The sequence below is a fragment of the Rhizobium sp. BK098 genome, assembly GCF_014193155.1.
Classification (GTDB): domain Bacteria; phylum Pseudomonadota; class Alphaproteobacteria; order Rhizobiales; family Rhizobiaceae; genus Rhizobium.
Map to the genome: position 1 here is coordinate 173,015 of NZ_JACHYY010000007.1, position 115,343 is coordinate 288,357.

Annotated in this window: 109 protein-coding genes and 1 riboswitch (1 of these 110 cut by a window edge); of the genes, 46 read left to right on the plus strand and 63 right to left on the minus strand. The window is 59.1% G+C overall.

Annotation, left to right across the window (positions count from 1 at the left end; all coding sequences use genetic code 11):
* From FHT73_RS19180 to FHT73_RS19215, 8 genes are all read left to right on the plus strand, one after another.
* Positions 1-133, plus strand: the 3' portion of a protein-coding gene (locus FHT73_RS19180; protein WP_310234476.1) for a hypothetical protein. 77 nt of this gene lie to the left of the window's left edge; the window shows 133 of its 210 coding nt (coding positions 78-210); the start codon falls outside the window, past its left edge; its stop codon occupies positions 131-133.
* 299 nt (positions 134-432) lie between these two features.
* Positions 433-1,446 carry a taurine ABC transporter substrate-binding protein gene (tauA, locus tag FHT73_RS19185; protein WP_112337236.1) on the plus strand — a complete coding sequence of 338 codons (1,014 nt, stop codon included), beginning with the start codon at positions 433-435 and terminating at the stop codon, positions 1,444-1,446.
* Between the two features lie 55 nt (positions 1,447-1,501).
* Positions 1,502-2,290 (plus strand): ABC transporter ATP-binding protein, encoded by a 789-nt coding sequence (locus tag FHT73_RS19190; RefSeq protein WP_183713930.1) that lies wholly within the window; start codon positions 1,502-1,504, stop codon positions 2,288-2,290.
* Positions 2,287-3,141: an ABC transporter permease subunit gene (locus FHT73_RS19195; RefSeq protein WP_112398540.1), complete on the plus strand. Its 855-nt coding sequence runs from the start codon at positions 2,287-2,289 to the stop codon at positions 3,139-3,141. The genes FHT73_RS19190 and FHT73_RS19195 overlap by 4 nt, the downstream gene beginning before the upstream one ends.
* An 84-nt stretch (positions 3,142-3,225) precedes the next feature.
* Positions 3,226-4,296 carry an LLM class flavin-dependent oxidoreductase gene (locus tag FHT73_RS19200; RefSeq protein ID WP_183713932.1) on the plus strand — a complete coding sequence of 357 codons (1,071 nt, stop codon included), beginning with the start codon at positions 3,226-3,228 and terminating at the stop codon, positions 4,294-4,296.
* A 152-nt stretch (positions 4,297-4,448) separates the two neighbouring features.
* Positions 4,449-4,898: a manganese-binding transcriptional regulator MntR gene (gene mntR / locus FHT73_RS19205; RefSeq protein ID WP_112603769.1), complete on the plus strand. Its 450-nt coding sequence runs from the start codon at positions 4,449-4,451 to the stop codon at positions 4,896-4,898.
* Between the two features lie 217 nt (positions 4,899-5,115).
* Positions 5,116-6,585, plus strand: coding sequence for a sensor domain-containing diguanylate cyclase (locus FHT73_RS19210; RefSeq protein WP_246712163.1), 1,470 nt, complete (start codon positions 5,116-5,118; stop codon positions 6,583-6,585).
* Between the two features lie 121 nt (positions 6,586-6,706).
* A complete protein-coding gene (locus FHT73_RS19215; RefSeq protein ID WP_112603773.1) occupies positions 6,707-7,546 on the plus strand; it encodes a mechanosensitive ion channel domain-containing protein in 840 nt (279 codons plus the stop codon).
* Between the two features lie 150 nt (positions 7,547-7,696).
* On the opposite strand, the gene FHT73_RS19220 is transcribed toward FHT73_RS19215, so the two are convergent.
* The 4 genes from FHT73_RS19220 to FHT73_RS19235 form a co-directional block, all read right to left on the minus strand.
* Positions 7,697-8,299 carry a hypothetical protein gene (locus FHT73_RS19220; protein ID WP_246712162.1) on the minus strand — a complete coding sequence of 201 codons (603 nt, stop codon included), beginning with the start codon at positions 8,297-8,299 and terminating at the stop codon, positions 7,697-7,699.
* Between the two features lie 474 nt (positions 8,300-8,773).
* Positions 8,774-9,865 (minus strand): LLM class flavin-dependent oxidoreductase, encoded by a 1,092-nt coding sequence (locus tag FHT73_RS19225; protein WP_112603777.1) that lies wholly within the window; start codon positions 9,863-9,865, stop codon positions 8,774-8,776.
* Between the two features lie 125 nt (positions 9,866-9,990).
* Positions 9,991-10,740, minus strand: coding sequence for a nucleotidyltransferase domain-containing protein (locus FHT73_RS19230; protein ID WP_183713935.1), 750 nt, complete (start codon positions 10,738-10,740; stop codon positions 9,991-9,993).
* Between the two features lie 129 nt (positions 10,741-10,869).
* Positions 10,870-11,340, minus strand: a complete 471-nt coding sequence (locus FHT73_RS19235) for an Lrp/AsnC family transcriptional regulator (RefSeq protein ID WP_183713938.1) — start codon at positions 11,338-11,340, stop codon at positions 10,870-10,872.
* 127 nt (positions 11,341-11,467) lie between these two features.
* Between FHT73_RS19235 and FHT73_RS19240 the strand changes: the two genes are divergently transcribed.
* Together FHT73_RS19240 and FHT73_RS19245 are read left to right on the plus strand one after the other, a co-directional pair.
* Complete coding sequence (locus tag FHT73_RS19240) at positions 11,468-12,715, plus strand: argininosuccinate synthase (protein ID WP_183713941.1); 1,248 nt, start codon at positions 11,468-11,470, stop codon at positions 12,713-12,715.
* 37 nt (positions 12,716-12,752) lie between these two features.
* On the plus strand, positions 12,753-13,670 hold the full coding sequence (locus tag FHT73_RS19245; RefSeq protein ID WP_183713944.1) for an ornithine cyclodeaminase family protein: 918 nt from the start codon (positions 12,753-12,755) through the stop codon (positions 13,668-13,670).
* 73 nt (positions 13,671-13,743) lie between these two features.
* Here FHT73_RS19245 and FHT73_RS19250 read toward each other — a convergent pair whose 3' ends face one another.
* Positions 13,744-14,646, minus strand: a complete 903-nt coding sequence (locus FHT73_RS19250) for a LysR family transcriptional regulator (protein WP_112603785.1) — start codon at positions 14,644-14,646, stop codon at positions 13,744-13,746.
* Between the two features lie 104 nt (positions 14,647-14,750).
* On the opposite strand from FHT73_RS19250, the gene FHT73_RS19255 reads away from it, so the two are divergent.
* The 4 genes from FHT73_RS19255 to FHT73_RS19270 all read left to right on the plus strand — a co-directional run bounded on the left by FHT73_RS19255 (position 14,751) and on the right by FHT73_RS19270 (position 22,149).
* Complete coding sequence (locus tag FHT73_RS19255) at positions 14,751-16,145, plus strand: VOC family protein (protein ID WP_183713947.1); 1,395 nt, start codon at positions 14,751-14,753, stop codon at positions 16,143-16,145.
* Positions 16,146-16,204: 59 nt separating this feature from the next.
* The gene (locus FHT73_RS19260; RefSeq protein WP_183713950.1) at positions 16,205-17,737 is read left to right on the plus strand and encodes an aldehyde dehydrogenase family protein; all 1,533 of its coding nucleotides are present in this window, start codon (positions 16,205-16,207) and stop codon (positions 17,735-17,737) included.
* 5 nt (positions 17,738-17,742) lie between these two features.
* On the plus strand, positions 17,743-18,978 hold the full coding sequence (locus FHT73_RS19265; RefSeq protein ID WP_112603791.1) for a pyridoxal phosphate-dependent aminotransferase: 1,236 nt from the start codon (positions 17,743-17,745) through the stop codon (positions 18,976-18,978).
* Positions 18,979-19,113: 135 nt separating this feature from the next.
* Positions 19,114-22,149 (plus strand): FAD-binding and (Fe-S)-binding domain-containing protein, encoded by a 3,036-nt coding sequence (locus FHT73_RS19270; protein ID WP_183713953.1) that lies wholly within the window; start codon positions 19,114-19,116, stop codon positions 22,147-22,149.
* A gap of 82 nt (positions 22,150-22,231) precedes the next feature.
* Here the strand turns inward: FHT73_RS19270 and FHT73_RS19275 are convergent, their stop codons facing one another.
* On the minus strand, positions 22,232-23,335 hold the full coding sequence (locus tag FHT73_RS19275) for a saccharopine dehydrogenase family protein (protein ID WP_112603795.1): 1,104 nt from the start codon (positions 23,333-23,335) through the stop codon (positions 22,232-22,234).
* 138 nt (positions 23,336-23,473) lie between these two features.
* On the opposite strand from FHT73_RS19275, the gene FHT73_RS19280 reads away from it, so the two are divergent.
* On the plus strand, positions 23,474-23,905 hold the full coding sequence (locus tag FHT73_RS19280) for an Lrp/AsnC family transcriptional regulator (RefSeq protein ID WP_112337254.1): 432 nt from the start codon (positions 23,474-23,476) through the stop codon (positions 23,903-23,905).
* Between the two features lie 10 nt (positions 23,906-23,915).
* Here FHT73_RS19280 and FHT73_RS19285 read toward each other — a convergent pair whose 3' ends face one another.
* The 8 genes from FHT73_RS19285 to FHT73_RS19320 form a co-directional block, all read right to left on the minus strand.
* Positions 23,916-24,740 (minus strand): ABC transporter ATP-binding protein, encoded by an 825-nt coding sequence (locus tag FHT73_RS19285; protein WP_112603797.1) that lies wholly within the window; start codon positions 24,738-24,740, stop codon positions 23,916-23,918.
* Entirely contained in the window at positions 24,737-25,726 is a 990-nt protein-coding gene (locus tag FHT73_RS19290; protein WP_112603799.1) for an ABC transporter ATP-binding protein, read from the minus strand. Before FHT73_RS19290 ends, FHT73_RS19285 begins: the two co-directional genes overlap by 4 nt.
* Positions 25,727-25,729: 3 nt before the next feature.
* A complete protein-coding gene (locus FHT73_RS19295) occupies positions 25,730-26,587 on the minus strand; it encodes an ABC transporter permease (RefSeq protein ID WP_015342901.1) in 858 nt (285 codons plus the stop codon).
* A 3-nt stretch (positions 26,588-26,590) separates the two neighbouring features.
* Entirely contained in the window at positions 26,591-27,595 is a 1,005-nt protein-coding gene (locus tag FHT73_RS19300; protein ID WP_112337257.1) for an ABC transporter permease, read from the minus strand.
* A 117-nt stretch (positions 27,596-27,712) separates the two neighbouring features.
* Positions 27,713-29,614: an ABC transporter substrate-binding protein gene (locus tag FHT73_RS19305; RefSeq protein WP_183713956.1), complete on the minus strand. Its 1,902-nt coding sequence runs from the start codon at positions 29,612-29,614 to the stop codon at positions 27,713-27,715.
* A gap of 195 nt (positions 29,615-29,809) precedes the next feature.
* The gene (locus tag FHT73_RS19310) at positions 29,810-31,318 is read right to left on the minus strand and encodes an alpha-N-arabinofuranosidase (RefSeq protein WP_112603805.1); all 1,509 of its coding nucleotides are present in this window, start codon (positions 31,316-31,318) and stop codon (positions 29,810-29,812) included.
* 218 nt (positions 31,319-31,536) lie between these two features.
* A complete protein-coding gene (locus FHT73_RS19315; protein ID WP_095436627.1) occupies positions 31,537-32,466 on the minus strand; it encodes an ArsR family transcriptional regulator in 930 nt (309 codons plus the stop codon).
* Positions 32,467-32,645: 179 nt separating this feature from the next.
* A complete protein-coding gene (locus tag FHT73_RS19320) occupies positions 32,646-33,146 on the minus strand; it encodes an invasion associated locus B family protein (RefSeq protein WP_112603807.1) in 501 nt (166 codons plus the stop codon).
* A 362-nt stretch (positions 33,147-33,508) separates the two neighbouring features.
* Here FHT73_RS19320 and FHT73_RS19325 point away from each other — a divergent pair, with 362 nt between their 5' ends.
* The gene (locus tag FHT73_RS19325; RefSeq protein ID WP_112411300.1) at positions 33,509-34,531 is read left to right on the plus strand and encodes an LLM class flavin-dependent oxidoreductase; all 1,023 of its coding nucleotides are present in this window, start codon (positions 33,509-33,511) and stop codon (positions 34,529-34,531) included.
* Positions 34,532-34,634: 103 nt separating this feature from the next.
* Here FHT73_RS19325 and cml read toward each other — a convergent pair whose 3' ends face one another.
* Positions 34,635-35,831 carry a CmlA/FloR family chloramphenicol efflux MFS transporter gene (gene cml, locus FHT73_RS19330; protein WP_183713959.1) on the minus strand — a complete coding sequence of 399 codons (1,197 nt, stop codon included), beginning with the start codon at positions 35,829-35,831 and terminating at the stop codon, positions 34,635-34,637.
* 331 nt (positions 35,832-36,162) lie between these two features.
* Here cml and FHT73_RS19335 point away from each other — a divergent pair, with 331 nt between their 5' ends.
* Positions 36,163-37,665 carry a globin-coupled sensor protein gene (locus FHT73_RS19335; RefSeq protein ID WP_183713962.1) on the plus strand — a complete coding sequence of 501 codons (1,503 nt, stop codon included), beginning with the start codon at positions 36,163-36,165 and terminating at the stop codon, positions 37,663-37,665.
* 96 nt (positions 37,666-37,761) lie between these two features.
* Here the strand turns inward: FHT73_RS19335 and FHT73_RS19340 are convergent, their stop codons facing one another.
* Positions 37,762-38,637: a LysR family transcriptional regulator gene (locus FHT73_RS19340; protein ID WP_183713965.1), complete on the minus strand. Its 876-nt coding sequence runs from the start codon at positions 38,635-38,637 to the stop codon at positions 37,762-37,764.
* Between the two features lie 169 nt (positions 38,638-38,806).
* On the opposite strand from FHT73_RS19340, the gene bla reads away from it, so the two are divergent.
* The 4 genes from bla (at position 38,807) to FHT73_RS19360 (ending at position 43,513) form a co-directional block, all read left to right on the plus strand.
* Positions 38,807-39,700 carry a class A beta-lactamase gene (gene bla, locus FHT73_RS19345; protein ID WP_183713968.1) on the plus strand — a complete coding sequence of 298 codons (894 nt, stop codon included), beginning with the start codon at positions 38,807-38,809 and terminating at the stop codon, positions 39,698-39,700.
* A 94-nt stretch (positions 39,701-39,794) separates the two neighbouring features.
* Entirely contained in the window at positions 39,795-40,988 is a 1,194-nt protein-coding gene (ampC, locus tag FHT73_RS19350; protein WP_112603817.1) for a class C beta-lactamase, read from the plus strand.
* A gap of 527 nt (positions 40,989-41,515) precedes the next feature.
* Positions 41,516-41,899 carry a hypothetical protein gene (locus tag FHT73_RS19355; RefSeq protein WP_112337267.1) on the plus strand — a complete coding sequence of 128 codons (384 nt, stop codon included), beginning with the start codon at positions 41,516-41,518 and terminating at the stop codon, positions 41,897-41,899.
* Between the two features lie 396 nt (positions 41,900-42,295).
* Complete coding sequence (locus tag FHT73_RS19360; RefSeq protein WP_112603823.1) at positions 42,296-43,513, plus strand: SfnB family sulfur acquisition oxidoreductase; 1,218 nt, start codon at positions 42,296-42,298, stop codon at positions 43,511-43,513.
* A gap of 82 nt (positions 43,514-43,595) precedes the next feature.
* Here the strand turns inward: FHT73_RS19360 and ftsZ are convergent, their stop codons facing one another.
* From ftsZ to FHT73_RS19375, 3 genes are all read right to left on the minus strand, one after another.
* Positions 43,596-44,603: a cell division protein FtsZ gene (gene ftsZ / locus FHT73_RS19365; protein ID WP_112415136.1), complete on the minus strand. Its 1,008-nt coding sequence runs from the start codon at positions 44,601-44,603 to the stop codon at positions 43,596-43,598.
* A gap of 371 nt (positions 44,604-44,974) precedes the next feature.
* Positions 44,975-46,180, minus strand: coding sequence for an acyl-CoA dehydrogenase family protein (locus FHT73_RS19370; RefSeq protein ID WP_112603825.1), 1,206 nt, complete (start codon positions 46,178-46,180; stop codon positions 44,975-44,977).
* Positions 46,181-46,251: 71 nt separating this feature from the next.
* The gene (locus FHT73_RS19375) at positions 46,252-47,295 is read right to left on the minus strand and encodes a substrate-binding domain-containing protein (protein WP_183713971.1); all 1,044 of its coding nucleotides are present in this window, start codon (positions 47,293-47,295) and stop codon (positions 46,252-46,254) included.
* A 429-nt stretch (positions 47,296-47,724) separates the two neighbouring features.
* Here FHT73_RS19375 and FHT73_RS19380 point away from each other — a divergent pair, with 429 nt between their 5' ends.
* From FHT73_RS19380 to FHT73_RS19400, 5 genes are read left to right on the plus strand one after another with little or no spacing between them, the layout of a single operon-like run.
* On the plus strand, positions 47,725-48,732 hold the full coding sequence (locus tag FHT73_RS19380; protein WP_183713974.1) for a sugar ABC transporter substrate-binding protein: 1,008 nt from the start codon (positions 47,725-47,727) through the stop codon (positions 48,730-48,732).
* Between the two features lie 60 nt (positions 48,733-48,792).
* Entirely contained in the window at positions 48,793-50,343 is a 1,551-nt protein-coding gene (locus FHT73_RS19385; RefSeq protein ID WP_183713977.1) for a sugar ABC transporter ATP-binding protein, read from the plus strand.
* Positions 50,333-51,355, plus strand: a complete 1,023-nt coding sequence (locus tag FHT73_RS19390) for an ABC transporter permease (protein WP_183713979.1) — start codon at positions 50,333-50,335, stop codon at positions 51,353-51,355. Before FHT73_RS19385 ends, FHT73_RS19390 begins: the two co-directional genes overlap by 11 nt.
* Positions 51,356-51,376: 21 nt before the next feature.
* A complete protein-coding gene (locus tag FHT73_RS19395) occupies positions 51,377-52,336 on the plus strand; it encodes an ABC transporter permease (RefSeq protein WP_183714196.1) in 960 nt (319 codons plus the stop codon).
* A gap of 36 nt (positions 52,337-52,372) precedes the next feature.
* On the plus strand, positions 52,373-53,758 hold the full coding sequence (locus FHT73_RS19400; RefSeq protein ID WP_183713982.1) for an LLM class flavin-dependent oxidoreductase: 1,386 nt from the start codon (positions 52,373-52,375) through the stop codon (positions 53,756-53,758).
* A 61-nt stretch (positions 53,759-53,819) separates the two neighbouring features.
* Here FHT73_RS19400 and FHT73_RS19405 read toward each other — a convergent pair whose 3' ends face one another.
* Positions 53,820-54,857, minus strand: coding sequence for a dipeptidase (locus FHT73_RS19405; protein ID WP_183713985.1), 1,038 nt, complete (start codon positions 54,855-54,857; stop codon positions 53,820-53,822).
* 667 nt (positions 54,858-55,524) lie between these two features.
* On the opposite strand from FHT73_RS19405, the gene FHT73_RS19410 reads away from it, so the two are divergent.
* The 3 genes from FHT73_RS19410 (at position 55,525) to FHT73_RS19420 (ending at position 57,757) form a co-directional block, all read left to right on the plus strand.
* Complete coding sequence (locus FHT73_RS19410; protein WP_112603839.1) at positions 55,525-56,625, plus strand: helix-turn-helix domain-containing protein; 1,101 nt, start codon at positions 55,525-55,527, stop codon at positions 56,623-56,625.
* 277 nt (positions 56,626-56,902) lie between these two features.
* Positions 56,903-57,124 carry a hypothetical protein gene (locus FHT73_RS19415; protein ID WP_112603841.1) on the plus strand — a complete coding sequence of 74 codons (222 nt, stop codon included), beginning with the start codon at positions 56,903-56,905 and terminating at the stop codon, positions 57,122-57,124.
* A gap of 189 nt (positions 57,125-57,313) precedes the next feature.
* Positions 57,314-57,757 (plus strand): VOC family protein, encoded by a 444-nt coding sequence (locus tag FHT73_RS19420; RefSeq protein WP_183713988.1) that lies wholly within the window; start codon positions 57,314-57,316, stop codon positions 57,755-57,757.
* 142 nt (positions 57,758-57,899) lie between these two features.
* Here FHT73_RS19420 and FHT73_RS19425 read toward each other — a convergent pair whose 3' ends face one another.
* From FHT73_RS19425 to FHT73_RS19435, 3 genes are all read right to left on the minus strand, one after another.
* Positions 57,900-58,271 (minus strand): hypothetical protein, encoded by a 372-nt coding sequence (locus tag FHT73_RS19425; protein ID WP_183713991.1) that lies wholly within the window; start codon positions 58,269-58,271, stop codon positions 57,900-57,902.
* A gap of 158 nt (positions 58,272-58,429) precedes the next feature.
* Entirely contained in the window at positions 58,430-58,768 is a 339-nt protein-coding gene (locus FHT73_RS19430) for a hypothetical protein (protein WP_246712161.1), read from the minus strand.
* A gap of 205 nt (positions 58,769-58,973) precedes the next feature.
* Positions 58,974-59,972: a LacI family DNA-binding transcriptional regulator gene (locus FHT73_RS19435; protein ID WP_183713994.1), complete on the minus strand. Its 999-nt coding sequence runs from the start codon at positions 59,970-59,972 to the stop codon at positions 58,974-58,976.
* A gap of 174 nt (positions 59,973-60,146) precedes the next feature.
* Here FHT73_RS19435 and ltnD point away from each other — a divergent pair, with 174 nt between their 5' ends.
* The 6 genes from ltnD to FHT73_RS19465 all read left to right on the plus strand — a co-directional run bounded on the left by ltnD (position 60,147) and on the right by FHT73_RS19465 (position 65,708).
* On the plus strand, positions 60,147-61,055 hold the full coding sequence (gene ltnD, locus FHT73_RS19440; protein WP_183713997.1) for an L-threonate dehydrogenase: 909 nt from the start codon (positions 60,147-60,149) through the stop codon (positions 61,053-61,055).
* 3 nt (positions 61,056-61,058) lie between these two features.
* Complete coding sequence (otnK, locus tag FHT73_RS19445) at positions 61,059-62,333, plus strand: 3-oxo-tetronate kinase (RefSeq protein WP_183714000.1); 1,275 nt, start codon at positions 61,059-61,061, stop codon at positions 62,331-62,333.
* A complete protein-coding gene (otnC, locus tag FHT73_RS19450; RefSeq protein ID WP_112337281.1) occupies positions 62,330-62,980 on the plus strand; it encodes a 3-oxo-tetronate 4-phosphate decarboxylase in 651 nt (216 codons plus the stop codon). The genes otnK and otnC overlap by 4 nt, the downstream gene beginning before the upstream one ends.
* Before the next feature lie 2 nt (positions 62,981-62,982).
* On the plus strand, positions 62,983-63,747 hold the full coding sequence (locus tag FHT73_RS19455) for a TIM barrel protein (protein WP_183714003.1): 765 nt from the start codon (positions 62,983-62,985) through the stop codon (positions 63,745-63,747).
* 201 nt (positions 63,748-63,948) lie between these two features.
* Positions 63,949-64,935, plus strand: coding sequence for a D-erythronate dehydrogenase (gene denD / locus FHT73_RS19460; RefSeq protein ID WP_183714006.1), 987 nt, complete (start codon positions 63,949-63,951; stop codon positions 64,933-64,935).
* A complete protein-coding gene (locus tag FHT73_RS19465; RefSeq protein ID WP_183714009.1) occupies positions 64,932-65,708 on the plus strand; it encodes an SDR family oxidoreductase in 777 nt (258 codons plus the stop codon). The genes denD and FHT73_RS19465 overlap by 4 nt, the downstream gene beginning before the upstream one ends.
* 56 nt (positions 65,709-65,764) lie before the next feature.
* On the opposite strand, the gene FHT73_RS19470 is transcribed toward FHT73_RS19465, so the two are convergent.
* The 3 genes from FHT73_RS19470 to FHT73_RS19480 form a co-directional block, all read right to left on the minus strand.
* On the minus strand, positions 65,765-66,727 hold the full coding sequence (locus FHT73_RS19470; RefSeq protein ID WP_183714012.1) for a trypsin-like peptidase domain-containing protein: 963 nt from the start codon (positions 66,725-66,727) through the stop codon (positions 65,765-65,767).
* A gap of 161 nt (positions 66,728-66,888) precedes the next feature.
* Positions 66,889-68,493, minus strand: a complete 1,605-nt coding sequence (locus FHT73_RS19475) for a diguanylate cyclase (RefSeq protein ID WP_246712160.1) — start codon at positions 68,491-68,493, stop codon at positions 66,889-66,891.
* Between the two features lie 108 nt (positions 68,494-68,601).
* On the minus strand, positions 68,602-69,084 hold the full coding sequence (locus tag FHT73_RS19480; RefSeq protein ID WP_246698979.1) for a MarR family transcriptional regulator: 483 nt from the start codon (positions 69,082-69,084) through the stop codon (positions 68,602-68,604).
* A gap of 39 nt (positions 69,085-69,123) precedes the next feature.
* Between FHT73_RS19480 and FHT73_RS19485 the strand changes: the two genes are divergently transcribed.
* Positions 69,124-70,392: an FAD-dependent monooxygenase gene (locus FHT73_RS19485; protein WP_183714017.1), complete on the plus strand. Its 1,269-nt coding sequence runs from the start codon at positions 69,124-69,126 to the stop codon at positions 70,390-70,392.
* A 77-nt stretch (positions 70,393-70,469) separates the two neighbouring features.
* On the opposite strand, the gene FHT73_RS19490 is transcribed toward FHT73_RS19485, so the two are convergent.
* On the minus strand, positions 70,470-70,976 hold the full coding sequence (locus FHT73_RS19490) for a hypothetical protein (protein WP_183714020.1): 507 nt from the start codon (positions 70,974-70,976) through the stop codon (positions 70,470-70,472).
* A gap of 166 nt (positions 70,977-71,142) precedes the next feature.
* On the opposite strand from FHT73_RS19490, the gene FHT73_RS19495 reads away from it, so the two are divergent.
* The gene (locus FHT73_RS19495; protein WP_183714023.1) at positions 71,143-71,775 is read left to right on the plus strand and encodes a hypothetical protein; all 633 of its coding nucleotides are present in this window, start codon (positions 71,143-71,145) and stop codon (positions 71,773-71,775) included.
* A 151-nt stretch (positions 71,776-71,926) separates the two neighbouring features.
* Here the strand turns inward: FHT73_RS19495 and FHT73_RS19500 are convergent, their stop codons facing one another.
* Entirely contained in the window at positions 71,927-72,175 is a 249-nt protein-coding gene (locus FHT73_RS19500) for a hypothetical protein (protein ID WP_112603861.1), read from the minus strand.
* Between the two features lie 276 nt (positions 72,176-72,451).
* Between FHT73_RS19500 and FHT73_RS19505 the strand changes: the two genes are divergently transcribed.
* On the plus strand, positions 72,452-73,672 hold the full coding sequence (locus FHT73_RS19505; RefSeq protein WP_112603863.1) for an ROK family transcriptional regulator: 1,221 nt from the start codon (positions 72,452-72,454) through the stop codon (positions 73,670-73,672).
* Between the two features lie 82 nt (positions 73,673-73,754).
* Here the strand turns inward: FHT73_RS19505 and FHT73_RS19510 are convergent, their stop codons facing one another.
* From FHT73_RS19510 to FHT73_RS19545, 8 genes are all read right to left on the minus strand, one after another.
* On the minus strand, positions 73,755-75,782 hold the full coding sequence (locus tag FHT73_RS19510) for a beta-N-acetylhexosaminidase (protein WP_183714026.1): 2,028 nt from the start codon (positions 75,780-75,782) through the stop codon (positions 73,755-73,757).
* 22 nt (positions 75,783-75,804) lie between these two features.
* Positions 75,805-76,275: a GNAT family N-acetyltransferase gene (locus FHT73_RS19515; RefSeq protein ID WP_112603865.1), complete on the minus strand. Its 471-nt coding sequence runs from the start codon at positions 76,273-76,275 to the stop codon at positions 75,805-75,807.
* Positions 76,276-76,287: 12 nt separating this feature from the next.
* Positions 76,288-77,214 (minus strand): ABC transporter ATP-binding protein, encoded by a 927-nt coding sequence (locus FHT73_RS19520; protein ID WP_112603866.1) that lies wholly within the window; start codon positions 77,212-77,214, stop codon positions 76,288-76,290.
* Positions 77,211-78,026 (minus strand): ABC transporter ATP-binding protein, encoded by an 816-nt coding sequence (locus tag FHT73_RS19525; protein ID WP_112411272.1) that lies wholly within the window; start codon positions 78,024-78,026, stop codon positions 77,211-77,213. The genes FHT73_RS19520 and FHT73_RS19525 overlap by 4 nt, the downstream gene beginning before the upstream one ends.
* Complete coding sequence (locus FHT73_RS19530; protein ID WP_183714029.1) at positions 78,023-78,925, minus strand: ABC transporter permease; 903 nt, start codon at positions 78,923-78,925, stop codon at positions 78,023-78,025. Before FHT73_RS19530 ends, FHT73_RS19525 begins: the two co-directional genes overlap by 4 nt.
* Positions 78,922-79,905 (minus strand): ABC transporter permease, encoded by a 984-nt coding sequence (locus FHT73_RS19535; protein WP_183714032.1) that lies wholly within the window; start codon positions 79,903-79,905, stop codon positions 78,922-78,924. The genes FHT73_RS19530 and FHT73_RS19535 overlap by 4 nt, the downstream gene beginning before the upstream one ends.
* 22 nt (positions 79,906-79,927) lie before the next feature.
* Positions 79,928-81,616 carry an ABC transporter substrate-binding protein gene (locus FHT73_RS19540; RefSeq protein ID WP_183714035.1) on the minus strand — a complete coding sequence of 563 codons (1,689 nt, stop codon included), beginning with the start codon at positions 81,614-81,616 and terminating at the stop codon, positions 79,928-79,930.
* A 401-nt stretch (positions 81,617-82,017) separates the two neighbouring features.
* Positions 82,018-82,413: a RidA family protein gene (locus FHT73_RS19545; protein ID WP_112411413.1), complete on the minus strand. Its 396-nt coding sequence runs from the start codon at positions 82,411-82,413 to the stop codon at positions 82,018-82,020.
* Between the two features lie 353 nt (positions 82,414-82,766).
* Between FHT73_RS19545 and FHT73_RS19550 the strand changes: the two genes are divergently transcribed.
* Both FHT73_RS19550 and ligD read left to right on the plus strand, forming a co-directional pair.
* Positions 82,767-83,561: an SDR family oxidoreductase gene (locus FHT73_RS19550; protein ID WP_112603876.1), complete on the plus strand. Its 795-nt coding sequence runs from the start codon at positions 82,767-82,769 to the stop codon at positions 83,559-83,561.
* An 89-nt stretch (positions 83,562-83,650) separates the two neighbouring features.
* On the plus strand, positions 83,651-84,538 hold the full coding sequence (ligD, locus tag FHT73_RS19555; protein WP_183714038.1) for a non-homologous end-joining DNA ligase: 888 nt from the start codon (positions 83,651-83,653) through the stop codon (positions 84,536-84,538).
* A 2-nt stretch (positions 84,539-84,540) separates the two neighbouring features.
* On the opposite strand, the gene FHT73_RS19560 is transcribed toward ligD, so the two are convergent.
* The 5 genes from FHT73_RS19560 to FHT73_RS19580 all read right to left on the minus strand — a co-directional run bounded on the left by FHT73_RS19560 (position 84,541) and on the right by FHT73_RS19580 (position 87,181).
* Complete coding sequence (locus FHT73_RS19560; protein WP_183714041.1) at positions 84,541-85,107, minus strand: isoprenylcysteine carboxylmethyltransferase family protein; 567 nt, start codon at positions 85,105-85,107, stop codon at positions 84,541-84,543.
* A 3-nt stretch (positions 85,108-85,110) separates the two neighbouring features.
* The gene (locus tag FHT73_RS19565) at positions 85,111-85,848 is read right to left on the minus strand and encodes a glutathione S-transferase (RefSeq protein ID WP_183714044.1); all 738 of its coding nucleotides are present in this window, start codon (positions 85,846-85,848) and stop codon (positions 85,111-85,113) included.
* Between the two features lie 225 nt (positions 85,849-86,073).
* Positions 86,074-86,388: a plasmid stabilization protein gene (locus FHT73_RS19570; protein ID WP_112603882.1), complete on the minus strand. Its 315-nt coding sequence runs from the start codon at positions 86,386-86,388 to the stop codon at positions 86,074-86,076.
* 38 nt (positions 86,389-86,426) lie between these two features.
* Positions 86,427-86,618 (minus strand): hypothetical protein, encoded by a 192-nt coding sequence (locus tag FHT73_RS19575; RefSeq protein ID WP_246712159.1) that lies wholly within the window; start codon positions 86,616-86,618, stop codon positions 86,427-86,429.
* 293 nt (positions 86,619-86,911) lie between these two features.
* Positions 86,912-87,181, minus strand: a complete 270-nt coding sequence (locus FHT73_RS19580; protein ID WP_112604057.1) for a DUF2934 domain-containing protein — start codon at positions 87,179-87,181, stop codon at positions 86,912-86,914.
* 326 nt (positions 87,182-87,507) lie between these two features.
* Here FHT73_RS19580 and FHT73_RS19585 point away from each other — a divergent pair, with 326 nt between their 5' ends.
* The 3 genes from FHT73_RS19585 (at position 87,508) to FHT73_RS19595 (ending at position 90,837) form a co-directional block, all read left to right on the plus strand.
* The gene (locus tag FHT73_RS19585) at positions 87,508-88,971 is read left to right on the plus strand and encodes a phospholipase D-like domain-containing protein (RefSeq protein ID WP_112603888.1); all 1,464 of its coding nucleotides are present in this window, start codon (positions 87,508-87,510) and stop codon (positions 88,969-88,971) included.
* A 123-nt stretch (positions 88,972-89,094) separates the two neighbouring features.
* On the plus strand, positions 89,095-89,937 hold the full coding sequence (locus tag FHT73_RS19590) for an endonuclease/exonuclease/phosphatase family protein (RefSeq protein ID WP_112603890.1): 843 nt from the start codon (positions 89,095-89,097) through the stop codon (positions 89,935-89,937).
* Positions 89,938-90,039: 102 nt separating this feature from the next.
* Complete coding sequence (locus FHT73_RS19595) at positions 90,040-90,837, plus strand: NAD(P)-dependent oxidoreductase (RefSeq protein ID WP_112603892.1); 798 nt, start codon at positions 90,040-90,042, stop codon at positions 90,835-90,837.
* A gap of 3 nt (positions 90,838-90,840) precedes the next feature.
* Here FHT73_RS19595 and FHT73_RS19600 read toward each other — a convergent pair whose 3' ends face one another.
* From FHT73_RS19600 to FHT73_RS19670, 15 genes are all read right to left on the minus strand, one after another.
* Positions 90,841-91,887, minus strand: coding sequence for a sulfate/molybdate ABC transporter ATP-binding protein (locus FHT73_RS19600; RefSeq protein WP_183714047.1), 1,047 nt, complete (start codon positions 91,885-91,887; stop codon positions 90,841-90,843).
* Between the two features lie 11 nt (positions 91,888-91,898).
* Positions 91,899-92,771 carry a sulfate ABC transporter permease subunit CysW gene (gene cysW, locus FHT73_RS19605; protein ID WP_112337308.1) on the minus strand — a complete coding sequence of 291 codons (873 nt, stop codon included), beginning with the start codon at positions 92,769-92,771 and terminating at the stop codon, positions 91,899-91,901.
* Positions 92,761-93,618 (minus strand): sulfate ABC transporter permease subunit CysT, encoded by an 858-nt coding sequence (cysT, locus tag FHT73_RS19610; RefSeq protein WP_069609968.1) that lies wholly within the window; start codon positions 93,616-93,618, stop codon positions 92,761-92,763. The genes cysW and cysT overlap by 11 nt, the downstream gene beginning before the upstream one ends.
* Before the next feature lie 6 nt (positions 93,619-93,624).
* Positions 93,625-94,653: a sulfate ABC transporter substrate-binding protein gene (locus FHT73_RS19615; RefSeq protein ID WP_183714050.1), complete on the minus strand. Its 1,029-nt coding sequence runs from the start codon at positions 94,651-94,653 to the stop codon at positions 93,625-93,627.
* A 161-nt stretch (positions 94,654-94,814) separates the two neighbouring features.
* Entirely contained in the window at positions 94,815-95,270 is a 456-nt protein-coding gene (locus FHT73_RS19620) for a PTS sugar transporter subunit IIA (RefSeq protein WP_112337311.1), read from the minus strand.
* 99 nt (positions 95,271-95,369) lie between these two features.
* Complete coding sequence (locus tag FHT73_RS19625; protein ID WP_015342832.1) at positions 95,370-96,062, minus strand: response regulator transcription factor; 693 nt, start codon at positions 96,060-96,062, stop codon at positions 95,370-95,372.
* Positions 96,059-98,770, minus strand: a complete 2,712-nt coding sequence (locus FHT73_RS19630; protein ID WP_183714053.1) for a sensor histidine kinase KdpD — start codon at positions 98,768-98,770, stop codon at positions 96,059-96,061. Before FHT73_RS19630 ends, FHT73_RS19625 begins: the two co-directional genes overlap by 4 nt.
* A 59-nt stretch (positions 98,771-98,829) precedes the next feature.
* Positions 98,830-99,435: a K(+)-transporting ATPase subunit C gene (locus FHT73_RS19635; RefSeq protein WP_112337313.1), complete on the minus strand. Its 606-nt coding sequence runs from the start codon at positions 99,433-99,435 to the stop codon at positions 98,830-98,832.
* 12 nt (positions 99,436-99,447) lie between these two features.
* Complete coding sequence (gene kdpB / locus FHT73_RS19640) at positions 99,448-101,535, minus strand: potassium-transporting ATPase subunit KdpB (protein ID WP_112603900.1); 2,088 nt, start codon at positions 101,533-101,535, stop codon at positions 99,448-99,450.
* A 48-nt stretch (positions 101,536-101,583) separates the two neighbouring features.
* Positions 101,584-101,745: a hypothetical protein gene (locus FHT73_RS19645; protein WP_162707999.1), complete on the minus strand. Its 162-nt coding sequence runs from the start codon at positions 101,743-101,745 to the stop codon at positions 101,584-101,586.
* A gap of 12 nt (positions 101,746-101,757) precedes the next feature.
* Positions 101,758-103,461 carry a potassium-transporting ATPase subunit KdpA gene (gene kdpA / locus FHT73_RS19650; RefSeq protein ID WP_112603902.1) on the minus strand — a complete coding sequence of 568 codons (1,704 nt, stop codon included), beginning with the start codon at positions 103,459-103,461 and terminating at the stop codon, positions 101,758-101,760.
* A 27-nt stretch (positions 103,462-103,488) separates the two neighbouring features.
* Positions 103,489-103,578 (minus strand): K(+)-transporting ATPase subunit F, encoded by a 90-nt coding sequence (gene kdpF, locus FHT73_RS19655; protein ID WP_041678183.1) that lies wholly within the window; start codon positions 103,576-103,578, stop codon positions 103,489-103,491.
* A gap of 557 nt (positions 103,579-104,135) precedes the next feature.
* The gene (locus tag FHT73_RS19660) at positions 104,136-105,146 is read right to left on the minus strand and encodes a zinc-dependent alcohol dehydrogenase family protein (RefSeq protein ID WP_112603904.1); all 1,011 of its coding nucleotides are present in this window, start codon (positions 105,144-105,146) and stop codon (positions 104,136-104,138) included.
* A 318-nt stretch (positions 105,147-105,464) separates the two neighbouring features.
* Positions 105,465-106,463 (minus strand): Tim44 domain-containing protein, encoded by a 999-nt coding sequence (locus FHT73_RS19665; protein WP_183714056.1) that lies wholly within the window; start codon positions 106,461-106,463, stop codon positions 105,465-105,467.
* Between the two features lie 160 nt (positions 106,464-106,623).
* Positions 106,624-106,845, minus strand: coding sequence for a hypothetical protein (locus tag FHT73_RS19670; RefSeq protein ID WP_183714059.1), 222 nt, complete (start codon positions 106,843-106,845; stop codon positions 106,624-106,626).
* Between the two features lie 355 nt (positions 106,846-107,200).
* Here FHT73_RS19670 and FHT73_RS19675 point away from each other — a divergent pair, with 355 nt between their 5' ends.
* Positions 107,201-107,479 (plus strand): HU family DNA-binding protein, encoded by a 279-nt coding sequence (locus FHT73_RS19675; RefSeq protein ID WP_015342821.1) that lies wholly within the window; start codon positions 107,201-107,203, stop codon positions 107,477-107,479.
* A 152-nt stretch (positions 107,480-107,631) separates the two neighbouring features.
* Here the strand turns inward: FHT73_RS19675 and nrdF are convergent, their stop codons facing one another.
* The 7 genes from nrdF to FHT73_RS19710 form a co-directional block, all read right to left on the minus strand.
* Entirely contained in the window at positions 107,632-108,606 is a 975-nt protein-coding gene (nrdF, locus tag FHT73_RS19680; RefSeq protein ID WP_183714062.1) for a class 1b ribonucleoside-diphosphate reductase subunit beta, read from the minus strand.
* A gap of 20 nt (positions 108,607-108,626) precedes the next feature.
* Positions 108,627-110,837 carry a class 1b ribonucleoside-diphosphate reductase subunit alpha gene (nrdE, locus tag FHT73_RS19685; RefSeq protein WP_183714065.1) on the minus strand — a complete coding sequence of 737 codons (2,211 nt, stop codon included), beginning with the start codon at positions 110,835-110,837 and terminating at the stop codon, positions 108,627-108,629.
* Positions 110,825-111,220, minus strand: a complete 396-nt coding sequence (gene nrdI, locus FHT73_RS19690; protein ID WP_112398515.1) for a class Ib ribonucleoside-diphosphate reductase assembly flavoprotein NrdI — start codon at positions 111,218-111,220, stop codon at positions 110,825-110,827. The genes nrdE and nrdI overlap by 13 nt, the downstream gene beginning before the upstream one ends.
* Before the next feature lie 11 nt (positions 111,221-111,231).
* Positions 111,232-111,453 carry a glutaredoxin-like protein NrdH gene (nrdH, locus tag FHT73_RS19695; protein ID WP_112603918.1) on the minus strand — a complete coding sequence of 74 codons (222 nt, stop codon included), beginning with the start codon at positions 111,451-111,453 and terminating at the stop codon, positions 111,232-111,234.
* Positions 111,454-111,701: 248 nt separating this feature from the next.
* Positions 111,702-111,920: riboswitch (cobalamin riboswitch) on the minus strand.
* Positions 111,921-112,041: 121 nt separating this feature from the next.
* The gene (locus tag FHT73_RS19700) at positions 112,042-113,139 is read right to left on the minus strand and encodes an FUSC family protein (protein WP_112603920.1); all 1,098 of its coding nucleotides are present in this window, start codon (positions 113,137-113,139) and stop codon (positions 112,042-112,044) included.
* Positions 113,140-113,363: 224 nt separating this feature from the next.
* Positions 113,364-113,906, minus strand: a complete 543-nt coding sequence (locus tag FHT73_RS19705) for a DUF1269 domain-containing protein (RefSeq protein ID WP_112603922.1) — start codon at positions 113,904-113,906, stop codon at positions 113,364-113,366.
* Positions 113,907-113,957: 51 nt separating this feature from the next.
* Entirely contained in the window at positions 113,958-114,248 is a 291-nt protein-coding gene (locus FHT73_RS19710; RefSeq protein WP_112603924.1) for a hypothetical protein, read from the minus strand.
* A 281-nt stretch (positions 114,249-114,529) separates the two neighbouring features.
* Between FHT73_RS19710 and FHT73_RS19715 the strand changes: the two genes are divergently transcribed.
* Entirely contained in the window at positions 114,530-114,796 is a 267-nt protein-coding gene (locus tag FHT73_RS19715; protein ID WP_246712158.1) for a hypothetical protein, read from the plus strand.
* A gap of 63 nt (positions 114,797-114,859) precedes the next feature.
* Entirely contained in the window at positions 114,860-115,339 is a 480-nt protein-coding gene (locus tag FHT73_RS19720; RefSeq protein WP_112603926.1) for a pyridoxamine 5'-phosphate oxidase family protein, read from the plus strand.
* Positions 115,340-115,343 lie beyond the last annotated feature (4 nt).

Sequence of the window (115,343 nt, forward strand, 5' to 3'; positions counted from 1 at the left end):
TGCGATCATGGCGGGATGGTCTGAACGTGAGGTCGTTCTCGCGATTGGTGAGCTTGCGGACAAGCACTTGCTCTCGCTTGAAACCAATGACAACGCAGATGCTTTGATTGCATTGCTCCGGCGGATGACCTGATGGCCCCATCCGGGCCACGTCGCAAGCGACCTTAAATTTCGGCTCTTTCGCTATTGAGGCGTGGGTAGGTTATCCTCACGAGGGCAGGCGCTACAGTTCATATGTTGATGGCAGCCGGTTGTTTCTCTTGCTGGAAAGATGCCACGGTCGCAGTCTGTACGAATTCAGACAAACAATTCCTATTATAGTCTATAAAAATAGTTTGCTATTTCTATCGATCCAGTCCCCGATTTCGCTAGGTTCTGCGCATTGCATTCACGGAACCGCCGGCAGATCTGATCCGGCCAAGGGGACTAGTTATGAAGTTCAACACACTGATCACTGCGGCCGTGATGGGTTTCGCCAGCATTTCGATGGCGGTCGGCGCGGCCGCTGCCGACAAGAAGGTCGTCGTCGCCTATCAGACCGATGCCCTGCCCTCCTCCGTCGCGATCGCCAACGGCGAGTTCGCCAAAGAGACCGGCTATGAGATCGACTTCCGCAAGTTCAACTCCGGAGCGGAGATCTTTGCCGCCATCGCATCCGGCGACGTCCAGATCGGCTATGTCGGCTCAAGCCCGTTTGCCGCTGCCGCCTCGCGCGGGCTGGAGGTGAAGGCATTCTACCTCTCGTCCATCTCCGGCGTCGATGAAGCGCTCGTGGTGCGCAATGGCTCCGGCATCAACACACTTGCCGATCTGAAGGGGAAGAAGCTCGCGGCAGCCCCCGTTTCCACCGACCACTATCAGCTGCTCGCTCTCATCAAGTCCCTTGGTCTGAGCGAAAAGGACGTACAGGTCTTCGCCGTTCCGCAGCCGGAAATCGTCGCAAGCTACAATCGCGGCGATATCGACGGCGGTTTCGTCTGGGACCCGGCACTCACCGAGCTGAAGAAGAACGGCAAGGTGCTGGTGACATCCAAGGACGTGGCCGACAAGGGTGCCCCGACGTTTTCCGCCTGGGTCGCAACCTCGAAATTTGCCGCGGACAATCCAAAATTCCTGAAGGCCTATGCCTCGGTGATCAACAAATACTACGCCTCGTTTGCAGCCGATAAGGCCGCCTGGGGGCCGGACAGCGACAATGCCAAGGCGCTCGCCAAGCTTCTGGGCGGCACGGCAGACCAGCAGGCAGCCGCGCTCAAGAACCTCACACTGTTGACGCCCGACGTGCAGGCATCGGCCGCCTGGCTCGGTGGCGGCGATCAGTCCGGTGCGGCCAAGATCCTCAAGGACACGGCAGCCTTCCTGAAGAGCCAAGGAAAAGTCTCCGAAGTCCTGCCGAACTACGGCGCGTTCGTCACCGCCGACGCGCTTGTCAGCGCAAGCAACTGATCCTCCCTGGCGTCGGCGCGCTTGTCGCGCCGGCGTCGCAATATCGAGAGAGTCCATGCTTCAAGTCGACCATGCTAGCGTCTTCTTTGCAGCGCGTGACGGCAGAACCGTTCACGCGCTCGATCGTGTTTCCTTCACCATTCCGGAGCGCGGTATCGTCGTAGCGCTCGGCGCGTCCGGCTGCGGCAAATCCACCCTGCTCAATGCGATCGCCGGCTTCCTGCCATTGTCCGAGGGGAAGATCACCCTCGACGGCAGGCCTGTTTCAGGACCAGGTGCCGATCGAGGCGTGGTCTTCCAGAAGGATTCGCTGCTGCCATGGAAGTCCGTCATCGACAACGTGGCTCTCGGCCTCCAATTTGCCGGATTGGGCAAGCGGGAACGCCGTGATCGCGCTTCCGAGCTTTTGCGGCTGGTGGGCCTCACCGACTTTGCCAGCGCGATGCCCTATGAATTATCGGGCGGCATGCGCCAGCGCGTCGGCATTGCCCGGGCACTCACCACTGATCCCGACATATTGCTGATGGACGAACCCTTCGGCGCGCTCGACAGCCTGACGCGCGAGCAGATGCAGGAACTGCTGGTCTCCGTCTGGGCCAGAACCGACAAACGCATTTTCTTCATTACCCACTCGATAGAGGAGGCGCTTTTCCTCGGAACGGAGGTTCTGGTCATGTCTCCGAGACCGGGGCGTGTCGTTGCGCGTTTCGAACTCGATTTCGTACATCGCTTTGCCGCCAGCGGCGATACGAGAGCGATCCTATCATCTCCCGAATTCGGCAATCTTCGGGACGAGATTCGCGCGATCCTTCACAGCGCCGATCACGTCAGGAGTGCGGCATGAGCGATATTATCGAAACGCACCCAATCGCCGGACCTGAAAAGGAAACGCGCCCGAAGCTGGTTCGCATTCCCGGCTTCGGCGTTGGTGAAAAACCCACCATCGCCATCAGCATCGCCACTGCGGTCGCCTGCCTGGCGCTGTGGTGGCTCGTCGCCAAGCTCGGGCTGGTGTCGCATCTCTTCCTGCCTCGACCTGACGAGGTGCTGACGCAGATCGGCGTCGTCTACCGCGATGGCTATGCCGGCGCCTCGCTTTCCGAACACATATTGGCGAGCTTGTTTCGTATCGTCGTTGCTGCGGCCATCGCGATCGGGATAGGCATTCCCGTCGGTTTACTGATGGGTCTCAACCGCTGGGCAAAGGGAATTTTGGATACGCCAATCGAATTCTATTGGCCGCTGCCTCCCCTTTCCTACCTGCCGTTGATGATCATATGGCTTGGGATCGGAGAGACCTCGAAGATCACCCTTCTCGTGCTCGCCATGTTCGCGCCGATCTGCCTATCCGCTCAGGCCGGCGTCCGTTCGCTGCCGCTGGAGCGGGTCAATGCCGCGCGTTCGCTGGGGGCAAACCGGCTGCAGCTTTTCCTGAATGTCGTCCTGCCTTCGGCCCTGCCGGAAATCCTGACCGGCATACGGATCGCCTTCGGCATCGGCTGGGGAACGCTGGTGGCTGCGGAACTCATCGCTTCGACACGCGGCATCGGCTTCATGATCATGTCGGCATCGCAGTTCCTTGCCACGGATGTCGTCTTCGTCGGCATCGGTATCATTGCGGTCTGCGCCTTCGCATTTTCCGCCACCATTCGCATCCTCGAGGCGGTCCTCGTTCCGTGGAAGGGCAAGCTTTAGTCGCAACGGCCGGAAGCCGAGATCGCTTAGGGCTTTCCTCACCATCAAGTCCCTCGTTGGGTTCAGAAGACTGACAGGCACAGCATGAGCAGCAATTGCGAATTTCTTTGGTACATCCCCAATGACGTCAAACCAGGCCATCGCGGCGATTCCGCCGTCGAGAATCATAACAGCCTGGAGACGCTATCCAGCCATGCCAAGGCCTTGGAAGATCACGGCTGGAAGGGCGCATTGATCGGCACCGGCTGGGGTCGACCCGACACCTTCACCGTCGCGGCGGCACTGACCGCACGCACCACCAGCTTCGAGCCGCTCATAGCAATCCGCCCCGGCTACTGGCGGCCGGCGCATTTTGCTTCCGCCGCCGCCACGTTGGATCAGCTGAGCGGCGGCCGCGTGCGCGTCAACATCGTTTCCGGCAAGGACAATCTTGCCGCCTATGGCGACAGCGAGGGCGATCAAGCCCACCGCTATGGCCGCACCAAGGAATTCATGCGGCTCGCCCGCAGGCTCTGGACCGAAGAGAACGTCACCTATGAAGGAGAACATTTTCGCGTCAGCGAATCCACGGCTGCGCCCCGCATCGAGCCTCGCGGCAAACGCCTGCATCCCAAACTCTATTTCGGCGGCGCTTCGGATGCGGCAGAGCGTGTCTCAGCAACGGAGGCCGATGTGCAGCTTTTCTGGGGCGAGCCGCTCGCCGACATCGCTGAGCGGATCAGCCGGCTCAGGACACTCAGCCGAGATCTTGATCGCGATCTGCCGCCGCTGGAATTCGGGCTGCGCATAACGACGCTGGTGCGCGACACGACGGAGCAGGCCTGGATCGATGCCGAGGCGAAAGTCGCCGAGATGGCTGAGAATAAGGGCATCGGCTGGAACGATCACCGGCAATCGATCGCGGTGGGCCAGAAACGGCTATTCGATCTCGCCGCGCGTGGCGACGTGCTTGATGACAATCTCTATACCGCGCCCGGCAAGTTCGGCGGTGGCGGCGCCGGCACCACATGGCTGGTCGGCTCGGCAGAGGATGTCGCCCGCTCCCTGCGCAAATACCGCGATCTCGGCATCACGCACTTCGTCCTCTCGGACACGCCCTATCTGCCGGAGATCAAACGGCAGGGCGAGCAGCTGCTGCCGCTTTTACGCGGCTGAAGTCTCTCAGACGCGATATCAGCTTAGGCAGGACTATTTCGATTTCACAGGCGGTGGAAATCGGCCGTCGGGGTTTCATAACGTCGCTGAATTATTTATAGTCGAGGCTAAACATCATTACACGGTTCTTAATCATGGGGAGATGAGCCGCCTTGACGAAATTGCCTGCCGCCGCGGAAAGCCGTCTGTCGTCGACCGAGATCGAGACGCACGCCGAGGCCTTTCAGAAAAGCCGCGAAGATCGACGCACGGAATTGATGGAAGACTATGTCGAGCTCATCGCCGATCTGATAGAACATGCCGGCGAGGCACGCCAGACCGACATTGCACAGAGGCTGGGAGTAACGCAGCCGACAGTTGCCAAGATGCTCAAGCGGCTAGCCGAGGAAAATCTCATCACGCAGCGCCCCTATCGCGGCGTCTTTCTGACCGAAGAAGGCCAGCGCCTGGCCGCGGCAACCCGACGACGTCACGAGATCGTGGAAGCGGTCCTCTGCCGTCTCGGCGTCGATCCCGATACGGCAAGAAATGACGCCGAAGGAATTGAACATCACGTCAGCCAAAGGACACTCGAAGCCTTCGAACGCTTCCTGAAGACGTGACTGCTTGCAGCTGACGAAAACCGATTGCAATCAAGCCAGAGCCTCTTCTGGGCATATTTTCAACAAGAATGAGTTGAAAAGAAATCGATGCACAGCGTCCGGCTTGACCCGCTACTTGATGTCAATGCAAGCTTTACGAATGCTTGCTAACCAGAACTTAGCGAACTGTCGGCCTTTGTATTACGAATACTGACTTTTATTGCCGGCGCAGGGAATCATGATGAACGCCCAGGACTTCAGCAGCACCATTTTTGATCTTGCCCCCGTCGCCATGTGGCTGGAGGACTTCAGCGGCGTCAAGGAGCAGTTCGAATTCTGGCGCGCTGAAGGCGTGACGGACCTGCGTTCCTATCTGCTTGCCGATTTGCAGCGTGTTGCGACCTGCTCGCAGAAGATCAGGCTTCTTGCCGTCAACGCCAGGACGCTTGAGCTTTTCGAGGCGCCGTCCTTCGAAACGCTTGTCGGAAATCTCTCGCAAGTGTTCCGGGACGAGATGCTGCAAAGCCATGTAAACGAACTTGTGGCGCTCTGGGAGGGCAAGACCGAATTTTCCGGCACGGCGGTCAACTACTCGCTCGGCGGCAAAAGGCTCGACATCCAGCTGCGCGGCATCATCCTGCCGGGTCACGAGAGCTCCTGGAGCCGATTGTTGCTGACCACGGAAGACGTGACCGCTCGTGAGGAGGCAAGACGGCAGGAAGAGCGGCAGCGCCGCTACGCGGAAGGCATGTTCGAACATTCGCCCGTTTCCCTCTGGGTCGAGGATTTCAGCCGCGTAAAAATCCTGCTCGATAAAATCCGCGACCGCGGCATCGTCGACTTTCAGGTCTTTCTCGATGTGCATCCGGAATTCGTCCAGCAATGCATGAGCGAAATCAGCGTCCTTGACGTCAATCAGGCAACGCTCGATCTCTTCTGTGCGCCGGATCGCCAGACCTTGCTCCACCGGATCGGTGAAGTGTTCCGCGGCGATATGGAAAAGCATTTTCGCGGGCAATTGATGGAGTTGTGGAACGGACGCCTCTTCCATCAGCGCGAGGTGCTGAACTACGCTCTCGACGGATCGGAGCGCCATGTCCTCCTGCAATTTTCCGTATTTCCCGGTTACGAGAACGACTGGTCGCTCGTGCAGGTGGCACTGACGGATATTACCGCACGCAAGAAAGCGGAAGCCTATCTCGAATATCTCGGCAAGCACGATGTTCTCACCCGGCTTTTCAACCGCGCCTTCTATATGGAGGAGCTCAACCGGCTGGAGCGCAAATCGCTTCGGCCTGTCTCTGCGATTATCATCGATCTCGACGGGCTGAAAGAAGCCAATGACGAGAGCGGCCACGATGCCGGCGACGCGCTGTTGCGCCGCATGGGCGAGGTGCTCAACAGCGTCGTCTCGCTGCCAAATCACGCGGCGCGCATTGGCGGCGACGAATTTGCCGTTCTCCTGCCGGGCGCCGATGAAATCACTGCCGCCGCAATGGTCGAGACGATCAACGAGCTGCTGAAGATCAACAACCAGTTCTATTCAAGCGCGCCTCTCAACGTCTCCGTCGGCGTCGCAACGAGCCAGCCCGGCGAGACCATGGAAGCCATGATCAAGCGTGCGGATCTCGGCATGTACGAGCAGAAGAAGGCTCATTACGCCGCAGCGGCTACCAAACGCCCACATCGAACAAAGAACGGCGCCTGAGGCCCGGCACTCGGCTAGAGCCCTTATAGTCTATTAAAACAATCCGTTTTCACAGGGCCGATCACCGGGAACAAAGATTGCGACTTCTCATTTGGCTCGCGGGGAAAGATGGAGTTTTGACATGGACGATCAAGCCGCCAACATCGTCGTCGCAACCCGGACCGCGCTCGACCAGGCCTCAGCACTCGCGGTCCAATACGGTTTCTCGCTTCTTGGCGCGATCATTCTTCTGATCGGTGGCTGGCTTCTTGCGGGTGTTATCAGCCGCTCGGCCTATCGCGTCATCTCACGCATTCGCGGCATAGACGAAACGCTGGCGAGCTTCTTTCAGAATGTGCTGCACTATAGCTTACTCATCCTTGTCTTCATCACCGTACTTGGCCAGTTCGGCGTGCAGACCGCCTCCATCATCGCCGCTCTCGGCGCCGCGGGTCTCGCGATCGGCCTCGCGCTGCAGGGCACGCTTCAAAACATCGCCGCCGGCATCATGCTGCTGATCCTGCGGCCGTTCCGGGTTGGCGAATATATCGAGACGACGAACGTCAAAGGCTATATCAAGGAGATCGGGCTCTTCGCGACGGAGATGAGGACGGCCGACGGTCTCTACCTCATGGCGCCGAACTCGACGCTCTGGAACACGCCCATCCTCAACCACAGCCGCGAGCCGGACCGCCGCCAGCAATTGTCCGTTGCAATGGGCGAGAAAATCGACATCGATCTTGCCCGCAGGACAATCCTCGACATCCTGAAAGCGGATCAGCGCATCAAGGCCGCGCCTGCACCGAAGGTCTACCTCGATGATCTGTCGGCCGATCAAGCCGTGCTCGACATAGAATATTGGACAGTCACATCGTCCTGGTCGGATGTCCGGCATGACGTGGTGTCCAAGCTGAAGGCTCGACTTGCCGAACCGGACATCACAATCAAAACGACCGCAGGCGTGGGTGGATCCGACGAATGATCTCGACGAAAGCCAAGCCTGCCGCCGGCAGGGAGCTGAGCAAGCGGCAGGCTTTGCGAGGCACGACACCTCAAGCAAGATCGATTTCTTGCGAGGTCTAAACTTCCGCTAGCGGCATTTGTTCCGCATCATCCGAACTCTGCGATTACCCTACCATTTGATGCGGTAGTCCAGACGGACATTGCCAGCTGGCGTCAAAGTCTGCGGATCAGCAAAAGACGCTGAGAAATTCAGGTTCGGCGCCAAGGGCTGCCGAAATGAGACCGTGCTGGAAAAGGCACTGCCGACGTCCTTCAGGTTGCCGATCGCGGAGATCGAAGTTCCTGTCCAGGGAACGGCAACGGTAACGGCCTGCGTCGCGACAATGGAGTTTGCCGCGCTCCGCGTGCCCGCGTAATTGACGTTCAGCGACCTCGAAGTGCTCATGTCCAGGTTTTCCGACACCGTCCAGCTCCGTGAGCGTTCAAGGCAAAGCGCTCCCGTGCTGTTGAGCGCATCGACCCTCAATGACACCTCGCGGCGCCATACGGTGGAAAAGCGCTTGTGATCGTCGATTGCCGTGCCCCAGAGGGTCGCCAAGCTGCTGCTTCGCAAGATCGCGCCGGTAGCGGCGCTACCAAGTCCGAGATCCATGCCGGCGCTGACATCCCAGGCCATCGGCAGCCGGAAACCGAGAGTGGTCTTGTATGTTCTGGGAGCGACCTTGACCGGCGACCAGATCATCAGATCGCTGGCTTTGGTGACCTGCGGCAAGCTGACACTCGCAAGAAGACCAAGAACGCCGCGGAGGACGCGTTTTGACTTAAAGCCCATGTTAAAGCCCGCATTCTCTATGCCCCGACCTGACGATGTTCAGGCGTACCAAGGCAACAGCCAGATGCGGAACAACCGCATTCCGGCTTCAGATTGATTTTTTCGGTTAAGCGCCGGCAAAATTGCGGCACATCGGAGCCAAGGATGACGGCATCCGGTTGATGGGAACAACGCTGCTTCCAATCAAGCAGCACCCTTCGCTTAAAAGAATCCCATCCGGGGCCACGCTTGTAAACCCCTTGTTCTCAAGTTTTTTGCTGCGTTGCACACATGTCGCAGCTGCGACACCATCCCATGAAAGCGACAGTGCCGTGAGTGGCCTGAAAAACCAGTCTTGCAGGGACAAATATGTCGCCATCAAAGGGATGATCACATTCGCGCGAGCCGCGAGGTGCAAAGCATCGAAGCCGTGGCTCACTCCGCCCGGAGGCCAGCCTTCTTCAGAATCGGAAGCACTCGATCGCAGAAATAGGGCAGTTCCTGCGTATAATTGACGAAGGACAAGGCGATGCCGGCATAGCCTTGCTCGGCGATGGCAATCATCTCTTCGGCAATGCGCTGCGGCGTGCCGATCAGCGGATAGCTGCCCGCTCCACCGGCAAAGCGCTGGCGATAGCGATTATAGGCCTCGCGATCATGGGACTGTGAGAACTCCTTCTTGCCGGCCATGTGTTGGTCGACGGCGGCGTGATCGGCCATGGTCACGGCATAACGCGTATAGTAGTCCTCCGCCTCCGTTTGTGTCTCGCGGCAGACGACGTGACAAACCGTATAAACACCGACTTGCCGGCCTTTGCCTTCCGCCCGCGCTGCTATGTCAGCCACATGCTTTCCGGCGTCATCGATCTCGGTAAAGGTGGTGAAGAGATAGTCGCAATGGGCGGCTGCAAAGTCTCGGCCGGGGCCGCCGAAAGCCGCATTCATCGTCAAGGGCCGCGGCGCTTGCAGGCTTGCGGGACGGCTGACGGCCTCTTTCAGATTATAGTAGCTGCCCACATAGTCGATCGGCTCATCGGAGGCGTAGAGCCTCTCGACGATTTCGAGCCATTCGGCGGCCTGGTCGTAGCCGTTTTCGACCAGCGGCACGCCGAACATGCCGAATTCCTTCGGATTCCAGCCACAGACGATGTTCAGCCCTGCCCGCCCCCGACTGATATGATCGACCGTCGCAAGCGACTTGGCGGCATAAAGGGGATGGACGAGCGGCACATGTACCGTCATGAAGAGGCCGATCTGCTCGGTCGCGGCCGAGAGCGCAGCAGCCCAGGTGAAGGTTTCGAACGACCATTCCCGCACCCGGTTCTTGCCACCGAAGCCGCGCCAGCGGGCAATCGGCAGAAAGAATTCGAGCCCCGCCCGGTCGGCGATTTGTGCTGCAGTCAGATTATCCTGCCAGCCTGCCGTCCAGCGCTCCGGTACATCGGTAATGGCAAGGCCGCCATCTGCATTGGGCGAGAAAACACCGAGCTTCAGCCGGTTCGGCCCCTTCAGCGGATGCATCTTCATGGCGGCTTCCTCCTCCCGAGTTCACCTGGCGTCTATCCTGCAAGATCCGCAGCGACCCGATAGGAATGTGTTAGCGTTGCCATGAAGAATTTCAAGCTTAAAATTTTACGATCAGCGGATAACGATCAGCTCAGTGAAACAAGGCTCTTTCGTCTTGCCTGTTGCGACGCCATACGCTTGTCACCGGCGAAAAACGGCCCACCATGCCGGCCCAATTCGCTGAGCGTCAGGTCGCACAGTGCCTCAACATCTCCCGCTGAGGCCCGACCGAAAGCATCGTCGAAGCCATCGGCCAAGTCCCGATCCACCTCATGAAGCAGGCGGGGAATCCATTTGCCCCTGCCCGACCATCTTCCTCGTCCCAGCAGCATAAGGTCAGCCAAAGGCTGGTAGAGTTGCGCGGCAATCGCTTGTATCTCCGGAGCCGTCGGCTCACCACGAAGGTCATCGAGAAGATCGGTGATCTGATATTTCAGAGCATTCAGCTTCTCACCTTCCAGATCGGGTGGGCTGGCGTGGAGAATGCTGGCAGCATAGTCCCTCCAGATCTGCCCCTTGTCAGGATTTGGCCCGAGGATCTGGCCTGTCGCAACCATATGAATGATAACGGGATAGCCGCGCGCAACATCGCTCTCAAAGAACCAGCTGAGCGTCTCCGGGTCGTGAACAAACACTTCGAATGGAAACTCGCCCTCGATAAAGGTTTCGCGCCAGGCGGTTTCGAGCCGATCAAAGACCACAACCAGATCGATGTCAGAGCCCTTTCTTCCCTCGCCTCGTATGATTGACCCTGAGGCAAAGGCAAAGGAATAGCCCGGAAAACGGCTTGCGAGAACCGGGCGTATCGCCTGCATCGCCGTTTCGAATATGCTCATTTCGCTCTCCAAACATCAATTCTATTGCAGGTCCGATATGCCCGCCAGGGTCCGAGCAGGCAGGCATCGGCTCCGTGAGCTGAACGGCACTTCGCCGCCGCCATAATTGGCCGACAGCTGGCCGCAATGCTACAAGGCCAAGGGCAACTCGAAGCTTCGCTTCAGCGTTTCCATCGGCACATCGGTCTTGACGTTCAATACGCTCGGGATGCGAGTCAAGTGGTCGGCCTGAAACCGCCAATAGCTGTGCAGATCAGTCGTGACGATGCGCAAGATGGCATCGCACTCGCCGGTAGTCAGATAACATTCCATCACTTCGGGAAACCGCCTGACAGCCTCCGCAAATTGCATGGTGACCTGCGCATCCTGCGTCTTGAACCAGACGCGGGCGAACACGGTAAGGCCCGCACCCACCTTTGCCGGGTCCAGTACGGCAACATAGCGATCGATGATGCCGGCATCCTCCAGCAATCGCACGCGGCGAAGACAGGGTGATGGCGAAAGCCCCACTTCCTTCGCGAGATCGACATTGGAAATGCGTCCATCCCGTTGCAGCACCTTGAGAATACGCCGGTCTATCTCATCCAGTGTCGATGACACAATATAGCTCCTATGAACAAAAAGGTGGCATGATATGCCAAATTTTCTCGTATTCTTGAACTCTTTGCAAGCTCATTGCGCATAGACTGGCCTATCGTTTCATGCATTAACATGGAGACGAAAACTGATGTCGAAAAAGCTCAAGAAAGTCGTGCTCGCCTATTCGGGAGGACTGGACACATCCATCATCCTGAAATGGCTGCAGCAAACCTACGACTGCGAAGTCGTGACCTTTACCGCCGACCTTGGCCAGGGCGAAGAGCTTGGGCCTGCTCGCCGAAAGGCCGAGCAATTGGGCGTGACAGATATCAGGATCGAAGATGTCCGCGAGGAATTCGTTCGGGATTTTGTCTTCCCGATGTTCCGGGCAAACGCGCTCTATGAGGGGCAATATCTCCTCGGCTCCTCCATCGCCCGCCCGCTGATCGCCAAGCATCTCATCAATATCGCACGCGAGGTGGGTGCCGATGCCATTGCCCACGGCTCCACAGGCAAGGGCAATGACCAGGTGCGTTTCGAACTGGCGGCCAATGCGCTCGATCCATCGATCAAGATCATTGCGCCATGGCGCGAGTGGGCCATCCAATCGCGCACCCAGCTGATCGAATACGCCGAAGCGCACCAAATTCCAGTGCCGAAGGATAAGCGTGGCGAGGCTCCATTTTCGATCGACGCTAATCTCCTGCACACGTCCACCGAGGGCAAGGTCCTGGAAGACCCGGCCGAAATCGCGCCATCCTATATCTATCAGCGCACGGTCGATCCTCTGGAGGCGCCAGACGAGCCGGAAATCGTCGTCATCGGCTTTGAAAAGGGCGATGCCGTTTCCCTGAATGGCGAAGCAATGGCACCAGCTACACTCCTGACGAAGCTCAATGAATTGGGCGGCAGGCATGGGATCGGCAGGATCGATCTCGTCGAGAACCGTTTCGTCGGGATGAAATCGCGCGGCGTTTACGAAACTCCTGGCGGCACGATCCTCCTCGCCGCCCATCGCGGGATCGAATCCATCACGCTCGACCGCGCCGCAGCACTCTTGAAGGACGAGATCATGCCTCGCTATGCTGCGCTGATCTACAACGGATTTTGGTATTCGCCTGAGCGGGAAATGCTGCAGGCATTGATAGACCGGAGCCAAATCCATGTCAGCGGCGAAGTGACGCTCAGGCTCTACAAGGGCTCAGCCAGTGTGATCGCCCGCACCTCGCCCGCTTCGCTCTATTCGACCGACCTCGTCACCTTCGAGGAGAGCTCCGGAGCATACGACCACCACGATGCCGAGGGCTTCATCAAACTCAATGGCTTGCGCCTGAAAAGCTGGGCAACGCGAAACGCTAGATCAGCCACATCTGCTATTGACCTCAACTGCACTTGAGGTTGCAGAGTGGCTGGCATAACGAGGCCGATCCGCAATGAAGATATTGAAAGACGAGGATTTATGCCCTGCCGCAGTCATGCGTGGGGCGATCGATGCCTTAGAAATCGCCTTTCGGGCAAAGGCGGCCGGCAAGCTCGTGTCCCCACCCCGGCATCATGTCTCCTTTCCCGATCGTGGAGACATCGTGTTTACGGTCGGCGGCATCGATAGCGAGCGGCCGCTTGCCGGTTTTCGCGCCTATGAAACCTTTGATGGCGGGCAGCATTCACAAGTCGTCGCTGTCTGGCGTGCCGACACTGCTGAACTGCAGGGCGTCATCATGGGCGAGCGGCTTGGCCAGATCAGGACAGGGGCAATCGGCGGCGTGGCCATCCGTTACCTCAGCGCTCCAAACGCCAGAACGCTCGGCATCATAGGCAGTGGTGCGCAGGCGCGGACCCAGCTGGTCGCCGCGGCCGCCGTTCGCGACATAAACTCTGTCCGTGTCTTCAGCCGAAACCCAAGAAACTGCGCCGCATTCGCTGAGGAGATGCAATTGGAACTCGGCATTGCGGTTGAACCGGTCACAAGTGCCGCAAAAGCCGTGGCCGATGCCGATATTGTTTTATGCGCAACAAGCAGCGACATATCGGTGATCGATGCTTCGGATTTAAAAGCCGGCGCCCATATCAATACAATCGGCCCGAAGACGCTCGACGGGCATGAACTCGGCCTGGATGTCCCGAACATAGCCAGCATCATCGCCACGGATTCCCCTGAGCAAACGCGCGCCTATGCGTCGCCATTTTTCCTTTCCGGGACCATGCACGAGGAGCGAATGCTCGATCTTGCGACAATAGTCGCCGGCCATACGGTCGGTCGAACATCGCTCCTCGACACGACGCTCTTCTGTTCGGTCGGCCTCGCAGGTACGGAAGTCATCGTAGCATCGGCCATATTCGACACGATTTGACCACCTTGGAAAAGGCGGGGCTACATCTAGTGACCTTACCTTTTTACTCGATACAACCCTCTGGCGTCGTCACCTACGACTGCGGCGCGACCTCGCTCAGCAACCAATCCTGAAACAATATCGCCGTCTCATTCGTCTGCTTCTTTTCCGGCATGACGACGTAATAGCTGTTCTCGGTCGGCATCGGCAGATTAAAGAGCGGCAGAAGCGTGCCGGCCTTAAGCTCATCCTCGATCAGATAGGTGGGCAGAAGCGCCACACCGAGCCCGGCAATGGCCGCTGCGATGATCATGGAAAACTGGTCGAAGCGCGCCCCGGGATATGCGTTCTCGGTCGGCAGCTCCTGAAGATCGAACCATTGCGCCCAGAGCTTCGGCCGCGTTGTCAGATGCAACAGTGGGGCTCCCGATAATTCTTCCGGCGAGATCAGACCCAGCCGTCCGGCGAGTTCCCGGCTGGCTACAGGCAGCACGGTTTCGTTACAAAGGAAGGTCGCGACGGCTCCCGCCCATGCCGGCAGACCGTAGTGAATGGCGAGATCGAAATTATCCTCCTCAAAATTGAAAGGCTTGGATCGCGATTCCACCGTGATGGCGACATCGCGATGTTCGTCGAGAAACCGGCCGAGGCGCGGCACCAGCCAACGCGTACCGAAAGTCGGCAAGGTCGCGACTTTCAGCGATAATTTCATCTGGCCGGCAGCAACAGCGCCTATCATCAGCCGCTCGGAGCGCAGCAGCAGGTCCTTCACCTCCGGCAACAGCCGAAGTCCGGCCTCGGACAGCACGACGCGCTGCCGAACACGCTCGAACAATTTCAGGCCCGTCTGCTGCTCGAGATCGCTGATCTGGCGGCTGACGGCGCTTTGCGTGAGATTGAGCTCTTCGGCCGCACGCGAGAAATTCTGGTGGCGCGCGGCGCATTCGAATGCCTGCAGGTTAACGATGTCAGGGATGAGGCGGCGGCGCATGGTCATTCCATTTTCGCATCAAGTTAGAATTTTCTCTCACAAGACCGGTAGTCGAACAAGAGATATTCTGCCAGATAGGAATGACATAGTCTTTCAGGAAGAGATCGCACATGAAGCCTGATCACGTCTCGACCAGCGATATTCGTAGCGCTTTTTCCGCCGCCATGTCGGCGATGTATCGCGAAGAAGTGCCCGCCTATGGCACGCTCATGGAACTGGTCGCCCGCGTCAACGACGAAACGCTGACAGCACAGCCCAAGCTGAGAGAGCGGCTGGAAGCGACCGATTATCTCGATCGCATCTCCGAGGAGCGGCATGGCGCCATCCGGCTCGGCACGGCGGCGGAACTTGCGATGATGGCCCGCGTCTTCGCCGTCATGGGCATGTACCCGGTCGGCTACTACGACCTCTCGACCGCCGGCGTACCGGTTCATTCGACCGCATTCCGGCCGATCGGCGATGCGGAGCTGAAGCGCAATCCCTTCCGCGTTTTTACCTCGCTGCTGCGGCTTGATCTCATCGCCGACGAAGACCTTCGCAAGGCCGCCGCAGACATTCTCGCGAAGCGCCGGATTTTCACCGATGGCGCCGTTGCACTCACCGAAAAGGCCGAGCGCGAAGGTGGCCTGAACAAGGACGATGCCCAGCGCTTCGTCGGCGAGGTTTTGGAAACCTTCCGCTGGCATGACGAGGCCAATGTCGATGCCGGCATGTACCATCGCCTCCATGATGCCCATCGCCTGATTGCCGATGTCGTGTCCTTCAAGGGGCCGCACATCAACCATCTGACGCCGCGCACGCTGGATATCGATCGCGTCCAGGCGCTGATGCCGGAGTACGACATCGCGCCAAAAGCCGTGGTCGAGGGGCCACCCACGCGCAACTGCCCGATCCTGCTACGCCAGACCTCGTTCAAAGCGCTCGAAGAACCCGTTTCCTTCCGCAATGCCGATGGCATCTGGGAAGCCGGCTCGCACACCGCGCGCTTCGGCGAGATCGAACAGCGCGGCATTGCGCTGACGCCGAAGGGTCGCGCGCTTTATGACAAGCTGCTCGGTCAGTCGCGCAAGATCGTGCGCCCGGCTGCGGATGGATCGAACGCGCGCGACTATGAGGCGGCACTTGCCCAGAGCTTCGCAGAATTCCCGGATGACTGGGCGGCAATCCGCGCCGAAGGGCTCGGCTATTTCACCTATTCGCTGACGGCCAAGGGCAAGACTGCCGAAGCGAGCCATGGGGATATCGACGCGCTGATCGACCAGGGCGTCGTCCAGTTCGATCCGATCGTCTACGAGGACTTTCTCCCTGTCAGCGCCGCCGGCATTTTCCAGTCCAATCTTGGCGATGGTGCGCAACAGGACTTCGTCGCCAGCCCGAACCAGCAGCGCTTCGAAGCCGATCTCGGCATGAAGGTGCTGAACGAATTCGACCATTACGCCGGCATCGAACAGGCATCGATCGATGCCTGCCTGCACGCCCTTTCCAAGCAAGACGCCGCCGAGTGAGACCGAGCGACCCCAATCGCCGCTCACCCCCGGATCAAAGATAATTGGAGTTTCTAAAGATGAACATCGCTGCAAAAACCTCTTCCGTTGCTGCAGAGGCTGCCGCCATCCTCGAAAAGCTCGGCGTCGACAAGGCGCTCTATACTGAAGGCGACATGCCCTCCTACTCCCCGGTCACCGGCGAGAAGATCGGCAGCCTCAAGACCGTTTCTGCCGAAGAAGCAGCAAGCAAGATCGAGAAGGCGCATGCAGCATTCCGCGCCTGGCGCCTCGTGCCGGCCCCGAAGCGCGGCGAACTGGTGCGCCTGCTCGGAGAAGAGCTGCGCGCCGCCAAGGACGATCTCGGCCGCCTGGTTTCCATCGAAGCCGGCAAAATCCGCTCCGAAGGACTCGGCGAAGTGCAGGAAATGATCGACATCTGCGATTTCGCCGTCGGTCTTTCCCGTCAGCTCTACGGCCTGACGATCGCCACCGAACGCCCGGGCCATCGCATGATGGAAACCTGGCATCCGCTCGGTGTCGTCGGCATCATCTCCGCCTTCAACTTCCCGGTCGCGGTCTGGTCGTGGAACGCGGCGCTGGCGCTGATCTGCGGAGACGCCGTCGTCTGGAAGCCCTCGGAAAAGACGCCGCTGACCGCGCTTGCCTCGCAGGCTATCCTTGATCGTGCGCTTGCCCGTTTCGGCGATGCGCCGGAAGGTCTTTCGCAGGTACTGATCGGCGATCGCGCTATCGGCGAAATCCTCGTCGACCATCCGAAGGTGCCGCTCGTATCCGCAACCGGCTCGACGCGCATGGGCCGTGAGGTTGGACCGCGGCTTGCCAAGCGTTTTGCCCGCGCCATTCTCGAACTCGGCGGCAACAATGCCGGCATCGTCTGCCCCTCAGCCGATCTCGACATGGCATTGCGTGCCATCGCCTTCGGCGCCATGGGCACGGCCGGCCAGCGCTGCACGACGCTACGCCGTCTCTTCGTCCACAAAAGCGTCTACGATCAGCTCGTGCCGCGGCTGAAGAAGGCCTATCAGAGTGTCTCGGTCGGCGATCCCCTGCATTCCTCCGCGCTCGTAGGCCCGTTGATCGACAAGGCCGCGTTCGACAACATGCAGAAGGCGATTGCCGAGGCCAAGGCCCATGGCGGCTCCGTCACCGGCGGCGAGCGCATCGATGTCGGCCATGCCGACAGCTATTACGCGAAGCCGGCGCTTGTGGAAATGCCGAAGCAGGCTGGCCCGGTTATGGAAGAAACCTTCGCGCCGATCCTCTATGTCATGCCCTATGACGATTTCGATACGGTTATTGATCAGCACAATGCAGTTGCCGCCGGTCTGTCGTCCTCGATCTTCACGCGCGACATGCAGGAATCCGAGCGTTTCCTCGCAGCCGATGGCTCGGATTGCGGCATCGCCAACGTCAATATCGGCACCTCGGGCGCTGAAATCGGCGGCGCATTCGGTGGCGAGAAGGAAACGGGCGGCGGCCGCGAATCCGGCTCGGATGCCTGGAAGGCTTATATGCGCCGGGCGACGAACACGGTGAATTACTCCAAGGCCCTGCCGCTTGCGCAGGGTGTCTCCTTCGACATCGAGTAAGCTCCATGACGATCGCCACGAAAATCGAGGAGGCGGGCTTCAAGCCCGCTTCACGCATCGCATCCATCGGCGTTTCCACCATTCTTCAAATCGGCGCGCGCGCCAGTGCGATGAAGCGGGAAGGCCTGCCCGTCATCATTCTCGGCGCCGGCGAACCGGATTTCGATACGCCCGACAACGTGAAGGAAGCGGCCAAGGCCGCCATCGATCGCGGCGAAACGAAATACACCGCACTCGACGGCACGCCGGAACTGAAGAAGGCGATCGCCGGAAAGTTCCAGCGCGAGAACGGCATCGACTACGCGCTCGACGAAATCACCGTGGCGACGGGTGCCAAGCAGATCCTGTTCAACGCCTTCATGGCCTCGATCAATCCGGGCGACGAAGTCATCATCCCGACGCCCTATTGGACCTCCTATTCCGATATCGTCGAAATCTGCGGCGGCGTGCCTGTTCTGATCCCCTGCGATGCCAAGGCCGGTTTTCGCCTGAAGGCGGATCAGCTCGAGAAGGCCATTACCCCGAAGACGCGCTGGCTGTTGCTCAATTCGCCATCGAACCCATCGGGTGCCGCCTATTCCAAGGCCGATTATCTGCCGCTGATCGAGGCGCTGTTGCGCCATCCGCATGTCTGGCTGATGGTCGACGACATGTATGAGCATATCGTCTATGAGGGCTTTGAGTTCACCACGCCCGTCGCCATCGAACCACTTCTCAAGAGCCGGACGCTGACGGTCAACGGCGTTTCCAAAGCCTATGCCATGACCGGCTGGCGCATCGGCTATGCCGGCGGTCCCAAGGCTCTCATCAAAGCGATGGCAGTCATCCAAAGCCAGGCGACATCCTGCCCCTCCTCCGTCAGCCAGGCGGCCGCCGCTGCCGCACTGAATGGCCCGCAGGATTTTCTTGAGGGTCGCAAGACAAGCTTCCAACGTCGGCGCGATCTGGTGGTCAACAGGCTGAATGCCATTGAAGGGCTGGATTGCCTTGTGCCGGAAGGCGCCTTTTACACATTCTCTGGCTGCGCTGGGGTACTCGGAACGAAAACGCCATCCGGAAAGTCTATCGAGACGGATGCGGATTTCTGCGCCTATCTGCTCGATGAGGCCCATGTCGCCGTCGTGCCCGGCTCGGCATTCGGATTGTCGCCCTATTTCCGTATTTCCTACGCAACGTCGGAAGCCGATCTCATCGAAGCCCTTGATCGCATCGAGCGCGCCTGCGCCGCGCTCCGACGCTAGAACAGTGGCGGCAGACGCGCAAGACGGCTGCCCATCCGGAATTACGTGAAAACAAAGAGATAGAGCATTTCCGTGATTCCGTTTAAAAGCGGGAATGCTTCAATCAACGCGTAAAACGCCGGAAGTCTTCATATCATGATACCACGCCTCGTTTCGGCGAAAGACAGTTCGCAACATCAGATCGGCGCCTTCGAGCGCCGACTGGGCGCACTAGGCTTTCAAGGCGATGTTGAGACGGATGACGGCGCGCGGACGGTCGCCTCGACCGACAATTCCATCTATCAGGTCACGCCGACGGCAATCCTCTATCCACGCGGCGTCGAAGATCTGAAACTCGTCGCCAAGGCCATATCCGAGCCCGCCTTTTCCGATCTCGTCATCGCACCGCGCGGCGGCGGCACCGGAACGAACGGACAATCGTTGACCTCCGGCATTATCGTCGATTGCTCCAGGCATATGAACCGCATCCTGGAGATCGATCCGGTCCGAAAGATCGCCCGTGTCGAGGCCGGTGTCGTCAAGGATCAACTCAACAAGGCATTGAAGCCTTACGGCCTGTTCTTCGCGCCAGAGCTTTCCACCTCCAACCGCGCCACGATCGGCGGCATGATTTCCACCGATGCCTGCGGCCAGGGCTCGTGTCTCTACGGCAAGACCAGCAACCATGTTCTCGGCCTGCATGTGGTGCTCTCAGATGGCAGCGATTGGTGGTCGCGCCCGCTCGCCGAGACCGAGCTGAACGAGATCAAGGCGCGTGATGATCGGATCGGCGAAATTCACCGGGTGGTCGATGCGATAGCCACAGATAAAAGCGAGCTGATCGAAGCGACCTTCCCGAAACTCAACCGCTACATGACCGGCTATGATCTCGCCCATATCCGGCGAGAGGACGGCCGCTTCGATCTCAATGCGCTACTGTGCGGCTCGGAAGGCACGCTTGCTTTAATTGCCGAGGCCGAACTCAACGTGCTGCCGATACCGGCGCAATCGGCCCTCATCAACATCCGCTATGATGATTTCAACACGGCGCTCGAGGATGCCAGGCGGCTGGTGGCGCTGAAGGTCGCCTCGGTCGAAACGGTCGATGAGAAAGTGCTCGGCTTGGCGAAGGGTGACATCGTCTGGAGCGGCATCGCCCACTTCTTTCCGGAGGATGCGTCCGGCTCGGCCAACGGCATCAATATCGTCGAGGTGCTGGCCGACGATCGCGATGAGCTGGGGCGCAAGCTCGCAGATGTCACCACCGCGCTTGATGACCGCTCTTCAGCACGCCACAAGGGTTATACAATCGCACGCGAAAAGGCCGAGATCGAAGCAATCTGGTCGATGCGCAAGCGCGCGGTCGGCCTGCTCGGCAATGTCGAAGGACCGGTGCGCCCGGTGCCCTTCGTGGAGGACACTGCCGTTCCGCCCGAGCATCTGGCTGCCTATATAAGGGAATTCCGCGCCCTTCTTGATGCCGAAGGGCTGGATTACGGCATGTTCGGCCATGTCGATGCCGGGGTGCTGCATGTTCGCCCGGCGCTTGATCTTACCCGCGCCGACCACCAGCCGCTTGTCCGCAAGATCAGCGACGGCGTCGTTAGCCTCACCCGCAAATATGGCGGTGTGCTCTGGGGCGAACATGGCAAGGGCGTTCGCTCGGAATATGTCCCTGAGTATTTTGGCGAGCTTTATCCCAGCCTGCAGGACATCAAGCGCGCATTCGACCCCGGCGATCGCCTCAATCCCGGCAAGATCGCATCCGGCTCCACCCGCCCGTTGCTGAAGATCGACGAAGTATCACTGCGCGGTGACTTTGATCGCATTATCGGCAACGATATCCGCGCCGCCTTCGATAATGCCGCCTATTGTAACGGCAACGGGGCCTGTTTCGATTTCGATACCACGAGCCCAATGTGCCCCTCCTTCAAGGCGACGGGCGATCGGCGCTATTCGCCGAAGGGTCGCGCGGCAATGATGCGCGAATGGCTGCGCCTGCTTGCCGAGCGTAAGGTCGATCCGCGGCGGGAGGCGGACATGCTGCGCCGAGCCAACCCTATCGGGAACCTCCTGCGGCGGACGGTCAACTCGCTTAATCCGGCCAATCGGAACGATTTCTCTCATGAGGTGCGGGCGGCGATGGATACCTGCCTCGCCTGCAAGGCTTGTGCCGGCCAATGTCCGGTTAAGGTCAGCGTCCCGGCCTTCCGCTCGAAATTCCTGGAGCTCTATTACGGCCGATACCTCGGGCCCTTCAAGGACCCAATCGTTGCTGCCATCGAGACGACCCTGCCGCTAATGGCGCGTTTCAAACTAGGCTACAATCTGCTGACCGGATCGACCGCCGGCCAGGGCTTGATGCGGCTTGCCGGCCTCACCGCCCTTCCCGTCATGCCTGCAGTATCGCTGGAAAGGGAAGCCGCTCGTCTCGGCGTGCAGGTTGCTACTCCTGAACGGTTGAGAAAGCTCACCACAGAGGAGCGAGCCCAAGCGGTCGTCATTGTAGCCGATGTCTTCTCCACCTATTTCGATCCAGCCGTCGTCATCGCCGCGCTCAAGCTCGCCCTGAAGATAGGCTTCCAACCGTTGCTCGCTATGTCGCAGAACAACGGCAAGGCCCTGCATGTGCATGGCTATCTCGGCCGCTTCGAGAAGACGGCGGCGAAATCGCGTGATTATCTCGATCGTATCTCGCAAATGGGCATTCCGCTTGTCGGCATCGATCCGTCAATGACGCTGACCTATCGCAGCGAATATGCCGCCCTGCCCTCCGCCAAGCTGCGCGCGCCGGTGCTGCTGCTTCAGGAATGGCTCGCCGCCAATCTCGACCGAATACGAGCATCAGAGGCTGTGCCGCACGAACGCTTCACGCTGCTTGCCCACTGCACGGAGAGAACGAATGCGCCGGCTGCTATCAAGCAATGGTCCGTGCTTTTCGGAAAATTGGGTATCAAGCTCGATATAGCCGATGTCGGCTGCTGCGGCATGGCCGGCACCTTCGGCCACGAGGTGCGCAATCGCGCCATTTCGGAAAAGCTCTACGCGATGAGCTGGCAGGACAAGATCGCCGAAAACGGCAATCAGACGATGGTTATGGCGACCGGCTTTTCCTGTCGTTCGCAAGTTGCCAAGATCGATAACCAGGCCATCCTGCATCCCGTTGAGATCCTCGAGCGTCTGACAAGGTAGCCTCCATAAAGTAATCTTTAAAGGCTAAAACACATGTGGCGCCCGAAGGCGCCACATGAAAAACATCAAGTAAATTGGCCGCTTAAACCGCTTCTTTCATCTTGATCTTCTCAAGGCTGTACACCCGTCCGAAGCGATTGGCCAAGAAATCGCCAAGATCGATTTCTTCTTGGCAAACAAAGCCCTTGGCGGGCAGCTTGCCTTGAGCCAGCAGATCGAGCACCGTGGTAATGCCGGCAGCCGTGGTGATCTGGATGGCGCTCATCTTCTTGCCCGCGACGATGCCTGCATAGACCTTGTTGGCATAGGTTTCCTGCATGTAACGGCCCTCGCGCCAACCGCAGACGGTGACGAAAACGACGACCACGTCCTGCATGGTGGCCGGCAGCGCGTTCTCGAAGAGATCTTTCAGCACATCACGGCGGTTCTTGAGGTTGAGGTCGTTGAGCAGCGCCTTGATGATGGCCTGATGGCCGGGATAGCGGATGGTGCGGTAGTTCATCGTGCGGACACGGCCAGCCAGTGTCTTGGCGAGCGTGCCGAGGCCACCGGACGTGTTGAAGGCCTCGTAGGTGACGCCGTCGAGCGAGAATTCTTCGCGCTCTTCCATGGCCGGCACAGTCACGAGCTTGCCTTCGACGATCGCTTCGCAGGGCTCGATATATTCGTTGATGAGGCCGTCCGTGCTCCAGGTCAAATTGTAGTTCAGAGCGTTGGAGGGATATTGCGGCAGCGCGCCGACGCGCATGCGCACGCTGTCGAGACTGTCGAAACGTTTGGCGAGATCATTGGCGACGATCGAGATGAAGCCCGGCGCCAAGCCGCATTGCGGGATGAAGGCGGTGTTGGCGCCCTGAGCCAGTTCCTCAACCTTCTTGGTCGTGGCCACATCCTCGGTGAGGTCGAGATAATGGACGTTGGCTTCAAGTGCCGCTTCCGCGACGAAGCCTGTAAGATGGAACGGTGCGGCCGACAAGACGGCAAACTTGCCCTTCAGAACGCCAACGAGCCCGGCGCGATCGGCGATGTCGACAGCGGCGGTGGAAATTGCAGGGTGACGGTCGATCTTGTCCAGCTGTTCCTGGCTGCGGTCGACGACGACGACCGTGTAGTCGCCTGTTTCGGCCAGCATTAGAGCGATCGCCCCACCGATCTTGCCCGCGCCGATGACCACTATGTCTTTCATATGACTCCCCTGCATTTCATTGATAAGATTTTTATAAGTGTAGGTAGGAGTTGAACGATTCATAGCGACAAAAAACGCATTTCGTTGTACAAAACTATACAAACTGACGAATAGAATTTGCACAATGCAGGAGTCGCCATGCAGGTCACCGATAAGGACCGCGAACTGATCGCCTTGCTCGGCCAGAATGCCCGCATGCCTGTCGCGACTCTCGCTAAAAAGCTGTCGCTGTCGCGCACCACCGTCCAGGCGAGGCTTGAACGGCTGGAGCGGGAAGGTGTGATCTCAGGCTATGGCGTGCGGCTGTCCGAGACCTATCTTTCTGGTCTCATTCGGGCGCATGTGCTGATTACGATCGCGCCGAAGGCGCTGTCAGCCGTGACGGCATCGCTGAATGCTATCCCCGAGGTAACGACGCTTCATTCCGTCAGCGGCACCTTCGATCTGATCGCCATCATCGCAGCACCCTCGATCTCCGAGCTGGATCAGCTGATCGATGGTATCGGCACGATCGACGGCGTCGAGCGCACCCTGTCATCCATCATCCTTTCGACCCGAATCTCGCGTTGAAAATAGACGATCATAGGGTCGTTGCCGTTTCCATCTCGGGCGTGGTGGAGAGGACAGCCTCCTTCAAAGCCCCCGAATAGGGATGCTGCGGATTGTCGAGGACGGCTCGCGCGCCGCCTTGCTCGACGATCTCACCTTTCTTCATGATGATGATGCGATCGCTGATATAATAAGCGGTTGCCAGATCATGCGTGATGTAGATGATCGACAGCCCGAGCTCTTTCTTCAGCTGACCGAAGAGATTGACGATCGCCATTCTAAGCGAAGCATCGACCATCGAAACCGGCTCGTCGGCTACCAGCAAACGGGGCTGCGGTATCAGCGCGCGGGCAATGGCGGTGCGCTGCAGCTGACCGCCCGAAAGCTCATGCGGAAACCGCCCCTTCACCTCGGCAAGGGTTAAGCCGATATGGGCAAGCGCCTCGTCTGCAATACGCTCGACATCGGCTCGGCTTGGCCTTGGACCCATCGGCGCGAAATTCCTTGCCGTTTCAAAAAGATATCGATCAACCCTCTTGAGGGGGTTGAACGCTTCGAACGGATTCTGAAGAACCGGCTGGACCTCCCGCATGAAGGCGCGCCGCTCGGATCGGCCATGAATGGCCACTGGTCTGCCGCGAAAATTCAGGCTGCCCGATGTCGGCGCCGTCTGGCCGAGGATCATCGCCGCAATGGTCGATTTGCCTGAGCCCGACTCACCGACGATGGAGAGGATTTCCGGCTCCTCTCCCAGGCTCAGACTGACATCGCGAACCGCCGTGATATGACGGCGGCTGAGCATGCCCCCTTGGCGATAGATCTTGCTAACATGCGAGAGTGAAAGAAGATCGCTCATCGCGCTCCTCCCGTCACTGCGAAGCAGGCGACACGCCGGTCCGGCTCGATGGTCACCATAGGCGGCACTTCGCGGCTGCAAATATCCATGCGCTTCGGACAGCGCGGATGAAAGCGGCATCCTTCCGGCGGCGTGGCGAGATTGGGCGGCCTGCCCTCAAGCGAGGGGCGCGTGGAGGCATCCCCGATCCGCGGCAGGCTTGCAACCAGATGCTGCGTATAGGGATGGAGCGGCATGTGAAAGAGTTTGCGCGTCGGCGCCTCCTCGACCAGTCGCCCGGCATAGACGATGCCGATGCGATCGGAAACGGCGGCGTGCACGCCCATGTCGTGGGTCACGAATAGGAAGGACGACCCCATATCGCGCTGTATCTCGCGGATCATTTGCAGCACGTCGCGCTGGACGATGACATCGAGCGCCGTCGTCGGCTCATCGGCGATGATGAATTCGGGCGTCAGGATGGTGGCGAGCGCGATCGTCATGCGCTGCCGCATGCCGCCGGACAATTCATGCGGATAGGCATCGAGAAGATTCGCATCCAATTTCAGCCGCTGGAGATGGGTGCCAACGCGATCGAAGAAGGTGGCGCGATCGGCCTTCATGTGGCGGAAGGCGAAATCGGTGAACGAGTGCCGGATACGGCGGACGGGATTGAGCACATTCATCGATCCCTGCATGATATAGGAAAGATGCCGCCAGCGAAGCGATGACCGCTGCTCCGCCGTCATGGCGTAAATATCCTGAGTTCCATTGTTGAAATGGAATTTGACGGCGCCGGAGACGACGCGCAGCGGCGGGCGGATGGCGCCGGCGATCGTCTTGATCAGCGTCGTCTTGCCGCTGCTCGATTCACCGGCAACGCCATAGATCTCGCCACGGGCGATCGACAGGCTGATATCGTCAACCGCCCGCACCTCGCGATCGACGCCATAAAGGAAGGCCCGGTAATAAGCCTTGAGGTTGTTGACCTCGACGACAGCCTCCATGCCTCAGCCTCCCATCCGGTTCAAACGACTGCGGGGGTCGTTATATTCATTCATCGACATCGACAGCAGGAAGAGCGCCATGAACAGCACCACGATGGCAGCGACCGGCGCTGCAACCCACCACCATGTACCGGCGATAAGCGCCGAATGCGCATTGGCCCAATAGATCATCATGCCCATGGTCGGCGTTTCGATATCGGTGAAACCGAGCACCGCGAGCGTGATCTCCATACCGATCGACCAGATCATGTTGTTCATCGTCGTGGCGAAGACGATCGGCAGCACATAGGGCAGATGTTCCTCGACGAGGATCTTGCGCATGCTCATGCCGGAATAGACGCTCTGCGTGGTGAAAGGCCGCGTCTTCAGGCTGATCGCCACCGAGCGGATCAGGCGCGCGTCGTAGGACCAGCCGAGCGAGGCCATAACGATGATGAGCACCGTCCAGGTCATTTCATCCTTGAGCACGAAGTAGAACAGGATCAGCAACGGAAACTGCGGAATGACCATGATACTGTCGTTGATCGCCATCAGTACGCGATCGACAGCACCGCCGGCATAGCCAGCCACCAGCCCCACGACCAGCGAGATAATGCGCGAGAGAATGGCAACGCCGATGCCGAAATAGAGCGTGTTGCGGAGCGCTGTCGTGAGCTGCCAGAAAACATCCTGGCCGCGCGACGTCGTGCCCAGCCAGTATTGCCCATCCGGCGGCATGTCGGGCGGCAGCAGATAAAGATCGGCCGGGCCATAGGGCGAGAAATAAGACAGGATCACCAGCCCGACGATGATGGCGAGCAACAGAAGACCGAAAAGGAATTCCATATTCTGGCGAGCAAGGTCGCGAACGATCGTCAGCATGGCCTACTCCACCTTGATGCGCGGGTCGATCAGCGGACCCAATATGTCGATGATGAATACGGCCGCCGCGACACCGACGATCGATAGCGCGCTGAGCCCCAGGACGAGGCTGTAGTCGCCGGCATGCACAGCCGAAATCAGAAGATTGCCGATACCGGGATAGCCGAAGACGATTTCAGTGATGACCGTGCCGTTGAAGACCGCGCCAAGCGACATGGCAAGGCCGGTAAACTGTGGCACCATGGCATTGCGGGCGATGTAGGAACGCAGGATCTTGCGCTTCGGCACGCCGCCAAGCTCGGCGAAAACCACATAGTCCTCGGTGATGATATTAGAGACGAGCGCCCGCATGCCGATCAGCCAACCGCCCGTCCCGACGAGGATCAGCGACAGCGCCGGCAGGATGGAGTGGCGGAGAATATCGAGCACCAGCGTAACCGAGAGATTGAGGTTAGTGTTCATCTCATAGCCGCCATTGATCGGCAGGATCGGCCAGACATAGCCGAAGAGAATGATCAGCACGAAGGCGAGAATGTAATAGGGGATCGGCTGCATGGCGATGAAAACGAGGCTGACGGCCTTCAGCACCGCGCTCTTGCGATAATAGCCGGCGAGCGCGCCGATCATGTTGCCGAGGATGAAGGTCAGGATGACGGAAACAGTCATCAGACCGATCGTCCAGGGCAGCGCCCTCGCGATGATGGCGGAAACAGGCGTGGGAAAGGCCGAAAGCGACGGCCCGAGATCGCCGGTCGCAAGGCGCCCCCAGAAATGCAGGTATTGCTGCCAGATGGTGCCCTCGAGACCATAAAGCTCACGCAACGACTGACGCATCAGCTCGACGGCGCGGGGATCGGATTGGCCCATCTGCTGGATGGTCCCGATGCTTTCCTCGACGGGATCGATCGGTGTCATGTGGGTGATGAAGAACGTCGCGGAAATGCCGAGGAAGACAACGAGCAGGAATTGGCCAAATCGTCTCAATACGAAAACTGGATAGGACGTCATGCCGCCGTCTTCCTCGCTGCTTGCGCTTCATCATCAATTCAAAAGATTCGCCGGACCTGCCTAGTGTCCGGCGAAAGGTGCCTGATGCGGCAGTTGCCGCATCAGGGTCGGGAGAAATCAGGGCTGTGCCGGCTTCAGCTTGACCATCATCAATCGGGAGTTCGCCCAATTGGGAACGGGGTCCGTATAGGGGTCGGCAATGGTCGGATAGCCTTTCCAGTAGGTCGTATCCATCGAGGTGAAGACGTTATAGGACATCAGCGGAATGGTCGGCATCTGCTGCGCGACCAGCTTCAGATAGTCCTTGCCAAGTTCGATGCCCTTCGGATCATCGGCGCTGACGCGGCGAATATTTTCAATGATCTTGTCGAGATCCGGATTGGACCAACGCTGCCAGTTGCGCGGTGCCTGGTTCTCACCCTTCTTGGCGACGAACTCCGAATGCCAGCTGTCAAGGAAGAAGGACAGATCGGGATCGCCGCCCCAGGTCTCGACGCTCCATGCAATCGCAACCTGATAGTTGCCGGGCTGTAATCCCGCCTGCCAGACGCTGGTGGAAGGAGCAGCTTTGGAATCGATCCCGAAGGCTGCCCATTGCTGGGCGATCAGAGTGCCCGCACGGGTAAAGACGGAGCGAGTATCGCCTTCGACCGTCAAACGGATCTTGAACGGCTGCCCTTCAGGCGTCATCCATTTGCCGCCCACCTTCTTGAAGCCGGCCTTTTCCAATAGCTCAGCGGCGGCCTGCGGATCGGGCTTCCACCAGCCGTAACCGAAGGCAGCACTGATGGCGGCCGGATCGGTCGGGATCTGATCCTTGTATTTCGGCTGCTTGCGCAGGATATCGGCGATTTGCTGGCCGATCGTAGGATCGTAGGGCTTTATCTTGCGCTTGCCGGTGTCAACTTCGAAATTCTTCAGCCAATCCTGCATCGGCGCCTGATAATCCGTCATGGCGATTGCCGTCGGCGGAACGCCGAGCGCGGAAAGCGTGGCCGCGCCACGATAGCTCGCCATATCGACAGCCTTGATATCGATGAGCAGTGCCAAGGCCCAGCGCACATCGGCATTCTGGAACAGCGGATCCTGATTGTTGAAGATCACAGCCGGTAGCGTCGGATCCGGATGGGCAAAGGGGAAGCCGGGGAACCAGCTGTCGACGGTCTTCGACTTTTCCTTCAGCGTGAACATGCCTTCCGGCGTGTTGTCGTGAATGATATCGAGATTGTGCTCGAGCTGCGCGATGGTACGCTTATCCGGCGGACCGGGATCGACATAGGTGACATATTTCGGGGCCGGTTCGCCGAAACGGCCAAGCGAGGTGCGCTGCCAGTCGTCGCGCTTCTCCCAGGTGTACCATTTGCCCTGCGGATCGAAAGCCTTCAGCTTGTAGGCGCCAAGCGAAACGGGATTGGCATTGTCATAGCGTACGGGATCAGCGACCTTTTCGAAGACATGCTTGGGCATGATCCAGGCGCCGTTCCAGCGAACGGTGAAGATGGCGTGGAAACGCGAGTTCGGCTTCTTCAACTTGAAGACGACCGTATAGGGATCCGGCGCCTCGACGCTTGCGACCTGAACCGAGAAGGCCGCGCTCCAGTTCATACCCGGATGATCCATCTGGGTCTTGACGGTGTAGACGACGTCATCGGCCGTGAATTCGACGCCGTCACTCCAATAAAGGCCCTTGCGCAGTTTCACCGTCATCTGGGTGAAATCGTCGTTATATTGCGGCTTGTCGGAAGCAAGTGAGTTGTCCCAGGCCGAGCCGCCCAGACCTTTCTCCGGATCGATGTACCAGAGCGTGTCCATGGTCAGCTGCTGGAGGCCGGTCGAAACGCCGCCGCCACCATTGACCCAGATGTTGAACCAGCCCGGATTCTTGATCGTTCCCTCAGGGTTTTCGACGATCAAGGTCTCCTTGCGGGGCAAAGAGGTATAGTCCTGAGCCTGGGCCGCCGCGATGAGGCCGAACGTGGCCAGCGCGACGCCGAAGGCAAGCTTCTTCCACTGCTTCATGATCTCCTCCCATTTTTATCGACTGCGCGGTACACTCAAGTGATGATGAGCAGGCCGCGATTTTCACCCCTTTTTCCCGGCCGGCCGCTCAAAACAGCGCGCGGCGGTCCGGGCCTGCAACGGGTCGTCAGCCGCCTCCTCGCGACTGTTCGACCGCTTTTAGTGCCGGGCGTATCGCCCCCCGGCGACACGGCGTCAGACCGCCAGCCGGATCACCGTGTAGGACAGCGGCTTCAGCGTGGCACGAAGCCGGCCATCCTCGATCTTGGCATCGCCCGTATTGGTCGGGACGACCGCGTTCGGATGCGCTGCAGTGTTGGTTGCCTGCAAATCGTTGTTGACGATTTCATGCTGTTCGACGACACGGGCTCCGGCAAAGCCTTCGAGACGTGTATCTAGATCGAGCGCGCTGTCGGGATGACGGTTGACGACAAACAGCGTAACCATCTTTCCCATTTCGTCGTGAACGGCCGACACATCGAGATAAGGCACGTCATCGGCCTCGTCGCTGTCATAGGTCGGACCATCCGTGACGAGGCGCAACGCATAACCGCGGCCATATTTCGAGGCGAAATAGAGCGGGTAGTAGATCGTCTGCCGCCATGCCGGGCCGCCATCCTCCGTCATGATCGGTGCGATCACATTGACAAGCTGGGCGATGCAGGCAATGCGAACGCGATCGGAGCGGCGAATGAAGGTGTTGAGAATGCCGCCGACCTGCAGCACGTCCTCGAAATTATAGACATCCTCCAGCAGATGCGGCGCATCCGGCCATTCGTCACGGGCGAGAATCTCCTTATCCTGCTGGTTTGAGTGATACCAGACGTTCCACTCGTCGAAGGAAATGCCGATCGTCTTCTTCGAGCGCTTCTTCGCCTTGATATAGTCAATGACACCGCCGATGGTGACGATATAGCGATCCAGCTTCTCGGCCTTTGCGAGATAGTTCAGCGTGTTCTTCTCGCGGTTGGCGAAATACATATGTAGCGAGATATGGTCGGCGCTGTCGTAGCACTGATCCAGAACCTGCGCTTCCCAATCGGGATAGGTCTTCATATCGGAATTGGACGAGCCGCAGACGACGAGTTCGAGCGATTTATCAAAGCCGCGCATGGCCTTGGCAGTCTCATCGGCCAGGCGTCCATATTCATAGGCGGACTTGTGACCCACCTGCCAGGGACCGTCCATTTCATTGCCCAGGCACCAGAGCTTCACCCCATGCGGATCGGCCCAGCCGTGCTTGCGCCGCAGATCCGACCAGTATGTGCCGCCTGGATGATTGCAATATTCAAGGAAGTTTCTCGCCGCATCCAGCCCGCGCGAGCCGAGGTTGACGGCAAGCATCGGTTTGGTATTGGCCTTCTTGCACCAATCGACGAATTCATTGACGCCGATCTGGTTGCTCTCCCGCGTCCGCCAGGCAAGATCGAGACGCACCGGCCGCTCGGACCGCGGCCCGACGCCATCTTCCCAATTATAGGCTGAAACGAAATTGCCACCGGGATAGCGGCAGTAGGGCGAGTTGAGCTCGCGCACAAGCTCAATCACATCCTTGCGAAATCCGTTCTCATCGGCGGCTGGATGGCCCGGCTCGTAGATGCCGCCATAAATCGCCCGCCCCAGATGCTCCAGAAAAGAGCTGTAAAGCCGATCATCGATGTCGGCAATTCGGAAATCACGGTGGACGATCACATGCGCCTTCACGGCCTTCCTCCCATATATATCAGATATTTCGTTCTTATACCTTGATCTTGATACACTTTTGGAAGGTCGTCAACGCATTCAAGACGGAAAATATCGCTAAAGCTATGGTAGCGACACTCACGAGATAACAAAATAAGTTTTAAATTCAGTGACTTATGAAAAATATGACTTGTCGGCATTTGGCTCCGATACGATATTATGTATCATAAATTACGATACTATTGAGCCAAATCGATGCGCATAAGGATATCGCGGCCATAGTTGCCGAAACCGCGGCCGAAAATATTGATGCCACCGGTGTTGCGCGCATCGTCGGCAATCCCGATCCGCAGGCGGATCGACGAATGCTGACTGATGGCAAGATCATCGATCGTCACATCGGAAGAGGCAACGCCGTCGATGAAGGTGCCCTTCTTGGAGATTCGCCAGGTCTTGAGCTTGCCGTATTGAGAGCCTTCGAGCTTCCACCAGCTTGGCGTAAAAGCCCCGCGCTTATCGCCATAATCGCCCGGAGACGTCCATGTGCCAACGGCGACGCCGTTGATCCACACAGTGATGTCGGACGGCCAGTCCGGATTGGTGCCAGGCACTTCGGACGAGAGCTCCATCGAGAATTCGATGGCATTGACGTTCCTGTTCAAGATCTTGGCATTGTTCGGGAATTTATACTCGACATGGCCACGCCCGAACCAGAGAAGACCTGCCTGCATGCGCTGCGGATCAAGGAAATAGTCGGGAACATCAAGCAGGCCAATGACGCCCTCGGTCGAGCACAGGCCACAAGGCGCATGCGTCTCGCAGCTCGTGTAGAGACCGATCGGCATGGCGACTTCGATCACGTCCTCATCATGCTTGAAGGCCTGATCCTCGAAGCTCAGCAGGATCTCATCGTAAAGCGCGGTACAGATCTTCTGGTAACCCTTGCGCGCCTTTGCAGCCTTGGTCTCGACAAGACCGGCCTCCTCCAGGATCATGATACCAGTCGCGACGGTCGATTGCGGCAGATCAAGCTCCCGGGCGATCTCGTTGACATTCAGCGAGCCCCTTGCGCAGAGCAGCTTCAACATATCGACACGTGCCGGCGCCGATAACGCCCGGAAAACCGCAGCGTTCTCACCCGCATAAATTGTCAGAAAGCCGCGCTGCATAAAATCCTGAATTCCCCATCAATAGATTTCATTTATATCAGGATTTTTGATTTCACAAGAGATATTACTCGAGATGCTCCGGCCTAGCGCCTTCTCCACGCAATGAGAAGACGCCAGCCAGCTCGCGGGCTATACAACTTGGCGGGACGGAATCCTAGATCGCCGCTCAGCCTCCAGTTTTACCGGCATGTCTCTATCCGCTTCAAGGCAGCGGTAATGCCTGACAGCGAGTAGGAATAACTCGTCTCGGTGCCTCGCTTAGAGGTTGCCTGCAGTTGCAACTGCGCACCGCCTTTCATGGCGTTGACCATGGTCGGCTCCTGCGATTCGTTTTTTACCCAGCCGTGCCGGTCTTTCGTAAACATCGGAAATGTCTTGTCGCCGACCGTCGCCGTCATCTGAGCACCGTCTTTCAGGTCATAGCCCATCGCGGCCTCCGGAACCAATTTATCGCCGGGAGACAGACGCGAGACGATGAAGAAATTGTCGCCATGGTCGACACTGGCGGGCTGCTGCGCAACCGGCCTCGATAGAACATAGCAATTCACATTGTCGCCGGACTTATAAGAATATGCGCCCCAATGATCGAATTGATCGATACGGACGGGCACTTCCGCATGCGCGATACCGGCGCTGAATGCGACGAAGACCAGAGCGGGGGCGAAATTTCTTGCAAACATGGTTTCCTGCCATTTCTTGTTTCAAGGACATTGAAAGCGAGAGATGCACTCACACGCACGGCAGTTTCGGTGCGGTGCGTTATCTGATTGTTAATGTCTTCGTTAAAATTTGTTCATGTTAGGAAACGCGCAGGAAACCATATACGGGAAGAACACAACCCCGTCGGCATTGACGATCAGTTCACAGATTGCGCTGTTCCATCCGCTGCATCCATGCACATATAGCCGCCTGAACCTACGGCTTTTGCAAGCCATGCCATGAAGACGCAAGCGAGCGGCAGCTTTGACGTGCCGGTTTCTGTATGGACATGCGTGATGCAAAATCAGGCCGTGCTAACCGGATATAGTAATAGGACTGCACCATGAAGAAGATCGGTTTCCTTTCATTCGGCCACTGGACGCCCTCGCCCCAGTCGCAAACCCGTTCAGCTGCCGATACGCTGCTGCAATCGATCGACCTCGCCGTGGCGGCCGAACAGCTGGGTGCGGACGGCGCCTATTTCCGAGTGCATCATTTCGCACGTCAGCTTGCCTCACCCTTCCCACTGCTGGCAGCTGTCGGCGCCAAGACCAGCCGCATCGAAACCGGCACTGCCGTCATCGACATGCGCTATGAAAATCCTTTCTACATGGCCGAGGATGCCGGCGCTGCCGATCTTATCGCCGGCGGCCGGCTGCAACTCGGCATTAGCCGCGGCTCGCCCGAACAGGTAATCGACGGGTGGCGCCATTTCGGCTATGCCCCAATGGAAGGCGAAAGCGATGCCGATATGGGCCGCAGGCATACGGAAGTGCTGCTCGATCTGCTGCGCGGCGAAGGCTTCGCACAGCCCAACCCTCGGCCAATGTTCCCCAACCCGCCAGGCCTGTTGCGCTTGGAACCCTATTCCGAGGGCCTGCGCGAGCGGATCTGGTGGGGTGCCGGCTCCAATGCCACGGCCGTATGGGCCGCGAAGCTCGGCATGAACCTGCAGAGCTCGACGCTGAAGGATGATGAAAGCGGCCTACCCTTCCACGTCCAGCAGGCCGATCAGATCAGGCTCTATCGCGAGGCCTGGAAAGAAGCCGGGCACAAACGCGAGCCGCGAGTTTCGGTTAGCCGCAGCATCTTCGCGCTGGTGAACGATCTCGACCGCGCCTATTTCGGCCAGAGCGGCAAGGATGCTGACAAGATCGGCTTCATCGATGAAAAGACACGGGCCATTTTCGGCCGCAGCTATGCCGCAGAACCGGATGTGCTGATCGAGGAGTTGGCAAAGGACGAAGCCATCGCCGCGGCCGACACCCTGCTGTTGACGGTGCCGAACCAGCTTGGGGTCGACTACAACGCCCATGTCATCGAGAGCATCCTGACGCATGTCGCACCGGCATTGGGGTGGCGCTAGGAGGGTTCTGAAACAGGACGAGACAAAACTGACCGCCCGCGAAGCTCACCTTCGCGGGCGGTCGTTTCAGATTTTACCACGTGAAGGGCGCATGCTTGGCGGATCAAGCCAAAGCGTAGTGACGCCGCAGCCTATGAAGTGCTGCCAATACCAGCAGCGCCATGACAGCGGAGAAAGCCACAAGCGGCCATGCGCTATCGCCATCCAGTGCGGTGATCGCCAGCGTCCCGACGAGACTCACAATCAGGCTCTGAATACAGAAATAGAACGCCACCGCCGATCCGGCGATATCGCCGAACTCCGCCAACGCCCCATTCGCCGTAACCGATCCCGCAAAGACGATGCCGACCGCCATGATCCACATCGGCAGCACGAAGCTTGCGAAGGACGGCACTCCGTAGAGTTGGCCAAGCGCAAGAGCTGCCGCACCGATAAGAAGCAGTCCCATGCCCCGCGCAACACAGCCTGCGACACCCCATCTTTCGACAAACCATCCGGCGAAGCGTGCCGCCGCAATCATCACGACGGCAACCGTTGCAAAGGCAATGCTGAAACCGAGTTCCGAGTAGCCGGCCCTGCCGATCAGCACGCGGGGAGCGGTCGAGAAGAATACGAAGAACGTCCCCATTCCCGCGCTGAAGGCAAGCGTATAGGTCCAGAACGGCCGACTTCTGAAGATCGGCCAGATTGACCGGCGCGGCCCGGTCGAGCCTTGGGGCCCTGTTTCATGCCACCTCGCCATAGCGTGAAAGGTGGCGGCCAACGCCAGAAGCGAAAGCAATATAAAGATGGCACGCCAACCCCACCGATCGGCAATCATGGCACCGGCTATGGGGCCGAGCGCCGGCACGAAGGAGAGTATCGATCCGAACGTGGCATAGATAATGGCCTGCTCCGGGCGATTGCCATAGACATCCCGCACGGTCGCGAAGGTCGCGACCAAGGCTGCCGACGCGCCCATGGCCTGCAGCAGGCGGCATAGAACGAAGATGGGAGCGCTCCATGACAGGGCCGCTCCGAGAGAGGCGACGGCAAACAGAAGCGCGCCGCAAAGCAGGATTGGGCGGCGGCCGAGACGATCCGAAAGCGGGCCGAACACCACCTGCCCGAGACCGAGCATAATCATATAGAGGCTCAGTGTCAGCTGGATCATAGCAGGCGTCGTGTTAAAGATGCCAGGCATCGACGGCACGACGGGAAGGTAGATATCCATGGCCAGCGAGGCGAGGATGTCAAAAGGCGCCATCAGCAGCAGTGCCGCCGGCAGCGAGTAAGCCCAGGACGGGCGTATGTCAGACATGAAAAAATTCCGCTCGAAAGAGAGTTCGGGCGGCGCCTGCCACTGGTATCAACGGGAATGAGTTCGACAGCACGCCGCAACAACAAAAAGCTGTTGCGGCTTATTTATCTGCTGACTTGGAATTCCCCATGCCGATGGCCTCGTGGCGAGATACGTGATGGCGACAGCGTTTAGCAGATGACATCGAACCGAGCAATATGTTGCGACGGGCATGGTCGCAGCCACCACATTCAATGCTGTCGGTCGCGCATCGAAAATGAGGTGAAAATCTAATGATTTTTTAACCATGATCGTGCCCTAACTACTTGTAATTTCTTTCTTGGAGCAGATTATGGTGCGCGCATCGAAAATGGACGAGTTGAACGATAGGCTCAACTTTGTTGGACTGGGACAGGATGCCAGGCAGGCTCTGGCAGAGCTGCAGCCGACTATCGAATCCGCCGTCAAAGGCTCTCTCGACACCTTTTACGAGAAGATCACCAAACATCCGGCGATGTCGAAATTCTTTTCGTCGCAACAGCATGTACACCACGCCAAATCCAAGCAGCAGGACCATTGGAAGACGATCGCGTCAGGCAAATACGGACCCGATTATGTCGAAGCGGTCTCGGCGGTGGGCAGGACCCATGCCCGCCTCGGCCTCGAGCCGCGCTGGTATATTGGCGGCTACGCCTTGATCCTCGAAGGGATGGTGCGATCGATCGTCGCACAGCAGCTCAATGGTTTCATGCAGCGCAAGCATGAACAAGCCCTCTCACGGCGGCTGTCGGCGATCGTCAAGGCCGCCCTCGTCGACATGGATTACGGCATTTCGGTTTACCTGCAGGTGCTCGCCGATGAGCGCGACCGCGCGGAATCCGAGCGGGCTGCTGCCCAGCGCGAGCAGGAACGCGCGCTTAACGCACTCGGCATAGCGCTGAACGGCCTTGCAAACGGCGACCTGACGGCTGATATCACAGAAGCCCTTTCGGCCGAATTCGAGGTCTTGAAGAGCAACTATAACGAGTCGCTCGCATCCCTCGGCACTGCAATGCAGCGCATCGAAGATTCAGTGACCCGCGTTCGCGACGAAGCCGGTTCGATCTCGTCTGCGGCTGACAACATGGCAAGGCGCACGGAACAGCAAGCCTCTGCCCTTGAAGAAAGTGCCGCTGCGATCGACCAGATCACCACGATTTCCGAACAGACCGCTGAGCGGACGCGCGAGGTTCAGGCAATCGTCAAGGAATCCGCCTCGGAGGCGGAACGCTCGCGCGAGGTCGTGCAGCAGGCCGTCTCCGCCATGGGCGATATCGAAACCTCGTCGCGCAAGATGACAGATATTATCTCCGTCATCGATGACATCGCCTTCCAGACCAACCTTCTGGCTTTGAACGCCGGCGTCGAGGCGGCGAGAGCGGGCGAACAGGGCAAGGGCTTCGCCGTCGTCGCCCAGGAAGTCCGCGAATTGGCGCAGCGTTCGGCGACCGCCGCAAAGGAAATCAAGGATCTCATCGACAGATCATCCAACGATGTGCGTCGCGGCGTGGAGCTGGTCAACCGGACCGACGAGGCACTGGCCCTAATCGGCAACCAGGTCGCCTCCATCGACAGGAATGTCGGTGCAATCGCCCGTTCGGCGCAGGAACAGGCCGTCGGCATCAGCGAGATCAATTCCGCCGTTCGCAACATGGATCAGATGACCCAGCAGAATGTTGCGCTAATGGAAGAGACGAATGCCTCGACGCGACACCTCGCCGATATCAGCAACGAGCTCGCCGGTCTGGTCGGACGATTCAAGACCGTGCGTTCGGGAACGCGGACCGGGGCCGTCAGGCTGAAACTCGCAAGCTGAAACAGTTGCCGCACACCGCAATCATCCGCATTCCAATTGCCACTTATTCCAAACGGCTCCGGATATGAACCCGGGGCTGTCTTCAACTATACAGCCTCACGGCATCTCCTCGACTTCAGCCAACAGCCATTGGCGAAACACCTTCATGGACGCCGTCTCCGCTCGCGATTTCAAGCGCGTCAGCCAGTAGCTGCCGGTCATTGCGGTAATCCGGAACGGCTGCATGATCCTGCCGGCTTCGATATCATGGGAAAACATGGCGACCGGCACCAACGCGACACCGACGCCGCGTGCTGCAGCCTCCACCAGCGTCAGCGACGAATCGAACATCCAGCCACGAAGATGCGGTGGCGGCAGGCCCGCCGCCCTGAACCAGAGCGACCATTCATCGACCCGATAGGATCGCAACAGTTCGACATCGACGAGATCGGCAGGCGTACGCAATCGCGCGCCGATATCCGGCGTGCAAACTGGGGAGAGTGGCGCATCCATAAGATGGATCGCCTCGGTTCCATGCCATGCACCGTCACCGAAGCGCAGGAAGAAATCCAGTCCGTCGAGCACCATGTCGGCTCGGTTGTTGTTGGTCTTCAGGCGCAGATCGACATGGGGATGCTGCGCCTTGAAACTGCCGAGGCGCGGCAGGAGCCAGCCGATCGCGAAAGTCCCGACGACGCCGACCGTCAGGATCTCGGCGAAATTCCCCTCCTCCAACTGGCTGAGCGTGGCGCTCATGCGGCGGAAGGCGTCCGTCAGCACCGGAAGCAACGCATGCCCCTCGTCGGTCAGCGCGAGGCCCCGTGGCAGGCGCTTGAAGAGGGTCACGCCCAGCACGTCTTCCAACGCCTTGACCTGATGGCTGATCGCCGTCTGCGTGACCCGAAGCTCCAGGCCAGCCCGAGTGAAGCTGCCATGCCGCGCCGAGGCCTCGAAAACCCGCAGCGCGTTCAGCGGCAGTTGGGAAATGTCCATTTGTGTCCTAAGGCCAAGTTTTTCTCATGTCTAAGCCCAGAATTGATCGTTTGTCTAGGGCAGAAACCAGAGCCATAGTCTGCCTCGCACGGTGATTTGCCAGACCCCAATGACGTCCACGGGCTGATAGGCGCTCCGTTGCCCAACGCAAAATCGAAGTGGAAACAAGATGACGATCTTATTGTCGCGCCGGCAAAGCCTTGCCGGCAGCTTGCTTGCGCTGCCTGTACTGGCAGGGCTGAGCTCGGTTGGACGTACTGCAGACGATAATACAGGCGAGGCGCAGCTTGCCGCGCTCGAAAGCAAGCATCCAGGCCGCATCTGTGTCAGCATTCTGGACATGGCAAGCGGCAGGCGCATCGAGCACCGCGCCGGCGAGCGCATTCTCATGTGCAGCACGTTCAAGGCGCTGGCGGCAGCTCTCGTGCTTGCTCGCGTCGACAAGGGAGAAGAGAAGCTCGACCGACGCATTCATTACAAGAAGAGCGATCTCATCGACTATTCTCCGACCACCAAACCCAATGCCGGAGAAAATGGCATGACCGTTGGCGAACTTTGCGCAGCGGCCGTGACGCTCAGCGACAATACCGCGGCCAATCTGCTGCTCGCGAGCTTTGGCGGCCCGGAGGCAATTACGACCTTCTGCCGCAGCATAGGCGACGAGATCACCCGCCTCGACCGCACCGAGCCCACGCTGAACTATCACGACACACCGAACGATGAGCGCGACACGACGACAGCTTCGACGATGCTGGAAAACCTGCAGCGGCTTCTGTTCACCGATGTGCTGACGCCCGCCTCGCGATCGCAGCTCGCGGCCTGGCTGATCACCAACAAGACGGGCGACGCCCGCCTGCGCGCCGGGCTTCCGAAGGATTGGCTGGTGGGCGACAAGACCGGAACAAATGGCAACAAACACGGCAATGCCAACGACATCGCGGTGCTATGGCCAACGAAGCGCGCGCCCATCATCGTGACGGCCTATTGCGAGATCCCCGCCATCGCAGCTGACGAACGCAACGCCATCATTGCCGAAATCGGCCGCATTGCCGCGGCGATCTGAGAACATACGCCCCGGATAACAACCGCCACCAATCATCACCTCTTTTTCGACCGTACGATCCTGCACGGTCGATCATCACAATGAGGATATCATTTTGAATATACGTACCAATTCTTTGCAGAAGATCGGCTTCGTCGCCAGCTGCCTTTTCTATGGCGTCGGCGCACAGGCTGCCGACGGCAATGACCAAGATCGGCTGGAGCGGGCCGTCAACGAGATCGTCCGCCCGCTGATGAAGGAAAACGATGTGCCGGGCATGGCGATCGCGCTGACCGTCAAAGGCAAGCGTTATGTCTTCAACTATGGCGTCGCCTCGAAGGAGAGCGGCCAGAAGGTGACGAGCGACACGATCTTCGAGCTCGGCTCTATCAGCAAGACCTTTACGGCAGCGCTCGGCTCCTACGCTCAAGTCCGTGGAAAACTGTCCTTTTCCGACAAGGCGACGAAATATATGCCGGAACTTGCGGGCAGCAGCTTCGACAGGATCAGCCTGCTCGATCTCGCCACATACTCGGCAGGCGGTCTGCCACTGCAGTTTCCCAGCGACGTGACGGATCAGGACAAGATGGTTGCCTATTATCGCAAATGGCATCCCACCTTTGCGCCCGGTACGTATCGGCAATATTCCAATCCCAGCATCGGCCTATTCGGTTACCTGGCAGCGCAGGCCGTCGGAGAGCCGTTCGATACGCTGATGCAGGAAAAAATTCTTCCTGGTCTTGGCCTCCGTCACACCTATGTCCGCGTTCCACCGGCTGAGATGGCCAATTATGCCTATGGCTATTCCAAGCAGGGCAAGCCGATCCGCGTCAACGGCGGCGTTTTCGATACGCAGGCCTATGGCATCAAGACTACCAGCTCCGATATGCTTGCCTTTCTTGAAGCGAATATGGGCGAAGCAAAGCTCGACGATAAGCTTCAGCAGGCAATCGACGCGACGCATGTCGGCTATTACCGTGTCGACAACACGACGCAGGCGCTCGGTTGGGAGATCTATGCCTATCCAACGACGCTTGCCCGGCTGCTTGCCGGCAATTCGTCAGACATGGCATTTGAGCCCCATAAAATCAGCCGGCTCGACCCGCCTCAGCAGCCGCGCAAGGATATCCTGCTCAACAAGACGGGCTCAACGAACGGTTTTGGCGCATACGCGGCCTTCATACCGGCCAGACAGGTCGGCATCGCTTTGCTTGCAAACAGGAATTTTCCGATCCCCGCGCGCGTCGCGGCAGCCTACAAAATCCTGACAGCCGTCGAGGACATGCAGGGATCCAATGCGGTCCAGTAAAGAGCTGCTATGAGGATTTAATTGCTTCAACAAACGGCCGGCCTTGCGAAATATCGAGGCCGGCCACCGTCATTTATCGATTGCCGGAAGACCGTCGCGCGGCAACACCAGCTTGGGAGGCTTCCGTTCCGTTGAAGAATTCCTGCAGAAGGCGGGTAATGCGCTCTGGTGGTGTACCCTTTGCATATTCTTCCTGCATCCGGCGTCTGACCAATATTTCTAAGACTGACATGTCTTTCACCTCATATATCCGGCGCAAGGAAAATGTCGCTCTCAATGGCGCGGGAGGCAAGTTACAGTTTTTTCATGATCTTAGCGGCGCGACCGAAGAAGCTCTGATCTTGCCGGTATCGCGTTCCACCCGAAGCGGAGTTTACCGAAGCGTGATCAATCTGCCACTTGCCAAATCCCGGCTCATCGTAGAATTGAAAGCGGCCAATCGGTCGGTTGTTTGCGCTTCCTTAACTTCCGTGCTTTAGCGGGCCACACCCCGACCATTGGATGATGTCGCCTGCAAGGAATGAATAATGCCCATAAAAAAAAGCTCCGCCTCTGACGTTTTCCAGCGCAAGATTTCAGATTTTTGCGATCTGCGGCTCAAGCCGCTGCTTCAGCCGCGTAGCTTCGAGAATATCAAAGGCTTCATGATCGGCCTTATCGTTTTCCAATCGCGCCCTCCTCTCCGGGCAGGACGTGTGGATTTCCAGGAAATAGCCTCTCTCTGCGGCATGGACGAGGAAATGAGCCCCGAGTTCAAACGGGCCGCCCAGCCCGGCTTCGATGCGATTCTTCGCTGGCTTGGGGCGCCGAAAACCAGCACGGCACGGAAGCCCCCCGTCGCCACGAAGCTCCCTTTAAGAGTTCCCGCCAAGCCTATTTCTGCACGGCCTCTGCGTCGTATGGCTTCCTAAAATGAACTGCGTACCGGCCATGATGGCCGGTACGTCCTTTATCTGCCTCGTCGGCAGAACACAAAACCCCACACAGCTTCGAGTACCGATCCAATCGGCAACGCCGGCAGGCAGGACGCAGCCCCATCTCGTCCGCGACCGGTTTTGTTCCGACGCGACGAGTGGTTGGCGTCCGCCGAATGCTTTGAAGACCGGCGAACCGGGCGTGACAGCTGGGTAAGATTGGCGAGACTGTCGATGCTTACCAATGTGGATATATCTTCAGGCAGCAATTGACTATCAATTCTATAGAGAAAGGAATGAAGAAGCGACGACCTCTTCAAAAATGAAATGCCTTTTCTCGAAGACCAGCTTTTAATGCGGCATCGTGGCGCCAAATGAAATCGGAGCCCGCCCATGAACGCGCAACTGCACCATATCAACGCCACGCATCCTGAGGCCACCTTGCTGGAGACCGAACAGCAGGCGCTGGCCGTCGCGCAGGAGCTGGCCCAGCGTTTTGCCGCCACCGCCTCGGAGCGCGATAGCGAGAGGCTGCTTCCCTTTGCCGAGATGGATGCGCTGGCACAATCCGGGCTCTTGGCAATTACGGTTCCCGAGGAGTATGGCGGCCTGGATGTCTCCAATGCCACCTTGGCGGAGATCACGGCGACACTCGCCCAGGCCGACGGTTCGATCGGACAGATTCCGCAGAACCACTTCTACATTCTTGAAGCCTTGCGCGTCGATGGTTCGGAAGATCAGAAGCGCTATTTCTTCGGGCGCGCATTGGCCGGCGATCGCTTCGGCAACGCTCTTTCCGAGCGCGGCACGAAGACAGTCGGGCACTATGATACGCGTATCACCCGCGATGGTCCGGGCTATCGCATCAATGGCCGCAAGTTCTATTCGACGGGCGTCCTCTTCGCCGATTGGGTCACTGTCTTTGCGCTCGACGAAGCCGACAAGCTGGTCATGGCCTTCGTCCCGAAGGGAACGGAAGGCATCGAAATCATTGACGATTGGGATGGCTTCGGGCAGCGCACGACCGGCAGCGGCACCACGGTCCTCAACAATGTCTATGTGAATGCCGACCATGTCGTTCTTCACCACAAAGGCTTCGAACGGCCGACGACGATTGGCTCCGTCGGCCAGATCATTCATGCCGGCGTCGATCTCGGCATCGCTCGGGCAGCCTTTGCCGAAACGCTTGATTTCGTGAAGACCCGATCGCGCCCCTGGATGGATAGCGGTGTAGAGCGGGCGAGCGACGATCCGCTGACAATCGCCAAGGTCGGGCAGATCGCCGTCCGGCTGGAAGCTGCTACCGCGACCGTCGAGCGCGCCGGCCGCAAGGTCGATGCCGCCCAGGTCGAGACAACAGAAAAGAGGGTGGTCGAGGCGACGCTCGCGGTGGCGGCCGCAAAGGTGCTGACAACGGAAATTGCCATCGAAGCGAGCAACACCTTGTTTGAGCTCGCCGGCACGGCCTCGGTCAAGCTCGATCTCAATCTCGATCGCCACTGGCGCAATGCCCGCACGCATACGCTCCACGATCCGGTTCGCTGGAAATATCACGTCGTCGGCAATTATCACCTCAACGACGTCATCCCGCCGAAAAACGGCGCGCTTTAACGGATAGACGAAAGCCCCGTCGCCGGCGACGAGGCTTTCACATAATCAAAAGCACAGATCCACAGCGCCACGCTGAAGCCAATTAGTGCCGATCCATATTGGTTTCCATGGGCTGACCGGCTGACATCGCGAGACTTTCCAGACCGGTTGCAACGACCGATACCCTGAATACCCCGTCGAGAGTCTTGTCGAAGATGGCACCGACGACGATATCGGCATCCGCAAAGACTTCGTCGCGGATGCGGCTGGCGGCCTCATCGACCTCGAACAGCGTCATGTCCGTTCCGCCGGAAATGGAGATCAGCACGCCGCGCGCGCCCTTCATGCTCATGTCGTCCAGAAGCGGATTGGAGACTGCGGCATCTGCCGCTTTCAATGCGCGGCCCGGTCCTGAAGCTTCGCCCGTTCCCATCATCGCACGTCCCATTCCCCGCATCACGGATTTGACATCGGCGAAGTCGAGATTGATGAGACCTTCCTTGATGATCAGGTCCGTGATGCAGCTGACGCCCGCATAAAGGACGCGGTCCGCAGTCACAAAGGCGTTTGCGAAGGTGGTCGTGGCGTCCGCAATGCGAAACAGGTTCTGATTGGGAATGACGATAACGGTGTCCGCACTTTCGCGCAGTCGCTCGATGCCCTCGTCAGCCGTGCGCATGCGCCGGTTGCCCTCGAACGTGAAGGGCTTGGTGACGACACCGACCGTGAGGATGCCCGCCTGCCGCGCGACCTGAGCGATGATCGGCGCGGCGCCCGTACCGGTGCCGCCGCCCATTCCGGCCGTCACGAAGCACATATGCGTGCCCTGGAGATGATCCATGATCTCATCGATGGATTCCTCGGCGGCGGCTCGTCCGATTTCCGGCAGGGAGCCTGCACCGAGGCCCTCCGTCACCTGTGCGCCAAGTTGAATGCGCCTGGTCGCTTTGGACGTCGCAAGCGCCTGCGCATCCGTGTTTGCCGCGATGAATTCAACGCCCTGAAGTTGTTGCGCGATCATATTGTTGATCGCGTTGCCGCCGCCACCGCCGACACCGACGACAGAAATCTTCGGTATCACCCCGGAAAGTGGTGCGCGCGTGTCAGCCATGAAGGACTCCATTGGATCGATTTCATTCTCAATCGAGATCGCCTGCCCTTCTGGAGGTTGAAAACGATTCGTGAGCGAAGAGATCCTAATGAGGAACGTGTGCGGATTGCGGCATGCGCCGGCAACCCTCCACAGAATAATGAGTTGAGCACAGGATTTGTAAGCCGGATATTGAAACATCAATCATCCAGCTGCGTGAAGGCCACAATCGGCAAGCCTGCTTGAAGCTGTGGTGTGCTCCAACCCTGGCCCACACCACACCAGATATAAATGACGCTGACCGATCTTGAGTACAGGTGGAGTCAGCACCCGCGCAGCGCAGATTATGAGCCTATGCCCTTTTTAGACTGCGCCACGTCCTCGCCCTCGTGTCAGCTGTAGAGACTGACTTCAGGAATCCGGTCGTTCAAAACGAATTCGCCAACTTCCTTGGCCTTGTAGAAGACCGGATCGTGCAGCGTGTGCGTCCGTACATTGCGCCAGAAGCGGTCGAAACGATATTTCTCCGCGGTCGAGCGCGCTCCGGTGAGTTCGAAGACGCGCGAGGTGATATCGAGTGAAACATGGGTCGCATGCACCTTCGCCGCATAGGCTTCGGCTGCTGCCTCGCCGCGCTCGCGTGCCGTTGCCCTGCTTCCTCCCGCAAGCGCCTCCTGCACCGTTGCCGCAGCGCTGTCGGCCAGCGCAGCGGAAGCCTTCAAGGCCGCAGTGAACTCGCCGACACGCTCGAGAATATAGGGATCGTCCGATGCACGTTCGACGCCGGATGTGACCCACGGTCGAGTCGTGCTGCGGACATAGTCGACCGCCTCTCGCAAAGCGCCTTCAGCCGTGCCGAGATAGAAGTTCACGAAAACGAGCTGAATGAGGGGTGTGTTGAAGGTTGCGAGCACCGGCGCTTCGCCGCCGACGGTTGCCGCCCTATCCAGATCCTCTTCGTAGACGGGAAAATCGTGGAATTCGACGCTGCCGCTGTCCGACAGTCTCTGGCCGAAATTGTCCCAATCGTCATTAGCCTTGTAACCCGCCCGATTGGTCGGAACGGCAAAACCGACGATCCCATCATCAAGAGCGGCATTGGCGTTGATGTAATCCGACACGTGGGCGGCGGTGGAGAAGGATTTGCGGCCGTTCAGGACATAGCCATTGCCGCGGCGCGTCAATACGAGGCCCGGATCGCGCGGATTGACGGCAGCACCCCAGTAGAGGCTGTTTGCCACCGTCTTGTTGCCGAGCTCCTGCGCACGCGCCTCCTCGAAGGCCCAATAGACATATTGGCTGTTGACGTAGTGATAGCCGAGAAGCTGGCCAATGGAGCTTTCGCCGCGCGCAAGGATGCGCACCAACCGCAAGCCATCCACCCAATCGAGGCCGCCGCCGCCAACCTGCGCAGCATGCAAGGCGTTCAGCAAGCCCGCATTCTTCAGCTTGACGATTTCGCCGAGCGGTGGACGACCTTCGCGATCAAGTTCTGGAGCGCGCTTGGAAAGATCGGCGGCAATCTCTTCCGCTCGGGCAAAAAGGTCTTCCCGCGTGGCGTTTCGACTGCCCGCAAAGACGACGTTGGACTGACTCATTATATGAACTCCGGTTCATGGACGTAGTCCGGCGAGATTAAGAAATTCTCGCCGGGATCGTGGACAGCTGCTTAGAAAAGCTTCTCCGGTATCCAGCTGGCGGTTACCGCGTCGCTCGTGTTGAAAGCAGGAACTTTCTTGGCTAGTTCCTCGATCGTCCGGACATTGGCGGCGCGAAGTCCCTCCTGCGTCAGCAGCGTCGGCTTGACGGTGATCTGATGCGGAACCTCTTGGCCCGCCACCTGCAAAGCGGCGGCTCGGATGGAAACCGCACCGACGACGGCTGGATTGGTCGCCACCGTCGCAACCCACGGGCTACCCGGTTCGGTTATTTCCTGAATGTCGGCCGTCGATACGTCAGCGGAATAGATCTTCAGCCTGCCCGTGATGCCGAGATCCGTCGCGGCAAGCTTCACGCCGCGCGCGAACTCGTCATAGGGTGCGAAAACGACTGATATGTCGGGATTGGCCGTCAGCGCCGCCTTTGCCTGGTCCGCAGTCGAGGTCGCCGTCGTATCGCTGACATTGCCGAAGCGAGCCTTTTCAACAACCCCTGCATTCTGCTTCTTGAAAGCGTCCCAAACCTCATTGCGGCGATCGAGCGGCGCAAAACCCGCTACATATACATAACCTGCCTTGAAGCTGCTGCCGTTGTCCTTGACGGCCTGCTTCAGGGCAAGATCGGCAAGCTCATGATCGCTCTGCTCGACCTGGGGGATCTTGGGATTGTTGAGATTGACGTCGAAGGCAACGACCTTGATGCCCTTGTCGAGCGCCTGCTGAACGACATCGCCGAGAGATTCCGGCAGGCCGTGATCGATAACGATGGCGGAGACACCAAGATTGATTGCCTGGAGGATCTGTTCGCGCTGCGCAGCCGCATCCTGGCGGCCGGGGAAGACGCGCAGATCGATGTCGAGCACCTTTGCCTGAGCTTCCGCCCCGGCCTGATAAGCCTGGAAGAAGTCGCCGGCCGATATGTAGCTGATCAAGGCGATCTTCACGCCGCCCTTATCAAAGGGGGCGGGAGCGCCACTCACACCGCCAGCCAGCGCAGCCTGCGTAAGAAGAAGAGGAACAACGGCCGTTAGGGCAAGCCGTGTGAGAAATTTCATTGTCGCGATCCTCACGATCAATCGGAAGCGTCGTCTGACGGAATGATGACCCTGCGACGCATGCAATTATTTAGATATAAACTCTATGTTTTTAGTAGATTAAATCATCTGATTTTACCCGCCTTCGGAGATTCTTTGTTCGCGATGGGAAGGCTTGGCGGCAAGGGCTTGCCTAAAAGATCGCGCAATCTCGCGGGCAGTCCACGCGGGTCTATGGCTGAGGGGCGATAGATCGGCATTCGAAAAAGTGACCATAAAGCTAACGATCATTACGCGGGCTGTGGAAACCCGATCTGTACATTAGAAAGGCAGATGACGGAAATTTCCCATGCACCGTCAGTTTTGGAAAAACGTTCCTCCCTTAAATCATTTAAATCTACCTATTTTATATTCTATTGGCATTTATGAATTGCTGGAGAGGATGCTTTCATGACCAAGGGACAGACGACCGGCCTAGGACGCCGGGATATTCTTAAACTGACGGCGGTTGCCGGAACGGCGCTCGCGGCTTCGAGCATTCTGTCGAAGACCGCCGCTGCTGCCGACGACGCATTGTCGTTGAAAGGCAAGCGGATCGCTATCAGCGCGACGGGAACCGACCACTATTTCGACCTGCAGGCCTACAATGCGCAGATTGACGAGGTGAAACGGCTGGGCGGCACGCCGATCGCCGTCGATGCCGGTCGCAATGACGGCAAGCTCGTCTCGCAGCTGCAGACGCTGATTGCGCAGAAGCCGGACGCCATCGTCCAGATCCTCGGCACGCTGAGCGTCATCGATCCCTGGCTGAAGAAGGCCCGCGACGCCGGCATTCCCGTTTTGACCGTCGATGTCGGCTCGACCAATTCGATTAACAACACCACATCGGACAATTGGGGTATCGGCAAGGACCTGGCGCTGCAGCTCGTCTCCGATATCGGCGGCGAAGGCAATGTCATCGTCTTCAACGGCTTTTATGGCGTGACGCCCTGCGCAATCCGCTACGACCAGCTCGTCAATGTGGTCAAATACTTCCCGAAGGTGAAGATCATTCAACCAGAACTTCGGGATGTCATTCCGAATACGGTTCAGGACGCCTTCACGCAGATCACCGCCATCCTGAACAAATATCCGGAGAAGGGCTCAATCAAGGCGATCTGGTCGGCCTGGGACATTCCCCAGCTCGGCGCCACACAGGCGCTCGCGGCCGCCGGACGTACCGAGATCCGCACCTACGGTGTCGACGGCAGCCCGGAAGTGCTGCAACTCGTTGCGGATCCCAATTCGCCAGCCGGGGCCGATGCAGCCCAGCAGCCGGCGGAGATTGGCCGTACCGCGATCCGCAATGTCGCCAAGCTGCTTTCGGGACAGACGCTGCCACGCGAAACCTATGTTCCTGCCCTCTTGGCAAACAAAAGCAATGTCGCCGACGTGATCAAGACGCTCGGCATCGGCTGACGTGCAAACCGGCGATGCGGATTTCCCGCATCGCCTCTCGAAAGGCGAAGGGCCTCTTTCATGACCGCAGCCGAGCATGCGACCAAAGCAGACAACACGTCGCACATCCTGCGCTTCGACGGCATCGTTAAACGTTTCGGCGGTGCGCTGGCGCTGGCCGGAGCGTCGCTTGCCATCAGGCGCGGCACCGTCCATGGGCTTGTCGGCCAGAACGGAGCGGGCAAATCCACCTTGATCAAGCTGCTGGCAGGTCTGCACACCCCGGATGAGGGACGGATCGAGATCGAGGGGCAGGTGTATGAGCGCCTGGCGCCGCATCTGTGCGAAGAGCTCGGCATTCATTTCATCCATCAGGATCGGCTGCTGGTGCCGACCTTCACTGTCGGAGAATCGCTTTTTCTCGGGCGAGAGACCCGCCTCGGCAAGACGCCTTTCCTCGACCGCAGCGCCATGCAGCGGCGGGCCGCGGAACTCCTTGCCAATTATTTCGGCGTCGATTTGCCGAAGAACGCGCTGATCAGCGAACTGTCGACAGCGGAACGGCAGATCGTCCAGATCACCCGTGCGCTGCTGCATAAGCCGAAGATTCTCGTTTTCGATGAGCCGACCGCAGCGCTGGTGCGCCAGGAAGCTGAGATCCTGTTCCGCCTCATCCGCCGCCTGCGCAGCGAAGGCGTGACCATTATCTACGTCTCGCATTATCTCAATGAAATTGAGGCCTTGTGCGACGATGTTACGGTTCTGCGCAATGGTATCGATGTCGCTTCTCTGAGGGCAAGCGAAATCTCGGCAGGCAAGATTGCCAACCTGATGGTCGAACGCGATATCGCCGACATGTTTCCCAAGCGGCAGGTCGAACTAGGGAATGAGATACTCAGAGCCACGAATCTCTCGGCAACAGACCGCTTTCACGATGTCAGCCTCTCACTGCGTCGCGGCGAGATCCTCGGCATTACGGGCTTGCTCGGCTCGGGGGCAAAGGATCTGGTTCGCACCCTCTTCGGGTTGCAGGCGGCAACAGGTGGGACGATCGATGTCGATGCGCGTGGCCTGAAGCTGCGCACCCCGGTCGAAGCCGTCGATCATCAGATCGCCTTGGTGCCGGAGGATAGGCGCGGCCACGGCGTAGGCCTGGAGCTCAGCGTCCGTGAAAACATCACACTGTCGAGCCTGAGCCGCTATACCCGTTTCGGCTTTCTCAACCGCAAGCGAGAAAGCGCCGACGCCGACGAGCTGATCAAGCGGCTGCAAATCAAGACGGCTGGGCGCGAGGTACTGGTGCGGACACTCTCAGGCGGCAACCAGCAGAAGGTGGCGATTGCCAAATGGCTGAGCCGCCGATCGGAAATCTACCTGCTCGACGAGCCGACCGTCGGCGTCGATATCGGCTCGAAGGTCGAAATCTACACATTGATCGGCGAGCTTGCCGCCCGCGGTGCCGGCGTAATCGTGCTGTCTTCGGATCTTCAGGAGCTTGTCGGCATCACCGACAGGATCCTTGTGCTGTTTCGCGGTCGCGTGACGCGCGACCTCATCTCCTCCGAGACGACGACGGACGAAGTTCTGTCGGCATCGACCGGTGCCTTGGAAGGATTGCGCCATGTCGGCTGACGTTCAATTTGCCTCCCTACCCGAAACTTCGACGACAAAGGCGTCGCCGGCCAGCGGCAAGCTTGCCGCTGCCGCCGCCTTGCGGTTCGGTTCGTTGCTTGCCTTCGCAGCCATTCTGGTGATTTTCGCGGCGACGGCGCCCTATTTTCTGACGGTCGGCAATATCGGCAACGTGCTCGGACAATCAGCCATCTCGGGTGTTCTTGCCATCGGCCTCACGATCGTCCTGATCGCCGGCGGCTCCAATGTCGTCACCGGCGGCATCGATCTCTCGCTTGCCGCCAATATGGGGCTCAGCGCCGCAGTTTACGCAACCCTCATCCAGCTCGGCTTCAGCGATGTGGTCGCCGCGGCGGCTGCACTGGCCACCGGGCTGGCGATCGGCATCGTCAACGCGCTGGCGATCGTTTTTGCGGGCATTGTGCCGTTGCTCGCGACGCTTGCCGTGATGAATGTGGTCGCGGGGCTAGAGCTGGTCCTGACGCAGAATACCGTGCTTCCGGCCTCGACAGACCTTCTCACCGCACTTTCATCGTCGGACGGGTTCGGCATTCCGATCCTCGCCTATGTGCTGATCGGCTTTACCATTATCGCCACGGCGATTGTGCAATTCACCCCGCTTGGCCTCAGGCTTTATGCCGTCGGCGAGTTTCCCGAGGCCGCACGCGCCGCCGGCCTGCCGTTGAAGAGCCTGATTGCGGGGGCGTTCGTAGCCAGCGGGTTCTGCGGCGGCATCGCTGGCATCCTCTCCGTCGCCTATCTCAGCGGTAGCACCACCGGCTCCGGCGAGATGCTGCTTCCCGTCGTCGTCACCGCATTGCTCGGCTCGGTGTTTTCCCGCCGGCTCGTGCCGACCATCGGCGGCACGCTGATCTCGACGCTTTTTGTCGGCTTTCTCATCAATGGCTTCCAGTTGCTCAACCTCCCGAGCACGCTGGTCAGCGGCGTTCAAGGTCTTCTGATCCTCATCGTGGTTTCGGCCACCACACTGCTTCGCAAACGGGAGATCTGAACCGTGATCGCTGCCATTGCCATGATACGATCATTCGCTGGCCTTGCCCGCTATGGGCTCATCGTCGCCCTCGTGCTCGTCTTCTCGCTGTTTTCGACCGTGGCGCCGACATTTCTCAGTGTCGGCAATCTGCAGAGCATTCTTGTCAACAACTTCACCCTGCTTGCCATTGTCTCGATCGCCATGACTTTTGCCGTTGCAGCCGGCGGCATCGATCTCTCGGTAGGGACGGCCGTCGATTTCGCAAGCTTTGCCTTCGTCTCCGGCATATTGGCTGGTCTACCGGTGCCGCTCGCCGCCCTGGCGGGCCTTGGCGCGGGAGCATTGGTCGGCGCCTTCAATGCCATCCTGATTTCGGCAATCGGCGTATCGCCATTCCTCGCAACGCTCGGAACGCTATTCATCGGCCGCAGCATTCAGCAACTCCTGACGGATGGCGGCAATCCGGTCTATCTGCCGCCCTCCGGTGTTCCCGCAGCATTCCGCTTTATCGGGCATGGAACGCTTGTTGGCTTTCCGGTGCCGCTTCTGATTGCGGCCGTCATTATCGCCGCAGCAGCACTGCTATTTGCCCGCATGCGCTTCGGCCGCGTTGTGCTTGCGATCGGCATTCAGCCGCGCACCGTTCGTTATTCGGGCATCGGTCTCGCAAAGCATGTCGCTGTGACCTTTATCCTTGCCAGCACGATTGCCGCTTTTGCCGGCCTGATCCTGACAGCGACCGTGACGGTTTATATCCCCTCTTCCGGCAACGGCTTCATGCTGAACGCCATTGGGGCCACTTTCATCGGCACGACCTTTTCGTCGCTGGGGCGGCCGAACGTCGCCGGCACGGTGCTTGGCGTTCTGCTTTTGAGCATCGTCGCCAACGGCCTGCTGCTGACGGGCCTGAATTTCTACTGGCAGCAGGTCGGCACCGGTCTGCTGATCTTCGCCGTGCTCACCTTCAGCTTCGTCAACAAGAAAGCGGTTGGCGCCTGAGCGCCGACCGAACGATACAATCGCAGGAATAGCAAGATGACACGCGAAATCAGGCTCAATGCCTTTGACATGAACTGCGTCGGACACCAGTCACCAGGCCTATGGCGCCATCCGCGGGACAAATCCTGGACCTACAAGGATCTCGATTATTGGGTTCATCTGGCGAAGACGCTGGAGCGTGGCAAATTCGATGGCTTGTTCATCGCCGATGTGCTCGGGGTCTATGACGTATTGAACGGCAATGTCGATGCGGCCTTGCGCCATTCGGCGCAGGTGCCGGTCAACGATCCGCTGCAGCTCATCCCGACCATGGCCTATGAGACGGAGCATCTCGGCTTCGGTCTGACAGCTTCGCTTTCCTTCGAGCATCCCTACACATTCGCGCGGCGCATCTCGACGCTCGATCATCTGACGAAAGGGCGCGTCGGCTGGAATATCGTCACCTCCTATTTGAACAGCGGCGCGCTCAACATCGGCCAGTCTGCACAAACGCAGCATGACGACCGCTATTCCCTGGCCGAGGAATATCTCGAAGTCTGCTACAAGCTGTGGGAGGGTAGCTGGGAAGACGACGCAGTCATTCGCGACCGCGAGAGCGGCATCTTTACGAGACCGGAAAAAGTCCACCCGATCCGCCATTCCGGCAAGCATTTCAGCGTGCCCGGCATTCATCTCAGCGAGCCGTCGCCGCAGCGTACCCCCGTGCTTTACCAGGCGGGCGCCTCCAGCCGCGGCAAGGATTTCGCCGGTGCACATGCCGAATGCATTTTTGTCGCGGCACCTTCGAAGGCAGTCCTGAAGCGCTATGTCGCCAATGTTCGCGAGGCAGCCGAGCGCATCGGGCGCAATCCCCGCGAAATCCTTTCCTTCAATCTACAGACAGTGATCCTGGGCGAGACCGATGCAGAGGCGCAGCGCAAGTTCAACGAATACCGTCAATATGTTTCGCTCGAAGGGGCGCAGGCGCTGATCTCCGGTTGGACCGGCATCGATTTCGGCCAATTCTCAGCCGACGAGGTGCTGCGCCATCGCTATACCAATGCAGTGCAATCGGCCGTCGAGACCTTCACCACCATCGATCCGGACAAGGAATGGACGGTGCGCGAAATGGCCGATTGGGTCGGCATTGGCGGCTTCGGCCCGGTCTTTGTCGGCTCGCCACAGACGGTTGCCGACCTGATGCAGGAATGGATCGAGGATACCGACGTCGACGGCTTCAATCTCGCCTATGCCGTCACCCCCGAAAGCTTCGAGGATGCCGTCGATCTTCTGGTGCCGGAACTGCAGAAGCGCGGCGTCTACAAGACCGAGTATCGCACAGGCACCTTGCGCGAGAAGCTTGGCGGCAGCGGACCCCGGCTTGCAGTCCCGCATCCAGCAACCGGCTATCGCAATCTTGGCGAAGCCAACGCTCTTCCCTGACGCGTCGGATAGGCTTTAGACAAAGGTGCGTGTCTTTGGCTGAGACGGGACAATTCCCGTCTTAGCCGCCCCATGTCTGTTCGAGGACTCGAAGCCAGTTTTGATGCGCGATCTTGGCAAGCGAGGGAGCATCAAACCCATGCGCGCGCAAGGCGTCGATCAGCTTCGGCAGGCCACTCGCATCACCGAGCGCTGCCGGAATGGTCGTACCATCGAAATCGGAACCGAGCGCGACATGTTCGATGCCGATGCGCTCTGCAATGTAAGCAACGTGGCGAACGAGGACTTCGAGAGGCGTATCGGTGTTCCTGACGCCATCGTCACGCAGGAACAACACGCCGAAATTTATACCGACCAAACCGCCGGTATCGCGGATGGCGTCAAGCTGCTTGTCGGTCAGGTTGCGGCTGTGCGGGCTGATGGCATGCGCGTTGGAATGCGAGGCAACCAGCGGCGCATTCGACAATTTGGCGATATCCCAGAACCCCTGCTCGTTCATGTGCGAGAGGTCGATCATGATCCTGAGCTCGTTGCAGGCGCGGATCAGATCTTTGCCGGCGTCGGTGAGCCCGGGGCCAATATCCGGCGTCGAAGGAAACCGGAAAGGCACACCATAGGCAAAGACATTGGGGCGGCTCCAGACAGGTCCAAGCGTGCGCAAACCGGCCTGATGCAGGACGTATAGGGCATCGAGATCGGCCGCGACCGCCTCCGCGCCCTCGATATGGAAAACGGCGGCGAACTGGCCTTCGGCAATCGACCGCCTGATATCGGCGGCCGAACGGCAAACCTTTACGGCTCCTTGTGACCGGGCCTCGATCGCAAGCAGAAGCCGCGCCATAGCCAGGGTTTCGTTCAGCGCGTCCGGCTGGGCGGGCGTCGCAAAATCGGCATTTCCAGGCTTCGGCTGATCCGGCGAAGGGATGAAGATGGCGCAGAGCCCGCCGGCAAGACCGCCACGACGCGCGCGAGGCAGGTCGATATGTCCGGCAGCTTCGCCGTTCAGGAAAGCATCGATGGAATTCAAGCCGCCGCGACGCAGCCGGAGCAACACGTCGTTATGGCCATCGAATACGGGAATTATCGAGGATTCGGTCATGTCTCATTCCAAACACCGCAGTTGCTATCTGCCTAGGCAAGCTTGGCGGAATGGGCAACTGCAAATTATTCATAGCTCTGCAAAAAACGAATTGGCCGCTCGCAAGACACCTGGCTAAAAACTCCCGCGAAAGTAAGATGGGTGGAAGCCATGTCAGGTCGAGTGCAATAAAAACGGATAGTGTTGCCTTGAACGTTGCAGAGGGCACGCATTGAGCGATTTGCGCTTTCGTTTCAGACTCCTGGAATGGAGACGCCGCCCCCTTGTCGCGTCGGCCAGCAAACGCATCTGCACAGATCGGTGCGAATTGGTGCCATATATTGGGACAAGTGAAACGGGAATATTGATTTGCCAACCCGCGAGACTTGCCTTTTCGAAAATGCGCAGCAAATGAAAACCGTATTGAGGTGAAAAAACCCGGGATAAGACCAGGATCGCCGCGTATCGGCTCGCTGAAAAGAGCAATTCATAGCAAGTTTCGGGCTTATCCGATGGAAGCGGGCAGCAGGAACCTGTCGGTATGGCGGATGGAGAGTTGACAGCGATGCTTATCTTCCGCCCGACGGCATTCGGAGAGACTTGATTGTCTGATTTGCGACGCGAAGACCGATCCCAATCCGCGTCAGACGAGGCGCAGGACGAGTCATGGCGTGGCGATAGGAAATCCATGCAGTCCGAACGGCGGCGCTTTCCCCGGCCGGAGAAGGCAGCGGAGGGCGCCCTGCCGCCGCCAGCCTTGCAGCCCTTGAAATTTTCGACACGTGGTATGGAGCCCGGCGATCAATTTGCCGCTTGGCAGACTTATGTCGCTCCCTTGGCAGACGTCCGGCTGCCGGATAATGCCTCTCCGGAAGCCGGCTTTCCGGCAGACCATACAGCATGGAATCTGGGCGGCATGCTCGTCGTTCAGCAGGATGCGCCGCCTCACAGTTACATGCGCTCGCAGGCGAAAGTGAAAGCCAATCACGTCGATCACTGGCACATTTCCGTGTTATCCAGCGGCCGGACGTGGACGGAAGTCGATGGCCACGTTCTGGATGGCGAGCCGGGCAAGGTGGAATTGCGTTCGCTAGGACACCCTTTTCGAGGGCGCTCGACCGAGGCGAAGGTCCTCTCGCTCTTTCTGCCGAGGGCGTTGTTGCTCGACGTTCCCGCACCGGTAGAAATCGAGAACAATATTGCCCTCTCCGGCGTCTTCACCAACATGCTGATCGAATTTCTCGATAGCGTCGAACACAATCTCGCGCGTCTTGCAGCCACTGATCTACCCCATGTCGTACAGACGGTGCGCAACATGATCGTGGCTGCCATTTCGACCTCAGCGGCTCAATCGACCGGCACAGAACAGCATAGCGCCCTCGCCCTGACGGAACGGGTGCGGCGGTTCGTCGAAGCCAACCTGATCTCGGGCGATTTGACCGCCGAACGCATATGCCGCGAGCTTGGCGTATCCCGCACCCGGCTCTATCAGATATTTGAACAATATGGCGGCGTACATCACTATATTCAGCGCCGCCGTCTCCTGTCGGCGCATGCGGCTCTCAGCGATCCCGCCAATCGTGAGCAGATCGTCGACATCGCCTTTGCCGTAGGTTTCTCCTCGGCGGCGCATTTCAGCCGGGCATTCGGCAAGGAATTCGGCTATAGCCCTCGCGAAGCCAGAAACCTTACCATCCCACGCTATGTCGGACAGATCATCTCACCGGCGCCGTCCGGCAACAGCCACTCTTTCGACGAATGGCTGAAAACCCTGGGCTATTATCATTAGACAATTCCGCATAGCGGGCTTCAAAATCTCTTGAATGAAACGCAGTTGAATGACTCCGATGCGCGGCGTCCCGTCGCGCCCATCCATGCACAAGCGGAAACACCGCACTTCAGCAATCGCGAAAATGGACGCTGCTGCAAGTTTCGGGATGCATGGCTAACGACACCCGATAGGTAAACCATTAAAAATGAAAGGGAATACTAGCTCAGACACCAAAGCCCCAATGTTTGGTGAATGTACCCTGCGTCCATCGGGGCAAGCCTTAGGGAAAACAGCAATGGTATCTACTCGCCAAACAATAGAGATCAGCAAGCCCCAGCATCCCGTCACTGATTCATACCGCGCGGTCGAGCGCGAAGAGGTCCTTGAACTGGCCTTTCGCGATTTCGTCCAAACGGTGGTCTCCGCCGGCTGGAATGAGCCTGAGGTCGCTTTGACCTTGGCCGATATTGCCGACGACTACGTGATGGCTCTCGCCGGTAGAGTTGCGGAGAAATAGTGTTGCGGCCTCCGTCCGCGCTCCGCAGGGGTGAGCACGAACGGTAAGAAGCAACTCTTCAGCATGCCGCCGGCGGCACCGTTCCATAAGAAGCGGGTCATCGGCGGCATGATTTTTTATTGGGCGAACGGCAGGCGTAGCTCTTTTATGCCAATCGCCATCCATCAAGGATTTGATGAAAGCGCTACAATGAAGGTCAGGCAGCATCTTTGGTTTCGCCGGGATATGGAAAGAGCGATAGAGCTCTATACGGCGCTTATCCCTGATTCGGCCGTCGGATGGATCTCGAACATATTGACCGATCAACCGAATGGACCGGCCGGCAGCGTAAAATTCGCGGGCTTCAAACTCGGAAACCGTTCCTACATGGGATTCGAGGCTGGGCCATTCGACTACCTGGAGCATAATTCTTCGGTCACCGTCGAGTGCGCGACGGAAGACGAGGCAAGCCGTTTGCGTTATGCGCTGGGGAAGGGTTGCCCGGATGATCGCGGCGGAGTGACAGATCCCTGGGGCATATATTGGCAATTCCAGGTCAAGTCACCAGCTGCCGATGTTGGAACATCAGCCAAAGCTCAAACGGTACATGACGGCGATATCGTTGCCGCAAAACCACGAGCCGCCGCAGCCTGACGCCCGAGTGAAGCAAGATCATCGGAAAAATGATCGCCGCTGGCGGCATATGCGCCAACTTCAGCCAGTCGAAAGCATGCCCTGCCGCGAAGCAAGCGGAGGCCGATCCAAACTCGGCTCCGCTCACATGCTGACTTGAGCGTCAGTCAATAACCGGGCAGCCGCGCCGATTGGCGAAGACCATGCGGTCGGGGCCGCCGTCATTCCAGCCGCGGACGACAATTCGGCGCCCGTTGCTATCAACCGAATCGATGCGGCGGAAGCCTTCCGCGCGCGCAGCGCGCATCAGGTCACGTCTGTCACAGCCCCGATCGCGGTCCCAACCTCTGTCACGGTCCCAGCCACGATCGCGCGGCGGCCCTCTCCAGTCGCGACCTTGATCGCGCTGCCAGGGCGGCGGTGCATAACCGTCGTCGCCGCCGTAATACTGAGCCGAAGCCGCAGAGGTCATCAGCTGCAACGCGGCCAATCCGACCACGGCGATACGCGAGATCCGTACCAAACCTTCAAGCATTTTCCTTACCCCCAAATTTCCTGTCTTGCGGATGAAAATAGAGATACGCCGATTCGCATGAACTCTGCCTGAACACGGCCAGAACCAGATCGCGCGCCCTGTCACACGGTCGCGCGAGCTTCGGATCGGTGCCGATCCGGCGTTCGGCTGGACAACATCTATTGTGACTTGGAACCTTTGGATGCGAAAGAGGATGATGTGCCATCGCGGCGTGGACGCGAAGCCACTTGCGAAAGCCGCGCATCCCCATGCCAGTCGGTGATTGCCGAATGAACGGATTGGGAAAGAAGCATCGCCCCTGCCAGGCAATAGAGCAACACAATGATCGCCGTTTCGACGATCAGCGGCAGAAAGGCAAAACGAGCGCTAGGGTTGTCATCCTCTTCGGGGAGCAGATCCGGCAATCCAAGCATCATCGCCGTCAGCGGCGAAGCCAGGATCGCGAGGAAAGCGGCGCTATGAATCCACAGGCGCAAACGAGGCAATTTTCCCGCCATCCAAAAGGCTAGAAGCGGAGCGCCGATATTGCATAACAAGCCAAGCGAAACGGCGAACTCTATCGGCAGGATCGAATCGTCATGCATGAATTGCCAACCCTTCAATGCGGCACAGATTAGTGCCGCGCATCCGAAATGACAACTTTCTCTTGCGCTGCTCCTGTCCCTGTATTCTCCAAAAGACGATGCCGTCTTGACCTAAATCTTAACCGTCAATTCCCACGATCGTCGGCTTGAACACTATTGTTTTCCGCATCGGTTCCCGGCCTATCCCGACTGCTTGGCGCACCAATTGCGCTGCAGCCTCACCGATAGCGCGCCGGGGCGAGCGCGAGGTTGCGATCGGCGCGGGCAAGGAATTGACCAGATCCAGCCCGTTGAAGCCGGCAATCAGCATTTTATCAGGAACCGCAACCCCCAGTTCCATGCAGGCAAACAAGCCGCCGCTCGCCATATCGTCATTGGAATAATAGATGCAATCGAGGTCTGGTACCGCCGCAAGCAACGATGTCGTGAGCTGCTTTCCGAGCGCGATCGAGGAAAAGACGTCATCGGTTCGCTGCCCGGCAACCCCGAGGCCATGCGCATGCAGGACGCGCTCGAAGCCGGCTTTTCGCTTGCCCGCGCGCAGATCTCGAGCCAGGGCACTGCCGACATAACCGAACCGTCTTCGCCCGGCCGCGATCAACGCTTCGGCCATATCCTCTCCCGCCGCACCATGAGACAATCCGACATTGAAATCGATCGGCGTGCCGTCGAGATCCATGAGCTGGATGACCGGAATATTGGCGTGGCGGAGCAACTCCACCGTCTCCTCCGGTTGATCGAGCCCGGTGACGATGATGGCGCAGGGCTGCCAGGAGAGCATGTCGCGGATGATCTCACGCTCCTTTGCCATGTCATAATCGGATATGCCGAACACGGCTTGCATGCCGGAACCATCGAGCCCGGCGGAAATACCGGCAAGTACCTCTGGAAAGACGATGTTCGACATGCTGGGAACGACGACAGCGACCAGGTTTGTGCGTTGCGAGGACAAGGAGAGCGCCAGCCTGTTGCCGACGTAATTCATCCGCGTTGCCGCTTCGATCACCCTGTCACGCGTTTCGCTGGAGACGTCGGCTACGCCACGCAAGGCGCGCGATGCCGTCATCTTGCTGACGCCCGCCTCGATCGCGACTTCCTCCAGAGTGGGTTTGCGCATCCCCAAGCAACCCTCGATGACCCATGGCGGCTGGCACGATGCCGCTCTTCTTCATAGAATGTTTCCGCGAAAAGGCAAACGTCAGCCTATTGACAATTCCTGGGAAAATAAAGCTATGTTACCGATACCGATACCGGTATCGGTAACATAGCTGAAAATAGCGGAGGTAGCACCGTGCAGAACACGAAGAAGGCAGCCATTATCGGCCTGGGATCCATGGGCTGGGGCGCTGCTCTCTCCCTTCTGAAAGCGGGCTTTGCCGTGCGCGGCTGCGATGTTCGCAGCGAGGTCCTCGCCCGTTTTGCAGAGAACGGCGGTACGTCATGCACGACACCGGCATCAGCGGCGGAAGATGCCGACGTGATCCTTGTCTATGTCGTCAACAGCAAGCAGGTCGAAGACGTGCTTTTCGGCCAGGACGGCGCGCTGAAGACCGCACGGCGCTCCACCGTGTTCCTGCTCTGCACCACCATGGCCCCGAGCGCCACGATCGCCATTGCCGAAAGACTGGAGGTAGCTGGCATGCTCGTCATCGACGCTCCCGTCTCCGGCGGCCATGTCCGTGCGCTTTCGGGTGAGATTACCGTCATGGCATCCGGCATGCCCGAGGTTTTCGATAAGGCATCCGCAGTACTCGAAGCTATCTCCGCCAAGGTATTCCGCCTCGGGGATCGCCCCGGCGCCGGCTCGCAAGTCAAGATGATCAACCAGTTGCTGGCCGGCGTGCATATTGCCGCAACGGCCGAAGCCATGACGCTTGCCGCCAAGGCCGGCATCGATCTGAAAACGCTCTATGACGTGATCTGCGTATCCGCCGGCTCGTCGTGGATGTTCGAAAACCGCGGCGAACACATCGTATCGGGCGATTATACGCCGCGCTCGGCAGTCAATATCTTCGTCAAGGATCTCGGCATCGTGACATCGGAGGCCGACAAAGCTGGTGCCATTACGCCGCTTGCTGCTACGGCGCTCAACCTCTTCGTAGAAGCATCGGAGGCGGGCCTGGGCCTGGAGGATGACGCCGCGGTTGCGAAGATTCTGGCCGCCAGGAGCGGCGCCAGCCTGCCGGGCGTTAAGAGGTAGGCCATGACACTCCTGCTTGGCTCTATCGCCGATGACTTTACCGGAGCGACCGATCTTGCCGCGCTGCTGGCGCGCAGCGGACTGCCCGTTTCGCTGCGGATCGGCATTCCGCAAGACAGACGCTACCCGAACGAGACGGCGGCTTTCGAAGTCATCGCCCTCAAGTGTCGAACATCGCCGGTCGAGGTCGCCGTGAAGCAGGCCCGGCAAGCACTGAATTGGCTCAAGGAAGCGGGAGCGAGCCGCTTCTTCTGGAAATATTGCTCGACATTCGACAGCACGGCCGAAGGCAATATCGGTCCGGTCGCGGATATGCTGATGGCGGAGACCGGCGCGACCCAGACGATCTATTGCCCAGCCTTTCCGGAAAATGGGCGCAGCATCTTCATGGGTCATCTTTTCGTCGGCGAACAGCTTCTGTCGGAGAGTCCGATGAAGGACCATCCCCTGACGCCGATGCGCGATTCAAGCCTTGTACGGCTTCTGATGCCGCAGGTGAATGGCGCTGTCGGCCTTGCCAACCATAATATCGTCTCGAAGGGAGCGGAATCGCTGAGAGCAAAGTTGGCACAACTCGGCAACGACGGCATTCGGCATGTAATCGTCGATGCTGTATCCGACGACGATCTTCGAACGATCGCAGCAGCATCTTTCGACATGCCGCTGGTGACAGGCGGCAGCGCGATTGCCGGCCAGCTTCCGCAATTCTACATGGAGGAAGGTCTCGTCAGCCTTTCCGAACATCGACAGGCACTGCCAAAGATCACCGGCGGTTCGATCGTGCTCTCCGGTAGCTGTTCTGCCATGACGCGGAAGCAGGTTGCCAATTACGCCGGCAAGGTCGCCAGCCTGCGGCTCGATCCGATCGCGCTTGCAGAGGAAGGCCCCGGTACCGCGCTGGAATGGCTGCGCCAGCAATTCCCCGACGCGCCGAAACTCATTTACGCCACCGCCGAGCCTAATGAAGTGCGGCAGGCGCAAGAACGTTTGGGGCGGGACAAGGCAGGCAAAGTGGTCGAGGACGCTCTTTCCGTGATCGCCCGCACGGCCTTCGATTGCGGCACGCGCCGCTTCGTCGTTGCAGGCGGCGAGACGTCCGGTGCAATCACGCAGGCGCTCGGCGCGGCGCATCTGACTATCGGGCCGGAAATCGCACCCGGCGTGCCTTGGACTTTCACGACCCTTGGAGGTGAAACAGTCGCTCTAGCTTTAAAATCTGGCAATTTCGGCAAAGAAACCTTCTTTGCGGACGCTTTCGACCGATTGGAGACGGTATGAGCGAAGAAGCGAACTTGCGCGAACAGATATGCATGATGGCCAAGTCGCTCTACGACCGCGGGCTGACCGCCGGCTCTTCGGGCAATATTTCGGCACGCCTCAGCGACGGCAGGCTTTTGGTGACGCCGACGGGCAGTTCCTTCGGGCGCCTCGATCCGGCACGCCTCTCGCTATTCGACGACAAAGGGCGTCTGATCGGCGGCGATAAGCCGACCAAGGAAATGCCGCTGCATGCCGCCTTCTATGAGACACGGCCGAAGAAGACGGGCGCCGTGGTCCATCTTCATTCCAGCCACTCGGTGGCCCTCTCGATCCTGCCCGGCGTCGATGCCGACAACATGCTGCCGCCGTTGACGGCCTATTCGATCATGAAGCTCGGCAAAGTAAAACTCCTGCCCTATTTCATGCCGGGCGACCCGGCGATGGGCGATGCCATTCGCGGACTGGCCGGCAAGCGCAGCGCCGTCATGCTGGCAGCACATGGACCCGTCGTTTCCGCGAAAGATCTGGAAGCGGCTGTCTATGCGATTGAAGAACTGGAAGAGACGGCAAAGCTTGCCATCTTGACGCGCGGGGCCAATCCTTCGCTGTTGACGGAGGCACAGATCGCCGATCTCATCCGCACCTATGATGTGGAATGGGACTGACCATGACGCGCTTTTCGGCCAATCTGGGTTTCCTATGGCAGGAGCTTTCCCTTCCCGACGCTATCCGCGCCGCCAAGCGCGCCGGCTTCGATGCGGTGGAATGCCATTACCCCTACGACACGCCCGCTGAAGCCGTGCGTCAGGCATTGGAGGAGACTGGCCTTTCCATGCTCGGCCTCAACACCGCCCGCGGCAATATCGCGGCCGGTGACAATGGACTTGCCGCCATTCCGGGCCGCGAGGATGAAGCCTGTCGTCTCATCGATCAGGCGATCGATTATGCAGCCGCCATCGGCGCGCGAAACGTGCATGTGATGGCGGGCAAGTCCGCCGGCGACGAGGCGCGGGGCACTTTCATCGCCAATCTGCGTTATGCCTGCGAACGCGCTGACAAGACGGGGACGACGATCCTGATCGAGCCGCTCAACTATCGTGATGCGCCAGGCTACTTCCTGCAGACTGCCGATCAGGCACTCGATATCATAGCCGCGGTCGATGCCGCCAACCTCAAGCTGATGTTCGACTGCTATCACCTCCAGATCATGCAGGGGGACCTGACCCGCAGGCTGCAGGATCATGTGGCGGCAATCGGCCACATCCAAATCGCCGCCGTTCCGGATAGACGGGAACCGGACCACGGGGAGATCGACTACCGTCATATTCTGCAGTTCCTGGAGAAGCTTGGCTATGACAGGCCGATCGGCGCGGAATATCGGCCGGTAACCACGACGGAGGCAGGGCTCGCCTGGCTGCAAGCATACAGATGAAAGGGTGATTAGCATCCTCGATGCCGGATGGCCATCAAAGACATTTGCTCGGGATCGATCCCGAAGACTGATATCAGTTTGGAGTGGTTCAGCTTTTCATTGAATCCTTGAGCCGCTCCGTCTGCTTGTTTTCTCGCAATTCCGAATGGAAAACCGCCACGTACTTTTCCTGGAATTGCTCTATTGGGAGGAAAATCCAATATGCATGTTTTGATCCTGGGCGCTGCCGGCATGGTCGGCCGCAAGCTCGTCAACCGCATCGCCGACGAGCCGACGATTCTCGGCAAGGCTATCGATCACCTGACGCTGGTCGATGCCTTCCAGCCGCCGGTGCCGGAAGCGCTTCAATCCATATCAAAAGCCCTAACGATCGATCTTGCGAGCCCTGGTGTTGCGGAAAAGCTCATCGAAGACCGTCCGGATATGATCTTCCATCTCGCCGCCATCGTTTCGGGCGAGGCCGAAGCCGATTTCGACAAGGGATACTCCGTCAATCTCGACGGCACGCGGGCACTCTTCGAAGCCATTCGCCAGCAAGGCCTGAAATCGGCCTATACCCCGCGCGTCATCTTCGCCTCTTCCATCGCCGTGTTCGGCACCCCCTTCCCCGATGTCATCGGTGACGAATTCCTGACCGCGCCGCTGACGAGCTACGGCACGCAGAAGGCAATCACGGAACTCCTGCTTGCCGATTATTCGCGCCGAGGCATTTTCGATGGCATCGGCATCCGACTGCCGACCATCTGCGTGCGTCCCGGCACTCCCAACAAGGCGGCCTCCGGCTTCTTTTCCAACATCCTGCGTGAACCGCTGGTCGGCAAAGAGGCCGTTCTGCCCGTCAGCGATACGGTGCGGCACTGGTTTGCAAGTCCCCGCTCCGCCGTCGGCTTCTTCGTGCACGCCGCAACGCTCGATACGGCGAAGGTCGGGCCGCGTCGCAATCTCACCATGCCGGGACTTTCGGCGCTTGTTTCTGATGAGATCGATGCGCTCCGGCGTGTCGGCGGCGACAAGGCGGTTGCGCTCATCCGCCGCGAGCCGGATCCGGTGATCGAGCGCATCGTTTCCGGTTGGGCGACACAGTTCGACGCCAAGCGTGCGACCGATCTCGGTTTCAAGGCCGAACAGAGCTTCGACGAGATCCTGCAGGCGCATATCGAAGACGAACTGGACGGGAGGGTCGCATGACGCAGGCATCAGCGGATGTAAAAAATGCGATCGCATTGGTAACTGGTGGTGGGACGGGCATAGGCCGCGCCATCGCGAAGGCGCTCGGCTCGGCAGGCTTCAAGGTCGTCATCTCGGGGCGTAGGGCTGACGTTCTAGAAAAAACTGCCCGCGAGCTTGTCGAGGAGACGGGGGCCGAATTTCTTGCGGTTGCCGCCGATGTCAGTGACCCCGTGTCGGTTCGCAGCCTCTTCGATGCGATCTCCAGTCACTATGGCCGCCTCGATCTTCTGGTCAACAATGCCGGCATGGGTCTGCCGGCCGTGCCGATGGAGGAACTGAGTTTCGAGCAATGGAATGCGATTGTCGGTGCGAACCTGACCGGCGCGTTCCTGTGCACGCAGCAGGCCTTTCGCCTGATGAAAACCCAGACGCCGCAAGGCGGCCGCATCATCAACAACGGCTCGATCTCCGCAACGACACCGCGGCCCCATTCCGCACCCTATACGGCCACGAAACACGCCATCACAGGCCTGACGAAATCGACGGCACTGGACGGTCGTCCCTTCGACATCGCCTGCGGCCAGATCGATATCGGCAACGCCGCAACCGACATGACCGCAAGGATGAACGCCGGCGTCTTGCAGGCAAATGGCGAGACCGCAGCGGAGCCAACGATTTCGGCAGAGCATGTCGCCCGCGCCGTCGTCTATATGGCAACCCTGCCGCTCGACGCCAACGTTCTCTCGATGACCGTCATGGCGACAAAAATGCCGCTTGTCGGCAGAGGATAAAAGAAACGGCAGCGCCGCGAGTGCGACGCTGCCGTCTTTATGGTTTGAGCTATTCGTTAGATTGCGGGTCGTGCCGAAGGCTTGACCTGCCTGCGCTCGATCAGGCCGCCGACGCTGAAGATCAACACCTCGATCTCGGTGCCGATCTTGTCGCCATCGAGCAGTCGCACGACGTCGTCTATGCCGGACACGGCCTGGCCATCGATGGCAAGCAGGTAGTCCCCCTCCTGCAGTCCGCCCTTTTCGGCCGGACTATCCTTCTCGACACGACGCAGACGCACGGCCGTCGAATGGGTGACGCCGGCTTCCAGCGCGATGCGCCGATGCAGCTCGACCATATCAGCGGCAATGCCGATATAAGCGCGCCGGACATGGCCGAAACGCAGAATCTCGGACACCACATGCTTGGCCGTATTGGAGGCGACCGAAAACGCGATGCTCTGCGCACCCTGGATGACAGCGGTATTGACGCCGATCACTTCACCGGCGGAAGAAACCAGCGGACCGCCGGAATTGCCGGGATTGAGGGCGGCGTCCGTCTGAATAATATCTTCCATGAGACGCCCGCTGGCCGCGCGCATGGAGCGGCCAAGCGCCGAGACGATGCCGGCGGTCACAGTCCATTCGAAGCCGAGGGGATTGCCGATGGCGATCGCGATATGACCACGCTTCAGCGATTTGGAGTCGCCAAGTCGCGCCCAATTGCCCGGCCAATCATTGGCGCGAATGAGAGCGAGGTCGGTATCCGGGTCGCGCCCAAGCACTCTGCCCTCAACGGTCGCCCCTTCCGGGGTCTTGATGCGTACCGCCTTGGCATCGTCGACGACATGATTGTTGGTGACGACCAGGCCATCAGGCGAAATGGCAAAGCCCGAGCCATGTCCGGCACGGCCGCCCAAACGCTCGATGCGGCTGACTGCCGGACCGACGAGATCGACGGCACTCGATACCGATTGAGAATAGGCATCCAGCAGCCCGGCATCAGATGACGGCTGGATATCGCGATCAATAAAGCCCATGAAAACTCCTCCGACGCGGACGCGTCGCATAGAGGAACGGCAGCAACTGTTGAAAAGCAGGAGGCTGTCGGTTCGACAGATTGAAACAGTGACTACTGAAATGAGGAGAGATCAAGCCAAGTTCAAGAGCCACAAATGCCCGTGCGTTTTTGAACCGCCTCTTATCTCACGCGTGCTGAAACGGTCTGTTGGCGGTGGTCACTGCTCGCCATCCGCCATGTGTTCCGGCCGTTGGCTTTGGCTCGGTAGAGGGCACGGTCCGCTTCCTGAATCAGAACTTCTCCGTTCTCGCCATTCTCCGGCGCCGCCGAAACGCCGATACTGATACCGATATCGACGGTGGTGCCCTCAATGCGAAAGGAGGATTTGAAGGCAGCAATGCAACCCTTCGCCACGTCGGCGACATCGCCCACCTCCCCGGTCATCAGGATGGCAAACTCATCACCGCCCAAGCGCGCAACCATGTGGCCTCTGGCCGCACCACGCAGCCGCTCGGCCACCATCTTGAGAACCTCGTCGCCGGCAGCATGGCCGAAAGTGTCGTTGACCGGCTTGAACCCATCGAGATCAAGACAGAAAACGGCGACGCTCCTTCCGTTATTTACCTTCAAGGCGTCATCGAGAGCCTTGTAGAAGCACATCCGGTTCGGCAATCCGGTGAGCATGTCGTGCCGTGCCAGGCGATTGGCTTCGGCCTCCGCAAGAATGCGATCGCTGACATCGGCAATGGTCAGCAGGAGGCGGCGTTCCAGGCCTTCGTGGAGCAATCGGACGTAAACAAGCACGTGGCGTTCCGACCCATCGGCCACTCTCTGCCGCCAGACGGTTCTGGCCTCGCAATCGCCTTCGAGTTCGAGAAGCCCATCTGCAAAGCGATCCGCCTCGCTCTCGGCATGCATGTCGCACGCCCTCCGCGAGAGCAGCGTCGCTTTTGAAAAGCCATAAAAGTCGATAGCTGCCCGGTTGACCTGAAGGATCTGCAGATTGCTGCCATCGCATAGGAGCATCGGCATCGGATTGGCATCGAAAAGCTGCCGCAACCGCTCTTCGCGCTGTTTCAGCTCGCTAATGTCTATCCGCATTCCGATGGCCCCGCCGTCAGGCGTGCGCCGATCATCATGCCGAAGCCATCGCCCATCCTGGAGCTGCTGCTCCTCCTGTGAAACCGGCTGGCGAAACTTTCGCATGCGCTGCTTCAGCCACATATCCTTGTCTTCGACGACTTCCGGCATGCGGCCGCTGGCAAGGCTGATCTTCAGAATATCTTCGAAAGCGATGCCCGGTTTGAGGTGATCGGCGATATCCGGGTAGAGCTCCGCATATTTCTCGTTCCACAGGACGTAGCGATCACTCGCATCGAAGACGCAGACCGCTTCCGGCAGCATCTCGATCACATATCGAAGGCGCAGATTGGCCTCTCTCGCCGCCACCGCAGCATGGCGGTCTTCGCTCCCTGGTTCGATAAGAACCGCCGTCAACCTTCCTGACGCCGAGGGCCAAGTCATGACGTTGACCCGGCAATCCCGTCGATGGCCGGCGCCTGTCACGAGCAATGGCTGCGACGCAGCGCCCGGCAGCGGCCACTCCGGTATCAAATCCGAGACGGATAGGTCGTGAAACGCATCTGAAAGGATAAAGAGCTCCAGGGCTCCCGCATTGGCGAAGACGATCGTGCCGACGGCGTCGAGCACAAGTGCCGCCATCGGACACGCTTCCAGGAATGCGACGATTTCCGCGTCCAGCATCTTCTCCCAGCGGGCCTTCAAATTTATCCCCGAGCCCGATTATAACATCGGATAGTAAAGAAATGTCGTAGATCATGACAAGACGTACCGCGCTCCTAAAATCGGAGCATCGTCCGCCGACGATTGAATTCAGCTCTTGTCCTGCTGCAACAGCCGCTCGAGCTCTCGCTCCTGCATCTCGATGGCTTGCGTGACGAAGCGCAAGATCACCTGCTTTTCCGCCTCGGAAAACTGTTTAAGCATCTGCGCGCCGGCCTGCTCGATTGGGCCATAGGCTTCTTGTCCCAGCCTGATCGCCTTCTCGGACGGTGCTACCAGCACGCGACGTCGGTCGTCCGGATCGGGAACGCGGTGGAGAAGGTCCCGGGCCGAAAGGCGATCGATCAAGGCAGTAACCGATGGCGGTGCAAGGCCGATAGCCTTGGCGACGGCGTTTGCGGGCTGCGGCGCACGCATGATTACGCTGAGACAGCGCCGCTCGGCGCTATTGAGCCCATGCAGCTTGCCGAAGGTTTCGTCGAAGCTCTCGGTCGCCTCCTGCCAGCGCATGCAGGCAAGGCTGATGGCTTCCACGAGATGACGCTCATCTTCATTTGACTTTTGTTCGATCATCGAATAATTCATTCATCAAACTATTAGAAGGAAGAACCAATGTGCCCCATTGACGATCCTGCCGCAACCATGAATCGAGCGACAAACTCCGAGGCGACGATTGGCATATGCGGCGCCGGCATAGGCGGGCTTGTGCTCGCGCTCCGGCTGGCAAGACTTGGCTTTCATCCGGTCCTGTTCGAAGCCCGTTCCAAGGAAGCCGCCTTGTCCGAAGGGGAGTTTCTGACGCTCGCGTCCAACGGCATGAACGGGCTGCGCGCGGTGGACTGCTACGAAGAAGTATTGCGTGAGGGATTGGAAACCCGTGCCATCGAGCTCTGCAATGCGCGTGGCAAAAGGCTCGCACTCGTCGATCAGAGCGACCATTTGGCGGCATTCGGCACACCCGCCGTCACCATCAGGCGCGCCGTTCTCACAGGCATCCTGATCGAAAAGTGCCAAGCCGAAGGCATCACCATACAATTTGGCCGGCGCGTGACCAAGGTCGACAATCATGCGCATGCCGTAACGCTCAACTTCTCCGAAGGGGTTGGTCTTGCCGTCGACCTGCTCGTCGCCGCCGACGGACTGCGATCCTTCGTCCGTACACAAATATTTCCGGATTATCCCCAGCCGCAATTTACCGGCCTTATCGGCACAGGCGGCATCGTCGATGCCGAGATACCGGATACAAATGGCGTCATGCGCATGACGTTCGGAGAGAAAGCCTTCTTCGGCTACATCAAGACGGCATCCCATCCAGTATACTGGTTCGATTCCTTCCCTGCTGATACACCCGAAGCGGTGCGAGCACTGGAACCGGCAGCACGCGCCGCTCATGTTCGCGAGATGCATGCCGACGATCCCGAACCCAACAGATCGATCCTTCAAGCGGTCGGTCAGGTCGAGCGCAGCTATCCCATCTTCGAGATGCCACAGCTTCCGGTCTGGTCGAGCGGGCGTGTCGTCTTGCTGGGCGACGCCGCGCATGCCATCGGCCCACATGCCGGCCAGGGTGCCTCGATGGCAATAGAAGATGCGGTAGTCTTGTCATCCTGTCTCGCAGCGACGCTCGACCACGGCGCAGCCTTTGCCTGCTATGAGGCCCTCCGGCGCCCACGTATTGCCCGCGTGGTGAAGCTCACCCGGCAGAATGCTTCCAGGAAACGAAAAAACAGTCGGCTTAGCCTGTTTCTGCGAGATTTGCTTCTGCCTCTGCTTATTCCGATGACCGTCAGAGCTAGCCGTAGATTGTTCGCATATCGGGTCGATCTCGATCCGCTGGAGGCAAATACCTCGTTCGAAAGCGGTCGCAAGGATGCGGCCTGACATTCGATCGATCTGTTGAAACCGATCTAGCAAGGCGAGAATAGCCGGCGAAGTTTCTCCCCGTCGACACAAGAAAGCTATCTCCGCGGCCAAGCCAGCCTGCTCCAATTTGCAATATAGATCACGAATGCGATGAACATTCCCGATCCGATAAGATCGAGCCGATGCCGGCCGAAAAGGAAGAGGCCGAGAAGTGCCAAGCCGATCGAGGAGGCGATCAGGAAGAGAGAGGGGATTAGGCTTGTGATGGGCACCCCCGCCTCGCCTTCGGCTTCGACGCCATCGCCGGTCACGTGACTATTGAAGCCTGGGAACCTATTGCCGAGCCTGACCGTCACCTTGCCGCGTCTGGTGGCGAGCCTGCCCCTAACCTTCTTTCTCGAAGTCAGAAGCACGAGCACCATCGAGATGAGCATGCTGCCGAAGCCCCAGGAGAAAACCGTGCATGCTGCCATGGCGGTCGCGTTTGCGTAGGTCCGATAAAGGTGAAGTGCCAAGGCTCCCATCGCTATGGCAATGGCAAGAAACAAGGAACCGACAATCAGGAACGTGATCCTGCCGGACAATTGCTTTTCGCCTTCCACGCGACCTCCCATCGACATCAATCCGCTCAGATTGTCCAAACTAGGAGGATATCGACGATCTTCAAACACCGGTGCGACATTTGTCGAGTTTGGCCGTCTGCCGGATGACCTTTACGAAACCGCCAGCAGCCATAATTAGCTTCGGTGTCGGAGGATGGAGGTACCCATGAAGATTGCAAGATCCGCCTCGGCGGTAATCATCATCGGCTTATTTGCCATGAACGCCGAAGCCGCAGGGATCGATTGCGCAAAACCTGGTTCGACAGGTGACCAAATGATTTGTCGGGACAAATCGCTACTGGCCCGGGATGCGATGGTGAGCGATCTCTATGCTGCCGCGCTGAAGCACGACGATGCGGGCAAAATCCGGGAACAGCAACGGCACTGGATTACGACGCTACAGTCCTGCAGCGACGCTGAATGCATTCGACAGGCCTACGACGACCGGATCGCGTCTCTCCTGAGGACCAAGGGTGGTCGAAGCGCATCGGCGGATTTCCAGTCGAGCAGCGCCGACGGCAATGAGGGTCATCTCGCGATCTTCGGGCCGGTTGGGGGCTTCCTCGCGGTCTCGCTCGCCTCGACCTATGTTGGCCCGGGCGGCGCCGACGCGGGCGATGTCAATGCCGATGGCATCGACAGTGTCGTCCCGCTGACGAAGGAGCACGCTGAAATCACCAGAGACGCGTGCAAGATCGGCCTTGACCGTCTCGACGCAAGAACCTGGCGCGTATCACAGGCGGGTGTGTGCGATTTTGCGGATGGCGTGACCCTGCAAGGTACCTACCGCAAGGAATAATATGGTCCGAACTCGGTTGCCTACTGGGTGAAGCATAGCTCGCGAGACTGGAATATACCGATCGCCGGATCGACCTCGGTAGCGAGGCACTTTTTGACCCGGCCGCCAACGACGGCCGAAGCCTCTTGAGACAAGACAAAAAATTGGGCGATCAGCTGCCGGCGGCGTCGGAGGTGCACTTCTTGACGAAGCTGGTCTTTGCGGCGCCAGCAAGCTTCTTCGATGCTGCCTGGGTATCGCAGGCGGCTGCGGCGTCCTTCTCGCATTTCTTGGTAAAACTGGTCAAAGCGGCGCCTGCCAGCTTCTTGTCGGCGGCCTGGGCCTTGCATGTTGCATCCGCCGCCATCGCACCACCGGCAATGCAGGTCGAGATAATGGCGATTCCGAGCAGTCTGATCATCGAATTCCTCCGGGGCTTACCGCGGCAAAAGGCCGAGGTAACCAGACACTAACGCAATGTCAGCCGCAGTAAAGAGACGCGCGGATCATCTGTAGAAGAGAAAAAGCGCTATGCACTCGCGTTCAAACGGCGCAACCTCAATTGATCGCCGCTTGAACGCATCGGCAAAAGCATAGAAACTACATATAGACGCAGAAGCGGCATGCGGCCTCTCCTCCACGCCATGGCAAAGCGTGGCAAGCAACAACATAAAATAAAGTCATCTCCGGTCCTCCCATGAAGACAATTTCAGGCACGAATCTCGAACAGGCCAAATCGCATAATCGGCGTGTCGTGATCGAGGCCATTCGCACCAACGGGCCGATGTCGCGCGCAGCGATTGCGCGCGTGACAGCACTGACCACGCAGACGGTTTCGAATATCGTGGAGGAACTCGCGCGTTCGCACCTCCTCATCCCGATGGAGGCGCAGAAGATCGCCCGCGGCCAGCCCATCATCCCATACACCATCAATCCCATGGGGGCCTACTCCATCGGCCTCGAACTCGGCCGCCAGCGTGCGGCCGGGGTACTCACGGATCTTTCCGGCACGGTTTGCGCCCGCATTGACCGCCATGTCGACAGGCCGGGACCGACCGAGGCAATGCCGGTCTTTGCCGAGATCGTCAGGGATCTGCAGGAAACCTTTTCCTTCGATCACGCCCGGTTGCTGGGCGTCGGCATTGCCCTGCCCGGGCGCTACGCCGATGGCGGCGTCACATCGCTCAGCCCACTGAACCTGCCGGGCTGGCAGGATTTTCCCGTGGCCCGTGAACTCGAACGCCTGATCGGCCTGCCTGTGCTTGTCGAAAACGATGCCACAGCGGCGGCGATCGGCGAGCGGCTCCATGGTGTTGCCCGCGGCCTCGGAAGCTTCGTCTATCTCTTTCTGGCGGGTGACGGCGGCATCGGCGCCGGCATGTTCCTCGACGGCCACCTCTACAAGGGCAGCCGTGCCAATGCCGGCGAAATCGGCCACATCATCGTCGAGCCGCATGGCAGGCTTTGCACCTGCGGTAAGCGCGGCTGTCTCGACCGCTATGTCTCGCCATCCGTCGCCTACGAATGTCTGGAGATCGAGGATGCGCAGGAGCTGGACCCGGATGAACTGGATGCGATGATTGCGGCCAACAGCCGCGGCCTGGAGGTCTGGTTGGAACAGGCTGTGCAGCCGCTTCGACAGACGATCGATTTTCTCGAACTGGCCTTCGATCCGCAGACGATCGTGCTTGGCGGCAGCGCTCCCACATCCCTCATGATCGGACTGGCCGAGCGCGTGGAGCCGCTGTACACTCCAGTGAATCCGATGGAAAAGCGCACCATTCCCCGTTTGATGATCGGCGCCACCGGCAAGGATACCGCCATCCTCGGCGCGGCGGCCTTGCCCATTTTCTCGGAAACCAACCCTCAATTCGATGTGCTTCAGAAGCCGCTGACGCACCGCGCCGTCATAGGCTAGGCAAGCGGCTCGACCTGCGTTCTGGCAACCTTGCTCAGGCGCGACCCAGCTGGGTCGCGCCTGAGGGCCGTGCATCAAGCTGTCAAAATTGATGCAGGCCGTAAAGCAGCGGCATCGTGCCCGCGAGCGCCTTGAACCGCTCCCAGGATTTGGCCGAAGGCTTGGTCCAGCCGGTTTCCGCCAGCGCCGAAAGACGTGGGAAGACGAGCCGGTCGAAAACGGCGCGGTCGGTCATCGGTTCCGACCAGATGCAGGCCTGGATGCCGCGAAGCTTCTCCTTCTGCGCATCCGTCCAGCCGCCGACGGGATCGAAGGTGTAGATCTTCTCCGCATCAGAATAGCCGGCCCAACTGCCGCCCGGCTCGTCCCAGTCCGGGCGCATCGCCATGTCGAGATAATAGACCTGGCCAGGGCAGACGACGATCTCGTAGCCACGTCCAGCGAGCTCAGCCGCCACTTCGACGTTGCGCCAGCTGCAGAGATAGCTCTTGTCCTTGTCGATCCTATCACCATGCGCCGCCTCTTCCCAACCGCCAGTTATGCAGCCCTTCGAGGCAAGAAACGCCTGGATGCGCTCCAGGAATTCGGCCTGCAGGATAGCAGCACCCGAGCCGTGAATATCGTCGGCCCCGTGCGTGTTGGTGATGACGTTCAGGCGCTTGGCATGGGCGTCCGCTAACTCGTCGCCGGCCAGTTCGCGGAGACGGGCAAGCGCCTCCGGGGAGCCGGACCAAGCGCCAAGCGGCACTTCATCGGCGCCGATATGGATCGTCTTGAACGGGAAGAGTTCGATCAGTTCGGAAAGGATGGTCTCGATGACCTCATAAGTCTTCTCTCGCGCCGGATTGACGCAATTGTCCGGGAAGCCTTGCACCGAATAATAGCTGCCGACCTCGTTCGGATCGCGAAGCTCCGGGATTGCCTGCTGCATCGCATAGCAATGGCCGGGCATATCGATCTCGGGCAGGATCTCGATTCCGAAGCCCTTGGCGTAAGCGACGATCTCGCGCACGGCCGCCTTGGTATAATAGCCGCCGGTGCGAGCCGGGCTGGAGCCGAGAAGCGGCGGCAACGGCAGTCCGTGGCCCCGCCATGCGCCGATCTCCGTCAATGCCGGATAGGCATCGATCTCGACGCGCCAGGATTCGTCGTCCGATAGGTGCCAATGGAAGCGATTGAGCTTGTTCCAGGCAAGAACCGCCATCAGCTTCTTGATTTCAGCCGTGCCGTAGAATTGGCGCGAGACGTCGAGATGCAGGCCGCGCCAGCTCATGGACGGCTCGTCGACGATCTCGCCGGCGGCCGGGAAATGGAAAGCCTGTGGATGCAGGCGTGCCCCGCGCCAGATCTGGCCGATGGTGACGAGGCCATAGACGAAGCCGGTCTGGGTGCTCGCCTCGACAGTGACGCTCTCCGAGGCAAACTCCAGCCTATAGGCTTCGGGGCCTAGACCTTCCGTTTGACGCAGCACCACCGTTGCAGCGCCTTCCGCCTCGGCGCGGACAAGTCCCTCGGCCGCGAAAAGATGCTCTACGAGAGCCGTGAAGCTTGCAGCCGCCGCCTGTGCTTCTGGTGTCGTCGCCTTCAGCGCAAAGCCTGCCGGCAGCGGACGGCGCGACGAAACCGCAACGCGGTTCGGCCAGGGAATGATCGCCAGTGGAACGGGAGGATTGGCCGGAACGAGATAGATTTCGGCGCCGCGCTTCAAAGGCGCATTGCTTGACGATGTGCGCGTCGGCTCAGTGGCAAGGGATACGGCAGTTCCATCGGAAAGTGCCAGATAAGCACTGGTGGCACCATCCGTCCAGTGACGGAAGGGCCAGCTCAAAGCATGAACCGTAATGGTCCATGTCTCACCACCAGCCAGTATGAAGCCTTCCGGCGGCTGGAATTCGGTGAAATTGGACAGCCGTTTCGTGACCGTTGCGCCCTCGACGATGCCGGCGGGATCGACGCGGCCGGGGCCGCTGACACAGAGCGCGAAGCCGGAAAGCGGCTCTGATGACAAGTTCTTCAGCCGCAGGACATAGGAAAATTCCTTATCGCCCGTCGGCGGGTTCCAGGTTGTTTCAAGCCGCAGAGCCAGGGATCGCGGTGTCGACATGAGCATTCTCTCTTCTTAAAGGGTTCGTTCAAAGCTTGAGCATGCCGGCATAAATGCCGGGTGCTGAATTGGGGATCTGGATCGCGCCGACCGTCTTCTCGTAGAATTCCGACGGGCCGACATCGCCGATGACCGTATAGGCGTAGCCCATGGCCTTCTGGTCGTTGAGGCAGGCAAACAGCAGCGCGCGCCCGATGCCGAGGCCGCGAACGCTTTCGTCGACGCCGGTCGGGCCGAAGAAGCCGCGTGCCGTCGCCTCGTGGCAGGCAAAGCCAACAAGCTCCCGATTGCGCGTGGCGATAAAGCATGTCAGCGGCTGGCGGGTCATTGCGACCGTCGTCTCGCTTGCCCAGCCCTGGCTGAAATGTTCCGCCACCCAACCGGTGATAACACGCAGTTCCGGCGGCAGTGCGCGCCTTATGGTAACGCCCGCCTTCGCCATGCGCTCGGCCGATTGCATGTCGATCGGCAGGGTCGATAGATTGACCAGGTAGTCCAAGGGGAATTCCTCCTAATTCGATGCGACGAGCGCACGCATGAAATGATTGGGGCCGACCTCCTCGACCACTGTCGAGACCGGCCGGCTGAGCGCGCGGATCTTCTCCGCCTGTTCGAGGAAGCGGGCACTGCCGCCGGTCACGAACCTACGGCCACCATCCGGCACAGCAGAAAGCAAAAGCTGCGTATAGGGGTGCTTTGGACTGGCGAGGACGGCATCGGTCTCGCCCCACTCGACCATCTGGCCGGCAAACATCACCACGATCTCCTCCGCAACATGGGCAGCCGTTGCGATATCATGGGTGATGTAGAGCATGGCGAGATCGTTTTCCCGTTTTACCCGTGCCAGCAGATCGAGAATGTCCTTGCGGATCGAGACGTCGAGCATCGAAGTCGGCTCGTCGGCCACCAGTACGCTCGGAGAAACCGCAAGCGCTCGGGCAATATTGACGCGCTGGCGCTGACCGCCGGAGAGTTCGTGCGGAAACTTCTGCCGCGTCACCGCAGGATCGAGCCCGACACTCTCGAGCAGCTTCGCGATATCCTCCTCTCGCTCGGCCTTGGGCTTGTCTCCACCGTGCAACTGCAGTGGCCTTGCGATGTGATGATTGATCGTGAAGGCCGGATTGAGCGAGGAGAACGGATCCTGAAACACCATCTGCACATCCTTGCGGTACATCCGCTCGTCTTTGCTCGCCCCTCGCGCCGTGCGATCCTGTCCGCGAAAGAGGAGCCGGCCGGCAGTTGGCTTGTCGAGGCGGGCAATGATGCGGGCGCAGGTGGTCTTGCCGCAGCCGGATTCGCCGACCAATGCCAGTGCCTTTCCCGCGAATAGTGAAAAGGAAACGCTTTTCAACGCGTGCACGGGGCCGAAATGGCGCTGGATATCATCGAGCCGGATGACGGGTTCTGCAGTCACAGCCTGTATCTGCGGTTTCATGCGAAAACTCCGAGAGGATGGGCGCTGACCGGAAGCTGTGGAATGGCATTCCAAAGCTTGCGCGTGTACTCATGAACGGGCGACTGGCTGACCTGAGTGACATCACCGACCTCGACCAGTTCGCCCCTCAGCATGACGCCGATACGGTGGCATAGCTGCGCCATCAGATGCAGGTCATGGGTGATGAACAGCACCGAGAAGCCATAGGTCTGCTGCAGGTCGAGAACCTGTTCGAGAATCTCACGCTGCACGACGACATCGAGCGCTGTTGTCGGTTCGTCCATGATGATGAGTTCAGGACGTAGCGCCAGGCAGATGGCGATGACGATGCGCTGGCGCATGCCACCGGAAAACTGGTGCGGGTAATCGCCGACGCGATGCGGGGGAATGCCGACCAGCTTGAACATTTCTTCGGCCCGCGCACGCGATTCCTGACGCGTGCATCCGGTGTGGCGACGCAAGACGTCGTGGAATTGTGCCTCCACCCGCATCAGCGGATTGAGAGAATTCATAGCGCTCTGGAATACCATGCCGATGCGCTTCCAGCGGATCTTCTGCAGCTCGCCTTCCGGCATCTTGAGCAGATCCTGCCCGTCGAGCCGAATGCTTCCGCCGCTGATCCAGGCCGGAGCCTTGGAGAGCCGAGTGATCGCATAGGCGATCGTGCTCTTGCCGCAGCCGGATTCGCCGGCAAGACCGAAGATTTCGCCGCGGCCGATATTGAAGGATACATCCTTCACCGCGCGGAAATCGCCCTTGTCGAGCAGATAGTCGATATTAAGATGTTCGATCTCAAGCAGATTGCCGCTCATTGCTCGGTCCTCATCATGCGGTTGCGAGCGCGTGTCAGGCGGAACCAGCGGGTCAAGGCCGGGCCGGAACGCAATTGCGGATTGGCGATTTCATCGAAGGTGAAGTTGATCAGCGCAAGACCAAGCCCCGTCAGCGCGATGCCGATAGCCGGTATGCCGATATCCCACCAGGCGCCAACCATGATGGCCGAGGCATTCTGAGCGTTGTAAAGCATGGTGCCCCAAGTAACCTTCAGCGGATCGCCGAAGCCGAGATATTCGAGCGTGGTCTGGGCAACGATCGCGTAGATGATGCTGCCGACCAGGTTGATGCCGATGAGCGGCGTCAGGTTCGGCAGGATCTCGACGAAGATGATGCGCCAGGCGGGCTCGCCGATCATCTTGGCGGCGGTGACGAAATCGCGGTTGCGTAGCGCCATCGTCTGGGAACGCGTCATGCGCGCGCCCCATGGCCAGGACGTCATGGCGATGATGGTCATGATCGTTATCGGCCCGACTGTGCCGGCAAAGGAAGCAAGCAGGATGAGGAGCGGCATGTTCGGGATGACCAGCACGGCATTCGTGGCAAGGTCGAGTGCCGCATCGGTCTTGCCGCCGGTATAGCCGGCGATGAGGCCGATGGCGGTGCCGAGCACGGTAATGGCGATGCCCGTGGCGAAGCCGACCGAAAGCGAGCTTCTGGCGCCCCAGACGAATTGCTTGTAGACGTCGCGGCCCATCTTCGTCGTGCCGAAGACATGCTCGACGGATGGTGGCTGATGCGAGCGACCGACACGGGCGCCTGGTTCGCCCGGCGCGATGACCGGCGCGAAGATCGCCATCAGGCATAGCGCTGCGATGATGACGAAACCGACAAGCGCCTTCTTCTGGCTGAAAATGGATCGGAAGGAGAAGCTCATCGGCCTGCCTCTCTCAATCGCGGGTCAACGAGACCGTAGATGATGTCGACGAGGAAATTGGCGCCGAGCGTTGCGAGCGTCATCAGCAGCAACTGCCCCTGGATGACGGGATAGTCGCGCGCCACACTGGCGGTAAACAACGTCAGCCCAACACCCGGATAATTAAAGACGATCTCGGTAACGATCGAGCCGCCGAAGACGGCGCCGAGTATCAGCGCCAGATTGGTGAGAACCGGCAGAAGCGCGTTACGCGCGCCATAGCCGAACATGACGGCGAGATTGCTCAGCCCCTTGGCGCGGCCCATCGTCACGTAATCCTCGCCAAGCACGACGATCATCGAAGAACGCATAGTGGTCTGGAACTCACCGATCAGGAATGGTGACAGCGTCAGCACCGGCAGGATCGCGTGCATAAACACGCTGCCGAAGAAGGTAAAATTGAAGCCCGGATCGAGGTTGGGATCATAGGCATATCCCACGGGAAACCAGCGCAACGATACGGCGAAGACGAACAGGGTCGTGAGCGCCACGATGACGGGCGGTATCGAAAACAGGATGACCGCGAAGGGCGATACGACCGTATCGAACCGACCGCCCCGCCTCCAGGCCGCGATGGCGCCGAGCACGACACCGACACACAGCGAAAATATGATCGCGGTGACTACCAGGAAGATGGTCCAGAGCGTCGCCCGGCTTAGCACCTGGACTACCGTCTGCGGATAGTATTTGACCGAAACGCCGAGATCGAAAGTGGCAAGGCCTTTAAGGTAATCGAGGAACTGCATCATGATCGGCTGATCGATCTCGCCGAAACGGGCCTTGATCGCCTCGACTGCCGCGGGCGTGGCCCGCGGCCCGAGTTGGGCGACCATGGCATCGACGGGGCTCCCCGGCATAAGCCGGGGAAGAATGAAGTTCACGACGATCGCGAAGGCCAATGCCACCGCGTAGACGCCGAGGCGCCGGCTCGAAACACGCATGTCTGCTTCCTTCGCTGTGGCCTTATTGGACCGGCTTCACACGCAGAAGATGCATGAGGCGCATGCGGTTGTTATCGTGGTTTTCCGGATTCATCACCGGATCCTTGTCCGTGACCCAACCGGTGAAACGCTTGCTGGAATACTGATACCAGGTCGGGCCGTTGAAGACGGGAACGACCGGGAAATCGTCGGCGATCAGAACCTGGATATCGTTGAAGATCTTCTTGTGATCATCATCGGAAGACGACTTCAGATACTGATCGAAGAGCGCATCGAGCTTCGGGTTGGAGTAGCGTGGCGCGGCGACGGTGAGCTTACCGGCATAGGCCGTCGACAGGCTCTGATAATAGCCCTGGAACGGCGTCGCGCTATCGGCGCGCGAGTTCATGACGACATCGAAGCTGCCATCGAGAAGCTGCTTGCGCCACTGCTCGTATTCCGGCGTGGCGACGGAGGCATTGATACCTACGGCGCGAAGCCCTTCGACGGCGATCTGCACGGCATCGATCCAGTCGGTCCAGCCGTTCGGCACGATGACCGCGAAGGTGATCGGCTTGCCGCTCGGCGTGGTGCGGAAGCCATCCCCGCCCTTCTTGTAGCCGGCGCCATCCAGGATCTTGTTTGCCTTGTCGGTATCGAAACCCATGAAGGCGTCCTTGTCGCCTTCGGCAGCCTTGTTGCGCCAGCTTTCGAAGCGCGGCGGCAGGCCGCTGGCATGGAGGTTGACGACCGGATAACCGAAGCCGGCAATATCGACCATCGATTTGCGGTCCATCGCGAGGCTGAACGCATGGCGGAAGTTGAGATCCTTGAATGCCTCGAAATTACCGACACTCGAAGATTTGAAGTTCATCTCGAAGGCAACGGTTTCCGCCGGCGGCTGCCAGTAACCATTATGCTGTGGGTCGAGCGCGACGAAAGTCTTGTCGATCTGCGGCAGGAACGAGCCGATCCAGTCCACGGTGCCTTCCGGCAGCAGCGCCAGCATCTGGTCGTTGCCCGAAATCTGCGGCAGGCGCAGGCAATCGACGTGCAGCGACGCCGCATCCCAGTAGTTCGGATTGCGGCACTGCTCGTAGACCTGCGGGGTAAAGCGGCGAACCTCGGTCATCGGGCCGGAGCCGACGGGCTTCTCGTTCTTGAAGGCGACCGGATCGGCCACGTCCTTCCAGATATGCTCGGGCACGACGGCGAGATCGGCGAGGGATTCCGGGAATTCGGAATTCACGGCCTTGAGCTTGATCGTCACCTCTGTCGGCGACGGTGCTTCGACGGAGGCGACTGTCTGGCCGACACCAACGGTGTCGACAGCCGGGTTCTTCAGCATCAGGTCGATCGTGTATTTCACGTCGGCCGACGTCAGCGGCTGACCGTCCGACCATTTCACGCCGGGGCGCAGTTCGTACGTAATCGACTTGAGATCGTCGGAAAACTTGTAGCTGGTCGCGAGACGCCAGACCGGCTTGCCGCCGTCATTGGCGTTGAAGATGACCAACGGCTCGTAGATGAAATCCATCGTGCTCTGGCGACGACCGGCCAGATCGAAAGGATTGAAGTTGCTGACCCAGCTGGTCTGCTCCTCGATGTGCATCGTCAGCACGGATTCCGCAGATGCCATGCCTGCACCGAACGCCAGTGAAGCGCCAAGCGCCGCCGCTGCCAGTGATGTCCGATAAAATAGATTGCGCAATGACTTTTTCCTCATTCTCATTTCCAGCCCCTCTTGCTGTTTGTGAGTAGTCAATCAAATTGATTTAATATCGAGTTTCAGAGCTCGTCAATCGCTGATTGGAAATCAACAGGCATCGATTTTAAGATTTGGAAGATTGCCGCTGATGTCGGCACGCAAGCCCCCGCTACCGGAAATTGCGTGGGGATATCGCGAGAGCTGTGTCCTGGTGGCAGCAGAGCGAGCCGCGACTACAGGGGCCCCAATCGGGAAAAAAAGCGTGCGCTTATCCAAAATCCCGAAGCAGACAGCGCGCCTGTTTTGGGATTGAAGAGCAGATATTGGAGAAACTGATTATTAAATTGCGTCACCATAAATGGACGCGAGATCAATTGCGATGCAGCCCTTGCCGCACCGCAATCGAGGCAAAAAACAGCGCTCGGTCAGTCGAGCGGTTTGTAGGCGATGACGTCCATTTCCACCTTCACATCGACCATCATTGGCGACTGAACGGTCGAACGGGCTGGCGGATGATCGATGAAATGCTTTTCGAATACCGCATTGAAGCTCGAGAAATCACGAGCGTCATCCAGCCACACATTGACCTTCACCACATGCTCGAGCGTGCAATCGGCAAGAGCAAGGACATCCTTGATATTGGCAATGACCTGCTCGGTCTGCGTGACGATATTGCCCGTAACGATTTCGCCGTTGATGGTCGGAACCTGGCCCGAAACGTACACGAAATCGCCTGCCCTGACGGCCTTGGCGAAAGGGCGACGCTGGCCGCCGGCCTGATTGTCGGCGACGTCGAAACGGATCAGCTTGTTCTTGCTCATGATATCCTCAGTCTTACCCCGTTGCTGAAAGTCGCAGTCGCCGTCATTCATCGTGAACAGGCCCAAGCGTTCGACTCTCCTAGCAGCTTCCTTATCTGTCGCAACGGCGCTACGCCAGATCGTTTTGTTCGCTTGCGGGATGGACATGGAGCGATGCTTCTGCGACTTCGATCGAAATCTTAACTTCAAGAACAAGAAAAACCCTTTTATTTTCAGGCGACTACGGACGCTTCCTCGACAAAAGACATGTCGTCGTTTTGTCGCGCTTGGCATGATTGCCTTTTCGCCCCCGGGCCTGATAAGACAAAGCCATATTTCGTCGTATGATTGGTTGACGTTCAGGAGGAGTCGTCATGGCAGAACTCGCGCAATCGCTTGCGTCCATTCGCATTCCCGATCTTGCCGGCAAAAGAGTATTGATAACGGGGGCTTCGACCGGCATCGGCGCCGCCGTGGCACGCGCCTTTGCCGCACAGGGTATGAAAATCGGCCTGCACTTCAATGCAAGCCGCGAACCGGCGGAAAAGCTGGCCGATGAAATCAAGGCTGGCGGCGGAACCGTCCATCTCATTCAGGGCGATGTCTCGCAAGACGGCGGGACCGAGAGCGTCGTCAAGGATGCGGTAGACGCGCTGGGTGGCCTCGACGGCCTGATCAACAATGCCGGCGGCATGCTCGGGCGGCTGCCGACCGCCGAAATGACAGATGAGCATTATGAGCGTGTGATGAACCTCAATGCACGCTCCGTCCTTGCGGCAACCCGTGCCGCTCATCCACACCTGAAAAAACAGGGCGGCTTCATCATCAACACGACCTCGATTGCCGCGCGCAACGGCGGTGGCAATGGTGCAATTCTCTATGCCGCCTCCAAGGGTTTCGTCTCGACCATTACCCATGGGCATGCCAAGGAATTCGTCAACGACAAGATCCGCGTCAATGCCGTCGCACCCGGCGTCATCGCGACGCCGTTCCATGAGCGCTATACCAACGACGAGCAGATGGAACTGCAGCGCAAGACGATTCCCATGGGATTCGTCGGCACGCCGGAAGACTGCGTCGGCGCTTATCTCTTCCTCGCCTCTCCCACCCTGTCCGGCTACATCACCGGCCAGATCATCGAGGTCAATGGCGGCCAGCTCATGCCGTGAAGTGCGGTCAGCGGTCGCTTTGTGTGTCGGGCAATGTTAGTCTTGCCCGGCGCGGGACCTTCGCGTCGAGGAAGATGGAGCGCATGCAGATGGCAAAGACGCCCACTCATGACGGCATCGAGACGTCGGTGGAATTGACCCATCCGGAGCGGGTCTATTGGCCCGACGATAATATTACCAAGCATGATCTTCTCGAATATTATGCCGTGGCGTGGGAGCGCATGTCGCCATTCGTCATCAATCGCCCCCTCGCCCTCTTGCGCTGCCCCGATGGTATCGACGGGCCACGCTTCTTCCAGAAACACGCCTGGAAAGGCATCAATCATCACATCACCGAAATCGCCGATCCTGAAGACAAAGACGCTGCGAAACTTTTGAAGATCGAGAGTTTCGACGGGCTTGCTGCGCTCGTCCAATCAGCCGCCCTGGAGATACATCCCTGGGGCACCACGATCGATCATTGGGAAAAGCCCGACATGATCATCATGGACCTCGATCCCGGCGAGGATATCGCATGGAGCAAGGTCGTGACTGCAGCGAAAGAGATCAGGGAGCGGTTCGCTGCCCTGGGCCTAACCTCCTTCGTCAAAACCTCTGGCGGCAAGGGCCTGCATGTGGTCGCATCCGTCAAACCGCAGGCGACCTGGCCTGATATCAAAGATGCTGCCGAAGCGATCGCCCATGCCATGAGCGCCGATAGTCCGCAGACATATTTGTCGGTCGCCAGCAAGGCGAAACGAGCTGGTCACATCTTCATCGACTATCTGCGCAACGGCCGCGGCAATACCGCCGTGGCACCCTATTCGACACGCGCCAGAAAGGGCGCGGCCGTTTCGATGCCAGTCAATTGGGAAGAATTGGACGACACGATCGGGCCTGCTTCCTTTACGGTCAAGAATGCGGCATCGCGCCTCGGCCACTCGAGCGCCGATCCTTGGGCAGATTTTTTCAAGGCGGCATCGCCGCTCAAAGTCTGACGCTACACGAGAAACGGGACCAGCGCCGGCGTGCTGGCCTTATAGTCGGCATACGCCGAGCCGAAGGTCTCGCTCATCCAGCTTTCCTCGATCTGCACACGGCGCAGCACGGCATAGAGAACGGCGACGATGGCCAGGGCCGCCGCGATGTCGCCTCGCGCAATTGCCGAGCCGATGATGGCAAGCAGTAGGCCGGAATAAATCGGATGCCGAACGAGCGCATAGGGACCGGAGCGTACGAGCGCGTGATCCTCCTTGAGGGTAATCACGCCGCTCCAGTTTCTGCCGATGTGATAGCGCGCCCAGACGGCGAAGATCAGACCGATGAAGGTCAAAGCAGCACCGATTGCATAAGATGTAGGGTCTTGCGGAATGATACGATATCGTAAGGGGCCGAACCACGATGGATCGATTGAAAGCAGGAAGGCGCCGATCCAGATCGGCGCGGTATTGCCGAGCCGCGACCACGGATCCTCCTGCCGCACGCTCTTCTTGACGCCGAACGAGGCGAAAAGCCAGATCAACAACCAGATGATCCAGCATGCAGGAATGAATTGATAAAGCAGCATCGCTCAGGCCACATCTTTGTCCAGTTCCGGATAGTGCCGGAAAATGCCGTTCTCATTGAAGGGAATGCGGCGATCGGACTGAAGATAGCGAGCAATGTTGGGCCGTTTCATGACAGCTGCGTGCAGCGCAGTCAGATGCGGATAATCGCGCTCAAAATGCTTTGTCGCGCGCGGGAAGGCATAGTGCAATCCCTCATAGACCTGGAACAGCGATAGATCGACATAGGTCAATTCGCCGCCGAAAATATGGCTCGATCCTTCGGGGTTCTGCTGAAGCACTTTCTCGAAATAGCCGAGAAACTTGGGAATGCGGTTTTCGATGAATTCTGCAGCGCGCGCTTTGGCCTCTTGCTTCTGGTCCTCGTAATATTTCGACGTTGCGATCGGGTGATGCGTGTCGTGTACCTCGGCGACGAGATCGGTGATGGTCAACTGCAGGCCGTTCAACACGTGGCGCTTTCCTTCGTCCCTCGGTGCCAGACCTAGTTTCGGCCCGAGATACATCAGGATATTCGCCACATGCGGAATAATCAGATCACCGTCCTTCAGAAATGGCGGCGCAAACGGAAGATCGAAGTCGGATTTTCCGCCCATGATGGCGAACATGGCGGGCATTCCCTGCCCCTTGGCTGCCGGTCCGCGACAAACATCGACATACTCCGCACCCGCCTCCTCCAGCGCCAGCCGAACGAATTCGCCGCGCCCTTGAATGCCATCCCAATAATAGAGTTCGTAAACCATGCGGTTTTTCACTCCCGAGAATTGAAAACGTCAGCCGCGGCAGTCGTAGCGACGGGCATATTCTCGTCACCGTCACCATCGGCGCATCGCAAGCCCACAATTTAGCGCCGATGGTACAGAAGATAAGTGGCGACCGACGGTATGGGCTACACATATGCGCCAGAAGCCCTGTGAATGTCATCTTCGGCGTGTGAAAAAGGTCCGGCGAGACCTCCAACGGGGAGGCTAGCTGCGCGCATTATGCTCGTGGCGTTTACGCGTCGCCGCCGCCTTCCTCGCAGAGGCGGAACGCTCCGCTGCGGGCCGTTTGGCGGCGGCACGTCCGCCGATCCTGCCACCTTTTTCGGACGATTCGTGATTTTCGGAATGGCCGCAACCGGAGCCGGATTTCTTGCCGCCGCCGCTTTCCTTATTGACCGTCGCCCAGGCACGCCGCTCCGCCTCCTCATTGGAAACGCCGCGGTCTTCATATCCTTCCTCGATATGCTCAGCCTTGCGCTTCTGTTTGTCCGTATAGGCCGATTTGTCTCCTCGGGGCATGATCTTTCTCCTTGTTAGGACGAAAAACCAACCCGTCGTCAGAGAAAAGGTTCCGAGATCCGCCCGGGCGAATTGCGATTACTGAACAGCAGATTGGCTGGAAGCATTCGGAAGCGCCGATCATGCCGCGCGGCGGCAGATTGCTTGGCCGAAGCCGGGAAAAAGATGCCGACTGAACGATCGATGATCAAAATCAGGACCAAGGCGGCCAGCAGATAGAGCGCGGTCAATATAAGGAGGGATGTCATCGCATCGCTCCAAACCCATTGGCAAAGCAGGCAGCGCAGCACGCCGCAACGATTGCGGCAACAGTCATTTCCCTATCATCGATGTCGCTACGACCCATTGCTAAGCTCCCTTCGCAATTCGTAGCATCGATGTGTGACAACTATGTCGCGCAGGAGAGCCAAATCACCGGAATTATTGCAAATATTCCGCCGGCCGCCGTCTCTTGAAAGAGAGAGGGCCCGCCGTTGCCAACAGGCCGCTCCTGTCTCCGCCACACTCTTGAGACCGACACGCCTTACACCTTCGGCGCTACAGCCTTCTTCGGCGTTTTCTTCGCGGGTTTGGCCGATTTCTCCTCGGCAACAGCCGCCGCAGCGACCGCCGTCTTGCGTTTCGCCTTTGGTTTGATATCGATCGTGCTGCCGTTTGCTACAGTCATTTCAAGCGCAATACGCTCGCTGCTCGCCTGCGCCCAGTGCTCGGCGTCGCGTCCCGAAGGATGACCTTCCTCTTCCCATATGGCGTATGCGCGTTTCTTGATCCATTCGTCCCGAGGTTCCAACATCTGCTGTTCTCCGTTCGCATCATTGAACATGGTTTTGATGAACAATGCCCGTTCTTGAAATGCGGGCTTTACGCCTCCCCCGAGCAGTCAAGACACTAGGTCAAGCCTTCTTCGGTCTCGACTCTCGAACCGCAGTGGCGCTTCAAACGAAAGACAGATTTACCGTGGGGGACGGTAGCGAAGCAGCCGAAGCACCCTAACTATGAAGGCGGTGACAACGGGGTTCAATTAAAATTATCTAATAGGATGAATTTTCGCACCGATAGCCTTCTGATGACCGCAAGCCGGCTCATTGCAGCTTTTGCGCGCAAGGATATACTTGCATCATGATCGACCTCGTGGCCGCCCATTGGGGCCAAATTCTCGCCGTCCTTTCCATCGCGATGGGGGCCGCCGCTGCAATCCATGCAGCCATGACCAAAGAGGATGTCCGCGCCGCGATCGGCTGGGTCGGCGTCATCATCCTGTCCCCCATCATCGGTGCCGTCCTCTATGCTGTCGCCGGCATCAATCGAATCCGCCGGGCCTCCCTCAGCTCGCAGCGAGATGCGCTCTTTCGCAAGGATGCGAATGGCGAGCTCTCCAGCTTCGACGCGGATGACGGCGAGGTGCGGCGGCTCTTCGGCGAACGTTTCGGCTCGATGAAGACGCTCGGCGACCGGGTCGTCCGTTACACGATGAGCACCGGCAATACGATCGAGATGCTGACGAACGGCGATGTCGCCTATGCCGCGATGAAAGCCGCAATCGATGGCGCCGAACGCAGCATCCTGATGGAAACCTATATTTTCGATCGCGATCCGATCGGCCTTCGCATCGCCGATGCCCTGATTGGCGCGACCAAACGCGGCGTCAGCGTCCGCGTGCTGATCGATGCCGTCGGCGCCCGCTATTCCGTGCCGAGTATCATGGGTTATCTGCGCCAGGGCGGCGTTCAGGTCGACGTCTTCAACGGCAATGTCATCATCGGCCTCCGGTTGCCCTACGCCAATCTGCGCACCCACCGTAAGATCCTCAGCATCGACGGGCGAATTGCCTTTACCGGCGGCATGAACATACGCCAGGGTTTTACGCGCGAATTCGCTCGCGATCACTGCGCCCGCGACATGCATTTCTGCGTCACAGGACCGGCAATCGCCGATCTCTTCAATACGGCAGCCGAAGACTGGCGCTTTACCACGGGCGAGGTCCTGAACGCCCCGGAGTGGCGAATTGCCGCCCCTTCCAACGAGCCGGGTGCCCCCGTCTTTATGCGGGTCGTCGCCTCCGGCCCGGATCGCAGCGTCGAGACCAATCATAAGATGCTGATTGGTGCGCTGTCGGTGGCGCGCAAATCCATCCGCATCATGTCGCCTTATTTCCTGCCCGATCGAGAATTGATCAGCGCTCTAGTGACAGCAGCCCGGCGCGGCGTCGAGGTCGATATCGTCGTGCCGACAGCCAATAATCTCGTGCTCGTCGACCGAGCCATGACGGCGCAATTCGACCAGATGCTGAAGAATTATTGCCGCATCTGGCGCGCCGAAGGCGCTTTCAACCATTCCAAGCTCTTGGCCATCGACGGCATCTGGGCCTATGTCGGCTCTTCCAATCTCGATCCGCGCTCGTTGAGGCTCAACTTCGAGGTGGATCTCGAGGTGCTCGATCGCGGCTTTGCCGGCACGATCGATGCGCATATCGGCGCAATCCTCGAAACGGCGCATCCGGTCGATCTCGAAAAGCTTCGGGCGCGGCCCTTCATCGTCAGACTTGTCGAAAAGGTGCTTTGGCTCGGTTCGCCCTATCTCTGACGCTCGCTCGGCCGAACAATCTGGCCTGGTCGCAGCCTTTTTACATGACAAGGCCAACGATCGCTTCTTATACTCTTTCCCATGTGCCCGACATGGTCTGATCAAGGAACGGTCGACGGATAGATGCGAAAGAAGAAAGAAAGCCTCCGTGCGAGCATTCTGGAAAGCCTGAAGAACCGCAAGAAATCGCGCCCCAAGCCGGCTGGCGGCCAGGTGGACCGACCGGAAGGCACATTGATCGCCTCCTACAATGTCCACAAATGCGTCGGCGCCGACCGTCGCTTCGATCCGGAACGCACCAGTCGCGTCATTCATGAAATCGATGCCGATATCATCGGCTTGCAGGAAGCCGACACCCGTTTCGGGGAACGCACGGGTATCCTTGATCTGCGTCGCCTCGAGCGCGAGACGGGGCTTATTCCGGTGCCGATCACCGGCGTCACCAAGGCCCATGGCTGGCATGGCAATGTCGTGCTTTTCAAGCAGGGCACGGTTCGCGATGTCCATCAGATCAATCTGCCCGGGCTGGAGCCGCGCGGCGCACTCATTGCCGAACTGGAATTGGCGCGCGGAGGAAGCCTCAGAATCATTGCCGCGCACCTCGGCCTGCTGCATCGCTCGCGTGCCCAGCAGACACGCCTGATCGTCGACCTCATGAACGGCGGCAGCGAGATGCCGACCGTTCTGCTGGGCGATCTCAATGAATGGCGGCTGGGCGACCGCTCATCGCTCAATACCTTCCAGGCCGCCTTCGGCCCGCTTCCCCCTGCTGTTCCGAGCTTTCCCTCGACGCTGCCACTCCTGGCACTCGATCGCATCATGGCAAATCGCCGAGGCATGATTTCCGCGGTCGAGGTGCACGACTCACCACTGGCGCGCATGGCGTCGGATCATCTGCCCATCAAGGCGGTCGTCAGTCTCGAAACGTTCGACAACGACGCTCAGCGGCATCCACAGACAGCCTAGACGTTATCGACATGCTTCGTGTTGATCCCACCGATATATGTGATGACGGGCGAAGGACCATCTTATAGGCTGCCCGCAATTGACCGATCCGGGAGACAATCCATGCTGAAGACTTTGTTGCTGACTGGCGCCGCCGGTGGCGTCGGGCAGGCGATCAGGCCGCTTCTGTCGCAAATTGCCGAGAATGTCGTTTTATCCGATCTCTCGCCGATAAGCGACTTGCGTCCGAACGAGCGTTTCGTCGCTTGCGATCTCGCCGACCGTGGCGGCGTCGAGGCAATGGTCAAGGGCGTGGACGGGATCATCCATCTCGGCGGCATTTCGGTCGAGAAGCCATTCGATCTGATCCTTCAAGGCAACATCGTCGGCCTCTACAATCTTTATGAAGCAGCGCGCGCCGCCGGCAAGCCGCGCATCATTTTTGCAAGCTCCAATCACACGATCGGCTTCTACCGTCGCGACGAGCGGATCGACAACAAGGTGCCGACACGGCCAGATTCGCTCTATGGCGTCTCAAAAGTATTCGGCGAGGCTGTCGCCAGCCTCTACTTCGACAAGTTCGGCCAGGAAACGCTTTCGGTGCGTATTGGTTCGTGCTTCCCGGAGCCGCGCAATACGCGCATGCTCGCCACCTGGTTCAGCATCAGGGATTTCGTCTCGCTGTGCGATTGCGCTTTCAACGCCCCGCGCCTTGGCCATACGATCGTCTACGGCGTCTCGGACAATGACGAACAATGGTGGGACAACAGCAACGCAGCTTTCCTCGGCTGGAAGCCGCGCGATAGCGCAGCGCCGTGGCGGGCCGAAATTCTGTCGAGAACGCCCACTGAGGATCCAAACGATCCCGCAATCGTCTATCAGGGCGGCGGCTTCGTTTCTGCCGCTCACCCCGAGGACTGATCGTCAGACGCCGTTGCGAAAGAGCTTCCAACGGGTCGGCCTGAAGGCGATGCGGTTGCGGTCCAATGCGTCCGCCTTGTTCGGCGGCAGTTCGATCTCCATAGGATCGTGCTCGGCACCGATGTTGATCTCGAGATGGCGGGTACCTGCCACGCGCCTGCTGGCAACGAGCAAACCCGCAATCGCGCCGCTATCGCCGTCGCGAATCTCGATATCGTGGGGTCGGAAATAGAGATAGGCTTCGCCATCGGGCTCATGCGGCGTGCTGAGCCCCAGCGGCTTGTCCTCGAACCAAATCTCGCCGCTGGTGATGCGCACCTTGAGGCGATTGGATTGACCGATGAATCCATAGACGAAAGGCGAGTTCGGCGTGTCGTAGATCTCGTCCGGCGTGCCGACCTGCTCAATCGCGCCCTTATTGAGCACGACGACGCGATCGGCGAGCTCCAGCGCTTCTTCCTGGTCATGGGTCACGAAAACGGTGGTGTGGCCGGTGCGGTCGTGAATCTCGCGCAGCCATTTGCGCAGGTCCTTGCGCACCTGCGCATCGAGTGCGCCGAAGGGCTCGTCGAGAAGCAGGACATTCGGCTCCACAGCCATGGCCCGCGCCAGCGCAACACGCTGGCGCTGGCCGCCTGAAAGCTGCGTTGGATAGCGCTTCTCCAGGCCATTTAGCTGCACCAGTTCTAGCAGCTCCGTTGCACGGCGGCGGATTTCATCGCGCGGCGGGCGCCGCGATGCCGAGCGAACCTTCAGGCCGAAGGAGATATTGTCGAGCACGGTCATGTGCCTGAACAGCGCATAATGCTGAAACACGAAGCCGATATTACGCTGTTGGACGGTCTTCAGCGAAGCATCATCTTCGCCAAAGAAGATTTTGCCCTCCGTGGGCGTTTCCAGCCCGGCAATCAGGCGCAGCAGCGTCGTCTTGCCAGAGCCGGATGGCCCGAGAAGCGCGATCAGTTCGCTCGAACGGATATCCAGGGACACGTCATGCAATGCGGGAAAGCGACCGAATTCCTTACGCAGGTTTTGAACGCGAACTTCCATTAAGAATTCCTTCAGTGACGCCGGCTGGCTGCGATCTCTTCGCTATAGCGCATTTCCAGCAGCGTCTTCAGTATCAATGTGACAAGGGCAAGCAGAGCCAGGAGCGTAGCAACGGCAAAGGCCCCAGAGAAATTATATTCGTTATAAAGAATCTCGACCTGCAGCGGCATGGTGTTTGTTTCGCCGCGAATGTGGCCGGAAACCACAGAAACGGCGCCGAACTCACCCATGGCGCGGGCGTTGCAAAGCAGCACGCCGTAAAGCAGACCCCATTTGATGTTCGGCAGCGTGACGTACCAGAATGTCTGCCAGCCATTCGCTCCAAGCGAAAGTGCTGCCTCCTCGTCTGCGCTGCCCTGCTCCTGCATCAGCGGGATCAGTTCGCGCGCGACGAAGGGAAAGGTGACGAACATCGTTGCCAGGACCAGCCCAGGAACCGCAAACAGGATCTGAATGCCGTGGCTCTGCAGCCAAGGGCCGAATATGCTGTTCGAATTGAACAACAGCACGAAAACCAGGCCCGATATGACCGGCGACACCGAGAATGGCAGATCGATCAGCGTCGTCAGTAAAGCCTTGCCCTTGAATTCGAACTTGGCGATCGCCCAGGCGGCAGCAATGCCGCAGACGAGGTTCAGCGGCACACTGATACCTGCAACGATCAATGTCAGCCGGATCGCCGCGAAGGTTTCCTCGTCAACCAAGGCTTCGAAGAAAGTCTCGATCCCCTTGCGGAATGCCTCGACGAAAACGGCGGCGAGAGGCAGAAGTACCATCAGCGTCAGGAACGCGAGTGAGATCAATATGAAGACGATGCGCGCAAGCCGGCTTTCGGTGATGACGGAATGATCGGTCTCGACTGATGCAGAAAGATCATGCGCCATAGCCATATCTCCTTCTGCTCCAAGACTGGATAAGATTGATGATCAAAAGCATGGTGAAGGAAATGAACAGCATCACCGTCGCGATCGCCGTCGCTGCGGAATAATTATATTCCTCCAGGCGAATGACGATGAGCAGCGGCGCGATTTCTGAAACATAGGGCTTGTTGCCGGCGATGAAGATGACCGATCCGTATTCGCCGGCCGCGCGCGCGAATGCCAATGCAAACCCCGTCAGCGCCGCCGGCGCAAGACCTGGCAAGAGCACGCGGGTTATAGTCTGGAAACGCGACGCGCCGAGGGTCGCTGCCGCTTCCTCGACCTCGCGGTCGATCTCTTCCATGACGGGCTGCGCGGTGCGCACCACGAACGGCAAGCCGACGAAAATCAATGCAATGACAATACCGACCGGAGTGAACGCGATCTTGATGCCGAGTGGCGTCAGGAACTGCCCAATCCAGCCATTCGGCGCGTAGAGCGTCGTCAAGGCAATACCGGCGACTGCCGTCGGCAGGGCGAACGGCAGATCAACCATGGCATCCAGGATGCGCTTGCCCGGAAAGCGATAGCGCACGAGCACCCAAGCCAGGATAAGTCCGAGCACGGCATTGACGAGCGCCGCGATGAAGGCGCCGCCGAAGCTCATGCGCAGCGCATAGAGCGTGCGCACGTCAAGCGCAAGGGCCCAGAAATTCTGCCAGCCGAGCGCGCTGCTCTTCCACAGCAGTCCCGACAGCGGAATGAGAACGATGAAGATGAGCCAAGCCAAGGTAACGCCGAGCGCCAATCCGAATCCCGGAATGACGCTCGGCTGCCGTAACCGCCACCGTTTGCGGGTTATAGAATGCATTCAGTCTTATTGTCCCGGCTTATAGATCTGATCGAAGACGCCCCCGTCAGCGAAGAATTTCGGCTGAGCTTGAGACCATCCGCCGAAGTCGTCAATAGTTGCGAGCTTCAGGGACGGGAAACGAGCGACATCCTTCGGATCGGCTGCTTCCGGCTTGATCGGCCGGTAATAGTGCTTCGCAGCGATCTTCTGACCTTCATCCGAGTACAGGTAGTTCAGGTATGCTTCCGCGACTTTGCGCGTGCCCTTGGTGTCGACATTGCCGTCGACAACGGCAACCGGGGGATCGGCGCGGATCGAAACGGATGGTGTTACGATCTCGAATTTATCGGGGCCGAGCTCGTCGAGCGAGAGATAGGCTTCGTTTTCCCAGGCGAGCAGCACATCACCAAGACCACGCTGCACAAAGGTCGTCGTCGCCCCGCGCGCTCCGGTGTCGAGGACCGGGACATGCTTCAGGAGCTGCCCGACATAGTCCTGCGCCTTGGTATCGTCGCCGCCATTGGCCTGCTTGGCCCAGGCCCAGGCCGCCAGAATGTTCCAGCGGGCACCACCCGATGTCTTCGGGTTCGGCGTGATGACTTCGACGCCGTCCTTGACCAGATCCCCCCAGTCCTTGATGCCCTTGGGATTGCCTTTGCGCACCAGGAAAACAATGGTGGAGGTATAGGGAACGGAATTGTTCGGGAACTTGGTCTTCCAGTCCGTGGGGATCTTGTGCGTCGCCTTGGCGATCGCATCGATATCGCCTTCAAGAGCGAGCGTCACGACATCGGCATCGAGACCGTCGATAACCGAGCGGGCCTGCGCGCCGGAACCGCCATGCGAAGCCTTGATATTGATGGTTTCACCCGTGTCCTTCTTCCACTTGGCAGCAAAGGCCGTGTTGAAGTCCTTATAGAGTTCGCGGGTCGGATCGTAGGAAACATTAAGAAGCGTCTTGTCCGCCGCCCAGGTCGGCGCGACGGACGCGATCGAGAAACTGCCGATCAGAACTGCCGTGGCGAGAAGCCGTGAAAGCTTTATCGTCTGCATGAATACACCCCCTTCGTTTGTCCTTAAACCCTACCAACTTGGTCGTATAAAGTAACGAAGACAGTTCCCGTTTTCGGCAACCGTGGAGAACAGCATCCCATAGAATCCACAAAAGTGAAATCACATTCCCGAATGACATCAGATGCCCAACGAATGCGTCGTCAGCAAATTGTGTCGGACATAAAGACGGAATAGAGTTCGTCAGCGCTCTTTGTCTGCCGCATTGCCGTCAGAACGCCTTCCGTGCGCAAACGCCTCGCGATCGCGGCAAGCACGTTCAGATAGTCGCTCCGACCGCCCTCTCCGAACAACAGCACGAAAGCCCATTCCGTCGGCACGTCGTCGATGGCTTCGAAATCGACGGGATGTGCAAAATGCACCATCAGTCCCCGAGGCCTCGTCATGGCAGCGATGGCGGCATGCGGAACCGCAACGCCATTGCCGATCCCCGTCGTGCCCAATTTTTCGCGCGTCTCCAGCGCCCGCAGGACCACTGCCTCGTCGAGGCCAAAGCAATGGGCTGCCTTCGACGACAGCATCTGCAATGCCCGCCATTTCGTCGGAGTGGAGACGCCGACAAAGACGTGTTCGGGAAGAATGATCGTGGAAAGGTCCATGGTCGCACTCAAAGTCCGGCAATAAATTCTGAAATGGCATTCATCGCCACAAGTCCAAGGCCAAATCGCCTCGATAATGGGCTCGAAATCTCCGCCGCCTCAATCCGGCTCGCGCAGCCGATAGCCGACGCCTGTTTCGGTGGTGATATAGCGTGGCTGATCCGGGATTTCTTCGATCTTCTGCCGGAGCTGCCGCACATAGACGCGCAGATACTGCACATCGGCCGCCGGCCCCCAGATCTGCTTCAGCAGGAACTGATGCGTCAGGACTTTGCCGGCATGCTGGGCAAGCACGCGCAGGATGTCGTATTCCTTCGGCGACAGCTTGATCTCCCTACCATCGACCTTGACGATGCGCTTGACGAGATCGATGGAAAGGCCGCCGGTCTGGAAAATCGCCTTTTCACCCTGCTGCTGCAGGCGATGGCGCAGCGCCACACGGATACGGGCAGCAAGCTCGTTGACGCCGAAAGGCTTGGTCACATAATCATCGGCGCCGCTCTCGAGCGCCTTGACGATACCAGCTTCATCGGTGCGGCTCGACAGAATGACCACCGGAATCTGCACCCCATCCTCACGCCATTCCAAAAGCAGGTCCTGGCCGGATTTGTCGGGCAAGCCGAGATCGAGCACGATCAGATCGGGTTGATCCTCGGCGACCGATACCCGAGCCGATGCGGCGCTCTGTGCCTCGTTGACGACGTAGCCCTGAGCACCAAGACCGACGCGCAGCAACTTGCGGATCGGCGGCTCATCATCGACAACGAGAATCTTGACGGCAGTAGTGTTCATTTCAAGTCATCCAGCTTCGGAACATCTGTTGGTTTCGGCAGGCGGATGGTGAAGACCGCTCCCTGCCGATCCGTTCTGTTACCGGCGGCAATCGTGCCGCCCATCGCCTCGATGAAACCGCGGCAGATGGACAGGCCAAGACCGGTTCCGGCGCGCACCTGATCGCCCTTGCGTACGCGGTAGAATGTATCGAAGACGCGCTCGAGGTCGGTGGGCGGAATACCCGGTCCTTCGTCCATTATCCGGAAGACGATGTTGTCGATATCGGACCAGGCCTCCAGCCGAATGGCCGATCCTTCCGGCGCATATTTGGCGGCATTGTCGAGCAGGTTGAACAGCACCTGCTCGAACAGCACCGGATCGACCTTCACCATCGGCAGATCGACGGGCATCTGCACGTCGACACGGTGATGCGTCAGGATTTTTTCCGCCCGCCGCAGCGCGCTGCCGACGATATCGCCGGCATAATGCAGGGCATAATTCGGCTCCATCGCACCGGACTCGATCTTGGTCATATCGAGAAGATTGGCGATGAAGCGGTTGAGGCGCTCGGATTCGTCGATGACGGTCGAGAGGAGATCGACGCGATCTTCATGCGGCAGGGTTTCCAGATAATCGCGCAAGGTGCCTGCCGCCCCAAGGATGGCAGCCAGCGGCGTCTTCAAATCATGAGAAATGGACGTCAGCAATGCCGAGCGCAGCCGGTCCGCCTCGACGGCAAGCTTCGCCCGATCGACATCGGCAACCAGCTGTACGCGCTCGATGGCAAGAGCCGCCTGATCGGCGAGCGCGTCGAGCAGCCGCTGTTGCTCCGGCGTCAAGAGCGGGCCGTCGCGCCGGTCGCTATCGAGGCCGATGACGCCGACGGCGGTGCGGCCGGTGCGGAGTGGAACGTAAAGGCGTTTGGCACCCGGTAGCGTATCTGCGCCACGGCCAGCGGCGTGATTGTGCTCCCATGCCCAGCGCGCCGCGGCAATATCGGCATCATCGAGCGTATCGTCAGGCGGATAGCCGGCCCTGACGGCGATGGTGCCATGTTCCGGCAGAAGCAGCACGACACGCAGCTTCAGCATCGAGGCCAGCTGAAAGGCAGTCGCCCAGAGAACATCATCGAGCGTGCCGGTGCCGGCGAGTTTCTTGGAGAAAAGATAGAGGTCTTCCGTCGTTCGCGCCCGCTGTCGCGCCGCCGCCGCCTGGCGCTGCACCGTCGCCGTCAGGTTACTCGCGATCACCGCGACACCGAGGAAGAAGAAGAAGGCGAGCACGCTTTCCGGATCGCTGATCGTCAGTGTGTAGCGCGGCGGCAGGAAGAAGAAGTTGAAAGCAAGCGCGCCGAGAATACAGGAATAGAGCGCCGGACGCAGACCTTGGGTCACGGCGCTTGCCAGGACCGCCATCAGGAAGACGAGCGCCAGATTTCGCACATCCAGCACCTGATCGAGGATGACGCAGAAACCGAGCGCGATGGCGACATAGAGTGTTGCCAGGACATAACCACGCAGCTGGAAAGGCGGCGGCGAAGGCGCCACTTTGACACCCCGCCTTGCAGCCTCGCCATCCGCTTCGCTGCCGGAAATGACATGGACGCTGATGTCCCCAGCCCTGCGGATGAGATCATAGGAAACTGAGCGGCGAGACCAATCGCGCCAGGAGCCGATTTTCGGCGAACCGATGACGATGTGGGTGACATTGTTGCTCGCCGAATGGCGAAGCAGTTCCTCCGCCACCTCGCGGCCCGGAAGCGTGATAGCTTCACCGCCGAGCTGTTCGGCGAGCCTGAGCGTCGCGGCAATCGTGTCGCGCTGCGCCTCGCTCAAACTGATCGAGCGGTTGGTCTCGACATAGACGGCTGCCCAGGGGGCCCGCAGACGCGCGGCCATGCGGGCGGCATATCGGACCAACGACGCCGAGCGCGGGTGATGATCGATGGAAACGAGCACACGCTCGCCGGCAGCCCAGGGGCCTTGGATCGCGTGCGCCTGCATGTGGGTCAGGAGCTGGTCGTCGACGCGCTGGGCTGTGCGTCGCAGCGCCAGTTCGCGCAACGCCGTCAGGTTGCCCGGCGTGAAATAATTGGTCAGCGCCCGTTCTGCGGTCTTCGAGACATAGACCTTGCCGTCGTGCAGCCGCTTGATGAGATCATCAGGCGTCAGATCTATGATCTCGACATCATCGGCCATGTCGATGATTGAATCCGGCACCGTTTCGCGCACGCGGATGCGTGTGATCTGCGAAACGACGTCATTCAGGCTTTCGACGTGCTGGATATTCAACGTCGTATAGACATCGATCCCACGGTCGAGAAGCTCCTTCACATCGAGATAACGTTTGGGATGCCGGCTGCCATGCGCGTTGGTATGGGCGAGTTCGTCGACGAGCACCAGTTCGGGACGACGCTTGAGGATGGCATCGAGATCCATCTCCTCTAGCGCCCTGCCCTTGTATTCGACATTGACGCGCGGAACGATCTCGAATCCGTCGAGCAAAGCCTGTGTCTCACGGCGGCCATGGGTCTCGACAACGCCGATCACAACATCGACGCCGTCGGCGATCTTCGCCCTGCCTGACATCAGCATCTCATAGGTCTTACCGACGCCTGGTGCCGCTCCCAAGAATATCTTCAGCCGTCCGCGTGTTTCCGCCCGCGCCTTTTCGAGAAGCGCATCGGGAGAAGGCCTGCTCAACATGTCGCGGCTTTCATCTGCCATTCGCGGGTCGTCTTTCCTGATAAGGTTGAGACGGCGCTAACCGCCTCAACCTCTTCAACTCATTGAGTCATAGAAGCATCGAGCGCCTGGTTCAATGCCAGCACATTGACCACAGGTTCGCCGAGAACGCCGAGTTCACGCGGCTCGATGGCCGCATCGACAAGCGACTTGACCTTAGCCTCATCCATACTGCGGGCCTTGGCGACGCGCGGCACCTGGAAATAGGCATCCTCAGGCGAGATGTCCGGATCGAGACCGCTACCCGATGTCGTCACCATGTCGATCGGAACCGGCGCGTTCGGATTCTGGGCCTGCAGCGTTGCGGCATCGCCCTTGATGCGTGTCATCAGAGCCGAATTGGTCGGACCGAGATTGGAACCACCGGAATTGGCGGCATTATAGGGTGCGGAAACCGATTTGGTCGGGTCATTCGGATCGGCGCCGGTCGTGGCCGAGGGACGACCGTGGAAATACTTATCCGCCGTAAAATTCTGGCCGATAAGGCTGGAGCCGATCACCTTGCCATCCTTCTCCACCAGGCTGCCATTGGCCTGATGAGGAAAGAGCGCCTGGGCGACACCGGTCATGGCAAGCGGATAGGCAAGGCCGGTCAGGACGGTCGTGGCGACGATCATGACGATCGCAGGTCTGATTTGTTTCAACATGAGAGAAACTCCTTAGACAAGGCCGATGGCGGTGATCGCCATATCGATGGCCTTGATGCCGATGAAGGGAACGATGATGCCGCCGAGGCCGTAGATCAGCAGGTTGCGGCTGAGCAGCGCGCCGGCGCCGATCGGCCGGTAGCGGACACCCTTCAGTGACAGCGGGATCAGTGCGACGATGATGAGCGCGTTGAAGATGATCGCCGAGAGGATGGCGCTTTGCGGCGTTGCCAGCCCCATGACGTTCAGCATCTTCAGCTGCGGATAGAAGGCAATGAACATCGCCGGGATGATGGCGAAATACTTAGCGATATCGTTGGCGATGGAGAAGGTCGTCAGTGCGCCGCGTGTCATCAGCAGCTGCTTGCCGATCTCGACGATCTCGATGAGCTTCGTCGGGTCGCTGTCGAGATCGACCATGTTGCCGGCTTCGCGGGCGGCGACCGTACCGGTGTTCATGGCAACGCCGACATCGGCCTGGGCAAGTGCCGGCGCGTCGTTTGTGCCGTCACCGCACATGGCGACCAGCTTGCCCTGCGCCTGTTCCTGACGCATCAGCGCCAGCTTCATTTCAGGCGTCGCCTGGGCGAGGAAATCGTCAACACCGGCTTCGGCGGCAATGGCGGCAGCCGTCAACGGATTGTCGCCGGTGATCATCACGGTGCGGATGCCCATGCGGCGCAGTTCCGCAAAGCGTTCGCGGATGCCGCCCTTGACGATGTCTTTCAGATGAATAACGCCGAGCAGACGGCCGTCACGGGCAACGGCAAGCGGCGTGCCACCGGCCTTGCCGATCTCGTCGGCGATTCCTTGCAGCTCACGCAGCATTTCGCTCGATGTGCGGGACATGACCGCCGAGCCTTCCGTCGTACCATTGGCTGCACCTTCGACATAGGCGACGATGGCATCCACAGCGCCCTTGCGGATCGAGGAGCCATCGAGGTCCACGCCGCTCATGCGGGTCTGTGCAGTGAAGGGAACGAAGGTCGCCTTCAGGCTCGTCATGTCGCGGCCGCGGATCGCATATTTCTCCTTGGCGAGCACGACGATCGAGCGTCCCTCAGGCGTCTCGTCGGCAAGCGAGGCGAGCTGTGCGGCATCGGCGAGATCCTGCTCGCTGATCCCCCGGACCGGACGGAAGGCGGTTGCCTGACGGTTGCCAAGCGTGATCGTGCCGGTCTTGTCGAGGAGCAGCGTATCGACGTCGCCGGCGGCTTCGACGGCGCGGCCGGACATGGCAAGCACGTTGAAGCGCACCAGGCGGTCCATGCCGGCAATACCGATCGCCGACAGTAGCGCGCCGATGGTGGTCGGGATCAGGGTCACGAAGAGGGCGACGAGCACGACCGTCTGTATCGAACCGCCGGCATAGGCGGCAAAGCTCGGGATGGTGACGGTCGCGAGAACGAAGATCAGCGTCATGCCGGCCAGCAGGATGTTGAGCGCGATTTCGTTCGGCGTCTTCTGACGCTCGGCGCCTTCGACCAGCGCGATCATACGGTCGATGAAGGTCGAGCCGGCTGCCGCCGTGATGCGGACGCGAATCTCGTCCGACAGGACCTGCGTGCCGCCTGTCACAGCCGAGCGGTCGCCGCCCGATTCACGGATGACGGGTGCGGATTCACCGGTGATCGCAGCTTCATTGACGGAAGCGACGCCTTCGATGACCTCACCGTCCGAGGGGATGATATCGCCGGCCTCGACCAGAACGACATCACCGACCTTGAGGCTGGTGCCGGGCACCATCTTGTAATCGGTGCGGCTGTTGCCGACGAGCAGCTTCGCCTGGGTCTCCGTGCGCGACTTGCGCAGCGAGTCCGCTTGCGCCTTGCCGCGGCCTTCGGCGACGGCTTCGGCGAAGTTGGCGAACAATACCGTGAACCAAAGCCAGATATTGATCTGCAGCGAGAAGGCGAGATTGCCGCCGCCGGTGATAAGGTCGCGCAGGAAGAGAACGGTCGTCAGCATCGACACGACGGCAACGACGAACATGACGGGGTTCTTGGCGAGGGTGCGCGGATTCAACTTCGTGAACGAAGCGCCGATCGCCGGAACGAGGATGCGAGAATCCAGAATACTCGCTGATTTTAACTGGCTCATAAGAGGCTCCAGCGTGAAGAGGAAAACGTCAGATCGGAACGCTGCCGATCAGCCGATCAAAAATCCGAAGACGACAAGGCCGAGGAACAGTGCGGCCATTGCCAGCAAAATGGCATCGGACGCGCAGGCTGTTCCGACCGGGCCACGCCCCCTGTCGAAGGGGCGTGGATCGATGGCTTTTCTAAGCTTGCCTAGAAGCGGTTGGCTCATAACCGTCATTCCTTAGAAGGTCTGGCCTGCAATCATCGACAGATGTTCGACGATCGGTCCGAGCGCCAGCGCCGGGAAGAAGGTCAGGCCACCGACGATCAGGATCGTGCCGACGAGCAGGCCGACGAAGAGCGGACCATCCGTCGGGAAGGTGCCGGCCGAGGCAGGAACCGTCTTCTTGCTGATCAGGGAACCGGCAATCGCAAGGGCAGGAACGATGACCAGGAAGCGGCCGATCAGCATGACGATACCGAGCGTGATATTGTACCAAGGGGTATTGCCGGTCAGGCCGGCGAAGGCCGAGCCGTTATTTGCCGCGGCCGAGCTGTAGGCATAGAGGATTTCCGAGAAGCCGTGCGGGCCGGCATTGGCGATCGAGGCAACGGCGGAGGGCAATACCGCGGAGATCGCCGTGAAGATCAGCATGCCGGCGGGCAGGCAAAGCACGGCAAGCATTGCCATCTTCACTTCCTTGGCCTCGATCTTCTTGCCGAGATATTCCGGCGTGCGCCCGACCATCAGGCCTGCAACGAAGATGGCGATGACGACGAACATCAGGATGCCGTAGAAACCGGCGCCGACGCCGCCGACGATGACTTCGCCGAGCTGCAGGTTGATGAGGGGGATCAGGCCGCCGATCGCCGTGAAGCTGTCGAGCATGCCGTTGACCGCGCCGCAGGATGCAGCGGTCGTGATGACCGCGAAGAGCGACGAGGCGGCAATCCCGAAGCGGACTTCCTTGCCTTCCATATTGCCACCCTGGACACCGAGTGCATGAACAAGCGGGTTGCCAGCCGCTTCAGCCCAATAGGTGACAATCACGCCGGCGATGAACAGCGTGCCCATCGCAGCCAGGATCGCCCAGCCCTGACGCTGGCTGCCGACCATACGGCCGAAGACGTTGGTGAGTGCCGCGCCGATGGAGAAGATCGCCAGCATCTGGATAAGGTTGGAGACGGCGTCGGGATTTTCGAAGGGATGCGCCGAGTTGGCGTTGAAGAAGCCGCCGCCATTCGTGCCGAGCATCTTGATGGCGAGCTGCGAAGCGACGGGACCGACAGCAATCGTCTGCTGTGCGCCTTCAAGCGTCGTGGCATTGACATAGGGACCGAGCGTTTGCGGGACGCCAAGGTAGACGAAAGCAATCGTCAGCACGATGCAGATCGGCAAGAGGACATAGAGGGTCGCGCGGATCATATCGACCCAGAAGTTGCCGATCGCCTTGCCGGAGGCACGCGCAAATGCACGGATCAGCGCGATGGCGATGGCGATGCCGGTTGCCGCGGAAACGAAGTTCTGCACCGTCAGGCCGGCCATCTGCACGAGATAGGACATCGTGCTTTCGCCGCCATAGTTCTGCCAATTGGTGTTGGTGACGAAGCTGGCCGCCGTATTGAAGGATAGTTCAGGTCCGACAGCGGTCATGCCGGCCGGGTTATACGGCAAGCTGCCCTGCAGGCGCTGCAGCGCGTAGAGCGCGAGGAAGCTGGCAAGGCTAAACAGCAGCATGGAGACCGAATAGGTCGTCCAGTGCTGCTCTTCGCGCTCATCCGTGCCGGCCAAACGATAAAGCCCCCGTTCCACAGGACGGAGGACGAAAGAGAGGAAGGTGCGCTCGCCGGTAAAGACACGTGTCATGTAACCGCCGAGCGGTTTGACGAGCAGGAGAAGGATCCCGATGTAAATGAGGATCTGAAGCCATCCGTTGAAGGTCATGGAGGTAACTTTCCCTATCCAGCGCCGTTAGAAGCGCTCGGGGCGAATGAGAGCATAGACCAAGTAGACGGTGAGAAAGATCGTCACGCCGCCACCGAGAATGTAATCGAGAAGCATTGCCGTCTCTCCGACTAGAGGCTGTCGCAGGCCTTGGTGTAAGCGACGCAAAGGAGGAAGAATAAAACGCCGATCCCGACAAGAAGAATGTCCATCATCGATCGCGATTCCTTGATTGTTATTGTTGAATGCAGAAATGACGGAGAGCGCCCTTGCTCGGAGCGCCTCTTTTTCCTGCCGACCAAAAGAGCACTTGGGGTGCATCTTCCGAACACAATATGCGACCGAACCGCATTAAGGTTCGAGACGGCGGGAAAGCGGAAGATATAAAAATCTTATAAATGCCAGTGCGAATGATGATGGGCTGAAAGTCTGCTCATACGCGAGGCAGATGCCCTGCCTGTATTGCCGAACTCACTCGAAGAATCCGGCGCATTCCTCAAGATCGACCACCCTCCATGATTGCATGATAGCACATGAAAAACGTCTAATATAGCTGGATTTTGGCGCTGACGGCGATCGGAGTCCACTTCGGCATCCCTGCCCTGCAATCGAGCGGGATTTGTTCCAACGCGGCTAATAGACCTTGTCTGCAACCTCGCCGAAAACAGCGGCGTTCAGGGACGGACTATGACCTTGATTTCGCCGGCCAGCGGCGCGCTTCCAATCACGCCTGCCACGTCTTCAAGGCCGATCGTCTTCGTAACAAGCGAATCCAGTTCCAGAATCCCGCTTGCCACCATGGCGGCGGCGCGAGCGTGGGTGAAGGGATTGAGATAGGCCGGCCTGATCTCAACCTCATTGACGAGCAGATCAAACGGCAGAATGGGCACTTCGAGGCCTGCCGGCGTTACACCGAAGAGGACGAAAGCACCGCCGCGCCGCGCCATCCGAACGCCGCTTTGAAGCGTTTCGGGAACGCCGGCGCATTCTATGATGACGTCAACGCCGCCATGGGTAGCGTCCTTGACGGCAGCAACCGCATCGATCGCCGTCGGGTCGAGGGCCAGCGTCGCTCCCAGGCGCAACGCCGCCTCGCGCCGCGACAGCTGTCTCGTGACAAGGATAATCTGGTCTGCGCCGGCCAAACGGGCCAGTTGGACCATGAGCAGGCCGATGACGCCGCCGCCCAATATGGCAACGCTATCGCCCGGACGGATTTGTGCCTTGTCGATGGCATGGATGCAGCAGGCCAGCGGCTCGCAGAAAGCGCCATGGACGGGATCGAGATCCGGAGGCAGCGTGAACGCCTGGCCGCAGGGAACCGCAACATAGTCGGCAAAGCCGCCATCCCGCGTCACGCCGATAGCCGTGAGGTTGGCGCAGAGATTCGACCGCCCACGCCGGCAGGCAGGGCAGGTACCGCAGGTAATATTCGGATCGACCGTAACGAGTTCTCCGCCTACAAATGACGAAACACCCTCACCCACCTCTTCCACGAGGCCGCAGAACTCGTGACCCAGGGTCACCGGGATCGCTGTCGGATATTCGCCCTTGTACATGTGCCGGTCGGACCCACAGATGCCGGCGGCGAGAACCCGGACGATGATCTCTCCCGGTTCGGCGCTCGGCTTCTCGACCATGCGCATGGTCATATCGCCGATCGCTTCCAAACGGACTGCCCTCATTCGCGTCCTCCAAGCATAAGATTTGATTCTTGCGCTACTGTGCTGCTCCCATCCGCACTATAGCACTCAATGGTGCCCTTAGCCGCTCCATAGCCGGTGCGCTAGACGCTCCAGCAAGCACCAAAGCACTCTGCTGAAAGCCGTCTCACAATGGCGTTGGAGCGTTTCGAAAAAACGAATGGCCTTGAGACGGCGCCGCAACCGAAATAAGGCTTGATAAAAGCCAAGCCCTGCCTTGGAGGGGCTCATGCCGGTGCCGGATCAGCCGATTGCCCCGGGTTCCGCTCGGGGCAATCTCCAACTGGGGTCAGTTCAAGATTAATGCTGGCCTGTTCCCTGGATCGCCGAAAGCTTCCAGTCCGAACCCGGCTTGCGCACGAAGGTCCAGAGTTCCGTCGTCTCGGAAGGATTGCGGTCGTCGCCATCCACAAGCTTTCCGGTCGTGCGATCGACCATCGCGTCGATGCTCGAGTAGCGCATTGCAAGCGTTGCGTACTCGGCATCTTCCTCACGCCAGGCCTCGGCGATATCACCCTGCAGCAGGCGCACATCGGAAACGCTGTTACGCACGCCATTGGTAGCGTTCTCACCGAGCTCCTCGGCCAGATAAGACATCGCCTCCGGCGTGGTTAGCCGACGGATCGCCGCATAATCCTCGGCGCCATAGGCCGTTTGGATTTCGGTGAGAAGGTGCTCGAAACGATCGAGATCGGCCTGCTGCAGCCCGATCTCGTCATTGGCTTGGCGCACCTTCTGCGCGGCCGCTGCCCCACCGCCGATGGACGGAATGGAGAAGGAAGGACGCGGCGATGCGCCGGCATTATTCATCGGGTTCATATTGTAGGACGACCCAGATCCGGGTGCTGCATATTGCGTGCGCTGCCGGTTTGCGAAGAAGCGCATCGCAAAGCTGATGAGCAGCACGATCAGGCCGATCTGCAGCAGCATTCCGAGAAAGCCGATGCCGCCGCCGAAACCATGGCCGAGCAGCATGCCGAGAAGACCGCCGGCGATCAAGCCACCGATCATCGATCCGCCGAAGCCGCCGAAAAGGCCCGGACGCTGCGGCGCGCCAAGCGGCGGCTGCGTCGTCGTCTGCTGCTGCGGACGCTGCGTCATCGTCCGGTCAATGGGTGCGGCCTGCGTGGGCGCTGTCCTCGTAATGGCCGGGGTATCGAAGGTGCGCATTCCACGGCTTCCGAAGCCGCTGGATCCAGCGCGACGCGCATCGGCGGCATCAAAGGTCGCCACGGACGACGCGGCGGCAAGGACGACGATGGCTGCGATCTTGGCGAAACGCGGTATTGCACTGAACATTGGCTCTCCTGTCATAGGGCAGAAAGACGAATTTGCCCCTGATATGGGGATGCCTGTTCGTGATTGTAAGGCTGCGATTTTAAGTTGGCGAAACTTTTGGACTTCAACCAAACCAAGCTATCCATATGCGGGTGCTCGGAAGCAACGATCTAAGACAACCCTAATCTTCATCCGCTCTATCGATCAGGCCATCATAGATTTCCATCATTGCGTTGGTGATCGCCTGGCCAAGTGCGTTGCCGGCCGCGCGGACATCGTCGTCCGTGCCGTCCCGCGCTGCTCTTGCCAGTTCAAAGCCCTCATTGCTGATGATCTGCTTTGCGACCTCGATTGCCCACAGCCCGAAATCGCCGCGGTTGTCTATCTTGATCTCGTGTTCCATTGCTTGTTCCATTCATCCATCGTGAGCAAGCCTCTATAGAGCCAACCAGCGAAAGGCCACCCCGATCGCGCCGCCGTAGCGGGTGTCCATATGGTGAAAAGATGCGCCGTTGCTCCACGGTTCGTCCATTTTCGGAGATTCGCAGGCTTCTGCGGATACCCGTTTGTCGCTGTCTATCGGCTGCATGATCAGGTCTTCGCCTGGAAAATCACCCGCGGAAAACCTCCAAAATGGCGTCAATGCGTCGGAACCTGTGGAAATGCAGGCTTTCTCGCCCTTTCATGTCAGAAGTCCTCGTGACAACTGGCATCTCCAATGGAAATGATTCCGCCGTTATCAATGCGGGGGAAGCCTCATGACCACTACCAATGAAATTGCAGACAAGATTGCCGCAGATCACAAGCTGACCAAGGCACAGGGCAAGGCAATCGTCGAAGCCGTCTTTGCCGCCATCACCGGAGCCGCGACCTCCGGCGCCGAAACCTCCATTCCGGGTTTTGGTAAGTTCAAGGTCAAGGATACGCCGGAGCGCGAAGCGCGCAACCCGGGAACGGGCGCAACCATCAAGGTTGCAGCATCGAAGAAGCTGACCTTCACGCCTGCAAAGGCGCTGAAGGATGCGCTCAACAAATAATCGCTGCTCTGGCCGAAGGCCCGTAGGCTCATGACCGACCCTATCCGCTAGGGCCGGTCATTTGCCGTTTCATACGAACGCAAGCGCCGCTTCGTCGTGAGGCGGTTCGAAAGTACTGGCTCGAACTGCCTAAGCTGCGCCAAGCTCCATCCTCAGAAATTCCAATCCTCATCCTCTGTGGCGACCGCCTTGCCGATCACATAGGACGAGCCCGATCCCGAGAAGAAGTCATGGTTCTCGTCCGCATTCGGGGAAAGCGCCGAGAGGATCGCCGGGTTGACCTTGCAGGCCTCGGCCGGGAAGAGCGCCTCATAGCCGAGGTTCATCAGCGCCTTGTTGGCGTTGTAATGCAGGAACTTCTTGACGTCTTCTGTTAGCCCGACGCCGTCATAGAGCGCTTCGGTATATTTGGCCTCGTTGTCATAAAGCTCCAGCAGAAGATCGAACGCAAAGTCCTTGATCTCCTGGCGTTGCCCGTCCGAAAGCCGCTCAATCCCACGCTGGAATTTGTAGCCGATGTAGTAGCCATGCACGGCTTCGTCGCGGATGATGAGGCGGATCATATCGGCGGTGTTGGTGAGCTTGGCGCGGCTCGACCAGAACATCGGCAGATAGAAGCCGGAATAAAACAGGAAGCTCTCAAGGAAGACGCTCGCGACTTTCTTCTTCAAGGGATCGCCGGAGGCATATTGCTCGATGATCAGCGTAGCCTTCTTCTGTAGGAATTCGTTCTCCTCCGACCAGCGATAGGCATCATCGACATCGGGCGTCAGGCAGAGCGTCGAAAAGATCGACGAATAGGAGCGTGCATGCACCGCTTCCATGAAAGAGATATTCGACAGCACCGCTTCTTCATGCGGGGTGGCGGCATCAGCCATCAGCTTTACGGCGCCGACGCCGTTCTGGATCGTGTCGAGCAGCGTGAGGCCGGTGAAGACGCGGATGGTGAGCTGCTGCTCCTCCGGCTTCAGCGTGGCCCAGGACTGGATATCATTCGACAGCGGCACCTTTTCCGGCAGCCAGAAATTACCAGTCAGGCGGTTCCAGACTTCGAGATCCTTATCGTCTTCAATGCGGTTCCAGTTAATGGCGCGAACGCGGCTTGCCGGCTTGAATTGCATGTTCATTGTCATCGTCCCTCAAAGGTTCAGAGCGTGCAGGAAACGCAGCCCTGAACCTGCGTGCCTTCGAGCGCCATCTGGCGAAGCCGGATGTAGTATATGGTTTTGATGCCCTTCTTCCAGGCATAGATCTGCGCCTTGTTGATATCGCGTGTGGTCGCGGTGTCGCGGAAGAACAGCGTGAGCGACAAGCCCTGGTCGACATGCTGGGTCGCGGCCGCATAGGTGTCGATGATCTTTTCCGGACCGATTTCGTAGGCGTCCTGGTAGTAATCGAGATTGTCGTTCGTCATAAAGGCAGCCGGGTAGTAGACGCGGCCAATCTTGCCTTCCTTGCGGATCTCGATCTTGGAGACGATCGGGTGGATCGAAGAGGTCGAGTGGTTGATATAGGAGATCGAGCCCGTCGGCGGCACGGCCTGCAGGTTCTGGTTATAGAGCCCGCCTTCCATCACGGCTTTCTTGAGTTCCAGCCAATCTTCCTGGGTCGGAACGGCAATGCCGGCCTTTTCGAAGATTTCCGCGACACGCTCGGTCGCAGGCTTCCATTCCTGGTTCGTATATTTGTCGAAATATTCGCCGGAGGCGTATTTCGAATTCTCGAAGCCCTTGAAGCTCTGGCCTCGCTCGACCGCAAGCAGGTTCGAGCCGCGAATGGCGTGGTAGGTCACCGTATAGAAATAGATATTGGTGAAATCGACGCCCTCTTCCGAACCGTAGAAAATGCGCTCGCGGGCGAGATAGCCGTGCAGGTTCATCTGGCCGAGACCGATGGCATGGCTCTCGTCATTGCCCTTTTCGATCGAGGGTACGGAGGAGATATGGCTCATGTCGGAGACAGCCGTCAGCGCGCGGATCGACATTTCGATCGTCTTGCCGAAATCCGGGCTGTCCATCGCGGCTGCGATGTTGAGCGAGCCGAGATTGCAGGAGATGTCCTTGCCCATATGCTTGTAGGACAGATCGTCGTTGTATTCACTAGCTTCGCTGACTTGCAGGATTTCCGAGCAGAGATTGCTCATGGTGATGCGGCCGGCAACTGGATTGGCGCGGTTCACCGTGTCTTCGAACATGATGTAGGGGTAGCCGCTCTCGAACTGGATTTCGGCGATCACCTGGAAGAATTCGCGCGCCTTGATCTTCTTCTTGCGGATGCGGCTGTCGCCCACCATCTCGCGATACTTCTCCGTCACCGAAATCTCGGTAAACGGCACGCCGTAGACGCGCTCCACATCATAGGGCGAGAAGAGATACATGTCCTCGTTGTTCTTCGCGAGCTCGAAGGTGATGTCGGGAATGACCACGCCGAGCGACAGCGTCTTGATGCGGATCTTCTCGTCGGCATTTTCGCGCTTGGTATCGAGGAAGCGCATGATGTCGGGATGGTGAGCGTTCAGGTAGACGGCGCCCGCCCCTTGCCGCGCCCCAAGCTGGTTGGCGTAGGAGAAGGAGTCTTCCAGCAGCTTCATGACGGGAATGATGCCGGACGACTGGTTCTCGATGTGCTTGATCGGCGCACCGGCCTCACGGATGTTGGTGAGCGATAGCGCCACGCCTCCGCCGCGTTTCGAAAGCTGCAGAGCCGAGTTAATGGCGCGGCCAATCGATTCCATATTGTCTTCGACACGCAGCAGGAAGCAGGAGACCAGCTCTCCGCGCTGCTTCTTGCCGGCATTGAGGAAGGTCGGCGTTGCCGGCTGGAACCGGCCGGAGATGATCTCGTCGACCAGATCGCGGGCAAGTTGCTCGCTGCCCTGCGCCAGCGTCAGCGCGACCATGCAGATGCGGTCTTCATAACGCTCGAGATAACGTTTTCCGTCGAAGGTCTTCAGCGTGTAGCTGGTGTAGTATTTGAAGGCGCCGAGGAAAGTCGGGAAACGGAACTTCTTCGCATAGGCGTGATCGAAGAGATCGCGCACGAAATTGAAGGAATATTGGTCGAGCACCTCCTGCTCATAATAACCTTCCGTCACCAGATAATCGAGCTTTTCCCTAAGGTTATGGAAAAAGACCGTGTTCTGGTTAACGTGCTGCAGGAAGTATTGCTTCGCCGCCATGCGATCCTTGTCGAGCTGGATTTTTCCGTGCTCGTCATAGAGGTTCAGCATGGCGTTCAGGGCGTGATAATCCAACGCCGTCTCCGGGGCCTTTGCCGGGCGGTCATTCGCGGGAGCAGGAAAAGTGCTCTGCGTTTTTTCGCCGGCATCTCGCGACAAAGAAGAGCTTAGCGTGTCCAAAATCGTTCCAATCCGTGTCTGACATTGGCGACATCCTCATCTGTGCCCAGAAGTTCGAACCGATAGAGATACGGTACCTGGCATTTGGCAGAGATGATGTCGCCGGCGATCCCATAGGTCGCGCCGAAGTTGCTGTTGCCCGCGGCGATGACCCCGCGGATGTTCGAACGGTTGCCCGCATCGTTGAGGAAGCGGATCACCTGCTTGGGCACGGCCCCCTTGCCGCCTTCGCCGCAATAGGTCGGGACGATCAGGACGTAGGGCGAGGTCGCACGAAACTCGTCGCCCGCGGCAAGCGGGATACGAGCAGCCGGCAATGCGAGCTTGACAACGAAGCGATGGGTATTTTCCGACCGGCTGGAGAAATAGACGATCTCGCCCACGGCCCGGATCCTTAAGCGAGGGTGCTGATCATGTCGGGACGGAAGCCGGCCCAATGCAGTTTACCGGCGACAACAACCGGAACCTGACGATAGCCGAGACCTTGCACCAGCTCATAGGCGGCGGCATCGGTCGATACGTCGACGATGGTGTAGTCGATGCCTTGGCGATCAAGCGCGCGGGTGGTTGCCGTGCACTGGACACAGGCGGGTTTGCTGTAGACGGTAATGCTCATGAGGTATCCTCGTATGGATGGGCACAGAAAATCGCTCGGGCATCGGATGATGCCCGCTCGGCGGGTGAAAAGTGGACGTAAGGCTAGCCGGCGGCCGGACGCATTTCAGCGGCCGTCATTCGCGCGGGCGACTATGAATACTCAATAACATGGACTTCACCCCGAAGTTATTCATGCGGGGTCTTCAAGGAAGCGATGACGGCGATCCTGCCGCATGAACCATCGCTCGCCAGTCGGACACCCCGCCCGTGGACGTTGTTGCTCAAGGCAGGTCTCCTGGCTCGCGGGTCATAACATTCGTCCTGTCTTCCCAAGACACAAGGCCTCAGTGACGTCATCAAACGAATGCTCGCCGCTCACAGTTGCGGGGGCAGCTCCGGCTTGGCAATCGTCATGCTCGCCGACCGGATTCCCATCTTAGCCTCCAATCCTTGCGAATCAGAAGAACCTCGAACACTATATATAGTATCCTCGGTTAAAATTGCGTCAACTGCTTCGACAGCCTCAATCAGATTTCCATGTTGATGGATGTCGACCATCGCACCCAACGCAGAGACTTGGGACTGGCCAAAAACAGGCTGGAGCCTTTCAATTGACGTTGCTTTCGCGGATGCGGTCGGCGAGATCGAGAAAATTCTGGCGCATGCGTCGCAATGTGAAATCGAGACCGAACAACCGGCCCGTTTCGCTAAATCCCATCGATTGGGCAGCCTCGGAAGTCTGAAGAGTGCTGAACGCGGCGTCGAAAGCCGCGTCGCCTGCCGAAAGCACATCCGGATCGATTTCGCCACCGGCACGCAACGCCCGGCCGCATGCCTCCGCAAAACGGGCCTGTGCCTCCAGCATTCCGCCTGCCTGCGGCCCGATCGCCTCGACAATCGCCGGCGGGAAAGGTGTTTCCACGATGTGGCTGAGATAGGTCATGTCGTTGCGGATGCGCCAGAGCGAACGGGGAATGGCCTCCGAAATTCCCTGTCGTGTCAGCCAGAAGGCGCGCTCGCGCTGCGCGTCGCTCAAAAGCGCTTCTGTCGCCATCAAGGACTGACGCAGGGCGATATTTGCCTCGGTGGCCGATACCGGCTCCCCCTTTTCGACGCCGGCTGCGAGCCTTCGCAAGATCTGCGCCATGACATCGAGTGCCGACCCGAAGCGATCCAAAACCATGGTCCGCGAGCGCGTCGGCAGGATGAACAGGCTGGCGAGCACGCCGACGACACCGCCCAGGGTAATTTCGGCGATGCGATCGATCACGAAAATCTCGACGGGAACGGCGGCGGAATGTGTCAGCATGACGATCGCGGCCGTCAGTCCGGCATTGCGCAGACGAGGCACGCGCACCGCCACGAAACTTGAAACGCCGACGACGCAGATCAGGGCAATGCCAATCGCAAGCGGCTGCTGCGGCGTGACGAATACCGCAATACCTCCGAGCACGGCGCCAGCGACTGTCGCAACCAGCCGGTCGAAAGCCGCTCCGGCGGTCGCGCCCACCGACGCCTGCATGACGATCAGTACCGTGAAGACGGCCCAATAGCCCTGCTGGAGATGAAGATGCTGTGAAATGGCATAGGTGATCGTGCACGCGATCATAACCCTTAGCGCCTGCAGCGCCGCGCGTTTGGTCTGAATCAGCGATGTCTTGGGTTTTGACGGCGGCTGGCTTTGACGAATTACAGGATCGGTCATCGCGCAAGTTTTCGCCTGGAAACGTGTGCTGACAATGGCCGTCCGGGGCTTGCCCTCTCCCTGCTGCCGCTAGTGAATGACCGCATGACCTACAATGGCAGTATTTGCGCGATTAGGGAAGGCGCGCAGGTAATGCGAGCGCGCCGTTCAATCCTTGAGCCACCGTGCTTCCTGGACGAAAGCACGGCCTCCGCCGACAACAGGAGTAGAGATCGGATTTACGTTCAGACGGTGGCGGAAGCCTCGGACGTCGGTGAGGTCTCGTCGACAAGCACCTGGCGCAGCCGCGCCTCCTGCTCGGGCGACAGCGAGGTGCGCAGCAGCCGCGCATGCTCGCCCTTGAATTCGGCAAGCACCTTTTCCGGTTGAACCTTGCGGATCAGGAGGAAAAGCGCGGAACTCTTCGCCGGAATGGTTTCGGCCAGACGCTTCATAAGATCGTCGTCGATACCGTAATCGGCCATCGATCCGGCAAGAGCGCCGGAGCCGGCACCGATTGCACCGCCGACGACGAGCCCAGCAAGAGGATTGAGGAAAAGCAGACCAACGAGCGAACCCCAGAGAGCGCCCGAAAGACCACCGCTTGCGGCGCCTGCCGCCGTGAGATTGACACTCTGTTTCAGACGAACCTTTCCGGATTCATCACGAACGGCGATGACGGCATCCTCCAGATCGATCAGATATTCTTTTTCGAGCTGAACGAGCCGGTTCAGGACAGCGTCCGCTTTGTCTGCATCATCGAAACCAAGCACAATAAGTTCTGACATCGAAATCCTCCGGGTCGTGTTGTCGAAACGTGAAATGAGGCGTGAGGCCCCTTAGTGAACAGCCGTACTGACCAATCGGTAAGGATGAGTAGCATTGAACTGCGAGATCATTGCGACAGCCTGTTGCAAAAGCCGTTCGGCATTTTCCGGATCGTCGCGGGCAAGCTCATCTGCATTGACGCGGATCGCTTCGGCCATATTGGTGGAAAGAATGGCGAATTGCTTGTTGCCTTCGACGAGGGCCTCGCGTGCATTGCCTTCCAACGTCTTCGCAACATCGATGAGAATTTCCTCGCGCTCTTCGACGCTGAGTTCTTCGATGGTTTTTGTTCTTTCTTCCATTTTGGTCACTCCTGACAGACGTGATTGTGACCGAGCTCATAAAGCCTCGGCTGCCACTCACTTAGGAAGACGCAAATTCGGGTTCAAGGTTCCATTCCGCCCAACCTTCCGGCTTCCATCGACAAAGGAAATCGGTGTTTGCCTCGCGAGTACGGAACAATGAGCGCGCCGCGCGGTTTGACCGACATGGCCGATCGCCCCCGCACCACGGAAGGCTCTCTGCCGCGCCATTTTCAAAAATGACGCGAGACTTCGCGGACCAGACGAACAGGATGAGCGAAATGACAGACATGCGACGCGACAATGGCAACGCGAAGACCGAGCATGACGCGACCCGCAATCGCGCCGGATCGGTTCCCGCCGACCAGACCAAAGGTGAGATCGATGCGGCGTCGGAACACGTCAAAGAGCGCGCTCCTGACGACGTGCCTAATATCGAAGCGGAAAAAGAAGCCGTCCGCCAGCATGGCGACGCCTTCGTCGTGAAGAGCGACCTCGACGATGCGGACCAGCGTGAAGCCGCACCGGGCACTCGCGAACAGCCGTAGGCCCCTTCATCGGATGATCTCAGCTCAACTCCCTCTCTTTGCAATCGAAACCAGGAGACAGCCATGACGGACACCGACGACAACGCCCGCGTTTGGGAGCTGGTCGACAAGATCGGCTTTTGCATGCTGACCACGCAAATATCCGGAAGCCTGCGCGCTCGGCCGATGGCCGCTCATCCCGAACCGATCGAAAACGCGATCTATTTCCTGACGGATGTCGCGGGCCACAAGGATGAGGAGATCGCGCGCTGGCCGAATGTCTGCCTCGCCTTCGCCGACACCCGGGGTCAAAAATATGTTTCGATATCCGGGACAGCTGAAGTCGGCAACGACCGCGAACGCGTCAAGGATCTCTGGTCCACAGGCGCCAGAGCGTGGTGGGACAGTGCCGACGATCCCTCGATCCGCGTTTTGAAGGTAACGCCTGTTTTCGCCGAATACTGGGATAGCCCCGGCAGCATCATCAGCTACATCAAGATGGCGGCGGCTGCAGTCTCGAATTCGAGACCCGACATGGGTGACAATGCGAAGGTCGAGCTTTAAGAAT

Coding starts and splice junctions, on each gene's coding strand:
- FHT73_RS19360 (WP_112603823.1), top strand. CDS start 42,296: ATGAACGCGCAACTGCACCATATCAACGCCACGCATCCTGAGGCCACC.
- FHT73_RS19635 (WP_112337313.1), bottom strand. CDS start 99,435: ATGTTGAAACAAATCAGACCTGCGATCGTCATGATCGTCGCCACGACC.
- FHT73_RS19675 (WP_015342821.1), top strand. CDS start 107,201: ATGACCACTACCAATGAAATTGCAGACAAGATTGCCGCAGATCACAAG.
- FHT73_RS19615 (WP_183714050.1), bottom strand. CDS start 94,653: ATGCAGACGATAAAGCTTTCACGGCTTCTCGCCACGGCAGTTCTGATC.
- FHT73_RS19700 (WP_112603920.1), bottom strand. CDS start 113,139: ATGACCGATCCTGTAATTCGTCAAAGCCAGCCGCCGTCAAAACCCAAG.
- FHT73_RS19645 (WP_162707999.1), bottom strand. CDS start 101,745: ATGAGCCAACCGCTTCTAGGCAAGCTTAGAAAAGCCATCGATCCACGC.
- FHT73_RS19560 (WP_183714041.1), bottom strand. CDS start 85,107: ATGCTGCTTTATCAATTCATTCCTGCATGCTGGATCATCTGGTTGTTG.
- FHT73_RS19510 (WP_183714026.1), bottom strand. CDS start 75,782: ATGCTCATGTCGACACCGCGATCCCTGGCTCTGCGGCTTGAAACAACC.
- FHT73_RS19550 (WP_112603876.1), top strand. CDS start 82,767: ATGGCAGAACTCGCGCAATCGCTTGCGTCCATTCGCATTCCCGATCTT.
- FHT73_RS19215 (WP_112603773.1), top strand. CDS start 6,707: ATGGACGATCAAGCCGCCAACATCGTCGTCGCAACCCGGACCGCGCTC.
- FHT73_RS19590 (WP_112603890.1), top strand. CDS start 89,095: ATGCGAAAGAAGAAAGAAAGCCTCCGTGCGAGCATTCTGGAAAGCCTG.
- FHT73_RS19260 (WP_183713950.1), top strand. CDS start 16,205: ATGAACATCGCTGCAAAAACCTCTTCCGTTGCTGCAGAGGCTGCCGCC.
- FHT73_RS19525 (WP_112411272.1), bottom strand. CDS start 78,026: ATGAGCGGCAATCTGCTTGAGATCGAACATCTTAATATCGACTATCTG.
- otnC (WP_112337281.1), top strand. CDS start 62,330: ATGAGCGAAGAAGCGAACTTGCGCGAACAGATATGCATGATGGCCAAG.
- FHT73_RS19710 (WP_112603924.1), bottom strand. CDS start 114,248: ATGGAAGAAAGAACAAAAACCATCGAAGAACTCAGCGTCGAAGAGCGC.
- nrdF (WP_183714062.1), bottom strand. CDS start 108,606: ATGAACATGCAATTCAAGCCGGCAAGCCGCGTTCGCGCCATTAACTGG.
- FHT73_RS19480 (WP_246698979.1), bottom strand. CDS start 69,084: ATGATCGAACAAAAGTCAAATGAAGATGAGCGTCATCTCGTGGAAGCC.
- FHT73_RS19530 (WP_183714029.1), bottom strand. CDS start 78,925: ATGAGCTTCTCCTTCCGATCCATTTTCAGCCAGAAGAAGGCGCTTGTC.
- FHT73_RS19380 (WP_183713974.1), top strand. CDS start 47,725: ATGACCAAGGGACAGACGACCGGCCTAGGACGCCGGGATATTCTTAAA.
- FHT73_RS19245 (WP_183713944.1), top strand. CDS start 12,753: ATGAAGATATTGAAAGACGAGGATTTATGCCCTGCCGCAGTCATGCGT.
- tauA (WP_112337236.1), top strand. CDS start 433: ATGAAGTTCAACACACTGATCACTGCGGCCGTGATGGGTTTCGCCAGC.
- FHT73_RS19270 (WP_183713953.1), top strand. CDS start 19,114: ATGATACCACGCCTCGTTTCGGCGAAAGACAGTTCGCAACATCAGATC.
- FHT73_RS19325 (WP_112411300.1), top strand. CDS start 33,509: ATGAAGAAGATCGGTTTCCTTTCATTCGGCCACTGGACGCCCTCGCCC.
- FHT73_RS19295 (WP_015342901.1), bottom strand. CDS start 26,587: ATGCTGACGATCGTTCGCGACCTTGCTCGCCAGAATATGGAATTCCTT.
- FHT73_RS19585 (WP_112603888.1), top strand. CDS start 87,508: ATGATCGACCTCGTGGCCGCCCATTGGGGCCAAATTCTCGCCGTCCTT.
- FHT73_RS19720 (WP_112603926.1), top strand. CDS start 114,860: ATGACGGACACCGACGACAACGCCCGCGTTTGGGAGCTGGTCGACAAG.
- FHT73_RS19405 (WP_183713985.1), bottom strand. CDS start 54,857: ATGACCGAATCCTCGATAATTCCCGTATTCGATGGCCATAACGACGTG.
- FHT73_RS19465 (WP_183714009.1), top strand. CDS start 64,932: ATGACGCAGGCATCAGCGGATGTAAAAAATGCGATCGCATTGGTAACT.
- FHT73_RS19195 (WP_112398540.1), top strand. CDS start 2,287: ATGAGCGATATTATCGAAACGCACCCAATCGCCGGACCTGAAAAGGAA.
- FHT73_RS19495 (WP_183714023.1), top strand. CDS start 71,143: ATGAAGATTGCAAGATCCGCCTCGGCGGTAATCATCATCGGCTTATTT.
- FHT73_RS19390 (WP_183713979.1), top strand. CDS start 50,333: ATGTCGGCTGACGTTCAATTTGCCTCCCTACCCGAAACTTCGACGACA.
- FHT73_RS19395 (WP_183714196.1), top strand. CDS start 51,377: ATGATACGATCATTCGCTGGCCTTGCCCGCTATGGGCTCATCGTCGCC.
- FHT73_RS19340 (WP_183713965.1), bottom strand. CDS start 38,637: ATGGACATTTCCCAACTGCCGCTGAACGCGCTGCGGGTTTTCGAGGCC.
- FHT73_RS19190 (WP_183713930.1), top strand. CDS start 1,502: ATGCTTCAAGTCGACCATGCTAGCGTCTTCTTTGCAGCGCGTGACGGC.
- FHT73_RS19240 (WP_183713941.1), top strand. CDS start 11,468: ATGTCGAAAAAGCTCAAGAAAGTCGTGCTCGCCTATTCGGGAGGACTG.
- FHT73_RS19570 (WP_112603882.1), bottom strand. CDS start 86,388: ATGCCCCGAGGAGACAAATCGGCCTATACGGACAAACAGAAGCGCAAG.
- otnK (WP_183714000.1), top strand. CDS start 61,059: ATGACACTCCTGCTTGGCTCTATCGCCGATGACTTTACCGGAGCGACC.
- FHT73_RS19505 (WP_112603863.1), top strand. CDS start 72,452: ATGAAGACAATTTCAGGCACGAATCTCGAACAGGCCAAATCGCATAAT.
- FHT73_RS19660 (WP_112603904.1), bottom strand. CDS start 105,146: ATGAGGGCAGTCCGTTTGGAAGCGATCGGCGATATGACCATGCGCATG.
- kdpB (WP_112603900.1), bottom strand. CDS start 101,535: ATGAGCCAGTTAAAATCAGCGAGTATTCTGGATTCTCGCATCCTCGTT.
- FHT73_RS19375 (WP_183713971.1), bottom strand. CDS start 47,295: ATGAAATTTCTCACACGGCTTGCCCTAACGGCCGTTGTTCCTCTTCTT.
- FHT73_RS19290 (WP_112603799.1), bottom strand. CDS start 25,726: ATGGAGGCTGTCGTCGAGGTCAACAACCTCAAGGCTTATTACCGGGCC.
- FHT73_RS19410 (WP_112603839.1), top strand. CDS start 55,525: ATGCAGTCCGAACGGCGGCGCTTTCCCCGGCCGGAGAAGGCAGCGGAG.
- FHT73_RS19300 (WP_112337257.1), bottom strand. CDS start 27,595: ATGACGTCCTATCCAGTTTTCGTATTGAGACGATTTGGCCAATTCCTG.
- FHT73_RS19520 (WP_112603866.1), bottom strand. CDS start 77,214: ATGAAACCGCAGATACAGGCTGTGACTGCAGAACCCGTCATCCGGCTC.
- FHT73_RS19715 (WP_246712158.1), top strand. CDS start 114,530: ATGACAGACATGCGACGCGACAATGGCAACGCGAAGACCGAGCATGAC.
- FHT73_RS19320 (WP_112603807.1), bottom strand. CDS start 33,146: ATGTTTGCAAGAAATTTCGCCCCCGCTCTGGTCTTCGTCGCATTCAGC.
- FHT73_RS19665 (WP_183714056.1), bottom strand. CDS start 106,463: ATGTTCAGTGCAATACCGCGTTTCGCCAAGATCGCAGCCATCGTCGTC.
- cysW (WP_112337308.1), bottom strand. CDS start 92,771: ATGGCGCATGATCTTTCTGCATCAGTCGAGACCGATCATTCCGTCATC.
- FHT73_RS19265 (WP_112603791.1), top strand. CDS start 17,743: ATGACGATCGCCACGAAAATCGAGGAGGCGGGCTTCAAGCCCGCTTCA.
- FHT73_RS19625 (WP_015342832.1), bottom strand. CDS start 96,062: ATGAACACTACTGCCGTCAAGATTCTCGTTGTCGATGATGAGCCGCCG.
- ftsZ (WP_112415136.1), bottom strand. CDS start 44,603: ATGGCTGACACGCGCGCACCACTTTCCGGGGTGATACCGAAGATTTCT.
- FHT73_RS19545 (WP_112411413.1), bottom strand. CDS start 82,413: ATGAGCAAGAACAAGCTGATCCGTTTCGACGTCGCCGACAATCAGGCC.
- FHT73_RS19455 (WP_183714003.1), top strand. CDS start 62,983: ATGACGCGCTTTTCGGCCAATCTGGGTTTCCTATGGCAGGAGCTTTCC.
- FHT73_RS19210 (WP_246712163.1), top strand. CDS start 5,116: ATGATGAACGCCCAGGACTTCAGCAGCACCATTTTTGATCTTGCCCCC.
- FHT73_RS19500 (WP_112603861.1), bottom strand. CDS start 72,175: ATGATCAGACTGCTCGGAATCGCCATTATCTCGACCTGCATTGCCGGT.
- FHT73_RS19415 (WP_112603841.1), top strand. CDS start 56,903: ATGGTATCTACTCGCCAAACAATAGAGATCAGCAAGCCCCAGCATCCC.
- FHT73_RS19370 (WP_112603825.1), bottom strand. CDS start 46,180: ATGAGTCAGTCCAACGTCGTCTTTGCGGGCAGTCGAAACGCCACGCGG.
- FHT73_RS19430 (WP_246712161.1), bottom strand. CDS start 58,768: ATGGCGGGAAAATTGCCTCGTTTGCGCCTGTGGATTCATAGCGCCGCT.
- FHT73_RS19705 (WP_112603922.1), bottom strand. CDS start 113,906: ATGTCAGAACTTATTGTGCTTGGTTTCGATGATGCAGACAAAGCGGAC.
- FHT73_RS19595 (WP_112603892.1), top strand. CDS start 90,040: ATGCTGAAGACTTTGTTGCTGACTGGCGCCGCCGGTGGCGTCGGGCAG.
- FHT73_RS19385 (WP_183713977.1), top strand. CDS start 48,793: ATGACCGCAGCCGAGCATGCGACCAAAGCAGACAACACGTCGCACATC.
- FHT73_RS19420 (WP_183713988.1), top strand. CDS start 57,314: ATGAAGGTCAGGCAGCATCTTTGGTTTCGCCGGGATATGGAAAGAGCG.
- FHT73_RS19620 (WP_112337311.1), bottom strand. CDS start 95,270: ATGGACCTTTCCACGATCATTCTTCCCGAACACGTCTTTGTCGGCGTC.
- FHT73_RS19250 (WP_112603785.1), bottom strand. CDS start 14,646: ATGACCATGCGCCGCCGCCTCATCCCTGACATCGTTAACCTGCAGGCA.
- FHT73_RS19315 (WP_095436627.1), bottom strand. CDS start 32,466: ATGCAGCGCGGCTTTCTGACAATTTATGCGGGTGAGAACGCTGCGGTT.
- denD (WP_183714006.1), top strand. CDS start 63,949: ATGCATGTTTTGATCCTGGGCGCTGCCGGCATGGTCGGCCGCAAGCTC.
- FHT73_RS19400 (WP_183713982.1), top strand. CDS start 52,373: ATGACACGCGAAATCAGGCTCAATGCCTTTGACATGAACTGCGTCGGA.
- FHT73_RS19565 (WP_183714044.1), bottom strand. CDS start 85,848: ATGGTTTACGAACTCTATTATTGGGATGGCATTCAAGGGCGCGGCGAA.
- ligD (WP_183714038.1), top strand. CDS start 83,651: ATGGCAAAGACGCCCACTCATGACGGCATCGAGACGTCGGTGGAATTG.
- FHT73_RS19285 (WP_112603797.1), bottom strand. CDS start 24,740: ATGAGCGATCTTCTTTCACTCTCGCATGTTAGCAAGATCTATCGCCAA.
- FHT73_RS19200 (WP_183713932.1), top strand. CDS start 3,226: ATGAGCAGCAATTGCGAATTTCTTTGGTACATCCCCAATGACGTCAAA.
- cml (WP_183713959.1), bottom strand. CDS start 35,831: ATGTCTGACATACGCCCGTCCTGGGCTTACTCGCTGCCGGCGGCACTG.
- FHT73_RS19355 (WP_112337267.1), top strand. CDS start 41,516: ATGCCCATAAAAAAAAGCTCCGCCTCTGACGTTTTCCAGCGCAAGATT.
- FHT73_RS19600 (WP_183714047.1), bottom strand. CDS start 91,887: ATGGAAGTTCGCGTTCAAAACCTGCGTAAGGAATTCGGTCGCTTTCCC.
- FHT73_RS19425 (WP_183713991.1), bottom strand. CDS start 58,271: ATGCTTGAAGGTTTGGTACGGATCTCGCGTATCGCCGTGGTCGGATTG.
- FHT73_RS19280 (WP_112337254.1), top strand. CDS start 23,474: ATGCAGGTCACCGATAAGGACCGCGAACTGATCGCCTTGCTCGGCCAG.
- cysT (WP_069609968.1), bottom strand. CDS start 93,618: ATGCATTCTATAACCCGCAAACGGTGGCGGTTACGGCAGCCGAGCGTC.
- FHT73_RS19225 (WP_112603777.1), bottom strand. CDS start 9,865: ATGAAGATGCATCCGCTGAAGGGGCCGAACCGGCTGAAGCTCGGTGTT.
- FHT73_RS19230 (WP_183713935.1), bottom strand. CDS start 10,740: ATGAGCATATTCGAAACGGCGATGCAGGCGATACGCCCGGTTCTCGCA.
- FHT73_RS19470 (WP_183714012.1), bottom strand. CDS start 66,727: ATGGGCTTTATTGATCGCGATATCCAGCCGTCATCTGATGCCGGGCTG.
- FHT73_RS19305 (WP_183713956.1), bottom strand. CDS start 29,614: ATGAAGCAGTGGAAGAAGCTTGCCTTCGGCGTCGCGCTGGCCACGTTC.
- nrdH (WP_112603918.1), bottom strand. CDS start 111,453: ATGAGCATTACCGTCTACAGCAAACCCGCCTGTGTCCAGTGCACGGCA.
- bla (WP_183713968.1), top strand. CDS start 38,807: ATGACGATCTTATTGTCGCGCCGGCAAAGCCTTGCCGGCAGCTTGCTT.
- FHT73_RS19540 (WP_183714035.1), bottom strand. CDS start 81,616: ATGAGAATGAGGAAAAAGTCATTGCGCAATCTATTTTATCGGACATCA.
- FHT73_RS19335 (WP_183713962.1), top strand. CDS start 36,163: ATGGTGCGCGCATCGAAAATGGACGAGTTGAACGATAGGCTCAACTTT.
- FHT73_RS19580 (WP_112604057.1), bottom strand. CDS start 87,181: ATGTTGGAACCTCGGGACGAATGGATCAAGAAACGCGCATACGCCATA.
- kdpA (WP_112603902.1), bottom strand. CDS start 103,461: ATGACCTTCAACGGATGGCTTCAGATCCTCATTTACATCGGGATCCTT.
- FHT73_RS19255 (WP_183713947.1), top strand. CDS start 14,751: ATGAAGCCTGATCACGTCTCGACCAGCGATATTCGTAGCGCTTTTTCC.
- FHT73_RS19630 (WP_183714053.1), bottom strand. CDS start 98,770: ATGGCAGATGAAAGCCGCGACATGTTGAGCAGGCCTTCTCCCGATGCG.
- FHT73_RS19435 (WP_183713994.1), bottom strand. CDS start 59,972: ATGCGCAAACCCACTCTGGAGGAAGTCGCGATCGAGGCGGGCGTCAGC.
- FHT73_RS19670 (WP_183714059.1), bottom strand. CDS start 106,845: ATGGAACACGAGATCAAGATAGACAACCGCGGCGATTTCGGGCTGTGG.
- FHT73_RS19275 (WP_112603795.1), bottom strand. CDS start 23,335: ATGAAAGACATAGTGGTCATCGGCGCGGGCAAGATCGGTGGGGCGATC.
- FHT73_RS19485 (WP_183714017.1), top strand. CDS start 69,124: ATGTGCCCCATTGACGATCCTGCCGCAACCATGAATCGAGCGACAAAC.
- kdpF (WP_041678183.1), bottom strand. CDS start 103,578: ATGCTTCTCGATTACATTCTCGGTGGCGGCGTGACGATCTTTCTCACC.
- FHT73_RS19535 (WP_183714032.1), bottom strand. CDS start 79,905: ATGCGTGTTTCGAGCCGGCGCCTCGGCGTCTACGCGGTGGCATTGGCC.